This is a genomic window from Antiquaquibacter oligotrophicus (assembly GCF_020535405.1).
GTDB lineage: Bacteria > Actinomycetota > Actinomycetes > Actinomycetales > Microbacteriaceae > Rhodoglobus > Rhodoglobus oligotrophicus.
Window position 1 is genome coordinate 1,310,296 of sequence record NZ_CP085036.1, and the last position, 112,648, is coordinate 1,422,943.

Consider the following 112,648-nt stretch of genomic DNA (forward strand, 5'->3'; position numbering starts at 1 on the left):
GCCCTGCCCGGTACGTACACACTCGACGCGGTCGGCGGCACCGAGAACTACGGCGCGGAATCGGTCACCGTCTCCCCGCGGTTCGGTAGCGCGGGCGATCTTGATGCGGAACTTCCGGTGACGCTCACGGAGGCGGGCGCAGCATCCGCCCAAGCAGCGGTCAACGCTCACCTCGATGGATGTCTCGCCCAGGCCACTTTCACCCCCGGCCCTGCCTGCAACTTCGCGATCTCGAACACGAGCGGCTACCCGTACACGACGATCACCTGGACGCTCAACGCGCGCCCCACGGTGACCTTTGAGGCGTACACGGGCAACAGTGGCTCGTCGCTCTCCGCGGGTTGGCCCGTGGTGCCGGGCGACGACGGAAGCGCGACACTTTCGGCAAGTGGTTCGGACGCCAGCTACGAGTACACCGGGTCAGGAACCGTCAACGTGTTCCAGACCGGCGTGATCACGTTCCCCGACGGCACGGCGGTCTTCACGAGTCCCGAGCTGGACTAGAAGCCCCGGAGAGCGAGCGCACGGAGTCGGTCGGAGACACGCACGATCACCTCGAGTTCCTCTTGGGACCATCCCGTTAACACCGGCTCTCGCACCTCACGCACCTGCCCGGGTGTGACGGCACGCACGATGGCGCGGCCGCTCGATGTGATCACCGCGCGCTGCACTCGCCCGTCACGGGGATCACGCCGACGCGCAGCCCAGCCCGAGCGCTGGAGGCTCGACACCGCGTGCGTGAGACGACTGGGGGAGTACTGCAGTTGCTCGGCGAGCGCAGACATGGGCAGCCCTTTATCCCCCGCCTCGTAGAGCAGGGCAAGCAGCTTGTAGTGCGAATGAGGGATGCCGCCGTCCCGCCGCGATTGGCGATCGAGAGCCTCCTCGAGGGAGTGGGCGGCGAGCACGAGCGCGCGCCAAGCGGTGGTCTGGGCATCCGTGAGCACGTGGTCAGTCTAGGGAATATTTGAAACTTCAACTAAGTTGGGCTCGTCATGACCGAATCACAACTGCTCGCACCCGAGACCGCCATGGGACCCGTCACCCTCAGCGTCGGCAATCTCGACGTCATGACGGCGTACTACCGCGATGCAGTGACGCTCACGGTCCTGAGCGAGACACCGGCCTCCGTGACGCTCGGGCGCGGCAGGACCCCGGTTGTCATCCTCGAGCACGCGCCAGAGCTCAAGCACGCAAGCCCGCGGGATGCCGGACTCTTTCACACGGCCATCCTGTTCGACACTCAGGAGGCGCTCGCGGCCGCCGTCTACTCGGTCGCCCGCAAGCACCCGGGCACCTTCACGGGCAGCTCAGACCACCTCGTGAGCAAGGCCTTCTACTTCAGCGACCCCGAGGGCAACGGCGTCGAGCTCTACTGGGACCGCGACCGAAGCGAGTGGAGCTGGACCCACGGCGCGATCGAGATGAGCACGCTGTACCTGGATCCAAACGCGTTCCTCCAGGAGCACCTCACCGAGCGGGCAGTTGAGACGCCCGTAATCGGCGACGCACAGGTCGGGCACGTACACCTGCAGGTGGGCGACATCGCCTCGGCTCGTGAGTTCTACGTCGACCGACTCGGGTTCGAGCAGACCGCGACCTATGGACCGAGCGCCCTCTTTGTCAGCGCGGGCGGATATCACCACCACATGGCGATGAACACGTGGAACAGCCTCGGCGCCGGCAGGCGGGGCCTCGGGCTCGGGCTCGCGCAGGTCGACATCGAGGTGCCCTCGTCAGACGACGTTGGCGCACTTGTCGAGCGCATGCGCCACTACGGCGTCGACACACGCGACGACGGGCAAACCGTGTCGTTCGACGACCCGTGGGCCAACCTCATCCGCGTGGTCGCGCGAGACTAGCGCGGCGACCTGACGCAGAAGGTCGTCGTGGCGGCTGTGTTACGGCGTTCCGTGTCAGGTCGGTACGCCCATCGCGAGGTCAGCCGCCGAGGCGTTCGTCGATCTCGCGGATGATGGGCCACGCGACGTCCTCGGAGTTGGAGAGCACCGCGACATCCAGTCGCTCTTCGACATAGTGCCGCACGATGCCGGAGGCACCTGCCCCGATGCCGTCCTGAAAGTAGGAACGAATGCTGCCATCGTCGTTGAGGTCGAACTCGAGACCGAACCCGTAGGCGACACCCGGCCCGACCTCGACCTGGGGTGTGAGGAACTCGTCCGTGAACTCCTTGTCGAGCAACGATCCGTCGCGCACCGCCTCGAGAAAGAGCACGAGATCGGATGCCGTGACCTGAGCACCCGTATCGGGCGAGCCGATCGGCGGAGCGTCGAACAGGGTCGAACGCCACACTCCCTCGACGAGCTCCCACCCCTCCGCGATGCGGGGAGCCGCCTCACGCCGATCGTAGAAACCGGAGTCGCGCATCGCCGCGCGCGTGAGTACCTCGTCGAACACGTACTGCCGGTAGGGCACCCCGGTCACTCGTTCCACCGCGAGCCCCGCCAGCACGTATCCGGCGTTGCTGTAGGCCGCCTCGACCCCCGCGGGAGCGAGGGCGGGTTTGTCGGCGAAGATCGGCAGCAGGTCGATGGTTTCGATGAGCGTGTAGCTCGGCGTCGACGCGTAGAGCGCCGTGTAACTCTCCCCCGCCTCCTCGTCGACATCGTCCGCGATGCCGCTCGTGTGGGTGAGCAGGTGCAGAAGGGTGACCTCGGGGTCGATCGCGCTGCCCTCGAGGTCGACGTAGTAGTGGATCGACGTTTCGAGGTCGAGGTTGCCTTTCGCGACCTGCTGCAAGACGGCCACACTCGTGAAGAGTTTGGTGATACCCGCGCAATCGAAGCGTGTGTCGAGGGTGTTCGGCACGTCCCAACGGCGGGTGGCAAGCCCGGCGGCGGCTTCGTACAGCGTCCCCGAGTCTCGACGGATCACGACCACTCCGCTGAATTCGTTCTCCGCCAGCACGTCATCGAGCCCCGTCGTGTCCATGCACCTGAGCGTAACTAACATGGCACCGTGAATGGGCTGCAGCGCCTCAGCCGTCTGGCGGTCATCCCGGCGGGCGCGGTTGTTTTTGTGCAGGGGCGTCGGCTGCGGCGCGACACTCCGCGACTGCCGGATGCGGCGGCGCCCTGGTTCGGCGAAATATCCGGCCCGCGCCCCCTCCGCCTGCTCGTCCTCGGCGACTCCACCGCGGCGGGAGTCGGCGCGCCGACGCAGGACGAGGCCCTCCCCGGCCACCTCGCACGTGCACTCCGCAACTTCACGGGGCGAGGCATCCGGTGGCGGGCGATCGGGGAGAACGGAGTGGATGCTCGCGAGTTCATCGAGCGCTATCTGGATGAGGCAACGACACAACCGTGGGATGTGGTGCTCGTGAGTCTCGGCGCCAACGATGCGCTGGGCTTGCGCTCGCGTCGTGCCTTCAGCCGCGACATCCGCGTCATCCTCGACCGCATCAGGTCCACGTCACCGGATGCCCGCATCCTGGTCTCGAGCCTGCCCGCCTTCGCGCGCTTTGAGCTCCTCCCCAACCCACTGCGCTGGAACCTCTCCCTTCACGCCCGAAACCTCGAGGCCGGCGCGCGAGCCGTCGTCGCGACGGTCGACGGCGCCCACATGGCGCCGCCTCCACCGCCCTACACGGAGGGCTTCTTCGCGACCGATCTTTTTCACCCCTCCGCCCAGGGGTATCGCGATTGGGCGCGGTTCGCCGTCGATGACGCGGTCAGCGCTGGAGTGCTCGACCTCGACTGACCGCCGCCGCCCAACCGGCGACGACAACAACGAGAACCCCCGCGATCCACGCGAGTCCGGAGTAGCCGACCAGCGCCAGCACGGGCCCTGCGAGCCCTCCGCCGAGCGCGCCGGCGAGACTCATGATCGTGTCGGTGCGGCCCTGCACACGCAGCCGGGCCTCTCCCGTCACGAGGTCGGAGACGAGTGCCGAACCGGACACGGTGGACGCGCTCCACCCCAGTCCGAGTAGCACGAGCGCGACGACAACGGCCGTGTGGTCCTCAGCGCCCACCCCGATGAGCACAACCGCTCCGGCAAGAAGAGCCTGTCCGCCGAGGATGACGGTCAGTCTGCCCCAGCGGTCGCTGAGCCAACCGAAGAGCGGCGACAGGGCAAACATTCCCGCAACGTGGAGGCTGATGGTGAATCCGACGATCACGAGGGTGGCGCCATGCGTGGTCAAATGCACCGGTGTCATGGACATGATCGCCACCATCACGGCGTGGCTGGCGGCTATGGCCGAGACCGCAAAGATGAGGGCTCCCCGACCCCGCACCACTCCGTCATCCGCGGGGGAAAGTTCGACCGGACGCCCCGCGGCGAGCGAGAGGGGATCGGGTCGAAGCGCAACCAGGTACAGCAGCGTCGCCCCAATTTGCGCCACGAGCGCGATCACGAACGATCCGGTGAGCGGCGGAAGCCCTAACGCGTCCTGGATGACCACACCCGGCCCGATGAGGTTCGGTCCGGCGACGGCGCCGATGGTCGTCGACCAGACGACCAACGACAGATCGCGGCCGCGGCGCTCGGGTTCCGCAATGTCCGTCGCGGCGAAGCGCGCCTGAAGTCCCACCGCCGTACCCACTCCGAGCAGCGCGAAGCCCACGAGCAGCAAAGGGAAGAACTGCAGTCCGGTTGCGAGGACCGTCAACACGGACCCGACAGCTCCCAGGAGCGCCCCGAGGGCCAGCGCCGGTCGACGCCCCAGCCGTTGCGCAAGCCTCGCGAGGGGAATGGATGCCACGGCCGCACCCAGTGTGGATGCCGTGGCCGCGGCCCCCGACAGGCTCTCCCCCGCTATCTCGTTGGCGATGACCGCACCCATCGCGAGGGTCGCGCCCTGTCCGAGCCCCTGGAGCACCTGTCCGGCAACCAGCACCCCGACGATTCGGGACTGGGCGGCTCGTGTACTCACGTACCTAGTCTGCTCGCGATCGTCTATCCCCGGCACCGGTAGACTGGAGCACGTCACCCCACCGGCAACTCTCGGGAGCTCATCGTGCCCACCATCGTCGTCGAAGTCATGCCCAAGGCCGAACTTCTCGACCCTCAGGGCAAGGCTGTCGCCGGTGCCCTCCACCGTCTCGGCAAGAGCGAGTTCACGGGCGTTCGCGTCGGCAAGCGTTTTGAGCTCACCGTCGACGGCCCGGTCGACGAGTCAGTGCTCGCCGAGGTGCGCGCGATCGCCGAGGACATGCTGGCCAACACGGTCATCGAGGACGTCGTGAGCGTGCACGCCGCGGCGACCGAGACGGTCGCGGCGGGCGAGACCCACTGACATGGCTACCCGCATCGGTGTCATCACCTTCCCCGGCTCACTGGATGACCGGGACGCCCAGCGCGCGGTCCGCCTCGCTGGTGCAGAGCCCGTGGCCCTGTGGCACGGCGAACATGACCTTCACGGCGTCGACGCAATCGTGCTCCCCGGCGGGTTCAGCTACGGCGATTACCTTCGCTGCGGCGCGATCGCGGCACGCTCCCCCATCATGAGTGAGGTCATCGATGCCGCGAACGGCGGGATGCCCGTCCTCGGCATCTGCAATGGCTTCCAGATCCTCGTGGAATCGCATCTCCTCCCCGGCGGCCTCATCCGCAACGATCACGGCGACTTCATCTGCCGCGACCAGCGCCTGCGCGTCGAGAACGCGTCGACCGACTGGACGAACGACTTCGTGGAGGGGCAGGAGATCACCATTCCCCTCAAGAACGGCGAGGGCGGATTCATCGCGGATGCCGAGACCATTGCACGCCTCGAGGGCGAGGGCCGCGTGGTCTTCCGGTACCTCGACGTGAACCCCAACGGCTCGATCAACGACATCGCAGGTATCACCAACGATCGCGGCAACGTCGTCGGCCTTATGCCCCACCCCGAGCACGCCACCGAACCCGGCTTCGGCCCGGACACTCCCGCGGCCATGCGGTCGGGTATCGATGGTCTCGCTTTCTTCACGAGCGCCGTCACCGCGCTCGTGGCCTCAGCGTGACCCCGAAGTTTGTCTTCCGTGCCGCGGCGATCGCCGAGGCGATCACGTGGACTCTCCTCATCGCAGCGCTCGTTGTCAGGGCGACGACGGACTTCGCGCTGGGTGTGACGATCGCCGGGGGCATCCACGGTTTCGTGTTCCTCGCGTACGGTGCCACCGCTGTGCTCCTCGCCGTGAACCAGCACTGGCACCCGGGGGTCGCCGCGACGGCGATCGTGAGCGCGGTCATCCCGTACGCCACGATCCCCGTTGAAATGTGGCTCGCGCGTTCGGGTCGCCTCGACGGAGGCTGGCGTCGCGAGCAAACCGATGACCCTCGTGACCGCGTGTGGATCGACAGGCTTGCACGCTGGTTCATCCGCCACCCGCTCGTGCTGCTGGTCACGATTGCGGCCGCGGTTGTGGTGCTCTTTGTGGTGCTGCTCTCGCTCGGGCCTCCGAAGCTGCCCGGGTCGGACTAGGCCTTCTCCCACGCCTGGCGAATGAGCGCCTCGAGCACATCCTCGTCCACGGCGTCGAGCCGCTTAATGTAGAGACATCCCTTGCCGGTGGTGTGTGGTCCGAGCTTGTCGAGCAGGGGATCCGCGGGTCCGTAGTGATTCTGAACGCCGTAGACCGAGATCGCGGCCTTCCTCGGGGAGAACCCCACGATGAACATGTCGTTGGTGCCCGTCGTATTCGTATAGGGCTTCGAGCCGAACCCCACCATGGTGGGACCCCACATCACGGCAGGTTCCCCCGTCACCCTTTCCATGAGCGCGCGCAGGCTGTGACCTTCTGCCCGTCGTCGTGCCTCGGGAACTCCCTCGAGAAACGCGGTCACATCCGCGTCTGTTGGCCGCGTCGCAATCGTCATGTCGGGAGACTACTGCTTTGGCTCGTCGTCGTGCGAGCGAAATCTGTCCCCGCGGGCTTCCGCGTCGGGTGTCCCACTGAACAGGGCGTCGCCGGATGCCCCGGCCCCCGCCCCACGGCGCTTCTGCGTGACCGGCTCGACGAGCTCGACCCTCGTTCGCGGCATCCCGCCACGTTGCCGCTGGACCCACTCGACCAACCGCTCGCGCACGGCGACGCGCAGGTCCCACAGGGTTCCGGCGTCGGGTGCGCTCACGAGCACCCGAACCTGGATCATGCCGCCCTCCGCGCTGGTCACCTGAACGTTGCCGACGCGGCCATCCCATTGCTCCGTCTCGGCCAGCACGCGGTGAAGTTCCTCGCGAAGTCCCGTCGTGGAGATCGTCCAATCGACGTCGAGCATGACGGAGCCGAGCAGCGCGCTGTCCCGCCGGGTCCAGTTCTCGAACGGAGTTGTCGTGAAGTAGGTGGAAGGCAAAACAAGGCGCCGATCGTCCCAGATGTGCACCACCACGTAGGTGAGGGTGATGTCCTCGATGCGGCCCCACTCGCCCCCTGCGATTACCACGTCGTCGACACGAATCGCATCGCTGAGGGCCAGCTGCACACCCGCGAACACGTTCGAGAGCAACGATTGAGCGGCGATACCGGCGACGAGGGACACGATGCCGGCAGAGGCCAGGATGCTCGCGCCGAAAGCCTGAACCGCGGGGAACGTGAGCAGCGCCGCCCCCACCCCAATAAGCCAGACGACCACGACGGCGACCTGACGCAACACCCGCAACTGGGTGTGGACCCTTCGCGCGACGCGATTGTCGGCGACGCCGAGGTCGTACCGAGAATCGGCGAGGGTGAACCCGAAGCGCACGAATCCGGTCGCAAGCCAGGTGAGAGCGAGGATGAAGACGACGAGCGCAGCACCCGAGATTGTTGGTCGGAACGACGCATCCGCGAACACCACGGTAAGCCCGATCCAGAGCAGAACCACCCCGACGAACACCCGGAACGGTAGCCGGGTGTACGTGATGAGAAGGTGCCGCCAGGATCGATCCTTGCCGAGAAGCCTCACGACACCCGAGGCGATCAGGCCAAAGATCCACGCTCCCGCGATGGCCGCGGCGACCGTGATTCCGACGCCGAGCGCAGCTGTCCAATCGAACACGGTCATACGAGGAAGATCGGGATCGACCCGGGGTTGCGCGCGTGCACAATCACGAGGAACACGATCGCGTCGAAGAGGAGGTGCACGGTGAGAACGTACGGGAGGGAACGGGTCTGGAAGTAGATCCAGCCTTGGAGAAGCGCGAACGGGATGGTGAGCAGCGGCCCCCAGGCCTGGTACCCGAGTTCCCACAGGAACGAGACGAAGATGATCGTCTGCAGGATGTTCGCCTGCCAGATTGGGAAGTGCCGTTTGAACAGCACAAACACCGTGAGGATGAAGAAGAGTTCGTCCCACGTGCCGACAGCGTTCACCCCGACGAACAGGCGCAAGATCTCGTGCCACTCGTAGACCGCAGGCCAGTTGAGGTACACACCCGAGGTGATGAAGTAGAACGGCAGTATCGCCCAGCCGAGAATGAGCACGAGCACCAGGTAGCCCCACTGCACTCGTGACCACGGCCAGCCGCCTCTCCAGCGGAAACGGATCGTGTAGTCGCGATAGACGAAGCGCGACACTAGGTAGGGCACCGCAACGGCGAGGGCGAGCACAAGACCCAGAAGGAAGAAGTTGCCCCACGAGATGTCCGCCTCCACCGACACGGTGGAGACGATGACCATGCCCAAGGCGATGAGCGAGAGGTCCTTCGCCAGTCCGCTGGTGAGAGCGCGGCGGTCGAGCAGGTAGGCGATGACGAGGGATGCCACGAGCATCCCGTATCCGGCGATGATCACACCGACGGAAGCGTGACGCCACGCGAACAGGAACAGCGCCGAGGTCGACAGCAGGATGCCCGGCAGGAGCGCCCACGAGAGTGCGGGCTTCGGAGCATCCATCACGTCGGCGGGCACTCCTCCACCCTACGTGCCCCGAGTCGCGCGCGAGTTGGCGCCAGACGACCAAACCGCCCTCGCGAGCATCGATTCGCGACAACTCGACCGCCCTGTGGAGCGGACAGGGCGAGAAACGGGCCGGACCGGCAAGCTCGGGGCATGCCTCGCCGCGTCCCACTCCCTCCCGAACTTCACGGTCGAGCGTTCCGGGTCGCCGATGCCCGTTCATTGGGCATGCGCGAGGGGCGCTTGCGCGGTCCCGATCTCACGGACATTCACCGGGGCGCTCGGGCACCGGCCATCCTGGACCCCGACGATCTCCTCCACGCGTGCGCCGCCTATACCCCACTCCTCGGAAACCACCACTTCAGCCATCTCACCGCCGCACGACTGTGGGGATGCCCTCTCCCCACCTCCTTCAACCGGCATGAGCCGCTCCACGTCTCGACCCCATATCCGGGGCGCGCGCCTCGCCGCCCGGGTATTCACGGCCATCAGGTGCGCGACCCTCGCACCTCTGCACGATTCGGCTTCCCGATCAGCGATGCGGCGAGCACGTGGCTCGCGCTTGCGACCGCGCTGTCGATCGAGGAGCTCGTGGTGTGTGGCGACCATCTCGTGCTGAGCCCGCACGTGCTCGACCCGCACGATCCTCGCCCGTACGTGACGGTGGAGGAACTTGAGCAGCGCGCATCGCTCCATGCAGGCCGCGGGTCGAGAGCCGCGGCATCCGCGCTCCGCATGATCAGACCGGGCGCAGAGTCTCGGCCAGAGACGCGGTTGCGACTTCTCCTCGTCGGGGCAGGTTTACCCGAACCGGAGGTGAACGTCCCCGTGACGGATGCCGCGGGGCGCTGGCTCGGTCGAGGTGACCTCGTCTACCGGCGCTGGTCGACCGTGGTGGAGTACGACGGGGATCACCATCGAACCGACGACATTCAGTACGACCGGGACATCACGCGCATCGACGCATTCCACGCGGCGGGCTGGAATGTCGTGCGCGTGCGCAAGCGCGGCCTCTCGATCGCCCGGGGGGACACCGTAGCGCGGGTCGTCCGCGCCCTGCGTGACCACGGCTGGAACCCGAGTTGACGCTAATCGACCAAACCGCCCTCGCCAGCATCGGTTCGTGACAACTCGCAGAGGTCACCGTCACCCCCGGTAGAATCGGGTAGTTCTCACGCCCCCGTTCCTTGGAGCCTCGTGACCCCCACCTCCGGTGCTGACACCGTTTCGAATGCCGCCGCGACCCCGGAGAAGGAGCAGCCCTACGGCGCGCTCGGTCTCAAGGACAACGAATACGCGCAGATCCGCGAGATTCTCGGCCGCCGCCCCACGAGCGGCGAGCTTGCCATGTACTCGGTGATGTGGAGCGAGCACTGCTCCTACAAGAGCTCCAAAAAGTATCTGCGCCAGTTCGGCCAGAAGGTCTCCGACAACATGAAGAAGAACCTCATGGTCGGCATGGGCGAGAACGCGGGTGTCATCGACGTCGGCGAGGGCTGGGCCGTGACCTTCAAAATCGAGTCACACAACCATCCGTCGTACATCGAGCCGTTCCAGGGTGCCGCGACCGGTGTCGGCGGCATCGTGCGCGACATCATCTCCATGGGCGCTCGCCCCGTAGCTGTGATGGATGCCCTCCGCTTCGGCAAGATCGACGACCCCGACACCGCGCGCGTCGTGCACGGTGTTGTGTCGGGTATCTCCTTCTACGGAAACTGCCTCGGGCTGCCGAACATCGGCGGCGAGACCTGGTTCGACCCGGTGTACCAGGCAAACCCCCTCGTCAACGCGCTCGCCGTGGGTGTGCTCCGCCACGAGGACCTGCACCTCGCCAACGCGCGCGGCGTAGGCAACAAGGTCGTGTTGTTCGGTGCGCGCACCGGTGGCGACGGCATCGGCGGGGCATCCATTCTCGCGTCGGACAGCTTCTCCGAGGGCGGGCCGACGAAGCGCCCCGCCGTGCAGGTCGGCGACCCGTTCGCCGAGAAAGTGCTCATCGAGTGCTGCCTCGAGCTCTTTGCCGGTGACCTCGTGGAGGGCATCCAGGATCTGGGTGCCGCCGGTATCTCGTGCGCGACGTCCGAGCTTGCCTCGAATGGCGACGGCGGCATGGTCATCGACCTCGAGAAGGTGCTGCTGCGTGATCCGTCGCTCACGGCCGAGGAGATCCTCATGTCGGAGAGCCAGGAGCGCATGATGGCGATCGTGACGCCCGAGAAGCTCGAGGGCTTCCTCGCGGTCACCGCCAAGTGGGATGTCGAGACGAGTGTGCTGGGCGAGGTCACCGATACGGGTCGCCTGGTCATCAACTGGCACGGCGAGGAGATCGTCAATGTCGACCCGCGCACGGTCGCCGTCGACGGCCCCGTGTACGACCGTCCCGTCGAGTACCCCACATGGATCGACGCGCTCCAGGCCGACTCGGCCTCGCGCCTGCCGCGCTCCACCGACCTTCGTGCCGACCTGATGCAGCTGATCGGCAGTCCCAACCTCGCCGACAAGACCTGGATCACCAACCAGTACGACCGCTACGTCATGGGCAATACCGCCCTCTCGTTCCCCGACGACGGCGGCATGGTGCGCGTGGACGAGGAATCGGGTCTGGGTTTCGCCGTGGCCACGGATGCCAACGGCCGCTACTGCCAGCTCGACCCCTACCGCGGCGCACAGCTTGCGCTGGCCGAGGCGTACCGCAACGTCGCCGCGACGGGTGCAACGCCGGTCGCGGTCTCCGATTGCCTCAACTTCGGTTCACCCGAGAACCCCGAGGTCATGTGGCAGTTCTCGAAGGCTGTTGAGGGCCTCGCCGATGGATGTCTCGAGCTCGAGATCCCCGTCACCGGCGGCAACGTCTCCTTCTACAACCAGACCGGCGACGTGCCCATCCACCCAACTCCCGTCGTTGCCGTTCTCGGCACGATCGACGACGTCGCACGCCGCATCCCCTCCGGTTGGCAGGACGAGGGCAACAACATCTACCTGCTCGGCACCACACGTGACGAGCTGGACGGTTCGGCCTGGGCGGGTGTCATCCATGACCACCTCGGTGGGCTTCCTCCCGTGGTCGACCTGGCCGCCGAGCAGACGCTGGCCGGCCTCATCGCGGGTGGCGCGCAGGAGAGCCTCATCGCGTCGGCACACGACCTCGCCGATGGCGGACTCGGCACGGCACTCGTCGACAGCGTGCTTCGCTTCGGCGTTGGCGCGCGTGTCTGGATCTCGGAAATCATGGAACGCGACGGGGTCGACGCGACCGCGGCCCTCTTCAGCGAGTCGACGGGGCGGATGATCGTTTCGGTGCCGCGCGAAGATGACGTGAAGTTCCGCGGACTGTGCGAGGGGCGCGGCTACCCCGTGCTGCGCATTGGCGTGACGGAGAACTCGGGTCAGCTCGAGGTGCAGGATCACTTCACGCTTCGGGTGAGCGACCTGCTCGCCACGAACTCGGACACGCTGCCCGCCGCCTTCGGCCCGGTCGTGGGAGCGCGAGCCTAGGCGCTAGCTTCCGCGGAGAACCTCCGCGCCGCGCGACCGAAGGTCGTCTTCCACGTCCGCAACGGGAACTTCGTGTGTGTCGGTCCAGATTCTGGGGGGACGAACCGACCGCGAAGAACCCTCGTCTGGACGACCAGGAAGTGCGCGCGGCGCGGAGGGCTTGTGGGCAACCGACCAGGAGCGAGCGAACCGACGATGTCGGGGACGCTGCAGCCACAGCACGGTTGCAAGCAAGGCGGTGGCACCCAACGACACGAGTGCTGCAATGATGAGCAGCGTCTCGGTGATCGTCATGTGCACCAGGGATGTTGCGACGAGAGTCGCCGCTCCTTCATCCCTGCCTCCAGATAAGAGAGGGCCAGGGGCGAGATCGCTTACGCGAATTTCGGAGAAATTTCGAGAATTCAGTGCGTCGTGAGGGTGATAACGCCGATGGCGTACTGATCGCCGTTCGTTGACGCCGAAACCGTGGCGCGCGCATGCACCAGAGGGCTCGGCGCGAAGCTCCCAACATCTACGCCAAACGAGTTCGTGTGTGATGCCCCCGCGGCCAGCGAGTAGAAGTGGTTGTCCGGGGCTGCACCGTCTCGCGTCAGACCGATCCCGTCCATGGTGATCGTGTCACCAGCGGTGCCGGCGTCTCCTTCCCATGCCACAACACCCGCGGTCACCATCGAGTCATTTTTGCCGGAGACGGTGAACGACACGTCCGAATCAATGACCGGCTCGAACCCATCGAAGACAGCGACTCGCGCACTGGGCACCGTGTCGTCGTCGTAGACAACGACCAGCGCCCAGCCTGCGTGGATGTTCGTTCCCGCGACCTCTCCCGCCGCAACGCTCGCGAGCGGGCCGACTGCGGCATTCGCCGCAGCCCAGGTTCCACTTCCCCCACCAGACACGATGGCGGTGACATCCGCGAAGGACTGGTAGTTCTCGCCGAGCGAGAACTCGGCTCGGTCTACGCGGGACGCGGCGACCGCGGTGAGCTGCCCGTCCGGGGTGAGCAGGTCGATCGAGCCCAGCACACCATCGGACGCGCCCAGGGGAATCGGCGCCGACCAATAGAGACCCGCGAAAACGACATCGGAGCCATCGGGGATCGAGAGGTTCGTGACCGACGAGATGGCCCCGATGCCCGCCTCATCCTGTGCCACGAGTTGCCAGGACTGGTTGTTCCACAGGGCAGGTGCCCCTTGACGTGCTCGTGCGTCGACACAACCGTCGAGCGCTGGATCGCAACTGAGGAAGGAGCCCCCCGCGGATGTGGTCGCCACGGTTCCGTTGGCGACGAAGCGCGTGCCGAGTCCGCGAGTGAGGACGGGGTACTCCGCAGTGGCCTGCGCAGCCGGTGAGCCCTTCGCCGCGACCGCGACACCGGGGAGCTGCTCGACGTCGGCACCGGTGGCGATGCTGACGGGCACGTAGAGGCTCACGGATGATCCAGCGGACACGAGAGGCACAGTGCAGGTGACCTCGCCGACGCCAGCGGTGCACGACCACGTGCCGTCACTGGACCATCCGGATCGCGATTCGTCGAGGTTCACTCCGTCGGGTAAACCGAACTGGACCGATACTGCGCGTGCCGCGGCGGTCCCGCCGTTGCTGATCGTCGCTCCGAGCATCCCGTCGCGACCGAGCACGAGAGCGCCGAGGTCCTCCATCACGACCGCGAGATGCGGGTTTCCCGTAGGAGTGGGCGTGGGCGTGGGCGTCGGTTTCGGAGTCGGAGGGTCCGACGGTACCGGTGCAACAACCTCGGGCTCGCGAGGATTTGGAATGCGGGTCGGCGCGGGGGTTGGCGTCGGCATAGGAGTAGGGGTCGCACTGGGTGTTGGGTCTGGCCTGACCGGAGCGGACGTCGTGATGGGAAGGTCGCGTGTACTCGACGTGTCCTGCGGCGATTGGGGCGACAGCCCGACGACGATGATCGCGGCCGTCGTTGCGAGAGCCGCGGTACCTGCGACAACCGCGACCGCGACACCGATTCGCGCCGCGCGCCCGGCAGGCGCCGGCCCTGGGATGCCCGTGGCCGAAGCCTGCCCCGGCTGAGATCCTGCCGCGAGGGCGGCGGCCGCTCCCCCACCCAGGATGAGCGGCGCGATGATGGCGCGAAGGCCGTGACCCACGTCGCGCAGTTCCCGGAGAATGGCCGCGCACTCCTCGCATTCCTCAACGTGTCGCTCGACCTTCGCCGACTCGCGCGCGGCCAGTGTGCCGTTGGCGTACGCCCCGAGTTTTCCCCGAAGGGCCGTGCACTCAGCGCCCCGAGCATCCGAGGATACGTGCGCCTGCAGATACGCCTCACGCAGGCCCTCGCGCGCTCGATAGGCGAGCGCGGAGACACCGTTTGCCGTGAGCCCGAGGAGCACTGCCACTTCGGGCGGGCGCAAGCCTTCGACCTCGAGGTACCACAGCACCGCCTGCCAACGCTCGGGTAGCCCGGCAAATGCTGTGGTGACCATGCGGTTCTCGAACGTTCCGACAGCGGGGTCGCCCAACTCGTCCGGCTCGTCGTACGGTGTGAAGTCGTCGGTGACCTGCGTGCGGCGTGACTTCTCGGTTGCTTCGTACGCGAGTCGACGGATGGTCGTGTAGACGTAGGCGCGGAAGGACACGTCCGGCCCGCCTCCACCGCGGAGCACCGCGTACGTCTTCTCGAACGCGTCGCTCACGAGATCGTCGGCTGAGAAAGAATCTTGTGCGTAGTACCGCGCCATGGCGGTTGCGGCTCCGGCATGCCGAGCATAGAGCTCGCCGAACGCCGAGGGGTCGCCGGATCGCACCGAGCTGATGAGCTCAGCGTCACTTCGGCTATCGCCCTGCGGTAGGTGCATGTCCCATCTCCGGCCCCGACCGTTGCGCCAGGCGGGCCCAAATTGTCGAAACCCGCTCATTCTTACTCGGATTCCGGCGAAATTTCTTGTCGGTGACGCTCTCGCGTACCTCTCTTCCCCAATGAGAGGGAGAAACCGCGTCATGATGACGCGGTTTTGCCCTCTTCTTTGTGATGAGTATTTCCGAGCCAGCAGCCGCACCCGGCAGCGCTCCGTTTCTCGCCGAACAATGGCGAGCTCGAGCGATGTCGGGTGGTTGGCTGCACCCGGACGATTGGCACGGTGCTGCGGTGAGCGCCATGGTCCGCGCCGTCATCGACGACGAAGGTCTCGCGGAGGCCTCGGCCGAACTTGGCGCCGAGCGCGCCTCCCGTGGTGTCGGTCTCACGGAAGGTCTCGACGACCTCGCTGCCCTCTTCAGCGTCGCGTCTCGACCAGCCCCTCCGTTTCACATCGTAAAGGCGTTCTCAGAAGCCTGGGTGGATGTCTCCACAGCCGCCATCCTCGCTCGGGGCGCGACCGATTCACTCACGGGGTTGAGGACGTCGGATTACCTCGAGGCGCGCTTGGTCGAGGTCTACTCGGCCCAGCGGGCTACCGGCATCCCGGCATCCGAATCGCACACAATGATCGTTGTCTCGGGCGACCGGTTGACCGGCTGGAAGCGAGTGCTCCGCAGCTGCGCGATCGCCCGCATTGTGTCGGAGGTTCTGTCATCGGGCGAGACGAACGTGATCCTGCGGTCGGGCACGATCGTCAGCATCGTGGGCGCCGCGAGTGCGCTCGAGCACTCCATCCGTATTCGCCATCGCCTGCTCGTTGTCGATGACGCCGAGGAGGTCACGGTCGAACTTCGCGAACTCCCCGATGACTACGAGTCCGCTGTTCTAGCTCTCGTCGACCTCTGACGCGCGCGTCGCGACAGAACCGGTGGCGATGGACTCGTGATGATGGATGACCTCGGCCACGATGAAGTTCAGGAACTTCTCCGCGAAAGCCGGGTCCAGATGGGACTGCTCGGCGAGCGCACGCAGTCGAGCGACTTGCACGGCTTCACGGTCCGGATCGGATGCGGGCAGGCCCGTCGCGGCCTTCAAAACGCCAACCTGCTGAGTGAACTTGAATCGTTCGGCGAGCAGATGCACGAGAGCGGCGTCGATGTTGTCGATGCTCTGGCGCAGGGAGGCGAGTTCCGGGGGCGGCGTCTGGCTCATGGGGCCAATCTACCTTTCGTCGCTGACGCCTCGATCGCATCGAGGCGCGCGATGAGCCCACGCCGCACGTCCGGCCACTCGTCGTTGAGGATCGAGTACACCGCTGCGTCTCGCCAGGTTCCATCGGCGCGCACCTGATCGCGTCGAACGATCCCCTCGAATTGCGCGCCGAGTTTGGTGATCGCTCCGCGCGACCGCGTGTTGAGGGCATCCGCCTGGAGCTTCACCCGCCCGAATCCGTTGTCGAAGGCCTCGGAGAGGATGAGGAGCTTGGCCTCGGGGTTGACGGCCGTGCCCCAGACATCCGGAGCCCACGCGGTCCAGCCGAGGTGGGCGCTCTCCCGCACTTCGTCGAAATCGCCGAGGGTGGACGTGCCCACGAGACGCCCGTCGACGAGGCGAACTGCATAGACGTTGTTGCGGTCCAGCGCGTAGTAGCTGTCGGCGAACTCGGTGAAGCCGTCGAGCGTTGGTCGATAGCCCGCCGGGCCTCCCCCGTAGCCGCCAGCAAAGACCTCCGGGGTGCTGATCGCGGCGAATAGCTCCGGATAGAGTTGCCGCGTCAACGGTTCTAGACGGATGAAACGACCGTCGATAACGCGGGGTTGGGGGCGCACGGCTACCATCCCGCTATCCTCGCACCGTGAAGAACTCTTGGCTTTCGTTGCCCGTGACCCGAGTGCTCGGTGCGGCTCTGTCGTGGTTTGGTTTCACACTCGCATTTGGCCTGCTCTACCAGGTGGCACTCGCTGTCATCGCGCTCGGAGGGTATTGCGCCAGTGGCGGGCCCTACTCGATCGAGGTGGAGTGCCCAGAGAACGTTGTGCTCTTCGCCCCGACGAGCATCTTCGGTGGCCTCATCGCCGTCGGGGTGAACCTTTTCGTCTCCCGCGGATTCGGGGCGCAGCTCTCCGCGTGGGCGTGGGCAATCCTGTTCGTGGGGCTGAGCATCCCGTTCGCGTTCGGCGGCGGGGTGAGCAACTGGTTCATCTGCGTTCTCTTCGCCGTCATGGGCCTGGCCCCACTCGTACTCGAACTCCGCGCCAACGCGCCACGCGTGTTCATCGGCACTCGGACGGCTGGCGGGGATGCATTCGCATTTCGTCACGGCGATCGCCGCAGCATCATGTCGATGAGCGCGCCGGCCGACGGTACCGTCACGCCGGGCCTCGGGCACGTGCTCGCGGGTGTTGGCGTGCCACTCGTTTCGGGCGCACTCGGTGTGTTCGTCGCGATCGCGTGGTTCCGCGCGGCCTAACTCAGCCGAGCAGGTCGTGGCGCACGACGATGGCGTCGCGCTGCGGCCCGACACCGATCGCAGAGATGCGGGCGCCGCTCATCGCTTCGAGTGCGAGCACGTAGTCCTGCGCGTTCTTCGGCAGGTCGTCAAAGCTGCGCGCACCGGAGATGTCCTCCGCCCACCCCGGGAACTCCTCGTAGATGGGGACGGCGTGGTGGAAGTCGGTCTGGTTGACCGGCACCTCGTCGAAGCGAACTCCGCCGACGTCGTAGGCGACACACACGGGAATACGTTCGAGCCCGGTGAGAATGTCGAGCTTGGTGAGCACGTAATCGGTGACGCCATTGATTCGGGCCGAGTAACGGGCGATCGGTGCGTCGTACCAACCGGTGCGCCGAGGTCGACCCGTGGTCGTTCCGAATTCGAAACCGCGCGTGCGAAGCCACTCGCCCCACTCGTCGTGGAGCTCTGTGGGGAAGGGACCAGCACCGACACGCGTGACGTACGCCTTCGCGATGCCGATGACACGATCGATGCGATTCGGTGCGACTCCCGATCCGGTCGCAGCTCCGCCGCTCGTCGAGTTCGACGACGTGACGAACGGGTACGTGCCGTGGTCGACGTCGAGCATGGTTGCCTGTCCACCCTCGAAGACCACTGTCTTGCCGGCATCCAGCGCCTGATTGAGCAGCAGTCCTGTGTCGGCGACCATCGGTCGAAGACGGTCGGCGTACGAGAGCAGGTCGTCCACGACCTCGTCGACCGCGATCGCGCGGCGGTTGTAGATCTTCACGAGGAGGTGGTTCTTCTGGTGCAGAGCACCTTCCACCTTCTGGCGCAGGATGTTCTCGTCGAACAGATCCTGGATACGGATGCCCACACGGTTGATCTTGTCTGCGTAGGCCGGGCCAATGCCTCGCCCCGTCGTTCCGATCTGGCGCTTGCCGAGGAACCGCTCCGTGACCTTGTCGAGGGTGCGGTGGTACTGCGTGATGACGTGTGCGTTCGCGCTGACGACGAGCTTCGAGACATCCAGCCCCCGGCTGGTGAGAGCACTCAGCTCGTCGAAGAGCACTTCGATGTCGACGACGACGCCGTTGCCGATCACCGGCACCACACCGTCGGTGAGAATTCCGGACGGCAGGAGATGCAGCGCGTACTTCTGGTCGCCGATGACGACGGTGTGGCCTGCGTTGTTGCCGCCGTTGAACTTGACGACGTAGTCGATTCGGTCGGCGAGGAGGTCCGTCGCCTTTCCCTTACCCTCGTCGCCCCATTGGGCGCCGATGATGACGATGGCGGGCATGGGTTTTCTCCCTGCTAGGTGATGGCACGACGCACCGGGTCGCGCGGGGGGATTACACCTCAGTCTACGGGAAGGGCGTGCTGGCGGACCCAGGCGTGCATGACGATCGCAGCGGCCGCGGATGCGTTGATGCTGCGTGTCGACCCGTACTGGGTGATCTCAACCGCGAGATCGGACGCGGCGAGCGCCTCGGGGGTGAGACCGGGACCCTCCTGACCGAAGAGGAGCACACACGCCTCCGGCAGCTCGGTCCGTTCGATCGGCACGCTGCCCTTGAGGTTATCGACGGCGACGATGGGCAGGTCTCGCTCTTTCGCCCATGCGACGAAGTCGGCAATCTCGGGGTGGTGCAGCACGTGCTGGTAACGATCGGTGACCATCGCACCACGCCTGTTCCAGCGTCGGCGGCCGATGATGTGCACCGTATCGGCGAGGAATGCGTTTGCGGTACGCACGATCGACCCGATGTTGAGATCGTGCTGCCAGTTCTCGATCGCGACGTGGAAAGTGTGACGACGCGTGTCCAGATCGGCGACGATCGCCTCCATGGTCCAGTAGCGGTACTGGTCGACCACGTTGCGTGTGTCGCCGCGCCGGAGCAGTTCCGGATCGTAGCGGGGGTCATCCGGCCACTCGCCCTGCCATGGCCCCACCCCGTGGGTGCTGAGCTCGGGGGTCGGGTTGTCGTCGGCCACGCGTCGAGCTTACGCACGCGGTATGCCCCGCGCTGTTAATCTCGGGGGATGCTCGAACCGTGGTCGCCCGATGGCCAGAGTCGTGTCATCCTGGGCGACAACCTCGAGGTCGTGCGCGAGCTGCCGGATGCCAGCTTCCGCCTCATCTACCTGGACCCTCCGTTCAATACGGGCAGAACCCAATCGCGCCAGAGCATCACGACAACACGAAACCCGAACGGAGGGCGGACGGGCTTCAAGGGTCTTCAGTACGACACCGTGAAGGGCACGCTGTACGGCTACGACGATCGCTTCGCAGACTATTGGGAGTTTCTCGAGCCGCGCCTGGCGGAGGCGTGGCGACTACTCGACGAGAAAGGCACCCTCTACCTGCACCTCGACTTCCGGGAAGCGCACTACGCAAAGGTTGCTCTCGACGCGCTGTTCGGGAGGGAGTGCTTTCTCAACGAGATCATCTGGGCCTACGACTACGGGGCCCGCGCAACTCGTAAGTGGCCGGCCAAACACGACACGATCCTCGTCTACGTGAAGAACCCCACATTGTACTACTTCGACAACGAGAGCGTCGACCGCGAACCGTACATGGCCCCCGGTCTCGTCACCGCTGAGAAGGCCGCGCGCGGCAAACTGCCGACCGACGTGTGGTGGCACACGATCGTGTCGCCCATGGGGCGCGAGAAGACGGGATACGCCACCCAGAAACCGGAGGGAATCCTTCGGCGTATCGTGCAGGCCTCAAGTGCTCCGGGCGATTGGGTTCTGGACTTCTTCGCGGGCAGTGGGACGACGGGAGCCGTGGCATCCGCCCTCGAGCGACGGTTTGTGCTCGTGGACGCCAATCCCGACGCGATTGCGATCATGCGCGGTCGGCTACCCGCGCAGACCCAGTTCATCGGTGGCTAGCCCCGCTACCATGGGCCGCATGGCTAACCGCAGCGAGATCGAGTGCTGGCTGACCGACATGGACGGCGTTCTCGTCCACGAGAACAACCCCATCCCCGGGGCCGCAGAACTGCTTCAGCAGTGGCGCGATGAGGGCAAGCCCTACCTCGTGCTCACCAACAACTCGATCTTCACACCGCGCGATCTGAGTGCCCGACTGAAGGCGTCGGGACTTGTTGTGCCCGAGGAATCCATCTGGACTTCAGCGCTCGCGACCGCCGACTTCTTGAAGTCGCAGAAACCGGGCGGTAGCGCTTTTGTCATCGGAGAAGCCGGTATCACGACGGCCCTCCACGAGGCTGGCTTCATCATGACCGAGACCGATCCGGACTACGTGGTGATCGGCGAGACCCGCAATTACTCATTCGAGGCGATCACCAAGGCCATCCGCCTGATCGGCGACGGCTCCCGTTTTATTGTCACGAACCCGGATGCCACGGGCCCGAGCGCCGACGGACCGCTCCCCGCCACCGGCGCCGTCGCCGCCCTCATCACCAAGGCCACGGGCAAAGAGCCGTACGTTGTTGGCAAGCCGAACCCGATGATGTTCCGTTCTGCGATGAATAAGATCGGTGCCCACTCGGAGAACACCGGCATGATCGGCGATCGGATGGACACCGACATCGTCGCTGGCATCGAGGCCGGTCTCCACACGATTCTCGTGCTCACGGGTATCAGCGACCAGGCGGAGATCAACCGCTATCCGTTCCGACCGGACGAGATCCTCACGTCGGTTGCTGAACTCGTCTCGGCCGAACCGATCGAGTCAGAAGCCTAAGCAACGGCCGGGCCCGAGCACCTCTAGGACGTCGGCTGCGGCTGCGCGATCGAACCCGGGAGGTCAGCCCCCGTCGAGCGATTGACGAAGCAGAAGAAAGTGCGATTGCCGCTGTCCCACTCTGCGGAGTCCACGGCAAAACTCGCGGAGATCTGGATGTCCTGCGCACTGCCGGCGACGCCGTAGTTGATGACCGTGGGATCGGCGCACAGCGTGCCGACGCGCGTGGCGAGCGCCTCGAACCCCGGGTACGCGGTTCCGGTGGAGTCCTCGAACTGGCCGCGCAGCACCAGCTGGGCTGGATGTGCGGTGCCGCAATCGACGACCGTGTAGTTCTCCTGCCACGCCGATTCGAACGGCGCGAGGCACTCGCCGCCGAGCAGTTCGTCCCACGCGTATGTTCCGGGCGGGAGAGGACCGATGGGAGGGGCGGTGGGGGTGGGGGTGGACGTTGGGGTCGGGGTCGGCGTGGGCTCGGCTGTCGGGGTTCCGCCGAGGCGCTGTCCGAGAAGGAACAGTGCCACCAGCGCGAGCACCGCAACGAGACCGCCCGCGACCCAGAGGAGGGTCATCTGGTGTTTCTCGAGAGGAGCCCACTGGCTCGGACGCGCGGGCGGTGGCGGCGCGGTGGGCGGAGTACCGCGAACCTCGGTGTACTCCTGAAACTGCCCGTCGCCGAACAGGTCGTCGATGGGGGTTTGAGGGTTCGATTCCCCCTCGGGGCCGTCCAGCCCGATGAGCTCCGCCTCGATGACCTCGGTGATGCCTTCGAGGGCGGGGTCGATCGGCCTGGCCTGCCACGGTTCCCACGGGCGCGGTTCGAGTTCCTGGCTCGGCATCGCCTGGGTCGGCACGTCGTAGACGGGCATGGCTTCGGTTGGCGGCGGCTCGGCCGGAGGGTTCGGAGTGCCGGGGAGGGTGGCATCCGGGGGCGGAGGTGCGGATGCGGGGGGCACGGCTGGCTCGGGCGCAGCGGGTTGCTCGGGTGCCGGTGCATCCGGAACCTCGGGGGGTGGCTCCTGGGGCGGGGTGAGACCCCACGAGAACTGGCTCGTCGGAACTCCGAGGGACTCCGTTGTCGGCGGCACGATCGGGGTGGTCGGCGGCGATGACACGACCGCCGGAGGAATGAGCGGCGGAGGCGGAGCGGGCTCACTTGTTGATTCCGGAGCAGGGGGCGAAGCGTCCGAAACCGGGATGCTCGTCGTCTCGAACTGGCTCGCGAGCCAGTCACTGCCGTCGACCGGCTCCTCCCCCTCTGGTTTGTCTTTGTCGCTCGTCATCGAGGCAGCCCGAGGTCGTCGAGTCCTATCGCGGCGAAGTACGGGTAGCCTTCGGCTTCGATGCGCTCGCGCGCGCCGGTGCTGCGATCGACGACAACCGCGACGGCGGCGATCTCCGCCCCCACCTTCTTGAGCGCCTCGATAGCGGCCAGCGGCGAGCCGCCAGTCGTCGAGGTGTCCTCGAGCACGATGACACGCTTGCCGGCAAGGTCGGGGCCTTCTACCTGCTTGCCGCGGCCGTGGTCCTTGGGCTCCTTGCGCACCACAAAGGCGTCGTACGAGAATCCGCGCGCGGCACCCTGGTGGAGGATCGCGGACGCGATGGGATCGGCACCCATCGTCATGCCACCGACGGCCGAGACATCCGGAACATCCTTGATGAGGTCGAGCATGACCTGGCCGATGAGCGGTGCGACGCGGTGATCGAGGCTGACCTTGCGCAAATCGACGTAGTAGGTCGCCTTTTTTCCGCTCGTGAGCGTGAAGTCGCCGTGGAAGACGGCGTCGGCGGAGATGAAGTCGATGAGCTGCTGCTTGGCGTCGGTCACGGCAGAAAGCCTACTGAGTGTCTCTGGGGACGCAGGAGCTCGGGCCGGAACCGTCGGTACGACGCAGTACCGTGGAGGCCATGCGTGTAGCCACCTGGAACGTCAACTCGATCCGCAGTCGCGTCGGCCGGGTGGTGGATTGGCTCGTGCGCGAAGACGTCGACGTGCTGGCCATGCAGGAGATCAAGTGCACGGAGGCGCAATTCCCGTTCGCCGCATTCGAAGAGGCCGGGTACGAGGTCGAACTGCACGGTCTCAACCAGTGGAACGGTGTCGCGATCGCGAGCCGGCTGCCGATCGAGGATGTCGCCGTCGGCTTCGAGGGTGCACCGGGATTCGGCAAGCCGCTCGACGATGGCACGCTGCCCCTCGAGGCTCGCGCCCTCGGTGCGACGGTCAACGGTGTTCGCCTCTGGAGCCTGTACGTCCCCAATGGCCGCGAGCTCGACAACCCGCACTATCCGTACAAGCTCGAGTGGCTCGCGGCGCTCGCCGCAGACACGCGTGCGTGGATCGCCGCCAACCCCGAGCAGCCGCTCGCTCTCATGGGGGACTTCAACATCGCACCCTTCGACCACGACGTGTGGGACATCCGGGTCTTCGCCGGAAAGACCCACGTGAGCCAGCCCGAGCGTGATGCCTTCGCCGCGCTCGAGGCGGCGGGGCTCACGGATGCCGTGCGCTCCCGCGGCATTGAGGGCTACACGTACTGGGACTACCAGCAGCTTCGTTTCCCGCGCAATGAGGGCATGAGGATCGATTTCATCCTGGGCTCCCCCGCCTTCGATGACCTCGTGACGGCGGCCCGCATCGACCGCGACGAGCGTAAGGGCGACGCGCCGAGCGATCATGTTCCCGTCGTTGTCGACCTCGACCTCGAGACCGAGGATGACGACGACCGGCCGATGTTCCTCTGAGCCGGAGCACCCCCGATTTACACTGGTGGAATGAGCACCACTCAGCCCAAAATCTCGTCGAGTCCGGTGGTCACCCGTGTGGTGGACCAGCTCCTCGCCGAGATGATGAGCGGAGAGCTCGCCCCCGGTCAGCACATCAGCGATACGGAACTCGCGGCGCGCTTCGGGGTGTCGCGCACTCCCGTACGGGAGGCGCTGCAGAGGCTTCGCGATGTCGGCTTGGTTGAGGCATCCGCGAGCCGCTTCACTCGAGTCGCCGAAGTTTCACCGGACCTCACTGACCAGGCTTACACGGTGTGGAAGGCCCTCTACGCGGTTCTGCTCGAGGAAACCATTCCCGTTGTCGGGGAGGAGACGGTCGCGCTCATGGTGCGCGACCGGGACGAATTCGTTGCTGCGCTACCCACGGTGGATGGGCAACGCCTAGCGACGGCGAACTTTCAGTTCGTCACTCGTCTGCATTCGGTCTCGACGAATGCGGTACTCGTTCGATCACTGGTGTCGGTTGTGCACATCGTGCGCCTGGGGAGCCTTTACCTACCCAGCCCGCTCGATCTCGGCAGTCTCGGAGAGGCGCAGGAACTCCTCATCGACGCCGCCCGCCGCAATGACGTGGGTCGGGCGCGGGAGGCCATGGACGTGCTGGCGTCCATCCAAGTTCCCCGCTCCTAGCGAGAAGCTGCGCCATTCGCGCACGAGACGCAACTTTGCACCGCAAAGTGCAACCAAACGCCGGGATCGCGCGCCTAGCCTCGAATCAATGACCTATTCGAGGATCGGAGGTGACCCATGTCGCGCAACCAGCAGGCCGTACTAGGAGAACCCGAGGTACTCGAGGACGAGGTCACCGGCGCGTGGCTCGACATCAAGAGGGCAGCATCCGAGCTCCGCACGCTGCAGTCGCATGACGGCAGCATCGAGGATGCAACAGCCCACCCCCGCGCGGCGGCCCTCGTCGCCCGCATCCGCGCCGCCCTGCCGACGTTCTCGGCTGCGCTCCCCCACGACGCGGACTACCTGGCCGCGCTCGATACCGACTTCGCGCGCTGGTCGGATGAAGGCTTCGGCGTTCCCGACTTCCTCGATTCGCTCGTGGCGTTCCAGCCGCAGCAGCACCGCGTCAACGGTCTGCGCCACCTCGTGGTGTTTCCGATGTACACCCAGAACGGGTCATCCGATCGCCTCGTCGAGGCCGTGTTCGTCGAGGTGATCTGGCCGGAGTTCGTCGCCGAGCTGGAAGCCGGGCCGTACTCGAACGCGCTGTTCGTGCCGATTCGGTTCATCGATTTCACCGAGGGGTACGACACCAACTCTGCGGTGCTCTTCCCGGAGACGGTAGCGATGAGGTCGATCCCGACCTTCACCTGGGGAGCGATCTTTGCCGATCGCGAAGCCGCACGGTTCCGTCGGGTGGTGAGGGGGGCATCCGAGATCACCAAACTCGAGCTGCCAGAGGACGCCAAGCGCCTGCTCGACGACCAGCGCGTCGCCGAGGAGACGTTCGTGATGTGGGATCTCATCCACGATCGCACCCACATGCGCGGCGACCTGCCGTTCGACCCGTTCATGATCAAGCAGCGGATGCCGTACTTCTTGTACTCGCTCGAAGAGCTGCGCTGCGATCTCACCGCCTTCCGCGAGGCCGTGCGACTCGTGCGGGATGAGAGCACGGACGAGCTGACCCGCGACCGGGCCCGCCTTGTGCAGTACGCCGTGATCTTCGACCGCATCTTCCGCTTCGCGATCACGGGAACCCGTGTGCGCAATTACGACGGGCTCGGCGGTCAGCTGCTGTTCGCGTGGCTGCACCAGCACCACGTGCTGCACTGGACCGATACGGCGCTCGCGATCGACTGGGACCAGGTGCCCGACGTTGTGGTGGCGCTCTCCGACGCGATCGACGAGCTGTACTGGGAGTCGATCGACCGACCCAAGGTCGCGCACTGGCTTGCCGCCTACGATCTCGTCGCCGGCACGCTCACACCGCACCCTGCATCTCGGTGGGCGCGGGGGCTTCCGGATGATGTGCTCGCGGGTCTCCCCAAGGGCTACACGGATGCCGTGCTCGACGACGAGTTCCCCCTGTCGATGTTCTACGAGGCGCTGTCCAAGAAGATGGCCGACGTGATCGAGTCGACCAAGGGGATCACGCCGGCCATGCTGCAAGACTGAGGCCATGACGCGACTGCACGATCCGAATTATCGCGGGTTCGCGAGTGACAATTACGCTAGTGCCCACCCGGCCGTTCTCGACGCCCTCGTCGAGGCCAACGGCGGGCACCAGATCGCCTACGGCGAAGACGTGTACACCGCGCGACTCCAGGAAGTCATGCGTGGGCACTTCGGGCCCACCGCGGAGGCGTGGCCCGTGTTCAACGGCACGGGCGCGAACGTCACGGCGCTCACGAGCGTGCTGCCGCGGTGGGGCGCGGTCATCGCGACGTCGACCGCCCACATCCACACCGACGAGAACGCGGCACCCGAGCGGGTGTCTGGGCTCAAGCTGCTCACGGTGGACACCCCCGACGGCAAGCTCACCCCCGAACTCATCGCCTCCGAGGCGTGGGGCTGGGGCGACGAGCATCGTGCCCAGCCGCTCGCTGTGAGCATCACGCAGACCACCGAACTCGGCACCCTGTACACACCGGACGAGGTGCGCGCGATCGCCGACTACGCGCACGAGCGCGGCATGGTGCTGCACATGGACGGAGCACGGATCTCAAACGCAGCGGCCGCGTTGGGAACGGGGTTCGGTGAGTTCACGTCCGAGGTTGGCGTGGATATCCTCAGCTTCGGGGGGACCAAGAACGGGCTCGTGTTCGGGGAAGCCATCGTGGTGCTTAGTGCCGCGGCATCCGACGGCCTCGTGTACTTGCGCAAGCTCAACATGCAGCTCGCGTCGAAGATGCGGTTCGTCTCGGCGCAGCTCATCGCGTTGCTCGAGGGCGACCTGTGGCTGCGGTCGGCGTCGCACGCGAACGCGATGGCGGCGCGACTGCGGTCGGCGTTGGAGGATGCTGCGCTGCCGGGCCTGGAGTTCACGCAAGCGACGCAGGCCAACGCCGTGTTCGCGACACTCCCTCCGGGGGCCGCCGACCGGTTGCGCGAGAAGTTCCGTTTCTACGACTGGGACCCGGCACGCGGCGAGGTGCGCTGGATGACCGCGTGGGACACCGCGGAGGCAGACATCGATGCGTTCGTGGCCGCGGTTACGGCGGAGCTGCGGGCCTAGGGTCCGCGAGCTGACGCGATCCGACCTACCCAGGCCGATTATCGAACGGAATGCGTCAGCTCGACGCTACGGACGCAGGAGCACCTTGGTGGCGCGGCGCTCATCCATCGCAGCGTAGGCCTCGGCGGCCTCCGACAGCGGAAGCTCCAGGTCGAAGACGCGACCCGGGTTGAGCGTGCCGTCGAGCACCTCGGGCAGCAGCTCCTCGATGTAGTTGCGCACGGGGGCGACGCCGCCGTTCGCGCCCACATTGGTGCCGAACATCGTCTGGATCGGCAGTTCAGCACCGCCGTTCGGAACGCCGACGTACCCGACCATGCCGCCGGGCCGCGCCGAGCGCAGCGCCTGGTCCATGGACTCTGCGGTCCCGACGCACTCGAGCACACAGTCCGGCCCGACACCGTCGAACAGCTCCTTGATTTGCTTGATGCCCTCGGCGCCCCGCTCCTCCACGATGTCGGTTGCACCGAACTCACGAGCGATCGCCTGGCGGTCGGCGTGCCGCGACATGGCGACGATGCGGGATGCCCCGAGCCGCTTCGCGGCAAGCACCGCGCACAGCCCGACGGCCCCGTCGCCGACGACAACCACGGTGCTGCCCGCGCCCACGCCGGCGGACACCGCCGCGTGGTGACCCGTGCCCATGACATCCGCGAGTGTCAGGAGGCTCGGAATGAGGTCGGGTGCGGGCATCCCGGGGGTCGCCACGAGCGTGCCATCGGCGAGCGGAACCCGAACGATCTCACCCTGCGCGCCGTCGACAAAGTCGCCGTTGCGGTCGGGTGCGCCCCACCAACCGCCGTGCAGGCAGCTCGTGCTCACGCCGTGGCGGCAGTTGATGCACGTCATGTCGCACCAGTAGAAGGGGGCGATCACGAAGTCCCCCGGCTTCACGGCCGTAACCTCGTCGCCGACCTGCTCGACGATGCCGACAAACTCGTGCCCGATGCGCCGCGGTTTCGTTGTCGGGGTCACCCCGCGGTAGGGCCACAGGTCGGAGCCGCACACGCACGCGGCGCTCACACGCACGATCGCGTCGGTGGGCTTCACGAGTGTCGGGTCGGGCACCTCTTCGCTGCGGATGTCGTGCGGGGCGTGGATGACGGTAGCGCGCATGGGTTCAGGCTACGCCTGGTCCGTAAGCGCCTCGACTGCCTCACTAAAGCGCCCACTGACGTTGATGGCTAGACCACCTTCCGTATTCACCGAACTGATCCGGTCGAGCGCGCCATCCTTCCAGAAGTAAATGTGTGGCGAGATTGGTCCAATCCCGTCAGAGAATCCCAGATTGGTGAACCTCAGCACGTCATTGACGGATCCGATTGAAGCTACGTTCTTGAGAACGTGGAAGACGAGTTGGTGTCGGTGTGGGACTCCAATCACCACGCCCAGCGGGGCAAGCTCACCGAGTCTCTCCATGAACTCGTCAAGGTCGAGGACTCGACTGGCTGTGAAAGGTGAATCGCCCATGAGGACGCTGAAGGATCCGCCCGGAGTCTCCACGGTCTGGATTTCACCCCAAGGCTCACGCGACAGCCCCGCGCGGGCCGCCCCCCACATGCTGTCGGGTGAGAATCGCTGGGCCTGTTCGTCCGTCAAGGATGCGTACGTGTCGGGATAGTCGAGCATGATGACTTCGACAAGATCGTCAGCGACGCGTCGAGCGTATGAGTAGTTTCTCAAGGCTTCCGGTGGAGCAAACTCTGCGGGCATGAGCCTAGAACGCATCATCGACAACAGTTGATCGTCCCCGGGCACGTCGGTCATCTGTGTCAGGGAAGCAACCATCGTTCCCACATGGTGACGTACGGTTGCGTCCCAATCCTCCCGCGGCAACTGCCGAAGTCGCGCTGCAATGTTGTACAGCCCGAACTCGGCACCCCGCTCATCGCGGACGTAATCGGCGAACACGGCGAGCGGTCCTCGACTCGAGGGCCACGCGGCGATGAAGAGATTGCGAAGCACCTCAGCTTCGTCGTCCGAAAGGGGAAGACCCGAGGTCCCCGACTCGCCTTCGCGTTGCGTTTTCTTTCGCCACGGCATCTTCATTGCAGATTTCCTCTCAGTTCTGAGCGAATGGTATCCGTAGGATGCCTGGTGTGTTTCAGCGGATGACGGCGCGAGCCGATCTCGGAGGGGCATTCGCATAGCGTTGAGTCGTGACATCCGCCCCCTTCAACGAACTGCTCGTCGAGACCCGCAGCTTCCCGCCGCCCGCGCATTTTGCAGAGAACGCGAATGTGCCGGCGGATGTGTGGGAGCGTGCGGCCGCCGACCCCGTCGCGTTCTGGGAGGAGGCGGCATCCCGTCTCACGTGGGCGACCCCGTGGACGACTGCGCACACGTGGCAGCCAGCGGCGGGGCCCGACGGCCTTCGACCGCCCGCGGCGGAGTGGTTTTCGGATGGCACACTCAACGTCGCCGTCAACTGCGTCGATCGCCACGTTGACGCCGGACTCGGTGACAAGGTCGCGTACTACTTCGAGGGCGAGGGCGGCGACCGCCGCGCCCTCACCTTCGCGGACCTGCAGCGCGAGGTGAGCAAGGCCGCCAACGCACTGGAGGCGCTCGGCGTGACCAAGGGCGACCGCGTGGTCATCTACCTTCCGGTCATTCCCGAGACGGTGATCATCACACTCGCGGTCGCGCGCATCGGGGCCATCCACTCGCTCGTCTTCGGGGGTTTTTCGGCCGAGGCCCTGCGGTTCCGTGTCGAAGACACGGGCGCCAAGCTCGTCGTCACGAGTGACGGGCAGTTCCGTCGCGGCAAGGCTGTGCCGGTCAAGCAGAACGCGGATGCCGCGGTCGAAGGCCTCGACCATGTCGAGCACGTTCTCGTGGTTCGTCGCACCGGCGACGACGTCACGCTCACCGAGGGACGCGACGTGTGGTGGCACGACATCGTCGACACGCAGCCCGAGACACACGAGGCGCAGGCCTTCCCCGCCGAGACCCCGCTGTTCATCATCTACACCTCCGGCACCACGGGTAAACCGAAGGGCCTCGTGCACACCTCGGGCGGTTACCTCACGCAGGCGAGCTGGACCCACTGGGCGGCCTTTGACGCGAAGGACGACGACGTGCACTGGTGCACGGCCGACCTCGCGTGGGTCACCGCCCACACGTACGAGTTGTACGGACCGCTCTCGAATGCGACGACCCAGGTCATCTACGAGGGCACCCCCGACACCCCGAACCGCACGCGGCACCTCGAGATCATCGAGCGCTACGGCGTCACCACGTATTACACGGCCCCGACCCTCGTGCGCACGTTCATGACGTGGTTCCCGGAGGGGCTGCCGGACGGGTTCGATCTGTCGAGCATCCGGTTGCTCGGTTCTGTTGGTGAGTCGATCAATCCGGCCGCGTGGATCTGGTTCCGCGAGCAGTTCGGTGCAGGCACCGGACCCGTGATCGATACATGGTGGCAGTCCGAGACCGGCGCCGCGATGATGGCGCCCATCCCCGCGTGGACGACCATCAAGCCCGGTTCGGCCACTCGGGCCCTGCCCGGGTTGAAGACCCTCGTCGTTGACGACGAGGGCGAGCCCGTGCCCCCGGGCGCCGGCGGCTACCTCGTAATCGAAGGAACCTGGCCCTCAATGGCGCGCACCGTGTGGGGCAACCCGCAGCGCTACCTCGACTCGTACTGGGCGCGCTTCGCCGATCGCGGCTACTTCTTCTCCGGCGACGGCGCCAAGGCCGACGCCGACGGTGACATCTGGTTGCTCGGTCGCGTCGATGACGTCATCAACGTCTCCGGACACCGACTGTCGACCATCGAGATCGAGTCCGCGCTCGTTGCGCACCCCCTCGTCGGCGAAGCGGGGGTCACGGGAGCCGACGATGCAACGACGGGTGAGGCGATCGTCGCGTTTGTGCTTCCGGCAACGGATGCCCCGGCCGAGACCCTCGCACAGGAGCTCCGCAACCACGTGGCATCCGCCATCGGGCCGATCGCCAAACCGCGCGAGATCCACGTCGTGCAGGACCTGCCGAAAACCCGCTCCGGCAAGATCATGCGCCGCCTGCTCCGCGACATCGTGGATGGGCGACCGCTCGGCGATACGACGTCACTGCAGGACCCGACGGGCCCGGAGCGTATCGCGGCGGTGGTGGCGGCATCCGCGCGCGCTGGAGCATAGAGCGAAGGCCATTTCTGGCCTTCGCCGCGACGCCAGCGCCGCTGCCCGTCCCGGGCAGCGGATCACTCTCGCTAAGGTTCGCCGTACTCGCGGCTGTTTGAACACCCGCGCCACGCGCAAACCTCCGCGCGCGATGCGTCGCTCAGCGACGTCCTACTCGCCGAGGCGCGTTACCGAGAGGCCGTCGCCGTCGTTGGCCACCGTCACGTAGACCGTTTCGCCGTCGCGGATCTCGCCCGAGAGCAGCGCACGCGCAAGCTTGTCGTCGATCTCGCGCTGCATGAGGCGTCGCAGCGGTCGCGCACCGTACACGGGGTCGTACCCACGCTCCGCCAGCCAGTAACGGGCATCGGGGGTTACCGCGAGTTCGAGCCTGCGGTCGGCGAGGCGACGCGTGAGCCGGTCAATGTACAACTCGACGATTTGCGACAGGTCGTCGGTCGACAGGGGCGCGAACACCACGATGTCGTCGAGACGATTCACGAACTCGGGCTTGAACGCCTGGCGCACCAGGTCGTTCACGGCCTGCTCTCGCTGCTCCCACGGCAGCGACTGGTCGGTGATGAACTGGCTTCCGAGGTTCGACGTGAGGATGAGGATGACGTTGCGGAAGTCGACCGTACGCCCCTGCCCGTCGGTGAGGCGGCCATCATCCAGAACCTGCAGCAAAACGTCGAAGACTTCCGGATGCGCCTTCTCGACCTCGTCCAGGAGGATCACCGAGTACGGCCGACGCCGCACAGCCTCCGTCAACTGTCCGCCCTGCTCGTAGCCGATGTACCCGGGAGGGGCACCGACGAGTCGCGACACCGAGAACTTCTCGCCGTACTCGCTCATGTCGATACGCACGAGGGCCTTCTCGTCGTCGAACAGGTACTCCGCGAGCGCCTTCGCGAGTTCGGTTTTGCCCACACCGGTCGGGCCGAGAAACAGGAACGAGCCCGTCGGACGATCGGGGTCGGAGATCCCGGCACGAGTGCGACGCACGGCCTCGGAGACGGCGGCGACGGCATCCTTCTGTCCGATGAGTCGCTTGCCGAGCTCGGCCTCGAGGTGCAGCAGCTTCTCGGTCTCGCCCTGCGTGAGCTTGTCAACGGGAACTCCGGTCCACGCAGCGACAACCGCGGCGATGTCCTCCTCGGTCACCTGGTCGTTGACCATACGCTCCCCGATCGGCTCCGCCTGCTCGGCCTCCGCGAGCGCCTTCTCGATGCGCGGGATCGTCTCGTAGTTGAGCTTCGACGCCTTCTGGTAGTCGCCCTCGCGCATGGCGCGGTCGAGCTCGATGCGAGCGTCGTTGAGCTGCGTTTTGAGGTCGCCCACTCCCGTGAGCGACGCCTTCTCGGCGCGCCAGCGCGACTCGAGTTCCTCGAGCTCCTTGCCGCGAGCGGCGAGATCCTCGCGCAGCTTTTCGAGGCGGGCCTTGGATGCCTCGTCCTTTTCCTTCTTGAGTGCGAGCTCCTCGATCCGGAGTCGGTCCACCGCACGCTTCAGCTGGTCGATCTCGACGGGGCTGGAGTCGATCTCCATCTTCAGTCGGGATGCTGCCTCGTCGATGAGGTCGATGGCCTTGTCGGGGAGTTTGCGTCCGGAGATGTAGCGATTGCTCAGGGTCGCCGCCGCGACGAGTGCGGAGTCCGCAATCGAGACCTTGTGGTGTGCCTCGTAGCGCTCCTTCAGGCCACGCAGGATCGCGACGGTGTCCTCGACCGAGGGCTCGCCGACAAAAACCTGCTGGAAGCGGCGCTCGAGGGCTGCGTCCTTCTCGATGTACTGCCGGTACTCGTCGAGAGTGGTCGCACCGATGAGACGCAGTTCACCGCGAGCGAGCATGGGCTTGAGCATGTTCGCCGCGGCCACGGATCCTTCACCACCACCGGCACCCATGAGGGTGTGTAGCTCGTCGATGAACGTGATGATCTGACCGTCGGAGTCGTTGATCTCCTTGAGAACGGCCTTCAGCCGCTCCTCGAACTCACCGCGGTACTTGGCGCCTGCGACGAGAGCCGCAAGGTCGAGGGCGATGAGGGTCTTGTCCTTGAGGGAGTCGGCGACATCGCCCGCGACGATGCGCTGGGCGAGTCCCTCGACGACGGCGGTCTTACCGACGCCTGGCTCTCCGATGAGGACGGGGTTGTTTTTGGTGCGGCGCGTGAGCACCTGACTGACCCGGCGAATTTCCGAGTCCCGGCCGATGACCGGGTCGAGCTTGCCGCTGCGGGCGATGTCGGTGAGGTTCACGCCGTACTGCTCGAGGGCAGACTTCTGCTCCTCATCGGTGCCGGGGGCACCTTGCATGTTGGCCATGGGGCGTGCCTTTCCAAAACTTGAGTGGGTTCGACTCAAGTTTAGCGCTTTAGGCGTGAGAGTGCTAGGGGTGCGGGACGAGCGAAGCCGTCACCGTGAACTTCGGAGTGCGCGACACCTGACGAGTCGCCCCCACCACGCGCTCGAGCTCCGCTCGGTAACTGAGGTGCGAGTTGTACACCGTCCACAACTCGCCACCGGGGCGCAGGACGCGGGCCGCAGCCTCGAAGAGCTTCGAGGCGATACCGGTGTGCACGGCACCCGCGGAGTGGAACGGCGGGTTGAGGAGCACGAGATCGATGCTGTTCGCGTCCACGGTCGAGGCCGCGTCGTCCCGCAGCGCGGTGACGTTGGTGAGGCCGTTGAGGGATGCGTTGTCGCGCACCGCGTCGATCGCTGCTGCCGAGACATCCGTCGCCAGCACGCGAGTGTGGGGTCGGTCACGGGCGATCGTGAGTGCCAGGATGCCCGAGCCGGAGCCCAGATCGAGCACATCCACCGCGCGCGGCATCGCGTCATTCAGCACCGCGAGCATCGCGCGGGTACCGATGTCGAGGCGGCCCTGGGCGAAAACCCCGGGCGCCTCAGCCAAGTGAATGCCGGAGTCGGTTGTGTCGGCCGGGCCACCCACCGACCCGCGACAGGTCGAGTAGATCGGGTCTGACGCCACGAGCACACGTGACTTCTGGCGCGCGTGGGTCACATCCAGCCGGCCGAAATGCCTGCCGAGCACCTCGTTCATGCGGGGCGTCATGTGTTTGATGCGACCGCCGGCGAACACCGTGTCGACCCCCGCGTTCGCGAGGCGCCACGCAACATCGTCGACGCGGTCGAGCGAACGCGGCAGCTGCCAGAGCACAACAGATGCGCTCAGGTCGTCGGCCAACGAGACATTGCGGTGGTCGGAACGCCAGTCACCCGCGTTGGCGGCAAGCGCACGCTCGGCCACGACCGAATCCTGGAGCACCCGCACGTCGTGTGCTCCGAGCGCGATGGCGCCGAGCGTAAGGGCGCCGTAGTTGTCGTCGACGACCAGCACACCGTTGGGGTTGGCCGCGATCGCCTCGGCAGCGGTGTCGAGGATGAGGCGGTCCGAGGCATCCACCGCGAACAAGTTCGGTGCCTCGACGTCGGGCCACCGACGTAACCCCTCGAGCGCTATCCCAAATGCAGGAGATTCGGGCCGATCAGCCTCGGTCATGCGAATCCCAGGCCCATCGCGACGGGGTCTCCTGTATTTGGGATGACGGCGGGGCGCACGTCACCCGCGGCTGAGGGGCCGCCACACGACGACCTGGTTGGGCTTCTCGGTGCGGGCGCCCGCTCGCAGTGACACAACATCACCCGCGGAACCCGCAGCAAAGACGCGCCGACCCGGGCGGTTCAGCAATTCCTCTGCTAGCGCGTGCTCGAGCTCCCGCACCCGCTCCGACAGGGTTCGCACCTGGTCCTCGAGTTCGAGGATGCGGCGGATGCCCTCCAGGTTCAACCCCTCGGCGGAGAGCGCCGCGATCTCCCGAAGCTGCGCGACATCCCGCATCGAGTACCGGCGAGACTGCCCCGCCGTGCGCGTGGGGCTCACGAGCCCAAGCCGGTCGTACTGCCGCAGAGTCTGCGGGTGCATGCCCGCCAACTCTGCAGCTGCCGCGATCGCGAAGACCGGAGTGTCCAGATCCATCAGGTCTTCGCCTTCTGGAGCAGGTCGCCGCGCGGGTTCTCCTTCGGCATCGACTCGTCGAACTTACGGAGGAGTTCGGCCGCCTCATCCGTAAGCCTGGAAGGAACCGCGATCTCGACCTCGGCGAGGAGGTCACCGGTGCCCTTGGCGGAGGTCACTCCGCGCCCCTTGACGCGAAGAATCCGGCCATTGGGGGTACCGGGAGCGACCTTGAGCTTGACGGGGTCGCCGCCGAGGGTCGGCACCTCGATGGTCGCACCGAGAGCCGCCTCGACGAAGGTCACCGGAACGGTGACCCGCAGGTTGAGGCCGTCACGCTGGAACACCGGATGCTCGCGCACCGCAACCGTGAGCACCAGGTCGCCGGCCGGCCCGCCGTTGGGGCTCGGCTCGCCTTTGCCCTTGAGCTTGATCTTCTGGCCGTCCGCGACACCGGCGGGAATTTTCACCGTGATCGGGTTTCCGCCAGCCGCCTGCAGCTTGATCGTCTCGCCCTTGATGGCGGTAACGAAGTCGAGTGTGGTCGCCGCCGTGATGTCCCGCCCGGGAGTCGGGCCCTGACGGAAGCCCTGGCCACCGCCGAACATGCCCCCCAGGAGGTCCTCAAAGCTCGCGCCCTGGAACCCGCCACGCTGTTGCTGCCCGAACATGCCTCCGAAGACGTCCTCGAAGTTGCCGGGCTGGCCGCCCGCCGTGAAGCGGGCGCCAGAACCCATGGCGCGGATCTGGTCGTACTCGCGACGAAGCTCCGGGTCGGAGAGCACCGAGTTGGCCTCGCTGATCTCCTTGAACTTCGCCTCGGCGGCCGCATTTCCCGGGTTGGAGTCCGGGTGGTACTGCCGCGCGAGCTTGCGGTAGGTCTTCTTCAGCTCCGCTTCGCTGACGTCTTTGGAGACGCCGAGCACGGCATAGAAGTCCTTATCGAACCAGTCTTGACTTGCCACTGATGTGTCCTACTCTGCGGGTACCGCGACGGCCACTTTCGCCGGCCGCAGGAGACGGTCGCCCAGGATGTACCCGACCTCGATCACGTCCGCGATCTGGTTCTCGGTCACGCCAGGAGTCGGCAGCTGGACGACGGCCTCGTGGAACGCGGGGTCAAAAGCCTCGCCCTTCTCGCCGACGGCCTTGATGCCGTACTTGTCGAAGGCCGCCCGCAGTTTCTGAGCGATGAGGGTCACGGGTGCGCCCTCCACCAGGTCACCGTGCGCTTCGGCTCGCGCCAAGTCGTCGATGGTTGGCAGGAGGGACCGGAACACCTCGGCGATCACCGCTTCGCGGTTGGCCGCGCGATCCCGCTCGACACGAGTGCGAAAGTTCACGAGCTCCGCCTGAGCACGCAACATGTCGTTGCGCATCTCGGCAACGAGGTCGCGTTCCGCCTCGTCGAGGAGGGCCTGGTCCTCAGGGCTCAGGCCCTCCTCGACGGGAGCGTCGGACGGGTCGGATGCCGCGGCATCCGTGTCCTCGGCAGGCTCGCGAACATCGCCGGTCTCCGGGTCGATCCTCCGCTTGTCGCGGATGATGGGCTCGTCCCGCTGGTCGTCGTTGTTCTCGTTGTCGGCCATCGTTACTTCTTGTCGTCCTCGTCGTCCACGACCTCGGCGTCGACGATGTCCTCGTCGTTGCCTGCAGCGGCGGCGGGCTCCTCGGTCTCCGCGGCGGGCTGCTCGCCCTGTGCGGAGTAGATCGCCTCGCCGAGCTTGGTCTGGCTCTCGGTCAGCTTGTCGAACGCGGTCTTGACCGCGGCGTCGTCGTCACCGGCGAGCGCCGTCTTGAGCGCGTCGACGTCAGCCTGAACCTCGGTCTTGACGTCGTCTGGCAGCTTGTCCTCGTTGTCCTTGATGAGCTTCTCGGTCGAGTACGCGAGCTGCTCCGCCGTGTTGCGGGTCTCGGCCGCCTCGCGGCGCGCCTTGTCCTCGGCAGCGTGCTCTTCGCCCTCGCGCACCATCCGCTCGATGTCCTCCTTGGAGAGGGCCGAGCCACCGGTGATCGTCATCGACTGCTCCTTGCCGGTGCCCTTGTCCTTGGCGGACACGTGCACGATGCCGTTCGCGTCGATGTCGAAAGTGACCTCGATCTGCGGGATGCCGCGCGGTGCGGGGGCGATACCCGTGAGCTCGAAGGTGCCCAGGTTCTTGTTGTCGCGTGTGAAGTCGCGCTCGCCCTGGAACACCTGGATGGCCACCGACGGCTGGTTGTCGTCCGCGGTCGTGAAGGTCTCACTGCGCTTGGTCGGGATGGCCGTGTTGCGCTCGATGAGCTTGGTCATGATGCCGCCCTTGGTCTCGATTCCGAGACTCAGCGGGGTGACGTCGATGAGCAGAACGTCCTTACGCTCACCCTTGAGAACACCGGCCTGGAGGGCCGCGCCGACGGCGACGACTTCGTCAGGGTTGACGCCCTTGTTAGGCTCCTTGCCACCCGTGAGCTTCTTGACGAGCTCGGTCACGGCAGGCATACGCGTCGATCCACCGACGAGCACAACGTGGTCGATGTCGCCGACCTTGATACCCGCCTCCTTGATGACATCCTCGAACGGCTTCTTGGTGCGGTCGAGAAGGTCGCTGGTCATCGACTCAAACTGCGCGCGGCTGAGGGTCTCGTCGAGGTTGGCCGGGCCGTTCTCGGTGAGGCTGAGGTACGGCAGCTGGATGGTCGTGCTCGTCTGCGACGAGAGCTCCTTCTTCGCCTGCTCCGCGGCCTCCTTGAGGCGCTGCTTGGCGATCTTGTCGCCGGAAACGTCGACACCGGTCGTCGCCTTGAACTGCTTGATGAGCCAGTCAACGATGCGCTGGTCCCAGTCGTCACCACCGAGGCGGTTATCGCCGGCGGTCGCGCGCACCTGGATCGTGGAGAAGTCGTCGTCCTTGCCCACCTCGAGGAGGGAGACGTCGAAGGTTCCACCACCGAGGTCGAAGACGAGGATGAGCTCGTCTTCCTTGCCCTTGTCGAGGCCGTACGCGAGTGCGGCTGCGGTGGGCTCGTTGATGATGCGCAGCACGTTCAGGCCCGCGATCTCGCCGGCCTCCTTCGTGGCCTGGCGCTCGGAGTCGTTGAAGTACGCGGGAACGGTGATGACGGCATCCGTCACCGGCTCACCCAGGTACTGCTCTGCGTCGCGCTTGAGCTTCGCCAGGATGCGCGCGGAGATCTCCTGCGCGGTGTACTTCTTGCCGTCTACGTCGACCTTCCAGTCGGTGCCCATGTGGCGCTTGACGGAGGCGATGGTGCGGTCGACGTTGGTGACGGCCTGGCGCTTCGCGGTCTCACCGACGAGCACCTCTCCGTCTTTGGTGAAGGCCACGACCGACGGGGTCGTGCGGAATCCCTCGGCGTTCGCGATGACGGTGGGCTCCCCACCTTCGAGAACGGCCACCACCGAGTTGGTGGTTCCGAGGTCGATACCTACTGCTCGAGCCATGTGCTCATATCTCCTTGTTGTTGTTGCTGAGGTCTGTCTCGCACGCTCGCGAAAACCTGAGCGGCGATGTATCAAGTTTGGCCCCTGTGGATAACCGTGTCAAGTCGAAGTTGAGTCGATGTGGCTCAAGGTGAAAGTTCACCAGCGGGACACCCTCGAGGACTAGCGTGTGACCATGACGGACAGCCAACCCGACAAGAAGATCCCCGTCGCAGCCAACACCCTCGCCGTGGGTGTTGTGGGCCTCGATCTCGACGACAAAGACGTGCCGCGCAAGCAGGTGGTCTCGTGGGCACTGTGGGATTGGGCGACACAACCGTTCAACTCGGTCATCCTCACCTTCGTTTTCGCCTCGCTGTACCTCGTCTCCGACTCGTTCCTGCCAGCCGATATCGCGGCGCTGCCCGAGGGCAACGCGACACGAGAAGCGGCGCTCGGTCAGCTGTCGGCCGGCTACGGATGGGCGACAACGGCGGCGGGCATCCTGATCCTGCTGCTCGCGCCGGTACTCGGGCAGCGAGCGGATGCCAGCGGCCGCAAGAAGCGCTTCCTGCTCCTGTTCACCGCACTTCTCGCCGTCGTGCAGTTCGCACTCTTCTTCGCCTACGCCGACCCCGCCTACTTCTGGTACGGGGCGATCGTGCTCGCCCTCGGCGCGGTCGTCAACGAGATCGCGGGTGTCAACTACAACGCGATGCTTGTGCAGGTCTCCAACCGGAGCACCGTCGGCAAGGTCAGCGGGCTCGGCTGGGGACTCGGCTACATCGGCGGAATCGTCGCGCTCGTGATCGTTGTGCTCCTGAACCAGTTCGAATGGTTCGGCCTCGACACCTCCAACGGGCTCGCCTACCGCCTCATCGCCGTCGGAGCCGCGGTCTGGACGATCGTGTTCTCGCTGCCGCTCTTCTTCAACGTGCCGGAGGCGCCACCCGCGGGAGTGCATCAGCGGGGAATCGGATTCTTCCGCAGCTACGTCGTGCTCGTGAAGGACGTCATCGCGCTCTACCGCGAGCCCACGACGCGCCCCACGTTCTGGTTTCTGCTCGCGAGTGCGATCTACCGCGACGGCCTCGCCGGCGTATTTGCGTTCGGCGGAATTCTCGCCGCGGTGGCATTCGGTTTCACGGACAACGAGGTCATCCTCTTCGGGATCGCCGCGAACCTCGTAGCCGGGGTCTCCACGATCTTCGCCGGTCGCGTCGACGACCGCGTCGGGCCCAAGGCAGTCATCCTTTTCGCCCTGTTCGGTCTCGTGATCATGGCCGTCCTCGTGTTCGCGCTGCACGACACGGGAACCCTCGTGTTCTGGATCGGCGGACTCATCCTCTCCGGTTTCGTCGGACCGGCTCAGGCTGCGAGCCGGTCACTCCTCGCTCGCGTGACACCCACAGGACGTCAGGGCGAGATCTTCGGCCTCTACGCGACGACCGGGCGGGTGGCGAGCTTCCTCTCGCCGGCACTGTGGGCAGCCTTCATCACCATCTTCGGGGCGACCATCTTCGGTGTTCTCGGCATCGCTCTCGTGCTCCTCGTTGGGGCGATCCTCATGGTGTTCGTGCGAGTGCCGAAGTTCCGGTAACGCGCGGGCGGGCATCCCCCGCGCACTCGTGATCCCGAATGCAGGAGTTGCACCTGCGTGGGCTCTGTTCGGGGCGGAGTTGGCGTCGGGATGCTCGAAAGTCCTGTATTTGGGATGCGCGGGCCGGGATGCGCGGGCGGACGCGGGGGCCGGGAGCGGGCCGGGGCGCCGACGGGGGCGCGGTCAGCGGGGCCAGGCGGCGGCGAAGCGGCTCAGGAGCGCGGCGAGGGTCGCGGCATCCTCGGCGGTGAAGTCGGCGAGAGCCTGTTCGACGGCAGAGCGCCGACCGGCGTGCACCTGCGTGAGGAGCTCGCGGCCGGCATCCGTGATCGCCACGACGCTTTTTCGCGCGTCCTTCGGGTCAACGTCCCGCGTGACTAACCCGCGGCTCGCGGCATCGGCGACGAGCCGGGATGCCCGGGGCTGATCCACCCCGATGGCGTCCGCGATCTCGGAGATCCCCCATCTGGCCTCCGCCCCGGCGAGCGCCTCGAGGAGACGGATGCGCGCTCCCGCGTGCATTCCGTGAGCGTGCGGCCCGTCGGGCCCTCCCCGTCGGTGCCCTGGCCCTCCGTGGTTGGGGCCTCCGCGAGCCCACGGCGGCGGGCCGTCCCCCCAGGGGGCGCCTCCTCCGGCCCAGGGCGGACGGGGCCCTCCTCTGGCACCGGCGCGCAGGGTGAGGAGCGCTTGCTCGATGGCCTGCAGGGATTCCGCTTGACTCGGCGTGGACATGTATGTAATCTTACATTCATTGTCATATGACATGTAAATATTCAAGGAGATAAATGACTCACAACAACACAACACAGCGCCCCGGCTTCTGGCTGAGGGCCATCGAGTATCGCAAGTACCAGCTCGCTCGCGAAGAGCGTCGCGCACTGCGTGACCGCTTCGCCGAGAAGTCCCGCGACGGCATCAGCGACGAGGACTACGCCACAACCATGGCCACCCTCGAGAAGATGGCGCGCAACCTCGGCTGGGACGGGGAGGACGTGCCGCGACGTGGCTTCGCCCCGTTTGGTCCCGGCCCGCGCGGTCGTCGCGGATTCGGCGGACACCCGCACCACGGTGACCACCCCTGTGGCCCCGACGCATGACCAAGGACCTCCCCGCGGAGGACACGAAGGCGTAATCTCAGGTCATGACCGACTCGAAACCGATCGGATTCTGGCTGAAGCTCGTCGATCGCATGATCGACGAGCAGTTCGCCTCGACACTCGAGGAACACGGCGTGACCCGGCGCCAGTGGCAACTGATGAACGTGCTCGCTCTCGAGCCGTCCACGGTTGAGCAACTGGATGCTGCGGTCGCGCCGTTTCTCGTTTCCAGCGCGAGCGGCGGGCACGAGACATCCGCCGAACACCTCACGGAGCTCATTGACAGCGGGTGGGTGGACGCGACGCCCGACGGCTACGAGCTCACCGGGCGAGGTCGCATTGCCTTTGAGAAACTCGAGGCGCTTGTCGCCGCGCAACGCACACTCGCGACCGAAGGGGTCACTCCCGCCGAGTACGAGCAGACGGTCTCCGTGCTCGAGCGCATCGCCCGCAACCTCGGCTGGCGCGACTAGCGTTTCATCCATTTCTCCGGAGGATGTGGGCCTCAGTCACAGTGGTTACACAACTGAGCGGAGTCTGGCGCGAAACCTCCGGAAAAGAGATCAATTCAGAGGGGGGCTGGGGTGCGCGCACCTAGGGGAGCAGCGCCCACCAGATGAGCAGCATCGTCACGAGGAACCCGGTGACGAAGTTCAGCAGCAGGAATCGCCGCCACCCGCGATTGGCGGTCTCGGCAGCGGCATCCGTCACGTTCCAGAATGGCGCGCACATGAGGATGTACGGCACGACGAGAACACCAGCGAGCGGGCCGGGCCATTCCGAGAACAGCAGGAGCACCCCGCCGAGCGCGTAGGCGACGATCGCGAAGCGCACCGTCGCGCGACCGCCGATCACGGTCGCGATCGAGGAGATGCCCGCTTCGCGGTCGGCGAGGATGTCCTGCACGGCGCCAAACGCGTGGGATGCCATGCCCCACAAGAAGTAGGCGACGAGCACGGCCCACAATTGCGGCGTGAACACGGCACCCGCGAGCACGAGCGCGTATACCGCCGGCGAAACGAAGTGGGTGCTCGAGGTTACCGAATCGAGGAACGGGCGCTCCTTGAAGCGCAGCCCCTTTGCCGAATACGCGACGACCGCGAAGAGGCTGATGGCGAGGACCAGCCAGGACAGCGGCGAGCCCACGATGACGAGGTAGACCACGAAGGGAACGGATGACACCACCGCGGCGATGATCGTTGGCCGATGCATCCGCGGGTCAAGGAGTGCGCCCTCCACTCCCCCCTTGCGCGGGTTGCGCAGATCTGACTCGTAGTCGAAGACGTCGTTGATTCCGTACATCGCGAGGTTGTAGGGAATCAGGAAAAAGATCGTGCCGACGATCAACGTCACATCGATTCGGCCCGTCGCCAGAAAATAGGCGGCCGCGAAGGGGAACGCCGTGTTGACCCAGCTCAGCGGACGCGACGAGATGAAAAGAGCCCTAAGCACGCGCCTTCTCCTCGCCGGCCCTTGGTGACCCACGCGCGAGCAGATGCCACAGCGACGGAAGACCGAGGATCGCCGCAATCGCGTACGCGAAGTCCTCGAGCGGGGCGATACCGATAAACGCGCCGCTGATGTAGCGGGGGTCGTAATCGACCAAGCCCACGCCGATCATGATGTTGTCGAAGACCGCCGTCATCACCAGGAGCACGGCGGCGGTGAGACCGATCGCCGCCCAGCGCACCCGGCGCGCGGCCAGCACGAGCACAACGACGACCGGGGCAAGGAACACCGCGTTGAGGAGCCAGTACGTCACGGCGAGCTCCCGTCGGAACCCGGCCCGGGACGAGCCTCGGCGCTGGCGTCGCGGCGGCCAGAAATGTCCTTCGCTCTGAGCTCCACCGCGCGGTACACGTTCATGGTGAGGTAACACAGGAGGGTGAGGAAAAAGACCTCCTCGAGCGGTACCTCGGGTGCCACCTGCAATCCCGTCATGAACGACGTCTCGCCGCGGAAGAAGACGCCGAGCCCGACACCCGCCAGATCCCACGCGAGGAAGAACAGCACCCCAACGACGAGCACGATCGCGGCACGACGGCCGTCGGCCCAGAAGAACAAACGGAATCGCCGGTCGAGCATCACCATCCCCGTCAGGGCGATGCCGAGAGCGACGAGATAGAGGATGCCCATCTCAGGGTTTCACCGTCGGCTCGAGCGGCTCGGGCAGCGGCTCCGTCGACGTGTCGCCGCGCAGGCGCTTCACGAGGATCTCCGCACTGATGAGGCACATCGGAAGACCGATACCCGGGATCGTGGAACCGCCCGCGTAGTAGAGGCCGCGCACCTTCTTCGACACGTTCCCCGCGCGGAAGAACGCGCTCTGCTTGAGCGTGTGAGCCGGCCCGAGCGCCGTGCCCTTCCACGCGTTGAGCTCCTGCTCGAAGTTGCCGGGGCCCGCCGTTCGGCGCACCGTGATGCGGTCAGCGAGATTCGGGATGCCCGTCCACTCCGCGATCTGCTCGACCACCCGATCGGCCATCGCCTCGAGGTCGGGGTCACCCTCGCGGTCCACGCCGCCGACGCCGATCGCGGGGTCCGCCGGCACGGGCACCAGCACGAACACGTTCTCGAAACCGTCGGGCGCGACATCCGGGTCGACGCCGCTCGGCTTGCAGATGTACAGCGACGCCGGCTGCGGCACGCTCGGGCTGTCACCGAAGATCGCCTCGAAACCCTTCTCCCACTCGCGAGTGAAGAGGAGGGTGTGGTGCTCGAGCTCGGGCAGGGAACCCTCGACACCGAGGTAGAGGAGGAGCGCGCCGGGGCCCGCGGTGCGGGCATCCCAGTACTCCTGGGGGTAGGTGCGATGTTCGGGGGCGAGGAGCTGGGTTTCGGTGTGGTGGAGGTCCGCCGCAGAAACCACGAGATCGGCATCCAGCGTGTGAGTCTTGCCCGCGGCATCCGTGTACTCGACACCGGTCGCACGACCGCCCTCGACCCGGATGCTCGTGACGGACGCGCTCGTGACGATCTCGACCCCCTCCCCCTCGGCGAGGTCGGCGATGCTCTCGATCACCCGCGTGAAGCCGCCCATGGGATAGAGCACGCCGTCCTGCAGGTCGAGGTGACTCATGAGGTGGTACATGCTCGGGGTGAGGTACGGCGACGAACCGAGGAACACGGCAGGGTAGCCGAGGAGCTGACGAAGCCTGCGGTCCTTGAACTTGGAGCCGACGAACGACGACAGCGGCTGAGTGAGCAGTCGCAGGAATCGGCCGGTGCGCGAAACCACGTCTTCGCGCATGAGCGGACGCAGGTCGGCGAAGGTCGTGTACAGGAAGCGCTTTTTAGCCAGCTCGTACGTCTCGCGCGCCGACTCGAGGTATCGGGTCAGTCGCGCTCCGGCACCCTTCTCGATGCTCTCGAAGAGTGCAACGTTGTCGTCGACCTCGGTCGAAACGTCGAGCGGTTCGTCGATCCCCTCGAAGTAGACGCGGTAACCGGGGTCGAGGGTTACCAGCTCGAGCTGCTCCTCGGCGGTCGTGTTGAGCAGGCGGTAGAAGTGGTCGAAGACCTCAGGCATGAGATACCACGACGGCCCCGTGTCGAAGCGGAAGCCGTCGTGCTCCCAGCTGCCGGCGCGCCCGCCCACCTCTGGTCGCCCCTCGAGGAGCGTGACGGTGTGGCCCTCCCGCGCGAGCAGCGCCGCGCTGGCGAGGCCCGCGATTCCGCCTCCGATCACGACGATACGGCGGGGGCCGGCATCCTTCTTCATGCTTTCGGCATCCCTCCAAGGCTTGCCACGAGCGCCAATCGCGCCTTCACCGGATTCGGTACACGCACACGAGCCCGCACGAGATCGCTGGCGGGTGTCGCCCGGAGACGCACCGAGAGCTCGGCAAACAGCGACTGCGCCAACGCCACCGCACGGCGGCTCGACGCCGGTAGCTTCGGCACGACCGCCGCCGACACGGCCAGGTCGTGGTCGATGTCATCGAGCAGCCGATGCTTCTCCTGCTCCGTGAACGAGTCGACACGGATGCCCGGAAAATAGCTTCGGCCGAGCGTCTCGAAATCCGCCGCGAGGTCCCGCAGAAAGTTGACCTTCTGGAAGGCGGCCCCGAGGGCGCGAGCGCCACGCGTGAACTCCGCGTGCTGCTGCTCGTCGAGCTGCTCGCCCTTCAGGAACGCCGCGAGACACATGAGCCCCACAACCTCGGCCGAGCCATATACGTAGGTGTCGAAACTCGCCTGGTCGTGCACCGTCTCGGTGAGGTCGGCCCGCATCGAGTCGAAGAAGGGAGCGGTCAGCTCACTCCCGAAGCCGACCTCGCGGGCCGTCAGGGCGAAGGCGTGCACCACAAGATTCGCGCTGAAACCCGTCTCCATGGCGTGCTCGGTTTCGCGCTCCAACTCGTTCAGCGAACGACCGGCGAGCACCGTGTCGAGGCCGGCCTCCGTGGCCGGACCGTCCACGATCTCGTCCGCGACCCGCACGAGGGCATAGATGTTTTCCACGTGCTGGCGGACATCGGGCCCGAGCAGACGCGAGGCCAACCCGAACGACGTCGAATACTTGCGGATGACGACACTCGCGACCTCCTCAGCAACCCGGTCGTAGAGGGCCAGCCGCGAGCTCACTTCACGCGCCCGAGGACAACATCGGCAACGGGGTGCAGCTCGGCGCGGAGTGCCGGAAGGATGTGGGGTTCCGCGAGCCGCGCGAGCGCGCGGTTGGCGTAGTAACGCGCGAGCCCCTCGGTGAAGGAGCGGGCGCCGCAGTCACTCAACGCGGTGCGGAGGCGCTCGGCATCCGTCGCCGTCAGGTTCTCGTCGCCGAAGAGGTGCTCGACCTCCGCCCACTCGCGTGTGCTCGCGGCGTACGCGATGAGGACAGTGCGCTTGCCCTCGCGCAGGTCGCCCGTCGTGGATTTGCCCGTCTCTTCTTCCGCACCGAAGACGCCGAGAAGGTCGTCCACGATCTGGTACGCGATACCGATCTCGCGCCCGAAGTCACCGAGTGTTGCCACAACCTCGTCGCTGGCCCCCGCAAGAATCGCGCCAGCCTGCAGCGGGCATTCGAACGAGTAGACGGCGGTCTTGAGACGTTCCATGGTGAGGATGTCGTCGACCCGAGGAACCTCGGTCGCCGAGGCGAAATCCACGTCGATCATCTCGCCCGCGGCGGAGGCAAAGAGCGCCTCATCCATCACGTCGAGAAGGCGCGCACGCACCGCCCCGCTCACACCGCTGCGGTCGATGAGTCGGTACGAGTTGAAGAGTGCGAGGTCGCCGGCGATCACCGCGGCGGAGATCCCGCTGTGCTCCGCTGCCCGCTCCGAGTGGCCCTCGGCGATGGCCTGCTCGCGGTAGCTGCCGGAGAGGTTGGGTACACCTCGTCGCACAAAGTCGTGGTCTATGACGTCGTCATGCACGATGAGGGCGGTGTGCAGCAACTCGAACGCGGCACCGACGTACGCCGCCGCCTCCGAGTCCGTGCCCCCTAGTGACTGGTACGCGGCCATCACCATTCCCGGTCGGAAGCGCTTTCCGCCGCGCGTACTCTCCTCCAGCGCCTTCCAGAGGCGGACGTATTGCGGGCCCATGGTGGCCGCACGGCTCTGAGCTAGGGTGAAGAAGCGCGCCAGCACGGCGTCGACCTGCGATTGCCTCTCTTGTGAGAGCGCGAGCAGCCCTGATCCGTCCACTTAGGCAGAGTACCGCGATGAGCCAGCCAGAGCAGGTCGTCCTCCTCGACGAATCCGGCGAAGCCATCGGCGTCGCGGACAAGATCGCCGTGCACACAACGGACACCGCGCTTCACCTCGCATTCTCCTGTCACGTGTACAACGAGGCGGGGCAGGTGCTCGTCACGCGCAGGGCACTGTCGAAGCTCACGTGGCCCGGGGTGTGGACGAACTCGTTTTGCGGGCATCCGGCGCCAGGCGAGTCGTTCGAGAGCGCGATTGCGCGCCGGGCCGCCGACGAGTTGGGGATCACCGTCTCGGGGGTGGAGTTGATACTTCCTGACTTCCGGTATCGGGCGGTCGATGCATCCGGCATCGTCGAGAACGAGGTGTGTCCCGTCTACCGCGCGGTGACGACGTCGGTCGTCAACCCGAACCCGTCTGAGGTGGCCGAGTTCGCCTGGGTGGACCCGGATGCCCTGGCAACCGCCGCGCAGGCTGCCCCTTACGCGTTCAGCCCGTGGCTCGGCTGGCAGCTAACCCAGCTGGGTTAAGACGTCGCTCAGCGTCGCGTCGCCCGCTGAGGTTTGACGCGCGCGCGGCTGTTCAAGCGGGCGCGGCCTCCCCCAACCTCCGCGCAGCGCTAGGCCGCGCGACGGCGCACCGCGAGCACCGCGCCCACGAGCACGAGGATTCCGGCACCCACTAAGACGAGAGGCGCTGGCGAGAATCCGGTCGCGGCCAGTTCGGGTGCCGCGGCGGGCGCGGGTGCTGGGGCGGGCATGTCCGGCGCAGCTCCCCACACCGCGACAACGTAGCTGTAGACCGGAACCGACGCCGCGATGTTGCCCACGACCTGGACTTCACCGGTCGTTCGATCCCATGTCGCCAGTCGCGTGGTCTGGGTCAGGTAGTCGGGCAGGGGAACCCACAGCACGCTGCCCTCGGAGAAGTTTCCACTCCCCATGAAGGAGGGAAATTCGGCGACCCTGAACTGAGCGACTCCTTCGGGAGCGGTTGGGTCGAAGGTTTCCAGATCGAACAGGTAGAGGTGGGAACTCGCAGCGAAAAAGAGGGTGCCGTCAGCGGGATCGATGGCCGGTATGACATCTTCCGTGCCGCCCGTGCTGAATACGAAGAGCGGGGTGAACTCGCCCGTCGCCTGGTCGATGACGGAATAGGTGTTTGTACCGCCGGGGTACTCGTAGAAGCCGCAGTAAGCATAGAGAGCACCACCGGACTGTTGAAGGCTGTGGCAGGTGCCCGACGTCTCGGGGTGGCCCGCGCGCGTGATGGGCGCAATCTCCGTGACGGACTGGTTCGTGACATCCACAGCCCAGAGCGACGATTGCCAGGCCGGCCCGGTGTTGGTTGTCGCGAAACCACGACCGGATGCGTCGAGGGAGAGTGCCTGCGCACCCTCAAGTCCGGTGTCCCAGAGTGCCGTAGCGCCGCCGGTCGCGGGATCGATGTCGTAGAGGATCCCCGTGTTCGCGTCGATGGTGGAGAGCCGCTGGTGTTCGGGCAGTTCTGCCGCAGCGGCTGGCGAGCAGCTCAGCGCCGCTAGTGCGGCGCAGGCTAGCGCCACTCCGGAGGCTTTCAGTAGGCGCGCGATCATGGTCACTCCTCGGGGCGTGCTGTCACACCCGTGTGAGGGCAGCAGCGGCGTAGCGGTCCGCGCGTGTGCGCGCTAATTCACTGTAGCGCGAGTACAGCGAATATGGCTAGTTGCCGGCGGAGCCCGCATCCGTCGACGTGACGTCGGTGCGGTGGAAGTTCAAGAAGCTGCGGGATGCCGTCGGCCCACGCTGACCCTGGTAGCGGTTGAGATACGCGCCGGAGCCGTAGGGGTTGTCGACCGGCGAACTCGTGCGGATGAAGCACAACTGCCCGATCTTCATGCCGGGCCACAGCTTGATCGGCAGCGTCGCGACGTTCGACAGTTCGAGCGTGACGTGGCCCGAGAACCCCGGGTCGACGAATCCCGCCGTCGAGTGGGTGAGCAAGCCGAGGCGGCCGAGCGAACTCTTGCCCTCGAGGCGGGCGGCGATGTCATCCGGCAGCGTGACGAGTTCAAAGGTGGAGCCGAGCACGAACTCTCCGGGGTGCAGGATGAACGGCTCATCCGGTTTCGTCTCGATGAGCCGCGTGAGCTCCGGCTGATCCTCCGCCGGGTCGATGAACGGGTACTTGTGGTTGTCGAACAACCGGAAGAACCGATCCAGCCGAACGTCGATACTCGACGGCTGCACCATGTCGAGTTCGAGGGGTTCGAGGCCGATGCGGCCCGCGTTCAGCTCGGCCCGGATATCGCGGTCAGACAGCAGCATGCGGCCCAGTCTATTGAGTGGCACGCCGCCGCCAGCCCGTGTGTCACTCCAGCGCGCGGAGCCTGGGGAGGATCTCCTCGCCGTACAGTCGCAGGAACCGCTCCTGGTCATGACCGGGCGCATGGAAGACCAGGTGGTTGAAGCCGAGGTCGAGGTACTCGCGGATGCGGGCGACATGCTCGTCTGGATCTGTCGAGACGATGAATCGTGAGGCCGCCCTCTCGGTGGGCAGGGCGCCGGCGAGTCTCTGCATCTCCAGCGGGTCCTCGACACCCATCTTCTCCTCGGGACTCAGTGCGAGGGGCGCCCAGAACCGGGTGTCCTCGAGCGCACGGTCGTAGTCGTGGTCGAACGACACCTTGACCTCGATGAGACGGTCGACATCGTCGCCCGGACCGTAGACCCCGTCCTCCGCCCGACGGGACAGGCCCTCGTCGAACGCAGGAAGAAGGTTCTCGGTGTAGAGCTCACGAGCCTTGCCGGATGTGGTGATCCACCCGCTCGCGATGCGTCCCGCCAGGCGTGTGGCAGCAGGGCCGGAGGCTCCGATGTAGAGGGGAACCTCCTCGCTCGGCCTGTCGTAGATGGTCGCGTTGCGTGTGGAGTAGAAGCGACCGTCGTACGTCACGCGGTCTTCATTCCACAGCAGGTATATAAGCTCGATGGCCTCCTTCATGCGGGCGAAACGCTCCTTCACCTCAGGCCACTCGATGCCAAGGGTGACCTCGTTGAGGGCTTCGCCCGTGCCCACTCCCAGCACGACTCGCCCCGGCGCGAGAAGCCCGAGTGTTCCGAAGGCTTGGGCCACCACACCGGGGTGATACCGGTAGGTGGGAGTGAGCACCGAGGTACCGATGACAACACGCTCGGTGCGTGCGGCAAGCGCTCCCAGCCAAGGGATCGCAGCGGGAGCGTGACCTCCGTCGTGCATCCACGGTTGGAGGTGATCGGAGACAAAAACGGAGTCGAAGCCGACGTCCTCGGCGAGCACCGAGAAGTCCAGCAGTCGAGCGGGATCGAACTGCTCGGCTGAGGCTTTGTATCCGAGTCGGAGCGGGGGTGTCATGCGGTTCTCCTTCGCCTGAGCAGCGGTCGCTGCGGGGTGGTATCCCGTCGGTGGTGGGCATCGGTGAGGTTCGCCGCGCTGTGTTTCGTCGATGTAACGAGGTCGTAAAAACCACGCTCCAACTGCCTCTTCCCTCTTGAGCCGACCACCGGTCGTGATGATGATGATCTCAATATGTACCAAGTGGTACACAAGTTTTCGTCACCGATCAAGAGAGATAACGATGGTTCCGCAGGATCGCCGCCGGTCGAGAAAGGACGAGTTCCTTGACCTCGCCATCGACCAACTCATGGCCACCGGGCTGAACGACCTGAGCCTGCGTGACATCGCCACCCATCTCGGGACGAGCCACCGCGTTCTCATCTACCACTTCGGTTCGAAGGAGAACCTGATCAATCTCGCGGTGCAGGAGGTTCGTCGACGCGAGCGCCAGCAGTTCGAGGTTCAGACCGTCTCGACCGGGGCACCAGACCTGCGGGCATCCCTCACCCTGTTCTTCGACCACAACCTCTCGCAGGGTATGCGCGCCTACTTCCGTCTCCTCTACCAGGTGTGGGGCATCGCGCAAGCGCAGCCCGAGAAGTGGGAGCAGTTTCTCGACGGCATCGTGTTCGGCTGGGTCGACTCCCTCACCGAGGTCTTCGTCACCGCCGGGTACGACCCCGACACCGCCCGCATCCGCGCCACCCTCGTGCTCGCGACTCTGCGTGGGCTCCAACTGGACCTCTTCACAACACACGACGACGTGCGTGTGAAGGACGCCTTCGACGCACTCGTCGACTTCATTCTGGGCGAGGCAGCAACCCTCGCTCCGAGCTCCGCCGGGCCCGACGGAAAGCACCACCAAGACAACTGACACTCCACGCACCACCCAAGCCAAGGAGAGATCCGTGAACCACAGAACCAAGATCGCCATCCCGGCGATCGGCGTCATCGCTGTCATGGCGCTCAGCGCGTGTGCCGCGAGCGATGCGCCATCGGAAGAGTCCGACCCGATCGTCATCGGCGTCGCCAGTGCCCAGACCGGCTTCTTCAGCGGTTTCGACGGTCCCGTCAAGAACGCGATCGAACTCGCGGTTGCCGACCAGAACGCGGCAGGCGGTGTTCTCGGCCGCCAGCTCGAGGTCGTCGTGTCCGACACCAAATCCGACGTCGAGCTCTCCGCCACCGCGGCCATCGACGTGCTCGACAAGGGCGCGGACGTCGTCGTGACGATGTGCGACTACAACCTCGGCGCACCCGCGGCGCAAGAGGCCCTCGCGGCGGGCAAGCTCGCCTACTCGTGTGCGGGCAGCGCCCTCTTCGGGCCCGTCGGCATCGGTCCGCTCGCGTTCTCGATCAACGAGAGCTCCACGACGCAGGCCAGCATCGCGGCATCCTTCGCCATCGAGCAGGGCTGGAAGAGCGCCTACATGCTGGGCGACACCGGCGAGGACTTCACGAAGTCATGGTGTGAGGCCTTCTCCACCACCTTCGAGAACCTCGGCGGTTCGGTCGTGGGCGAGGATGTCTTCGTCAACGGCGACACCACGGTCCAGCCGCAGGTCAGCGCCCTCGTCGCCTCCGGCGCACAGCCCGACGTCGTCGCGCTGTGCGGCTACCCGCCCACCGGCTCGACGGCTGTTGCGCAGTTGCGCTCGGCTGGCGTGACCGCGCCCATCGTGACCACCTCCGGGTTCGACGGACCCGGCTGGCTCGAGGCCGTTCCGGATGTCAGCGACGTGTACGCCGTGGCGAGTGCATCCATCTACGGCGACGACCCGTCGGACGAGATGAACGACCTTGTCACCGCCTACACCGAGGAGTACGGTGCTCCGGCAACCTCGTACCTGGTCTACGGATACGCGATCGTGCAGGCCATCGTCGCCGGCATGGAAGAGGCCGGCTCGACCGACGGTGCCGAGGTCGCTGCAGCGCTGACCTCGCTCTCCGACATCGAGACGATCCTCGGAGCGACCACGTACACGGAAGCGTGCCACGTCGCCATCGGCCGGTCGATGCAGATCATCGGCTACAACGGCGGAACCGGCGCGTTCGTCGAGACCGTCGCACCGCCCGCGGACGCCATCATCCCCGAGGGCTGCGAAGGCTGATCCACTCGTGCCGGCGCCCCGATCACCGCGGGGCGCCGGCACCTGATCCGACAGAAGGGAACCGAGAACATGGACACGACACCGCTGCGCATTGCTGGCCCGGCCGGCACGCTCGCGGGCTGGATCCGGCGCGGCACCGACCCGAGCGCAACACCGGTTCTCTTCATCCACCCCATCAACATGCAGGGCCGCATTTGGTTCGACGTCGCCGAGCGACTCGGCCCGGAGCGCACCCTCGTCATGCCCGACCTGCGCGCCCACGGCGGCTCGTCAGCAGAAGGAGAGTTCGGTCTCGACGCGTGGCTGGACGACATCCTCGCGGTACTCGACGACCAGAACCTGGACTCCGACCTTCACGTGGTCGGCGGTTCCCTCGGTGGTTCTCTCGCCGTCTGCCTCGCTGCCGCCCGCCCCAAGCAGGTGCGGTCGATCGCTGCCATCGGCAGCTCCCTCAACTTTGCCGGCGCCGATGCCAAGGACGTGCTCGACGTCTTCGATGAGTACGGCGTGCCCGGAACGTTCGAGAAGGTCTTCCCTGAGATCACCTTCGGCCCCGACGTCGACCCGGCCGTGATCCGTCTGGGTATCAGCCTCGCCAACCCGAATCCGGTCGAGATCGTCAAGCGTGTGTGGGAGGCGACGGTCACCTCCGACTCGACCCCTCGAACCCCCTCGGTCCGCTGCGAATCGCTCGTCCTGACCGGACAGTTCGACGCGACCTGCACCCCTGCGCTTGGCATGCACATGGCACACCACCTCCGGACCGAACTCACCCTCATGCCGGGCCTCGGACACATGCCGATGCTCGAAGCACCCGACCGCGTCGGTGTGCTCCTCGAGCGACACTTCGCCACATTCGACCGCCTGCACCGCGAACCCTAGGAGAGATGACATGAACGCACCCGTCGGACTGCTCATCGGCAGCCACATTCCCCCGGCCGACATCCCCGGCCTCGCAGCTCTCGCCGAGGAGAAAGGATTCGGCGAGGTCTGGCTGACCGAAGACCTCTGGTACACCAGCGGTGTCATTGCCGCCACGGCCGCACTCGCTGCCACCTCGACGATTCCCGTGGGTCTCGGCATCCAATCGGCGGTCACGCGCCACTCGTCGATCCAAGCGCTCGACTTCGCCACGATCGCCGCCATGTTCCCCGGTCGCTTCTGGCCGGGCATCGGGCTCGGGCTGCCAGCCTGGCTTGACCAAATGGGGCTCATGCCGCCCGCGCCCATGCGAGCGGTTCGCGAATCCGTTGAAACGGTCAAGGCACTGCTCGCGGGCGAGACCGTGTCGCTCGACGGCATCCAGCAGCTCAAAGAGATCACTCTCGCCTACCCGACTCCCGAGGTTCCGCCCATTTACATCGGGGCGGTCGGCCCCAAGTCGATCGTGCAGACCGGACGCATCGCCGACGGTCTCGTTGCGTCGACGACGAGTGGGGTCGACTACATCCGCTGGGCTCGCACGCTTCTCGACGAGGGTGCAGCGGCATCCGACGGTGGTCACCGCCGCATCGCGACGTTCGCGCTCTTCTGCGGTGACGAGGACCCGCGAGCCGCCCGCGACGCCCTGCGGCACTCGCTCGCGTTCTACCTCACGATCATGCAGGGCACCGATCTCATCTCCGTTTACGGCATCGACGACGAGCTCGCCGAGCTCGCGAAGGGCGGGGTCGAGCGGGTTGCCGCGGAGATGCCGGATGCCTGGCTCGAAGATCTCGCCATCGCGGGCAACGCGGAGGAGTGTGCCGCGAAGATCCAGAACTTCCTGGATGCCGGTTCGGATTCCGTGATCCTGTTCCCCGCCCCGTTCGAGCGCGGTCGCGAACTCGTCGAGTTCGCCGGCGACCGCGTCATCCCGCTCATCGGACAATGATGACCGCGACGCCGACATTCGACACTCTCGTCGACAACCCCGTGCTCGCGGCTCGGGGTGTGACCGTCGACTTCGATGGCGTGCGCGCACTCGATGGTGTGTCGTTCTCGGTGTCGGCCCACGAAATCCTCGGACTCATCGGCCCCAATGGTGCGGGCAAAACGACGTTCATGAATGTGCTGAGCGGATTCCAGCGGCCCACGACGGGTGCCGTGCACGTGGCCGACCGCGACGTCACCTCGTGGTCGCCGGAACGCATCGCGCGTGTGGGAATCGGTCGCACGTTCCAGGCCGTCCGCCCGTTCCCCACACTCACCGTCGAGCAGAACATCGAACTCGGAGCGCTCGGCACGGGCGCACGCCGAAAGGTGGCGCGCGAACGCACCGACGAGATCCTCGATGCCCTGTCGCTCGGGCACAGGAGGGATGCTGCGGCAGGAGCCCTCCCCCATGGCGAGGAGCGCCGACTCGGAATCGCCCGGGCTCTCGCGAGTGCACCGAGCGTGCTGCTCCTCGACGAGCCTGCCGCGGGAACCAACGAATCCGAGAGCGACGAACTCGTCGAATCGCTGCGCGCGATCAAAGCGAGGTTCGAGTGCGCCCTCGTCATCATCGAGCACGACATGCGACTCATCATGGGCATCTGCCAACGCATCCAGGTGTTGGACTTCGGGCGCACCATCGCGGTGGGAACACCGGAGGAGATTCGTCGCGACCCCGCCGTACTCGAGGCCTACCTCGGGATGGAGGCGCAGTGATGCTCGTCGTCGAAGACCTTGTCGTTCGGTACGGACGATCACCCGCCCTGCGCGGTGTCAGCTTCACCGTCAACGAGGGTGAGATCGTCACCATCATTGGCCCGAACGGCGCCGGCAAGTCGACCGCTCTCAAGTCGATCGTCGGTCTCGTCGCGCCCGCGAGTGGTCGGATCGACTTCGCCGGGCGCTCGGTGGTCGGGCTGCGAACGGAAGCGCTCCTACGACAAGGACTCTCGCTCGTGCCGGAGGGCCGCCACATCTTCACGTCGCTCACGGTGGCCGAGAACCTTCGCATCGGTGCAACCGCCCGCCGCGACCGTCGTGCCGCACGGCAGGACATCGCGGACATGCTCGAACGCTTCCCCGCGTTGCAGCGACGGGTATCGAGCCCAGCCGGAAAGCTCTCGGGCGGCGAGCAGCAACAGCTCGCTATCGCTCGCGCGCTCATCGCGAGGCCGAGGATGCTCATGCTCGACGAACCGTCGCTCGGGCTTGCCCCCCTCATCGTCGAGCAGATCTTCGACATCATCCGGGAGCTGCGCGCCGAGGGAACCACCGTGCTCCTTGTCGAGCAGAACGCGGCGAAGGCCGTCGCCCTCGCCGACCGCGCCTACGTCTTGCAGTCGGGCTCCGTCGTGATTCACGGTGCGGCGAGCGAGATCCTCTCCTCGACCGAGGTCATCGACAGCTACTTCGGGGGTGCCGCGTGATCTTCCTCCAGGGAATTGTCGATGCGATAGCGCTCGGCAGCCTCTATGCGATCTTTGCGCTCGGTATCGCGCTCATCTACGGCGTGCTGAAGATGATCAACTTCGCGCACAGCGAGCTCGTCACCATCGGCGCCTACGTGCTCATCCTCATGAGCACCGCGCCGCTCGCGCTGCGCATCCTCGTGCTCGTTGTCACCGTCGTCGCGGTGGCGGTACTCATGGAGCGGGTTGCCTTCCGGCCGGTTCGCGGCTCCGGGCCCGTGACCATGCTCATCACGTCGTTCGCGGTGAGTTACCTGCTCCAGAACCTCGCCATCCTCGTTTTCGGACCGGACCTGCGTTCGGGTGTGGTGTGGAGCTGGTTGAATGTCTCGTTCCCTGTCGGACCGGTGCGTGTGCTCACTCTCGATGTGGTGACCGTGAGTCTCACGATCGTGCTGCTCGTCGGGCTCGCGCTCTTCCTGAGGTTCGCGCCGCTCGGCATCCAGATGCGCGCTGCTGCCGAGGACTTCACGACGGCCCGCCTGGTGGGTGTTCGCGCGAACGTGGTCATTGCGGCGGCGTTCGCGATCAGCGGCCTCCTCGCCGCGGTTGCGGCGTTCCTCCTCACCGCCCAAACCGGTGTGGTGACGAACACGATCGGCGTGCAGGTCGTGCTCATGGCGTTCGTTGCCACCATCCTCGGCGGCATGGGCTCACTCACCGGAGCTGTGGCGGGCGCCTATGCGCTCGGTGCGGTCTCGGTTGCCCTCCAACTGCTCCTGCCGCTGGAGATGCGACCCTTCCGTGACGCCTTCCTCTTCGGGGCGGTTTTTGTGGTGCTGGTGTTCCGGCCCAACGGGCTGATCACGGTGCGCTCGGCGCAAGGGAGGGTCTGAGATGAAGCAGGCAGTTCGGGGCTTCGCAGACACCCCCCTCGTTCTCATCATCCTCGCGACCGTGGTGGCGACCGCCTTCTTCGCGGGCGGCGACGGATCGATGCGGCGGATCGTTGTGGCCGCCGGTGTCAACGCGATCGCGGTTGTCGGCTTGTACGTCTACATCGGCCTGACCGGAGTGTTCTCGTTCGGTCAACTGGCCTTCATGGCCATCGGCGCCTACACGACGGCTGTCCTCACCGTTCCGGTCATCTCCAAGAGTGTGCTCTTCGACGGGATGCCCGAATGGCTGGTCGACCTCAACCTCCCCACGTTCATCGCGATCGTGGTGGGCGCGCTGCTCGCCGCCCTGGTGGCGCTGGCCCTGAGTGTGCCGATGGCTCGCATGGGTGACCTGACGATCAGCCTTGGCACCCTCGCCATCCTCGTCGCCGTCTACGTCGTCGTCGGCAACTGGAGCGCCGTCACCAACGGTTCGAAGGGCATCACGGCGATCCCCACCGATACGACCCTTCCGGTTGTGCTCATCGTGCTTGCCGTGGTCATCGCGGGTGTCTGGTTCTTCCAGGAGTCGGCGCTCGGTCTGAAGATCCGGGCCACGCGTGAGGACTCGGTCGCCGCCCGGGCGATCGGCATCTCGATTGGGTTCCACCGCGGTGTCGCCTTTGTGGTCAGCGCGTTTGTCGTCGGCATTGCCGGCGGCTTGTACGCGCACCTGCAGGGAAGCCTGTCCCCCGACGCGTTCTACATCGGCCCGACCTTCATTCTCATCGCGATGCTCGTGGTCGGCGGTATCTCGACGCTGTCGGGAGCGATCATCGGCACTCTCGTGATCAGCGCGCTGCGTTACGGGCTGCAGCTCATCGAACCGGGTGTGGAGCTCGGCGGATTCACGACACCCACACTTCCGGGAATCAGCGAGGTTGGCCTTGCCGTCGCGCTTCTGCTCATCCTCGCGCTACGGCGCACGGGTCTCACCGGCGGCAGGGAGATCTCCGCTGCCGGGTTCGTCGAGTGGGTGCGAGGGATCGGACGAGGTCGACGGCGCGACAAGGCCGACGGACGGGCATCCGAGGAGACACACGAGGAGGTGGGCGCGTGACGTATTCGATCGTCGCCGTTGATGCGGACGCAGGCCAGATGGGTGTTGCCGTCCAGTCCCACTACTTCGGGGTGGGGTCTCTCGTGCCGTGGGCGCGACCCGGGGTCGGAGTTGTCGCGACACAGTCTGTTGTGCGCGCGGCGTACGGACCCATCCTGCTCGACCTGGTCGAGGGCGGCGCGACGGCCGCCGACGCCCTAGCGGAGGCAGTTGCCGCGGACCCGGGGCAGGGCATCCGACAGGTCGCGGTGCTCAGCGCCTCCGGTGACGCGGCCGCCCACACGGGCGACGGATGCATCGCTGCCGCCGGTCACATCGTCGGCGAGGGTTTCTCCGCTCAGGCCAACTTGGTTACCGGCAGCGCGGTCTGGCTCTCGATGGCCGAAGCCTTCACCACCACGTCGGGTGATCTGGCGCACCGCCTTCTGGCCTCCCTCGATGCGGCCCAGTCCGCTGGCGGCGACCTTCGCGGAATGCAGGCGGCAGCCGTGCGCATCGTCTCCACGATCGCGACCGGGGACCTCGCCACCGACACGATTCTCGACATCCGGGTCGACGACCACGAGGACCCGTTGCGCGAACTGCGCAGGCTGTCCGTTGCGTCGGGCGCGCTCGCCGGGCTCGTGCGGATGCTCGAAGAACCGGGGCTTCTCAGCGGGCCCATGACGGCAGCGCCCGGCGCTGTCGTCACCGCCCTGCAGGAACTCGAAACCGCGCAGACAACCCTGGGACCGGCCAACGGTGAGCCATCGATCTGGGCCGGGTTGCTTCTCGCGAGGCTCGGGCGGCCCGATGCCGCAGCGAGCCGGTTTCGTCGCGCTGCGTCATCCGGTATCGACCCCGCTCCCCTTCTCAGGTCGCTCGCGGCAGCCGGGATGTGGACCGGCGACCCCGAAGATCTCGTGGCCCTCGCGACGGAGCGTCCGTCGTGAGAACACCAGAAACGTCCCGTCGCAGGACGGGTCACACCGCGGCCCCGTCGCGGAAACATCCGGTCGACAACACCCTCACGAAAGGAGCGTGGCATGCCCACGATTGAAGAGGACCGCGAAGCGATCCTGAAGCTGCACAAGGACTGGTGGGAGGCCAACCACCAGCTCGTTATCCCGCTGATGCAGTCGGTCTACCCGTCGGGTGATTCGTACCTCATGTTCAACGCGAACGGTCACCCGTACTTCGGCATTGAGGAGAAGTCGAAGCTGTGGGAGTGGTACCAGGGCCAGCTCGACATCGTCGAGTTCCCCGACATCGAGATCATGCGCCTGACCATCTCGGGCGACATGGCGTGGATCGCGTGCGAGGGTGTCTTCCCGATGCGCGCCATCGGCGACCAGGGCACCGGTTCCGATACCTGGGACATGAAGGGTGATGCCTTCGAGAACCGCTTGCGCGCCACCGAGATCTACCAACGCGACGACGGAGACGGCAACCCGGTGTGGAAGATGTGGCACTTCCACTGCTCGCCCCTGCCTGACCAGGACGAGCCGCGCCCCGGCTTCGGCGACACCGGTCGCGAGCGCGGCCTCGGCGCAGGCCCCGGCATCACGCCGCTGCGCGTCACCGACACCGGCGTGCGTTCCTGAGTCGGCAAGCGGGGCGGCGTCGACGACCCGCCCCGCTTCCGACCCAACCCCGCTCGAGAACGAAGGAAACACTGTGACTGCTTGGACATGGGACGACGAGTTGGCGTCCCATCTCGCGGAACGATTCCGCGGATGGACCGACTGCAACGGGACGGGCGATATGCAATCCCTGTCGGGATACCTTCACCCCGACTTTCTCTACGTGAGCGTGTTCGGGCACCGCTACAACAAGCAGAGCTACCTGGACCTCGCGGGAAGCCTCCGGGACGGCGCGTTCTACATCATCCACCGCACGAGCGCTCGGCGGCTGGGAAACGTGGCCGAACTCGACGGCGAGTACTTCACCCACTCCATCACGGCCGACGGCGCAGACCTCACGGCCCACACACGCTTTACCGGCACCTGGGTTCTCGAGGGCGACGAGTGGGTGTGTCTCACCCACCACGGAACGTTCTACGAACCACCCTCCGACACCGCCCTCGAAGTACAGAGGCGAATCGACGCGATTCGCGGGGCTGCATGAGCGGCTTCACCACACCGAGTGCGACGACGCAGTCCACCGGCACGTTCGCGCACGACCTTGTGACCTTGCGGCGTGAACTGCACGGGATCCCCGAAGTCGGGCTGCACCTGCCCCAGACTCAGAGCGCCATCATCCGGCAGCTCGAGCCGCTCGGGCTCGACTCACTGACCACCGGTTCTGCTCTCTCTTCCGTCGTGGGCGTGATTCGCGGGCACAAGCCCGGTCCCACCGTGCTGCTGCGCTCCGACATGGATGCCCTCCCCGTCGCCGAGCTGACCGGTCTGCCCTGGGCGTCGACGAACGGTGCCATGCACGCGTGCGGCCACGACCTACACATGGCGGGACTCGTGGGCGCGGCTCAGATCCTGACCCAGCGCCGGCATGATTTCGCGGGCAGTGTCATCCTCGCCTTCCAACCGGGAGAAGAAGGTCACGGGGGCGCACCCCTCATGCTCGGCGAGGGACTCCTCGATGCGGCCGGCCCAGCGCCCATCGCGAGTTATGCCCTTCACGTGTGGCCAACGCTCGACTCCGGGGTGTTCGCGACTCGTCCCGGCGCGATCATGGCGGGCATGAACCATCTGCGGGTGACCGTCCACGGCACCGGGGGTCACGCCTCCAGCCCCCATCGGGTTCGCGACACCGTGCCCGTCGTCGCCGAGATCGTTCTCGCCCTGCAGACGTACGTCACCCGACGATTCGACGTGAGCGACCCGATCGTGCTGACGGTGACGCAGCTCGCCGCCGACTCCGCGGCGATCAACGTCATCCCCGACCGCTCGAGCCTCGCCGCATCCATCCGCACACTCTCGCTGGAGTCGGTGGCCCAGCTCGCGGCCGAGCTGCCCACGTTCGTTCAGCGGATCGCCGAGGCGCACGGATGCACGGCCGACGTTCACTTCGGGGAGGACTACCCCGTCACCGTCAATGACGCCCGGGCCACGGACCACGCGACGCAACTTCTCGCGCAGCGTTTTGGCGAGGAGCGGCTCCAACCACTCGACTCCCCGCTCATGGCCTCCGAGGACTTCGCGTTTGTGCTGCAGCGCTCCCCCGGCGCCTTCATTCTCCTCGGGGCCCGCCCGCCCGGGGACAGCGAGCCGGAACAACCGCACTCGTCACGCGTGCTGTTCGACGACAGCGGGCTCGCCGATCACGCGAACGCGCTCGTCGAACTCGCGCTCGGCTCCCTCGCCGCGGCCTCTTAGCCGGCGTAGGCCGCGGCGACACCCGCGTTGGTGATCTCGCCGCCGCGCACATTCAGGCCGAGGGCGAGGGCGGGGTCCGCGGCCGCCGCCGCGTCCCAGCCGAGGGAGGCGATGCGTTCGATGTACGGGGTGGTGGCGTTGGTGAGCGCTCGCGTCGAGGTCTCCGGCACCGCGCCCGGCATGTTGGCCACGCAGTAGTACAGCGAGTTAGCCACGGCGAAGGTGGGATCGTCGTGGGTTGTCGGGTGCGAACCCTCGAAGCATCCGCCCTGGTCGATCGCGATGTCCACCAGCACCGAGCCGGCCTTCATGCGCTCCACCATGTCGAGGGTGACAAGCTTTGGGGCACTCGCACCCGGGATGAGCACCGACCCGATCACGAGGTCGGCGTCACTCACGGCCTCCGCGATGTCGTACGGCGTCGAGGGACGGGTGTGGATGCGCTCGCCGAATCGGGTCTGCAGCGCTCGCAACCGCGGGAGCGACACGTCGATGATGGTCACGTCGGCACCGAGGCCGAGAGCGTTTGCGGAGGCGTGCTCCCCCGCGACACCACCCCCGATGACAACGACCTTCGCTTTGGGAGTGCCCGCGACTCCGCCCAGGAGCGTCCCGCGGCCGCCCTGGCTGCGCATGAGCTCGTGCGCACCCACAACCACCGAGAGCCGGCCGGCGACCTCGCTCATGGGCGAGAGCAGGGGCAGCGAGCGGTCCGGAAGTTGCACCGTCTCGTACGCGATGGCCGTGCATCCGGAATCGATGAGGGCCTGAGTGAGCGGCCGGTCGGCGGCGAGGTGCAGGTAGGTGAATAGGGTGAGGTCGGGCCGGAGGTGGCGGTACTCCGCCGCGATCGGTTCCTTCACCTTCACGAGCAGGTCAGCGGAGCCCCACACCGCGTCGGCGTCATCGACGATGGTGGCGCCGACCGCACGGTACGCGTCATCCGTGATGGACGAATGGATGCCCGCGCCCTCCTGGATGAGCACGTCGTGGCCCGCGCGCACCAACGAGTCCACACCGGACGGCGTGATCGCCACCCGGTTTTCGTTGTTCTTGATCTCGGTGGGGATACCGACACGCATCGAACGCCCTTTCGTCTGTTTGTTGCGCCAGTTTCGCACTTCACACCGCGTTTCTGCGCACATTCCGATTATTCTTCGGCAGGAGGCCTCTTGTGCGATTATTTCTCCATGACGACAGAGGGTGAGGGGGCTGCGGCGCAGAATGCACGCCGCCCCACGCTGGACGACATCGACCGCAGCATCCTGGAGGTCGTGGCTAACGACGGACGCGCGACCGTCGCCGACATCGCGAGTCGCGCCGGGATCGCGGCATCCACCGCCCACGCCCGACTCCGACGACTGATCTCCGAAGGCACCATCACCGGATTCCACGCGGCCATCGATCAGCGCGACCTCGGACTGCAACTGCAAGCGCTCGTGGGCGTCACCCTTCGGCCCGGCGCGCGCCAGGAGAACATCGTCGCGTTCGCCAACGCCATCCGCGGTCTGCCCGATGTGATCCAGATCTTCTTCGTCGGGGGCGCGGATGACTTCATCGTGCATGTCGCCGTACCCGACAGCTCGGCCCTCCGCACGTTCGTCGTGCAGCACCTGTCCGGCCAACCGAGCGTCGCCTCGACCCGCACGAGCATCGTGTTCGACTACCACCGCAACCGGGTCGCGTCCTCGTTCCAGTAGGGGCACCCGCGCCGTAGCGCGGTAGTTCGCGCATCCTGCGGTCGTTCCGATCTGCCGCAGCATGCGCAAAGTACCGCGCCTACGCTGTGGGGATGGAGATCGTGCTCGTCATCGCCGCCTTTGCCGCTGTCGCCGCCCTGTTCTGGGGTGCGCGCTTCGTCATGCGGCGGCCGCGACTGCGCGGCGCGAGCGCCCCCGGGGCGGGCCTCATGAGCGCGGGGTTCGACCAGGTGTGGCAGCCCCAAGCATCCGAAGCCCGGGACATCATCGACGCGGAGCAGCGCCTCGTCGTCGAGGCACCCGCGCCGGATGACGACCTGGGTATCTCGAGGGGCTCCCGGCTCTAGCGCGGTACTTTGCGCAGACCGCGGCACTTCCGATGTGCCGCATGATGCGCAAACTGCCGCGCAGACCGCCTGTGGAGAGCGATCCGAAGGGAGCGGCACTCCAGTAGCGTGAACTCATGGATCCGTTGGCCTGGTTCTCGCATCCGCTTTTCCATTTGTTCGGCCAACAGGTGTCCGTCCTCGAGACCTTCGCATTCGTCACGGGAGCTCTCTGCGTGTGGGCCGTGAGCCGCCAGTGGACGTGGAACTGGCCGGTCGGCCTCGTCAACAACGTCGCGTTTTTCGCGCTCTTCCTGTCGGCGGGCCTCTACGCCGATTCGGGGCTGCAGGTCGCATTCTTCGTACTGGGCGTCTACGGCTGGTACTCGTGGATCCGACGACGCCGCGCGGGGTCGACCATCGCGACCACGATTCCCGTGCGCAGGGCAACCCGCGGGGAGGTCCTCACCGTTGTGGGGTTGGTCGCGCTCGGGACCGTCCTCATCGCCGTTCTTCTCACGACCCAGACGAACTCGGTCGTGCCCTGGCCCGACGCCTTCATCACCGCCGCTTCCCTCGGCGCCACCTGGGGGCAAGCGCGCAAGATCATCGAGCAGTGGTGGCTTTGGATCATCGTCGACATTGTTTCGATCCCGCTCTACGTCTCCAAAGGCCTGATCCTGACCGCGATCCTGTACTGCGGCTTCCTGGCGTTATGCGTGTACGGCCTTCGGCAATGGCGTCGAGAGCTGGCTAAGGATGCTGCTGAGCTCCCCGTGAGCGCATGACCCGCGCCCTCGTCATCGGCAAGTTCTATCCGCCACATCTGGGTCACGTCGGGTTGCTGGAGAGAGCATCCCGCGAGGCAGACGAGGTTGTCGGAATCGTCATGGCAAGCATCACCGAATCCATCCCCCTTCATGATCGCGTCGAATGGCTCTCAGCCTCCCTCGCCCACCTTGACTCGGTGCGAGTAATCGGTGTGCCTGACGATGCCCCCGTCGACTATGAGAGCGAGATCGCGTGGGTTGCTCACAGCGAGATGATGAGAGTCGCACTCCGCCACCACGGTGTGGAGTCGGTTGATGTCGTCGTCAGTTCCGAGCCCTATGGTGCTGAGTTAGCAAAGCGCCTTGGCGCGCGCCACGTGTCACACGATCCGTCACGTAACGCGGTGAGCGTAAGCGGGACTGCGGTACGCGACGACCCGGTCGGAATGTGGCATTTGCTCCCCGAGCCCACCCGCCTGGGTCTCGCGGTTCGTGTAATCGTGCTGGGCGCTGAGTCAACCGGCACCACCACACTGAGCCGGGCGCTGGCGGACCATTTCTCCTCAACTGGCTACCCGGGCATCGAGGCCGTCGAGGAGTATGGTCGCGAGTTCACGTACGTCCTCCACGAGCGCGCCCGGGCCGAGGCTCGGGCACTCGGCACGAAGGATCCGAGCGTCGAGGACCTCGTGTGGTTGTCGGAACACTTCGCAGAGATCGCGTTGGAGCAGACCCGACGGGAGAACTCGGCGGCGCTCGCCTCCCCCCTGGTCATCGCGGACACCGACGCGCTCGCAACCACGGTGTGGGAGCGCCGCTACGTTGGGGCGTCGAGCCGGGCTTCGGCCTTTGCGCTAGAGACCCTCGCTCGTCGCGACCTCTACATCGTGACCGACCATGTGGGTGTCCCGTTCGAGCAGGACGGATGGCGCGACGGCGAGCACATCCGAGCGGACATGACCCGGTGGATGATCGATGCTGTTCACGAGACGGGACTCCCGTGGATGCTCGTTCGAGGCTCACACCAGGAACGCCTCGACTACTCGATCACCGCCATCGAGACCATCCTGGAATCACGGCTGAAGTTCACTTGAACTAGACCGACGGGCGGAGCGCGGTCGCTCGCATCTCAGGGCACCGGCTCTCGGCTCGCACTTGCGGGCCCCTCGACCGCGTACTACGAGAACTGCACCGCGGCAAGAGCGGCCGGAGCAGCGCCCGTCCGTGTCGGAGATCCTGGTTACGGTCGACACCTAGACCGAGACGGCGACGGCGTGGGCTGCGAGTGACCTTTCAACTAGACTCGTGCGCACACGCGGATGTAGTTCAATGGCAGAACTTCAGCTTCCCAAGCTGATAGCGCGGGTTCGATTCCCGTCATCCGCTCCAACTGAAGGCGCTTCATGCCCCTAGGCTCACTCCCGTGATCTCACCCGACGAGCTGCGCGCCGTTCCCCTGTTCTCAGACCTCACCGACGACCAGCTGCGGTTCGTTGCGCGGTCTGCCGAAGACATCCGCCTGATCCCGGGCGAGTTCGTGGCGCGCGAAGGCGATGAGCGTGCGCTCTTTGTCGTTATCGAGGGGCGCGCTGAGCTGTCGAAGGAGGTCGGTGGCATCGAGCGTGTCGTCGGCAAGCGTCATCCGGGTCAGGTATTTGGCGAGGTCCCGGTACTGCTCAGCACGAAGCTCCCCGCGAGTATGAGCGCCGCCGAGCCGAGCCGAGTGGTCAAACTGGATGCCGCTTCGCTCGTCACGTTGATCGCCCTGGCACCGCACATCAACGACGCGCTGAGCGAGCTCGCCGTCGGTCGCATGCGGGATCTGCGGGTGCTCGCCACCGAGGCGGCGCGGCCCGAGCTGACCGTCATGGGTCCGATGGTCGACCCTCGCGTGCACCTCGTGTGCACGTTCCTCGTCCGCAACGAGGTGCAGTTCGAGTCGGTCAACTCGGATGACCCGGCCAACGCCGAACGGCTGGCGGGGGCATCCGCGTTCCCCGTGCTCGACCGCGCGGACGGCACTCGGATGGTCGAACCCGACCTACGCGAGGTGGCGAGGGCGAGCGGCTTGCCCGTTGACCCGCTGCACGACAGCTACGACCTCGTGATCATCGGAGGCGGACCCACCGGACTGACCGCCGCCGTCAACGGCGCGGCTGAAGGACTGCGGACCCTCATCGTTGAACGCTTCGCTCCCGGAGGTCAGGCTGGCACCTCGTCCCGCATCGAGAACTACACGGGCTTCCCCTTCGGTGTATCCGGCGACGACCTTGCGTCTCGAGCATTGCGACAGGCCAAGCGACTCGGCAGCGAACTCGTCGTCACGCGCACCGTGCAATCCATCAACCCGGATGCCCGAACGATCACGCTCGACGGCGGCGCAACGATCGCGGCGAAGGTGATCCTCCTCGCGACCGGCGTCGAGTGGCGCCGTCTCCCCCTGGAACGCATCGAGCACTTCGTCGGCAACGGCGTCTACTACGGTGCGGCACGCAGCGATGCGGCGAACGCCCACGGCAAGAACGTCTACATCGTCGGTGCCGGCAACTCGGCGGGTCAGGCTGCGATCTTCTTCTCGCGCCACTCGAAGTCGGTGCACCTCATTGTGAGAGGCGAGTCGCTCGCGGCGAGCATGTCGCAGTACTTGATCGATCAGATCGCCGCGAACCCGCACATCACTGTGGAGACTCGCTCGGAGGTTACGGCGCTGCACGGCGACGACGACCTGACGGCGATCGATGTCACCGACCGGCGATCGGGTGCGTCGACTCGACGCGATGCCGAGGTGCTGTTCGTCATGATCGGCGCTGACGCCGAGACATCCTGGTTGCCGGGTCCGATCGCCCGCGACGCTAACGGCTTCGTGCTCACCGGCGCGGCAGCGAAGACGAGCTCAGAGTGGACAGCCGAACGGGAGCCCTTCGCGCTGGAGACCACGGTCCCCGGGATTTTCGCCGCGGGCGATGTGCGCTCCGGTTCCGTCAAACGTGTTGCCGCGGGTGTGGGCGAGGGCGGCATGGCGGTGGCCTTCGCGCACCAGTACCTGGCGCTGTAGCTACGGCACCACAACTTCGGGTGCCGGGGTGACCTCCGGCACCGTGACATCCGGCAGCGTTCCGTCGGGGTCGAGTTCGGGCAGGTCGGGGAAGTCGAAGTCGGGGATCTCGATCTCCTCCATGTCTTCCGTGATCTGGTCGATGCGCTCCTGCTGTTTGTCTATGACACAGGCGAAGCGGTTCGCCGGCCTTCCCGTGCACTCGTCGAAGACGTCGCTGCGCTCGTCGTGCGGGGTGTAGACGCCAGCGCTGTCGCGGTCGGACGGCGCCCATGGCAGCTGGATGCCCGCCGCAACGACCACGGCACCGAGGGCCAGCGCGGTGATCCCCACGAAGGCTCCCGCCACGACGGACGGCTTGACACCTTCCGGCGCGTACTCGGTGTCGCCGAGTTCCCGCGAGATCCGGCGCACCATGAGCACCGCGGCGATCGAGGGCGCCACCCACGCCGCGGTGATGATGAGGAGCACGGGCGCGGCGTCGGCCCGCGTCATCCGTGAGATCAGCAACGCGACGATGGAGACGAGCGCCAGCATCACACATCGACGCACCAGTTGCGCGTTGAGTCCTTTGCGGGCGATACGCACGCTGCGGTAGCCGAGCTCCCCCGGCTGGAAGATTCCGGACTCGCGGGCCGCCGTGAAGTAGCGGGCCTGCCAGAACACGGATGCGACGCCCCCCGCAACCGCGCCTGCAACGATGAGCAGCAGCAGTACGCGCACCAGGGCCGCGTCCCGCAACCAGAGCAACGCGGCGACCCCGAGCAACCCGATCGCGGTGGCGGTGAGGCTACCGACGACCCGCCACACTCCGGATCCGATGGGCCGGATCATCCGGCGTACGTAGCCTTTGGGCGCACGGCTGATGACGAGCCGAGCCAGCACGAGCCGGAACAGCGGCCACACTACGGCGAAGATCGCCGCCCAGTACAGGTTCTGCAGGCCGGGCCCGTTGCCCATTCCGGCGCCGATGCCGATGGTGACAACCCCGAGCATGATGAGCGGCGCGTCGATGAGGCGCAGCAGTTGAGCCCACACCCGACCGAACACCACCTGGGACGCCTCGACGTTGCCGGGCGACATACCGAGCACTTCGCCCATCGCTGCGACCTGGTTGGCGGCGAACGCGTAGCCCCCGTAGTCCTTTGAGCTGGTGGGCGTGTAGTCGCCGGCCAGCACCGCACGCAGGAAGTGCAGCGACTGGTCGTCCGGGGCGAGCGCGAGTCCGCGCGCGACGAACTCCTTCGCCTTCTCGGTTTCGCCGAGTGCTCGGTAGATCTCGGCCGACGCCTCATACGTGCGCGGGATGTCCGGCCCGAGCTCGAGCGCGGAGGCCACCCGCTCTTCGGCCACCCGCCGGTCGGCTCCGCTGATCGACCCGGCGACCGCGGCGTAACCGACCTGCAGGTGGTACCGCGGATGCTGGGGCTCCAGTTCGAGCGCGCGGTCCGCCGCCTTCCGAGCCGCCGGGATGTTCTCGAGCGACAGCTCGGCAGCGGACAACAGGTACAGCGTCCACGCCGTGTTCGGCTGGGCCGCCACGAGCGCGCCGAGGGCCTCGCGTGCTTCCGCCGCACGACCGAGCTTGAGCAGAAGCCACCCGCGCGTGGCGATGAGTTCCTCGTGGTCGGGAGCGCTGCCCAGCACCTCGCCGATCACACCCAGCGCGTCGTCGAACCGTCCGACGTCGGCGAGGAGCCGAGCCCGCTGGAGAGCGAGTTCGACCGGATCCGGTGCGCCGCCGTCCGCTGAGGTCACAGCAGCTTCTTCGACCGCAGGTAGTCCTCCAGGTCGTCGTACCGTCCGTCTTCGTTGGCGAAGTTGACGACGTTGCGCGCCGACTGCAGCCACGGCATGATGCTCGGCTTCACCTCGGTGAGCGCTTTCTTCACGTCCGCCATGGAGATGGGGCGCACCTCGCCCTGGGCGATCGACTCCGACATGGCACGCTCGGCGGCGGTGGCGACGATGTGCGCGAGGTCGGCTCCGGAGAATCCGTCGGTCTTCGCGACGATCGCGTCGATGTCGATGCCGGCGATGGGCCTACCCGAGAAGTGGTGTTTGAGGATCGCGGCCCTAGCGGGGGCATCCGGCGGCAGCACGAGCACGGTGCGGTCGAAGCGCCCGGGGCGCATGAGTGCGGTGTCGACATCCCACGGATGATTCGTCGCACCGAGCAGGAACACCCCGTCGTTGTCCGAGCCGATGCCGTCCATCTCCTGCAACATCTGGTTGACGACGTTCCGCATCCACCCGACGTTCATGTACTGCGAGCGCTTGCCACCGAGGGCATCCAGCTCGTCGATGAAGACGACACACGGTGCGAGGCCGCGAGCGCGCACGAAGAGCTTGTGCACGTTGTGCTCGCTCTCGCCGATGACGCCGGCAAGAACATCGGCGAGGGTGACACTCAAGAAGTTGGCGCCGAGCTCGCCGGCGATGGCGCGAGCGATGAACGTCTTACCCGTTCCGGGAGGGCCGTACAGCAGGAGTCCGCCGCGCAGACTCTTGCCGAACGCCTTCGCGATCTCAGGGTTGCGCATCGGCTCGAGGAACGCGATGCGGATGCGCTCCTTCACCTGGTCCAGGCCACCCACGTCGTCGAGGGTGATCGACTCCTTGGTGACTTCACCGAGTGCGTCGTAGGAGTTCTTGTCTGCCGAGATGCGCGCCTCGGCGAAGGGCGCCGGCAGGTCGGAGCCGATGTCCTCTTCGAGCTGCTTCCAGTTGATGCTCGTGTCATCCCCTGGCGGATCGTCCGTCGAGGACGCGGTGGGAGCCGGGTGGATGGCTGCGGCGTCGACTCGTGTGGCATCCCGCATGAGCGCGAGCGCTTCGGCGTTGGCGGGGTCGAGGCTGAGGGCCGCGCTGGCCTGCTCGAGGGCATCCGACGCTCGCTGCGCTTCGAGGAGCAGTCTCCCGTAGTGCACACGCAGGGATGCCGAATCCGGTGCGGCCTTTACGGCCGCGGCCAGCGCATCGAGGATCTCGCTCACGTCAGTCTCCCGGGGTCGTTCATTGCTCCTACGGTACTAAATTGACCCGTCTTCGGGGTACGCCAGATGCGGCCTTACTAGCATCGAAGGGATGAGCGAGCTCGTGCCGATCCCCTCGCCCGGTGTTCCCCTGCTGTTCGGAACGCCCGGCAACCCGGCAGTTGTTGTGCTGCACGACCGCTTCGGTCGAGTGCCCGGGCTCGTCAACTACTCGGAGGCGCTCGCCTCCCGAGGGTTTAGGGTTTCCGTTCCCGACCTGTTCGGCGGGGTCTGCACGGTCGATCCGGCGACCGCCGACGAACTCATGGGAGCCCTCGATATCGGCGTCGCCCTCGCCGAGATCGACGACAGCATGGCGGGAGCCCAGCTCACGGGCGACGAACGTGTCGGCCTCGTCGGGTTCGACATCGGCGGCTGGCTCGCACTCGTGCACGCCCAGGCCGGAGCGGCGGATGCCGTGGTGTCGTACTACGCGAGCCTGTCCGCGGCCGACCACGGCATCATCCCGTGTCCGGTACTGCTGCACTGGGCCGAGACGGACGAGTGGGACTCCGGCGACGACCCGGCCTCGTTTGTTGCCCGGCTACGCGATCACGGAACCCCGGTCACCGAGCACACCTACGCCGGCACCGTGCACTCGTTCGCGAACGCGAGTGTGACGGAGACAGTGGATGCCCGGGCCGCTGCCCTCGCGTATGCGCGCACCGCGGTGTTCCTCGAGAAACACCTCGGGGAGTAGCCGCCGGTCTAGAGCTGGGGGCGACGCGCGGCGATCACCGTGGCGGCCGCGCCCAGCACGAGCAGGGCTGCACCCGCGCCGACGATGGGCGCGACATCCGTACCCGTGGCGGCGAGCGTCGGGGCGGCGGGGGCCACCGGCGCGGCTGCGGTGCAGTCATCCGTCACCGCGAACGATGCGGACTCGATGACGAAGTCAACCTCGGGCGAGCTGTAGAAGCCGACCACGAGGAACGCCTCATCTGCGGGCACCGGCTCACCGAGGGTGATGCGGAGCGTGCCCGTCTGCTCGGCTTCCGGTTCGAAGGTGATCTCAAGGAAGTCCGCCTCGAGCGTGGCAACACCGTCGCCCTCGTACGTGTAGTCGAAGTCGGGGACAAGAGCGAGGGTCGCGCTGGAACCAACACCGGTCTGGTTCACGACGGGTCCATCGGTACCGAAGGTGATCGTGATCTCGTCGACCACACGCTCACAGTTCTCCGGCGTCGAGACGGCGAGGCCGCTCGCGCGGAACAGAACCCCGCTGGACGGGATGGTGAGCGGGAAGGTGGCAGGTCCGGCCTCGGTGATGGGAGCGAAATCGGAGAAGAAGTTCTCGGTCGTGAGGTCGATCCAGTGGTCGGGCGTGACATCACTCGAGACGGGCGCAGCGCCCGCGGAAAGTGCGGGGGCGAACGCGAGCGCGGCGGCGAGGCCAGCGACAGCGGCGATGCGAGAGGTCTTCATGGGTCACGAGGGTATCAGGCGGGTACCGTGGAGGGATGCCCACCTTCTCCACCGACGTCGTTGCCGCCGTACTGCACCACATGAACGACGACCACAACGACGACAGTCTCACCATCGCGCGTGCCTTCGGAGACGCGGACGCGACGGATGCCGAGATGACCACTCTCGACGAGCACGGGGGCACCTGGACCTACCGCGTCGGCGACGAGCAGCGCACGGTCACCGTGCCGTGGTCGAAGGAGATCGCGGAGCGCCCCGAGATCCGTCGCGAGATCGTGTTCACCTACCGTGCGGCGTGCGAGAAGCTCGGCATCGAGTTCCGCGAACACTGAGGCCGTTCGGCGCGCCCAAATGCGCCCGCTAAACTAAGGGTTGCCTAAAACCTAAGGTCTGGAGCATCCGTTGGCCGTCATCCCGTTTTCTCAAGCACTCCGCGAGCGTACGTGGACGTCGCACGGCGACAGCGAAGGCGCCAGCTTCATGAAGGACCTCATGTCTGGTGAGGGCACGCGCGAGGACTACATCGCCCTCGTCGCGCAGCATTTCTTTATGTACGAGGCGCTCGAGAGCGCCGCAGGAAAGTTCGCGAGCGACCCGGTTGCCGCAGCCTTCATCTCGCCCCAGCTGACCCGGATGCCCGCCCTCGTCGCCGACCTCGAGTTTCTGCTCGGCCCGGACTGGCGCACCAAGATCAGCGCACTCCCCTCCACCCAGCGTTACGTCGACCGCATCAACGAGGTCGCAGCGCAGAACTGGGCGGGCGGCTTCATCGCCCACCACTACACGCGGTACATGGGCGACCTGTCGGGCGGCCAGGCCATCGGTCGTCTGATGCAGCGTCACTTCGGCTTCGAGACGAACGGCGTCGGGTTCTACCTGTTCGACCAGATTGCGAGCCCGAAGCAGTTCAAGGAGACCTACCGCGACCAGCTCGACGCCGTCGAGTGGAGCGACGAGGAGCGCGAGCGTGTGATCGACGAGGTCATCGTGGCGTACCGCTTCAACACTGAGGTGTTCATCGACCTCACCGCCGCGAAGGCTGCTGCGTAGGTAACTCGTAGGGGTGGTTTCGAGACGGCGCTGCGCGCCTCCTCAACCACCCGGTTCTCCTCTTTACTGCTGGTTGAGGAGCCGCCGCAGGCGGCGTCTCGAAACCAGCCCCCCGCGTTACGCGCGGATCGCGGGGATCGCGGTCACGCGACCCATGAACCGCACGACGTTCTCGTCGACGATGATGTCGCTCGGGCGCAGCGGCCGCGTCAGGTACAACCCCTCCAACTCGGTGAGGCGACTCAGCGCAACATACGTCTGGCCCGGCGCGAACGAGCGCGGCCCGAGGTCCACGATCGCCCTGTCGTAGGTTTTGCCCTGCGACTTGTGGATCGTCACCGCCCACGCGAGTCGCAACGGAAACTGCGTGAACTCCGCCACCACGTCCTTGCGCAGTGCCTTCGTGAGCGGCGAGTAGCTGTAGCGGAACTTCTCCCAGATCGCCGGCTTCACCTCCTGGCGCACACCGTCGATGTCCACGAACACGGTGTCGGCGATCTTCACGACGGTGCCGACGGTTCCGTTGACCCAGCGTGGCGCGCTGCCGTCCCACGGGGTGTCGTTGCGCAGAAACATCACCCGCGCCCCGACCTTCAGCTCGAGCGACTCATCGGCGGGGTATGCCCTCCCGCCGAATTCTCCGTTCACCTCGGCTCGGGCGGTGAGGGCCCGGCCGGGGAGTCGCGAGAGTTGGGTGGCGTTGATGCGGGTGACGGTGCCGTTCGTGGTGGCGAGAGTGATCGCGTCATCCGTCGGATGCGGGCGCGCCCCCATGTCGTTGAGGCGACCGGCAATCTCGGCGGTGACCTGGCCATGGCGCACGGCGTTGAGCATCCACGTGAACTCGCGGTCGCGCTGGCGGTGGATCTGGCCGAGCTCGTAGATGGTGAGGTCGACCTCCTCCCACACGTGGGCGTCGAAGAACCAGAGCGAGCGGTAGTGGTCCTCGAAGTAGGCGCGCTCGTCGCCCTCGCCGGGTACGGGGGCGAGTTGGTAGGGGTCGCCGAACAGGATGACCTGCACTCCCCCGAACGCTTCGTCTTTGCGACCGCGTGCCTGACGCAGCGACCGATCGATCGCGTCGAGCAGGTCCGCGTTGACCATGGACACCTCGTCGATGACGAGCGTCTCGATCGTGTTCAGCAGCCGCCGGAGCTCGTCGGTCTGCTGCAACTCGTGGTCGGCGATGACCCCGATCGGCAGCCGGAACAGCGAATGAATGGTCTGCCCGCCCACGTTGAGCGCGGCGACACCGGTGGGCGCACACACCACAAGCTGCTTCGACGTGTTCTCGGACAGGTAGTTCAGCAGTGTCGACTTTCCCGTGCCAGCCCGGCCCGTGACGAAAATGTGCTCCATCGTCGTCTCGATGCGATCGAACACCGCCTGCTGCTCAGCGGAAAGGGGCACGTCGATCACCGTTTCACTGTACGTGTTCGGCGGTTGCTCACCGCGCTGAGGTGGCGTTCAGTGCGGAAAAGTAGACTGTGAGCATGCGTCGAGAGATCGTCACCTGGTCTGTCGTGGCCGCGATCCTGCTCGGCGCCTTCGGAATCACCGTCGCCGTGCTCAACACAACCGTGTATTCGGCGAGTGGTTTCGTCTCCAGCTACATGGACGCCATCATGCGCAAGGACGCGGCTGGTGCCCTCGAGATCATGGGCGGGCTGCCGGAGGACAACGAGTTTTCCGACACGCTGCTGCGGCGTGAAGCGATGACGGATGTCACGGATGTCTCGGTCGTGAGCGATACCGAGGTGGAGGGCATCCACCGTGTCACCGTGCAGTACAAGATCGGTGACACGGAGGGGCGCACGAGCTTCGAGGTGGAGTCGACGGGTGTCTCGTTCGGCATCTTCCCGATGTGGGAGTTCACGAGCGGACCGCTGTCGCGGCTGTACGTGACCGTGGTCGGGGATGCCCGCTTCTCGGTCAACGGACAGGACCTCGCCACCGCGGCCCCCGACGAGCCGACCGGGTACCTCGCGTTCGTGCCCGGCAACTTCGAGTTGTCGCACGAGACCACGTTCCTGGAGGCCGCACCGGAGACGGTCGCGTTGCGGGAGGCGGGGGCATCCGTTCCGACGGCAGTCATCACGCAGCCGAACGAGCACATGATCCAGGTGGTGCAGGAGGACGTCAACGAGGGCCTCGACGCGTGCACCGACCAGCAGATTCTGCAGCCCACCGGATGCCCGTTCGGCCAGGCCATCGTGGACCGCATCGTGAGCCCGCCGACGTGGAGCATCTCGCAGTACCCCGAGGTGAGCATCCGGATCAGCACCCGCACGGGCGAGTGGATCGTGCCGCCGACCGCCGGCGCCGCGCACCTGACCGTGGACGTGAAGAGCCTCTTCGACGGCGACGTGAGCACCTTCGACGAGGACGTTCCGTTCGAGGTGAGCTACGCGGTCTCGCTGCTCCCGGGCGACGACCTCCTCATCACCGCCCGCTACGAGTAGCGCTACCCCCGCTTCGCGCGCTCGGCGAGCATCTCGTTGTAGGCCTTGAGCTCGGCATCCCCGTCGCGGTCAGCCTGGCGGTCGCGCCGTTTGGTTTCGCGTTTGTCGCTGCGCGACCACTGGTACACGATCACGAGCGCGATGATCAGGTTGGGGATTTCGCCGACACTCCACGCGATGCCGCCGCCGGCCTGCTGGTCGGCGATCGCGGACACCCCGGTATCCCAGCCCATCGCGCCGTACCAGTTGGCGAGCAGCAGCCCGGTGCCGCTCATGATGGCGAGACCGAAGAACGCGTGCAGCGCCATCGTCGCGAGCAGCACCACGAGGCGGATCGGGTACGGCAACCGCGACGGTGCCGGGTCGATGCCGATGAGCGACGACACGAAGAGGTACCCGACCAGCAAGAAGTGCACAACCATGAGCTCGTGACCGACGTGGTTGGTGGTCGCGAAGCTGAACAGCGGTGTGTAGTAGAAGATCCACAGCGAGAACGTGAACAGCGCGGCGGCAACAATCGGGTTGGCGAGCACGGCGAAGAAGCGCGAGTGCACGAGGAGCATGAGCCATTCCCGGATGCCCCGGCTGCCGTCATCCCGTTTGTGAATCGCTCGCAGAGCCAACGTGATGGGGGCTCCGGCCACCAGGAACACGGGCACGATCATGCCGATCGTCATGTGCGAGATCATGTGCGAGCTGAACAGGAACTTGCTGTACAGGTTGACGCCGCCGTTGGTGGCCCAGAACAGCACGAGCATGCCGACCACCCACAGAACCGTGCGGTAGATCGGCCACTTGTCGCCGCGGGCGCGCAGGCGCAGCACACCCCACACGTAGAAGATGATGCCGAACGCGGCGGCGAGCAACCACAGCAGGTCGACGTTGAAGAGGGTGAAGTAGTTCACGAAGTCGGGCGGTGGCGGCAGTTCGCGACCGGTGAGGATTTCGGCGGGGGTGGGGTCGGCGAGGTCTTCCGCGGTGACTTCGGCAACGGGGGTGGCGGTGCGCGCGAGGGCGGCGGCCACACCGGAGGCGATGCCCATGAACGCAAGTTCGGCGAGCACGAGAGCCGTGAACCAGGGCTTGTCGCTGCCGGGGGTGCGCTGCAGGCGGCCGATCATCCATCGCCGCTGCATCGCGCCGAAGAGGCCGAGGGCAACGAGTGCCACGACCTTGGCGATGACGAGCACGCCGTAGGGGGTCCACAGGTTGTCGATGGTCTGCACTCGGATGAGGGCGCTCACGTACCCGGAGACGGCGACCACGATGAACGCGAGCAGCGCGAGGCTCGAGTAGCGCAGCAGCACGGTGACGAGGCGGCCGCGGTCGAGGGTGCTGCGGATGATGACGAGTGTCAGGAGTCCGCCGAGCCACACGGCGGCGAAGACGACGTGCAGGTAGAGGGAGGTGGAGGCGGCGTCGTGGTCGGCGGTTCCTCCGCGGTGGCCTTGGAGCGTGGGCGGCAGGAGGCCGTAGAGGGCGAGGGCTGCGACGAAGGCGAGCACGGTCTGGTTGCGCACGGCGAAGGCGAGGGCGGTGACGGCGGCCGCCACAAGGGTGCTGGTGAGCCAGGCTTGGCCGAGTTCGGTGGCGGTGAGGAAGTTGGCGAGTTGCTCACCGAATTCGGAGTCGAACCGGAACGGGAGGCTGAACACGCTGAGGAACGTGTACAGCCCGGTGGCGCCGGATGCGACGGTCCACACGGCGGCGGATGCTGCGGCCACATCGAGCGCCCGGTCGTACTCGGGTTTCGCGGAGTTCAACGCGAAGCATGCGAGCACTAGGGCTCCGACGGTTCCCGCTGCCGCGAGGTTTACGAGGAGTTTGGAGATGGGGAGGCCGTAGCGGGTGACGGCTCCCGGGTCTAGGAGGAGGGGGGCATCCGCTCCGCCCCCGTAGGCGAGACCTGCGAGGAGTGTGCCGAGGGCTGCGAGTACGAGGATCGCGGGCGCTGCGATCTTCACGGTTCTGGGCACTGGTCAAGCTTAAACGCGAAAGGGCGGCGACCTTGTCGGTCGTCGCCCTTTCGGCAGGTAGCTGTCTTACTTGACGGCTGCCTTGAGCTTGCTTCCGGCGCTGATCTTCACGCCGTTGCTCGCCGCGATCTGGATGGCCTCACCCGTCTGCGGGTTGCGGCCGGCGCGGGCGGCACGGGCGGTGCGCTCGACGGAGATCCATCCGGGGATGGAAACCTTGGTGCCGTCTGCCACCGAGCTGGAGAGCACGGAGAAGATCGAGTCGAGAACCGTGTTGACGGCGGCCTGGCTCTGGCCAGACTCGGCGGCGACTGCGGCGACGAACTCGGTACGGTTTAGTGACTTGTCAGCCATGTGTGTCCTCCTCGGACTTCATGCATTGGGTGGAGCGCATTTTGCGCCTGAAATCTACCAGCTTGACTTGGTAATACCGGGCAATTCGCCCCGGTGTGCCATGTCGCGGAAGCGAACACGCGAAATACCGAACTGGCTGAGGAAGCCGCGGGGGCGTCCGTCAATCGAGTCACGGCCACGCACGCGGATGGGCGATGCGTCGCGGGGAAGCTTCTGGAGACCGACGCGAGCCGCTTCACGCGACTCGTCGGTGCCGTTGGGGTCAACGAGCGCCTTCTTCAGCTCGGCGCGGCGGGCGGCGTAGCGCTCGACGATCACCTTGCGCTGCTCGTTCTTTGCGATCTTGCTCTTCTTTGCCATGTCTTAGCGCTCCTCGCGGAATTCGACGTGCTTGCGGACCACGGGGTCGTACTTCTTGAGCACGATGCGGTCGGGGTTGTTGCGACGGTTCTTGCGCGTCACATAGGTGTAGCCCGTGCCCGCGGTGGAGCGGAGCTTGATGATGGGGCGAACGTCCTGCTGCTTAGCCATTAGATCTTCTCCCCACGTGCAAGAAGGTCCTTGACGACAGCCTCGATGCCGCGAGCGTCGATCACCTTGATGCCCTTGGCGGACAGCGTCAGCGTGACGTTACGACGAAGCGAAGGCACGTAGTACTTCTTCTTCTGGATGTTCGGGTCGAACCGACGGCTGTTGCGTCGGTGCGAGTGCGAGATGGTGTTACCAAAGCCGGGAACGGCTCCGGTCACCTGGCACACTGCGGCCATGGTGGTACTCCTGTTCTGGTTACCGTGAAACACCGCTTCGCAGGCGGATGTTTCACCCAAGATCACTTGTCGGCGTGCCTGTGTCCCGGACTTGCAGTGGGAGGCACACGTGTGTGCGCGGATGCGCAACCTGTCTAGGGTACGCGAAGTGTGGGGGTTGGGCAAGGAGGCGAACCGTCTCCCAGTCGATGGCGCCCTTCTCCGCCGCCTGAAACGGAGGGCGGTACAACCGCCGTTCGAGGCACGATACGTCGATCCCAGCTCATTGGCGGGCTACTTCCGCCTCGGCGAAAGTCGATATTGTTTCTCTTAGTAACTTGACTGGGGAGCGATTCATGGCGGAGTCATCTCAGACCTGGACTCCGGATCCCGGTCTGGTCCGGGAAGTGGAGGAGCAGTTCGAACGGGCAATCGCCTCGTACAAGGCGAATCCCAATCTGGTCGGCGAGCACGCGAATCACGAGGAGTCGATCCGAGTCGGCGGGTACGCGAACCGCACGCTGCTGGAGCTCGTCCAAAATGCCGCGGATGCGATGGCAGGCACCGACCTTGGCGATGTGAATCTCGGACGGGTTGAGATCGTCCTCGATCCGGACTCGCGCACGCTCTACTGCGCCAACTCGGGCAGGCCGTTCTCCAAGAACGGCCTTATCGCGATCACTCATGCGCATCTCAGCGGCAAGCGCGGCGATGAAATCGGAAGGTTCGGCCTCGGCTTCAAGTCGGTGCTCGCGGTTACAGATTCGCCCCAGGTTGTGAGCCGCTCCGTCTCGTTCGAGTTCAACTCGCGGGTCGCCAAGGAGGCGATCATGGGGATCGGATCGGCGGCCCGCCGCCTGCCAGTACTCAGGACCGCGACTCTTCTCGATGCCAGCGCACTCATCGCCGTCGACCCGATTGTTCGGGAACTGTCCGAATGGGCGACCACCATCATCCGGCTGCCGGAGGTGACGGGTCTCAATCGGCTGCGCGCGGAGATGGAGAACTTCTCCTCGGAGTTTCTGCTCTTCGTAGGGGCAGTTCGGGAGGTGCGGTTGCGCGTGCTCGGCGAACAGGGCATAAAGACGAGTCATGTCTCTCGGGACATGGGCGAAGGCCGTTTCAAGATCGAGCGCCCGGATGGCGGAGGGGACGAATGGTTCGTCGGCGAGCGAATGCATTCGCCGTCCCAAGCGGCGCGGCGCGAGGTCGGTGAAGCCGTCTCGCGGGATGAGATCAAGGTCAGCGTCGCCATTCCCGCCCGATATTCGCAGCAGAGGGTCGGCAGGTTCTGGTCCTACTTCCCTCTGCATGACGAGACGTCCGCCTCGGGATTGTTCAACGCACCCTGGAGCGTGAACGACGATCGGACGACGCTGCTTCGGAACGACTACAACCGCGAGATACTGACGACCCTCGCCGAGATCTTCGTCGAGATGCTGCCCCGGGTGAGCACGACCGCAGATCCGGCGGCGCTGCTCGACTACCTGCCGGCGCGAGGGCGCGAGGCGATCTACTTCGGGGACGAGGTGTTGTGCGCACTCGTCCCGCGGCTCGCGGTCAACACCGCACTCATACCGGACGCCCTAGGGCGGCTTCGGATCGCACCGGACTTGCGTCCCCTCGACTTCGAGTGGGAGGCGCCGGAGATCGCCCATGAGGCATGGATCGCTTCCCCGAACACGGCCGATGACGTTCCGCATTGGCGCTGCTACGGCTCGTCGCAGCGATTCGCTCGACTTCGACAGCTCTTCGCCGTGAGCGTCGACCCCGATCGGTTCGACGACGAAGGGCGCGACTTGAAGCGAGCCCTCGAGATGGTCCCCAAGCGCGGGATCCTCTCATGGCTTCGGGAATGGGCGGAGGGCGACGACGTCGAATCGGCAGCGAATGCGCTCAAGTTCGTCATCGGCCATCGCGGCAAGCCCGAAGTCGCGCAGGCGAGGGTCATCCCGACCAACGACGGGTTCCGCGCGCTCAACGACCGGAGCCTGGTGTTCCTGGAGCAGGCCGAAGACCTCGAGATCGAGGGAGCTGTCTTCGTTGCACCGGAGTTCCTCGCCTATCCGGGTATACAGAAGATCCTCCGCGACGCCGGCTTCCGAGATCTCGACCCCGTCGCCATTCTCCACGCCCGCATAGCTAGGCTCACGTCTTCCTCGGATTCCGAGCTTCAGGCAAAGTTCTGGGACGCGGTTCTCGGCGTCAGCCAGAAGGACGCAGTGGAAGCGATCAAGGCGCACCCCGGGGCCGCAGTCCTGGTGCCTACTCGGAACGGCGGATGGGCGTGGCCTCAGCAGGTAGTCGACCTCGACGAGACGCTGCCGGACGCCGACGGAGCGGTGCTTCTGGATCGTCAGCGATGCTTGCCCAACGTGGCTCACGCACTGGGCGTCGTGGATGGTCCGAAGCAGGAGTTCTCATTGGACGACGAGTTCGCCTTCGACCGCTATCAGGACTGGGCTCTAGCGGAGATCAATTCGCGATTGACCCCCGGGGATCGCGCAGTGGAGCGGATCTCGATGTATCCGAGTCGAGGATCCTCGCAAGGACCGTTCTCTGTTCTGCTCCTTCTCAGAGACGCGGGAGCTGCGGAGCAGACGCGCGAAGCGTGGACTCGTGGACTCCTGGAGTTCGGGGATGCGCCGTGGGATTGCGAAGACACCGCGAGCGGTCTGAGCTATCGCGTGAAGTCCCCGGTCAGGTGGGCGGTGGAACAGGCCGGTCTGCTCCGGACCTCTCGCGGGTTCCGTCCTCCGACGGAAATCGTCGCCCCCTCGCTCGTCCAATATCGCGATCTGCTGCCGCTGTTCGAAGGATCGCGGGGCGTCGTCGAGGCTCTAGGGCTCCCGGATGAGCTGGATCGCATTCCCGCAGGCATCCTCAAGGATGCGCTCGATGTCGAGCTATTGCCGTCTGCATTCAGCGATGCCCTCCTCGTCGACTTCGTCATCACGGCGACTCGCCTGGCCTACGCGGGCGGCCAGCCCGCGCGAATTCCAGCTCGCGTGGGCCGGATCATCGAATCGCGTCCTACGAGGACCGTCTACGTCGCAGTATCCGACGAACAGCGGGACTACCTCGCTCAGCATCAGCGGCCATATCTGAAGGCCACGCAGGAGCAGGCCGAAGCGCTCGTACAGATCGTCGGATGCCTCCGATTCGAGGACAGCTTCGCCTTCTCGGTCCGCATAGATGGACAACAGGGGCCGGAGCACCTCCTCGACGTGTTTACCGGGCTGCGGGGCATCGTGGTCGGCGACGAGCTGACGAACGCCACGCTGGTGCGTGCGGCCGCGATTGCCAAGTGGGTCACGACCGAAGACGGCGTAGAGACGCAATCGCTCGAGTGGCATCGGGAGGGACTTGTTCTGACCGTGGGCGACACGTTGGACGAGCGGCGGACTCTTGCCGTGGTCAGCGAGGCGTTCGAGCTGGGACTAACGAACGCCGACATTGAGCGCGTGCTCAAGGTCGGACTCGACCATCATCTGGAGCTCCTTCGTCAGGAGGCTCTGTCAGCAGCGACGGACGCAGAGCGCCTCGACGCCTACTTCGGCGAGGACGATCTGCGAGAGAAGCTGCCGCGAGGCCTTTGGCAGGGTCTCGAGGCCCAAGGACTCTTGTCGCCGAGTACCTCCGTGTCTGAGTTGTGCTTGTCGGTATACGGAAAAGACACGATCAAGGAGCTCGCTGACCTCTTCCGGGTGGCTGGGTTCCCCGACGTTCCCGCCCAGTGGGCCGGTGGAGGCGCAACCGTTTCATGGCTCCGAAGAATGGGGTTCGGTGCCGAGTTCGCAGGACAGCGGACTCAGCATCTGGATGCGGAATTCATCGTTCCTGGTGCCACAGTCCTCAACGATCTGCACGGCTATCAGCGCGAAATCAGTGTCAAGCTCCGCAAGGTGCTACTAGAAAACTCGGACGGACGTCGGTCCAAGGCCATGGTGGTCTTGCCGACAGGTGCGGGCAAGACGCGGGTGGCTACCCAAACCATCCTGGAGCTGTTCATCGATGGATCCATGGTGGGCCCGGTGCTGTGGATAGCGCAATCTCAGGAGCTTTGCGAGCAAGCAGTTCAAACGTTCAGCACGGTGTGGAGGGGCCTCGGCGACGAGCGGCCCGTCACCATCGGGCGGCTTTGGGATACCAATCGGGAGGTCCATCAGCCTGATACTCAGTTCAGCGTCATCGTCGCTACTGACGCGAAGCTAGAAGCGATCCTCGGTCGTCCGAGTCACGCGGAGTACGATTGGCTCCGCGAAGCTTCCGCGGTATTCGTCGATGAAGGACACGTCGCCGGAAACTCCACCAGGTACACGCAGCTGTTCTCCTGGCTTGGCGTCGACGGGCGCTCCTGGGAGCGCCCACTCGTCGGCTTGTCGGCCACACCGTTTAAAGGAACTTCGGTCGAGGCGACCAAGGCGCTCGCGGCTCGATTCGGCAACAATCCGCTGCAGGCATTTAGCACCGATCCGTATAGCGAACTCGTCGAGCTAGGAGTGCTCGCGCGAGTCAAGCACGAGGTCCTGCAAGGGGCCGATCTGACGCTGACCGCTGCGGAAGCGGACGAAGCGAGGCGAAAGCTGATCAACCAAAAGATCCTGGACAAGATCGCGGCCGACAATGCACGCATGGGGATCCTGGTCGAGAGCATCATGAATCTCGACTCCGAGTGGTCGAAGTCGGTACTCGTATTCACTCCGAATGTCCTCTCCGCCCAAGTCCTCGCTGCCACTCTCAGGTTCAGGGAGGTGAAGGCGGCATCGGTAAGCGGTCAGACCGGCAGGCAGGAGCGGCGCGACGTCATCGAGCGGTTCAAGCGCGGGGAGATCCAGGTACTCGCGAACTGCGATCTTCTGACGCAAGGTTTCGACGCTCCGGGGGTCTCCGCGCTCTACATCGCCCGGCCGACCTTCAGTCCGAACGCCTACATCCAGATGGCCGGTCGCGGCCTGCGGGGGCCGAAGAACGGAGGCAAAGATGAATGCCTAATTGTCGACATGGCGGACAACTTCGGCAGTTCCGATATCAACAACCTGCTCGGATTCCGAGAGTATGAAGAGCTCTGGCAGGAGCAGCGGTCGTGATTCTAGTTCCGGATTTCAGGGACATCGAGCGCGCGGCTCAGAGCGACGCCGAGCGCCGTCTCGCCCGGCTTCTTGCAGAGATATCGAGCCCCGACGGCGTGGCCTTCCACTCGGTCAAGCTCCGCTCGCACGCCTACAAGCAGATGGCGGAGGCCGACTTCGTCATCCTCTGGAAAGGCGTGGTGATCGTCGTCGAAGTCAAGGGCGGCGGCATCAAGAAATTCGAGGGAGTCTGGTATTCGGTCGATCGAAATGGGGATTCGCACAGGCTGAGCTCCTCTCCGATGGAGCAGGCGCGTTCCGCGATGTTCGCGCTCAGGGACATTTTCCGCGAGGACGGTGTCGGATGGTTCGCGAGCGAGGCGCTCACGGTCACGCCCGACATCGACGCTCCGCCGTCCTCGCCCGAATGGCGATCTAGCCATTGGCTGGCGCGGGATGTGATGACGGCCGCTGCGCTGTCGTCGGCTCTGGACGTCGTGGCGGACGGAGCGCGGGCTCAACCGAGCAGGGAGCGGATCGCCCGCGCGGATGACCTGCGCTCGCGGCTCTTCGGAGAGTTCTCGCGGATGCCCGTCGTCGATGCGCAACGAGGTGCCGTGATCGACGAGCAAAACCGCGCCACCGATGGCCAGGCGCGCGTCCTCGCCGGCTTGGCCAGGAACCCGAGGATGATCGTCCTCGGCGGTGCGGGAACCGGCAAATCGCTCGTCCTCGCCGAGGCCGCGAAGCAGGAGGCGGCGTCCGGTCATTCAGTCCTGATCACCTTCAGATCACCGGGGTTGCGCGGCTTCTTCGAGCCTCACGTCATCGGCCGCGACGTCGACGTGGTCCCGTTCGAGGAGCTGACGGCGCTACGGCGGTACGACATCTTGTTCGTAGACGAGGCTCAGGACCTGATGTCCCCCGAGGCAATGGATCTTCTCGATCTCGTGGTCGTCGGGGGGCGTGGAGCGGGCCGCTGGCGGATGTTCCTCGACCCGAACAATCAGGCGCAGGTCGACGGTAGATTCGATCCCGAGGTCTTCGAGATAGTTGTCGGCGAGGCCATCTCCTACGATCTCAGCCTCAACGTGCGCAATACGAAGGCGATCGTCCATGTCGTGCAGGAGTATCTGGGCGCCGATGTCGGCGACCCGGGCATCGTGAACGGGGAAAGGATCCAGTGGCACTGGGGCGGTGGCACGTACCCTGTAGACGAAGCGCTCGCGCTGGCAGCGAGATTGAAGACGGAAGGCGTTCGCGCCGACGACATCTGGATCATCCCGGTTGAGGCCGATGTCGACCTGGACGTCGTCCGCGATGGAATGCGGGTATTGAGTCCCCGCGCGGCGAAGGGACTCGAAGCCGAGCACGTGATCGTCTGCAGCCTTCCCGATGAGTTCGACGATCAACGGTTGGCCAACTTCTACGTGGCCCTGACGCGAGCCCGCGTCTCGCTTCACGTCGTCGCGAACGAGACCGACAAGAAGCGACTCCAGTCGCTGGCCAGGAAGCAGGCGTACCGGTGATGTCGTTGACCCCTGCGCAAACCGAAACCTTGAGCCACCTCCGCAGAGCCTATGTCGGTCCGGAGCACGGCGATGACGAGGTCGTCTTCAACAGGCCGTCGCTCCAGTACTCGGTCGGCATGCTCTTCCCCGCCGAGGATCGCATCCCGCCTGCCAGCAGCTCCTCGGCGGAGGCACCCGACCCCGAGGAGTTCCTCGAGGCCGATGTCGAGGAGGGGGATGTCGAGGAAGGCGACGCCTCTGCCCCCCTTGCCGAGGATTGGCGGCCGTCGTCGGCCGCGATCTCATTCGTGACCGGTTCCGATTCTGTCCTCTGCGATTTCGGCGCTGCCGTCTACGCGCCTGTCGAAGACGACGGACCTGCTCGCTGGGGGCGTCGAGCGCACGATTTCGCCGGGCTTGAGCTGACTCGCGCCGCAACGCATCGGCAGCTGGATGTGGGCGGTCTCCCCGTGCAGATCGGATCCCGGTGGCGCGAATACGGCGAGGGGCACTTGGTGACAGTGCACGTCAGGCTTTTTACGCGTTCGACGGGCGATGATCGTCAGGACATCCCGCTCATGCTCTTCCAAGTCGGTCTCGCAGTCCGTCCGGCAGAAGACGGACGGATCCTGGAGTACGACGTGTCGCGTGCGATCGATGTCGACCGGGAGTCCCGCGAGCTGCGCCTCCGCTACAGAGACCGGAAGGTCTTTGCCGTCGGACACGGCATGGCCGCCGGATGGGATGTTGGAGAAGCGGGGAACTGCACGCGCGTTTTCCTCGACCCGGTCCCCGCGTTCGTCGTTCCCGCCATCGCTCAGACGAGCTTGAAGGATCCAGAAGGTCTGGCTGCGCGGGCACTGGATCTCGAGTTCCTCGAGACGGTAGATCAGCAGCCGGACGCGGTCGTCGCGTCGTTGGGGGCGTTCATCGACGAGTTCGCCCACTGGGTCGCGGCCCAGCAAAGCGATGCCGAGGCGCTGGGACATGACGCTCGCGAGATCGCGGCGAGATCGGCCGCAGCCGAGGCGCGGATGCGCGCGGGTGCGGCCCGCCTTATAGACCCGGCTCGAGACGACCTCCGAACAGCGTTCGCGCTCGGAATGGCGGCCATGAGATTGCAGATGAGACAGGCGGCTCTCAGCCGCGGGGAGATCGACCCCAGGCCCGCGTGGCGGCCTTTCCAGCTCGGCTTCATCCTGGTCGCCCTCGCATCCACGATCGACGAGCAGGACGCGGAGCGCGAGCTCGTCGACCTCATATGGTTCCCGACGGGCGGCGGCAAGACTGAGGCGTACCTCGGACTGGCCGCGATCTCGATCTTCCTGCGCAGACTCGTTCACGGAGCAGCCGGGGCGGGCACCGCTGTCATCACGCGGTACACGTTGCGTCTGCTGACGGCGCAGCAGTTCCAGAGGGCGGCGTCACTGGTCTGTGCGATGGAGCTGCTCCGGGAACAGGACTCCCGTGCTCGCGGAATGGCACCCTTCTCTATCGGACTATGGGTCGGGAATGAGGCTACCCCTGGCAGGCGGAGCGAGGCGAAGTATGCACTCGAACGCCTGTACAAGGCTCGGAGCCCGCGAGAGGCCAATCAGTTCCAGATCACGGAGTGCCCGTGGTGTCTCACCGAGCTCGTGCCAGAGGACAAGGACGACACTCGCCGCGGATATGGCGCGAGGCAGGCGGGAAACGACGTCGTCTTCCACTGCGTCAACAGCGCTTGCCGGTTCTCGGCACGAGAGCTTCCGATGGCCGTGGTGGACGAAGTTCTCTACGACGAACCTCCTACGATCCTGCTCGCGACGGTCGACAAGTTCGCGCGGCTCCAGTTCAACGAGCGAGCCGGTGCCCTGCTCGGGATAGGGACACCGTTCCGACAGCCCTCCCTGATCATCCAGGACGAGCTGCACCTTCTCTCGGGCCCGCTCGGGACCACGGTGGCCGTCTTCGATGCGGTGGTCCAACTCCTCCTCGCCCGCTCCGGCTCCCAGCCGAAGATCATCGCCTCGACAGCGACGATCCGGGCGTCGGACGACCAGGTCCGAGGGTTGTACGGCCGATCCGTGGCGCTCTATCCGCCCGCCGGGCTCGACGGCGACAGCACCTTCTTCGCGCAACCCGTTGAGAACGGAGAAGGCCGGCTCTACGTAGGCCTGATGCCGCAGAGCGTGTCGCAGGCCACGGCTCTCGTCGGCGCTACGGCTCCCCTGGTAGAGCTGCCCGGAGCGCTGCGCGGCGTCGAACGCATAGACGGTCGCCTCGACCCCTATTGGACGCTCGTGATGTACCACAACAGCCTCCGCGAGCTCGGTCGCAGCAGTGCACTGCTGCTGGATGACATCAACGGACGTCTGGAGACGCGGGCAGAGCGGCTCTCTCACGAATTGCGTCGAGTGCGTGCTGCGTCCGTGCTGGAGCTGACGAGTCGTCGCGGTCCGGAGGAGCTCCCCAACGACCTGCGCCAGCTCCGGATCAGTGCGGACGAGTCCGCCTCCGCGGTGGACGTCGTGCTGTCATCGAACATGCTCTCGGTCGGCATCGACGTCCAACGGCTCGCTCTGATGCTCATGGTGGGTCAGCCCAAGACGACTGCGGAATACATCCAGGCCACGAGCCGGGTGGGACGCGGCTCGGTCGACGGCATAGTCGTCACACTCTTCCGGTCCAATCGTGCGCGGGACAGATCCCACTTCGAGACCTTCAGGAGCTACCACGAGGCTCTGTACCGCAGCGTCGAGCCCACGAGCGTCACGCCCTGGTCGCTGTCGTCGAGGGACCGTTCCCTCGCGGGCGCCCTGGTCGCCCTGGTCCGCCAGTCCTTCCCGCGCCTGGCATCAGACGCATCGGCGGGCGACTTCGACCTCGACGACGCAGGATTCCGTACCGCACTCGATCCGCTGGTGGATCGGCTCGTCTCGCTCGTAGCGCGCGCGGACGACCGCGAGGCGGAGGGCGTCTCCGACCAGATCTGGGAGCTCTTGAGGGAGTGGGATCGTCGTGCCGGGAAGTCACGGGCGGAAGGGCAGCAGCTTCGATACGAGCGGCGTCCCCCGTCGGCCACCGCCCTGCTGATGAGATTCGGCCAGACTGGCGAGGGCTGGCTTGTCGGAGACTCCATGCGATCCGTCGAGCCGAATGTCGCGGTCGAGGTCCAGGAGCCCTTGCAGGAGGTGCAGCGTGCAGAAGATCAGGCATGACCTCCGTCTATCGGAGACCATCTCGCCCTTCGGGGTCGGCGCGATCGTCGACATCCGCGGCGAGTCGCTGATCGCGCCCGATACCTCATGGTGGGATCGGCGGATCGCGCCCGAGATCACCTGCGAACGACTCGTCGCCAGTATCGGCGGGGGAGTACTGCGACAGCCGCCCACTCATGCGGATCGCCCCGGTTCCGATACAGCCAGCCTCTTGTACTGGCGATTCCCCGCGTGGCGGTTCTGCGAGCGCTGCGGGAAGTTGTCGCAGCTAACGCGGTCCGACAAGGGCCGTTGGAGGAACTCCTGCGACTGCGGCGGCTCTCTCGTCCCGATGCGGTACGTGGCCGTGTGCGAGACGGGAAGCCACGCGCAGGACGTCCCTTGGTTCAAGTGGGCGCATCGGGGAAGTGACGCGGGTGTGACCGAAGAGGTCAGGCACTGCCGGGCGTACAAGAAGCTCCGTTTCGAGCGCTCCACCCGGCATGGGGAGGGTCTCGCTTCGTTGCGCGTCAGCTGCGGCGGATGCAAGAGATCGCGCTCGTTGGCAGAGCTCGTCGGAAAAGACGCTCTGCTCCGCGACGGGATCCGCTGCGACGGTAGACAGCCGTGGGAACGCGAGGGCGCTGCCGCGGTCGTCTGCGAATCGCATCTGGTGGCGGTCCAGCGCGGAGCCACCGGCAACTACATCGCGGAACGCGTCTCCGCCCTCGACATCCCTGAGGGGACGCCGAGGTCTCTGGAGACCGCGGACAAGATCCGAGCCCACGACCTGTACGAACGGCTCGTGGCCGATAACGGCGGACCCAGGTCGGAGCAAATCGCCGGATGGATCGCGGAGGAACTGGGGGCGACTCCCGAAGCCGTACTCGCGGTCGCTCTGTCCGCCAGCGAGGATGTGGACTCGCCCCTTCTAGATCTCAAGGACGGCGAGTGGGCCGCGTTCGTGAACAAGATCGAGGCTGGACATGACCGTGTGGGCGGCGACTTCGTCGTGGACGGCTGGGCGGGCGACGGTCTTGCGGAGGAACCCGCTGAACTGCGGCGAGTGCTCGCCGGCATCGGGCAGGTCCGGCGTGTGCGCGAGGTCCGGGCGCTGAAGGGATTCCGCCGTCACAGCCCGCAAGCCGACTTCGTCCCGGCCGACCTCGACCGGGATCCGCGGCACCGCTCGGTCTATCCGGCTATCGAGATGTTCGGCGAAGGGATCTTCCTACGATTCGACGAGCGGACTCTCTCCGAGTGGGAGAGCGATCCGGCGGTACGGGCACGGGCGAACATCCTTATCGAACGCCGCGCCCAGTCGCCCTGGGCGCACCGGCTCGATGCTCCGGAGCCGCGATTCATTGCTCTCCATACCATCGCGCATCTGCTCATCCGGCGGCTGGCCTTCGCGAGCGGCTATTCCTCCGCCTCGCTCCAGGAGCGCATCTACGCGAACTCCGACCGTGCCGACAAGACGGCTGGCATCCTCGTCTACACCGCCGCCGGGGACGCGCAGGGCACGTTGGGAGGGCTGGTGCGACTGGGCGAGCCCCGTCATCTGTTCCCGCTCCTCATTGCGGCTCTCGACGACGCCGATGTGTGCTCCAACGATCCCGTATGCATCGAGAGCGACAGGCAGGGATCGTCGCAGCTCAACCTTTCCGCCTGCCACGGGTGCGGGCTGATCAGCGAGACGTCCTGCGAGACCGGCAATCGCCTCCTAGACCGCCAGCTTGTCCTCGGCGGCAGCGAGGTTCCAGGTCTTCTGGAGTCGTTGCTTCGCGCGGTCCGGGAGGATGCGGGTGAGCGTTGATGCGGTGCTGGCGCGCCAGCCGCATTCGGAAGGGCCTGGAAAATAGAATGAAGGCGTGACGAATCGCAAGATCGCCGTCCTCGACCTGTTCTCCGGTGCAGGCGGACTAACGGCTGGCCTGCACCAGGCGTCGGATCGCTTCCAGGTCGTCCGGGCCGTCGAATGGGACCTGGCGGCCGCGGCATCGTACGAGGCGACTTACGGCGCAGGAATCGTCTACGCGGGCGACATAAAGGGCTGGCTCGAGAAGGAATACGTACCGGGCTCGGACCTGATCATTGGCGGGCCTCCGTGCCAAGGATTCTCCAGTCTCGGTAAGCGGGACGTGGAAGACGAACGCAATTTCCTCTGGATGGAGTACGCACACACTATCCAGAAGGCGATGCCCAAGTACTTCGTGCTCGAAAACGTGGCCGAATTCAAGAAGTCTCCGCAATACTCGATCTTTAAGGATGCGACCTCGAAAGGGGGCATGCTGCAGGAGTACGGCTTCGAGTCGGCGATCCTCAATGCCGCGGACTTCGGCGCCCCGCAGGCGCGGCGCCGCACCGTGATAATTGGATACCACCGCGATCTCGGATTCCCCGGTTTTCCGAGACCTACACATTCGTCGAATTCCGAGGGCACCGGCCTGCGGCCCCATGCAACGGTCGCCGACGCGCTTCGAGGGGTGCCGCGCAGGCCTGATCGCGATCATCTCTTCGAGGCGAAGCGGACGCGCTTCGGGGCGAGGGAGTTCGCTGGCTCCTTCCGCCCGCGCGAACTTCATTGGAGCCGCAACTACACTGAGCTCTCACTCAAGCGCTTCGCAGTCATCCCCGCAGGTGGTAATCGCCGCAATCTCGAACCCTTCCCCGAGCTGATGCCTCCGTGCTGGACCAAGCACAAGACGGGCTCGGGCGACGTCATGGGGCGCCTTCACTGGAATCGTCCATCGGTGACGATCCGTACGGAGTTCTTCAAGCCGGAGAAAGGCCGGTACCTCCACCCAGAGGAGCATCGCGCGATCACGCACTACGAGGCGGCGCTCCTGCAAGGCTTTCCATCGAACCATCGATTCGTGGGCTCAAGAACAGATATCGCGCGGCAGATTGGCAACGCTGTGCCTATACCCCTCGGCGCAGCCATCGGGCGGCTGCTCTCGAGCGTGCTTTGAGGACTGCCGTAGCCAAGCCGCTCGCGGCAGGCCGGTACTAGCTCCCACCCCCCCTCGCGGATCTCGGCAGCAACGACTCGCCGAAACTCCCCAAGGACGTGTATGTCCTTGGGGAGTTTCGTGATCCTAGGGCGCAACGCGCCACTTCCCCGTGACCTCCTCAAGCAGGTACTACCGCACCAACCCTCCCAGTCGTCCTGGTCCGCGCCTGCGCCCACTCTCCGAACCGCGTCGCCGCCACCTCCGCCCCATCCCCCGGCAGCAACTCGTCCTCCTCCAACCGCGCACCGAAGTAGCGCGCCAGCGGGTCCGCGACCACTTGGCGCGGGTCGTTCCGGATGCCCAGCTCCTGCCGCACGAGTTCCTCCAGCCGGAAGCGTTCCGGGCCCGCGATCTCGATGGTCGCGTTGCGGGGTGGTTCCACGGCGACGCGAGCGATGAACGCTGCCACATCGTCGGCGGCGATGGGTTGGATGAGGGCGCGGGAGAGGCGCACGTTGTGACCGACGGTCGCGGCATCCGCGATGCTCTTCACGAACTCGAAGAACTGGGTCGAGTGCACGATCGTGTACTGCCGGCCGGAGTCGCGAATCAGCTGCTCCTGCGCGGCCTTCGCCGCGAAGTAGCCGCCCTCGGAGGCGGCGAGACGGTCGGTTCCGACGACGGAGAGCGCCACGTGGTGGGTCACACCCGCCGCCCTGCCGTAGGTAAGCAGATTGAGGGTGGAGGCGTAGAAGAAATCGGTGGCCGCCCGCTCGTCGAAGTATCCGGAGTTGGTGACGTCGATGAGCACCTCCGCCCCGGCGAGCGCCTGCTCCAGGCCCTCCGCCGTGTACGTGTTCACCCCCGTCGCACGGGACGCCTCCACCACCTCGTGACCCTGCGACCGCAGCCGCGCCGCCACGCGCGACCCGATCAGCCCCGTGCCACCGGCAACCACGACCCTCATCGCGCCGACCACTCCGCGAATGTCAGCGGCGACAGCTGCGCGCCGTCACCGGTGACGAGCGAACGCTCCTCCAGCTTGGTGCCGAAGTAGGTGGCATCCGAGTCGGCGACGACCTGGCGCGGGTCACCCTGGGTGGCGAGACCGGCGCGGATGAAATCATCCATCGGCAGCGCGTCGGGCCCACCCACCTCGATCACCCCGTTCAGCGGAGCTCCCGCCGCGGTGCGCGCCACGGCCGCTGCCACCTCGGAAGACGCCACCGGCTGAATCAGCTCGTGCGGCAACCGCACCACACCGTCGACGGTCACCGAGTCGGCGATGCCCTTCACGAACTCGAAAAACTGGGTCGCCTTGACGATCGAAAACGGCACACCCGACTCGCGGATGAGCTTCTCCTGCGCAACCTTGGCGCGCAGGTAGCCGCTGTCGGGCAGGCGCTCGGCGCCCACGATCGACAGGGCCACATGATGCCCCACCCCCGCGGCCTTCTCGGCCGCCAGCAAGTGGGTGGTGGAGGTGGTGAAGAAGTCCATCACGTCGTCGTCGGCGAACGACGGGGAGTTGGTGACATCCACCACCACGTCCGCGCCGGCGAGCGCAACGTCGAGCCCCTCCCCCGTGTACGCGTTCACGCCCGAACTCGGCGACGCCGCCACCGCCTCATGCCCGTGCTCCCCCAGGAGGGAGACGACGCGCGACCCGATCAGACCCGTTCCACCTATGACGACAACCTTCATGGCACTGCCCTTCGTTTGCGGCACCGCCAGGTGCGGCGCTCACAAGCTCAAACAATGCGCGGGGGTGGTTTGTGACAAGGTCATAGTGCTGTCAGGAGGCTCTGGACCCCGGCCTAGAGATCACGGGTCCCGACCCGCGAGAATCATGGCGACGACTTTTTGGGAACGGCGATGAAGACGCTTTCGTATCACGATGACCACGATGAGCCTCTGACTGCCCTCCGCGCGTGCGTCATCTATCACACCTGGCGGTGGCGCAACTCTTGGCACGGTGCGGAAAGCCTCAATTTCCGCAGCTCAGACCATTTCGCGGCCAAGGCCACCGAGCAAGCTCTGGCCTCGACATTGCGCGGCGCGAAGAGGCACGCCGAAGCGTGGCGCGCACCAGGTTCAGTGTTCCATATTCGCGAGCTCCCATCCCTCTTTGCCGATGCTGGATCGATCCAGATGGTGTTCGCCCAGGTCGATGTGGTCAACCCATTCGCCGATTGGGAACCAAGCGTCGCTCTCCTCGGCCGGCCCCTCAGATTGCTGGGTCTCTCACTGTGGCAGCACACGGATGGCGAGCTGGACGAGGCGCACCTGCTCCGGGCCACGCTGGATCCTGACGAGGTTCCGGAGCCATTGATCGCAGGTCGTGTCTTTCGCGACTGGTCTTCGTCGCCCGCTGGTGCAAAGCGCAACCAGCTCGGATGGTCTGGGCGACCAGCGCAAACCGATGGACGCGGCGTCCTGTCAGTGCAAGAGGCATTTGCGCATGCGGGGTCGCAAGAGTTGGAGTAGCGCTGCTCTATGGCCCGAACTGAGAAGGGCGAACGTTTATTGGCTACCCGTTCCAGCGCTGCAGCTTCTGGGGGCTGCGCGTCACCCACACCCGCCGCACGAGACTCTCGCGCACCTCGACGCTCACCACGGCGACCACACGCACGCCGCGTCGCACCACCACCGCGGGCGCGGCGTTCACCCACTGTTCGGTGACGGATGCCCCGCCACACAGCTCGAGGAGTGCAGCGGTCACGGCATCCGTTCCGTGCAGGGGCCGCGTCGGGGCGGGAATGTCTCCGCCGCTGTCGACGAGCGCTGCAACGTCGGGCGCGAGGAGTGAGGTGAGGGAGGCGGCATCCGTCAGCTCGCACGCCAGGCGCAGCCGGTGCACGATCGCCTCCCGTGACGGGTCGGCGTTCATGCGGTGACGACGGCGCCGAGCTTGTCGGGGTTCATGAGCCACATCAGGCGCGTGATGCCGTCACCGGATGCCGTGGCCGTCAGCACCGCGGACTCGACACCGCCCCACGACAACACCACCGACTCCTCCCCGTTCACGGTCGCCCACCGCATGCTCACGCCGTTCCAGAAGTGCGACGAGAACGCGGTGATGAACTTCGCCACCTTCGTGCGACCGACGATTGGGATGCGCGCCGCGAGCTTGGCGCGGCCACCGCCGTCGGATGCGCTGACGACGTCCTCGGCGAAGAGCTGCTCGAGTTGCTGCAGGTCGCCGCGTTGGGCCGCTAGCAAGAAGGCCTCCAGAAGTCGCCTCCTCTGGCCACTCTCCACAGGCGCACGTCGTTCGGCCGCGAGGTGTTTGCGCGCGCGACTCACGAGTTGCCGCACCGCCGGCTGGTTCAGTTGCACGATCTCGGCGATCGTCTCATAGGGGTAGGCGAACGCCTCACGCAGTACGTACGCCGCCCGCTCGACCGGCGAGAGCCGCTCGAGCAGGAGCAGCACCGCGATCTCCAGCGCCTCCGCGCGTTCGGCACCCAGTGCGGGGTCGGCACTCGTATCCACCGGCTCGGGCAACCACGGGCCGATGTACGTCTCGCGGCGCACACGCGCGGTCGTCGCCGCGTTGATGGATGCACGTGTCGTCGCCGTCGCGAGGTACGCCTGCGGGTTGCCGACAGTGCCCGGGTCGATGCGCTGCCAGGTGAGCCAGACATCCTGCAAGATGTCGTCCGCCTCCGTCGCGCTGCCCAGCATCCGATACGCGATGCCGAACAGGCGCGGGCGCACCGCCATGAACTGATCGTGAGCCAGTGAATTCGTCACAGAGTCCTCCCTGAGCTACGACAACGTAGGCCCCCGGGTTGTGACAGATTCTGGCAGGTTCGCCACGGTTCACGCCAAGTCGGGCGCGCTCACACCTTCTGCCACAGGAGCCGCGCGCTACTCACGAGGTACAACGCCGTTAACGCCAGCAGCACGAGCGCAGAGACCCATCCCGCGACGTACATAGGATCCGCGACCGCAGCAGCCGCCGTGAAGATCAGGTTGCCTCCAAAGTATGCGGCGAGCCAGAATCCGGCGCGGTGTCCAGCGGTCATCCGCCACCAGGGTCGGGGAGGTTCAACCCGCTCGTCCGCGCCCCGGAATATACGCGTGCCGTAGTACACCCAGAGGAACCTCAGCAGCGCGAAGTGAATAACGAACGCCTGGTCTACCACCGGGATCGCGTCGACGCCTAGGAACTCGAACGCGAGCCTCGCGGCGATGAAGGCGAGCCACCCGACGCCGATGTAAGCGACCTTCCACCCGAGGGTGGTTATGCGGAGGGTCAACCCGGATCCCAGCACGTCGAGCACGGGGGAAGTTGACACACGCTCATCGTAACTGCAGCGACTGCGTGAATGAATTCGCGCGCCAATGGATGATGGGTCAGAGCGATGTCCTGAAAATGCAGTTGCGACTAGTTGTCGCGCGAGGACCGCACACAACTGCACTCTCGCGCCGCGACCGCACCCACCCGCACCCCAAAGTAGAGTGACGCCATGGCCGAACCCGCACCCGACGAACAGGTTGAGGCGATCGGGCGGCTCGGGGTGGCGCTCCTCGATGCGGGGTACGCGGTCACGGATGTCAGCCGCATCGCCCGCGCGGTGGCCGGCAGTAATGAGGCTGACTTCACCGTCGGCGCGCTGCCGAGCGGCGTGTTCGTGGACGACGGGGACCGCGCGCGTGTGCTCGCCTCCACCGGCACCTCGTTCACGTTCGAGCAGGTGGGGATAGTCGGCAAACTCGCGGCCGAAGCCGAGCGCGGGATGCCGTGGCACGAGCTGCAGTCCGGCATCGACCGCGTCTACGCGATGCGCCCCCGCTATCCGCTGTGGCTGTCGCTCATCGGAAGCGGTTTTGTCTCGGGCGGCATCGCGGTGGTGCTCGGCGCCCCGTGGTGGGCGGTCGCACTCGACGCCGTGCTCGGCATTCTCGTGGGCGGCGTGCTCACCTACGCCGGTCGCTACCCGCGCATCGCCGCCGTGCTCCCCTTCTTCTTGGCGCTCGCGATCTCGCTGCTCGTCGGCCTCACCGCCGTCGTCTTCGGCATCGCGGAGATCCCGTTCTTCGCCATCGCAGCGCCCCTCGTCATCCTCATTCCCGGTGCCGCGGTCACGAATGCGCTCATTGAGGTGAGCGCAGGCGACGTGGTGTCCGGAGGTGGGCGACTGGTTGCGGGGCTCACGGTGTGGGGTTTGCTCGCCGCGGGGTCGGTCGCGGGTGTCGGGATACTCGGGGGCCGACTCCAGGAGACCGCGGTGGTGATCGGAGGCGGGAGCGGGGAGGCCGCGGCATCCGTCGACGCGATCTTCGGATGGCCGGCCGTCGCCCTCATCGGCGTCGGGGTCGGCTTGTTCCTGGCCGCGACGGTTCCCGTCACCCTCGTCATCACCGCGACGCTGCTGCTCGCCTACGCGGGGTCGGTGCTGCTCACGCCCGTGCTCGGCGCGGGTTTCGCGGCGGGGCTCACCGCGGCGATCCTGCTCGCGGGGTTGCGACTCGTCGAGCGCGGGTGGCCGAGCCTGCCGGCGATCGTCACGTTCCGACCCGTGTTCTGGCTGCTCGTGCCCGGGTCGCTCGGGCTCATCGCGGTGAGCGGGCTCGCGACCCACGCCGACGGCACCGAGGACCTCCTCAGCACCACCGTCGCCACCGTGCTCGGCCTCGTTATCGGTGTGCAGGTCGGCGCCGTCGTCTCCGAAGCGTTCAAGTCGGGGCCCGGCCACAACGGGTAGGCGCGAGGGGTAGCGTCGCGGGCGGCTCAGCCCTTCGGCGGCAGCAGCCCGCGCTCGAGCATGCGCGCGGCGGAGGCGATGGCATCCCCCACAAATCGCTCGGTCAGAGCGGTGTACTCGCGGATGTCGGCATCCGACCAGTCCTCGAGCACCTCCGCGATCATGCGATCACCGAGCGCATAAACACCGCGCGCCGCTTCTTCGCCAGCGCTGGTCAGGCTGATGAGCGTCGCGCGGCGGTCACTCGGATCAGGTGCGCGCACAACCAGCCCGTCGGCCTCGAGGCGTCCGACGATCTTGCTCACGTGGGATGCACCGGTCGCCAGCACCTCGGAGAGTGCGGTTGGCCGCATCGGCCCCCACGCAAGGAGGTGCCTCAGCGTCGCATGAGACTGCTGGTCGATGGACTCGCCGCTCTTGGCGAGGATGTCGCCCTGGATGGCTGGCGAATCCCAGAGCAGGATGAGCGCGCTCAGGTTGGCGAGCAGGTCGGAGCGGTACGGGAAGTCGCTGGCTTGCAGTCGCCGGAGCGGCTCGCTAGTGCGGGGATCGTCCATGGGGGAAGTCTATCGAATTACTGTCGTGCAGGACAGCATCTGTGTTATTGTCCTGGAAGACAGTAAACGGCTGTCACTGAAAGCCGCGGATCGCGGCCGAAGAAGGAGAAGAGTCATGAGTTCCATCACCCTCCCGAAGCCCATCGAGGACTTCGTCAACGCCACGAACGCCCACGACCTCGACGGGGTGGTCGCCACCTTCGCCGATCAGGCGAGCGTCGGCGACGACGGCCACACCCACACCAGCCCGGACGCCATCCGCGCGTGGGTCGATCACGACATCATCACGCCGAAGGTTGTGCTGACCCCGCAGTCCTACGAGAACGGACGACTGGTCGCCGGTTCCGAGGCCGATCTCCCGGGCGGCCCCTGGGTGTTCGCGTTCGACTTCGTGACGACGGATGACCGCATCAGCGATCTGAAGATCTCGCTGGCGTGACGACCCGATCGACCGGAGCAGTTGGTACCGCTGCTCCGACCGCGGGCGGGCGTCTGGCACATGGACGTCGTAGGTGAACGAGAGGATAGCCCCGTGGGAACGATGGACGAGCTGATCAACCCGGGCGTTGTCGCGCGGCTCCGGGATTCCCTGGTGTCGGTGGCACCGCAGCTCGAGCTGCCCTCTCTCGAGGATGTCGCGCGCAACCTCGAGGCGAAGCGCCTGCGAGACCGTGTCGACCTGGTTCGTGATGCGCTTCTTCGAGACATCCCTGGAGGGTTCCCGACCGCGGAAAGGGTCGTCACCGACGTGCTCGCCGAGCCGCGCTTCGCGGGGTGGATGATCTGGCCGGTGACGGAGTTCGTGTCGACGCGAGCACGGGAGAGCGGCTCGGAGGCCGACTTCGATGCCGGAATGGACCTGTTGGCCCAGCTCACGATCGGCCTCAGCAGCGAGTTCGCCATTCGCGATCTGCTCATCGAGCGCCCGCAACGTGCGCTCGACATCATGCGGACGTGGACCGCTCACGACAACGAACACGTGCGCAGACTTGCCACCGAAGGCTCGCGGTCGTATCTGCCCTGGGCTCGGCGCGTGCCGTGGCTGATCGAGCATCCGGATGCCACGCGATCGATCATCGATGCGACGTACCGCGACCCCGAGGAGTACGTGCGCCGCTCGACGGCCAACCACCTCAACGACCTCAGCCGGAGCAATCCCGCACTGGTGACCGAGATCGCGCGCACGTGGCGCGACAACTCGGACGCGAACACTCCGTGGGTGCTGCGGCACGGCCTTCGCACCCTCGTGAAGAAGGCCGATCTCGACGCACTGGCGCTGCTCGGCTACACCGGCGACGGCCTGCACGTCGCCCGTCCCACCCTCTCGAGCGTGTCGGTTCCCGCGGGCGGCACCATCGAGTTCTCGAGTGTGGTGACCAACAACGGCGAGACCGATGCCACGGTGGCGATCGACTACTCGATCGGCTTCGTGCGGGCGAACGGGATGCTCAGCCACAAGACCTTCAAGCTTGCGTCACGCCAGCTCGCGCCCGGCGAGGCTGCGGTCGTGGGCAAGCGGCACTCGTTCCGGCCGATCACAACCCGTACCTATTACCCGGGCCGCCACGTCGTGACCGTGCAGGCCAACGGCATCCTCTCCCCCGCCGCCGAGTTCGACCTCGAGGGCTAGCGAGTCGAGAGCGCAGGTGCGACTACTTGTGCGCGCGAACCGGCGCTCACTCCGGCGGGTGCGGCACGCGGACCCCGCTGCCCCAGCCGATCTCCCAGCCCTCGGACGCATCGAAGTAGTCCGCGAACGCGATCGGCAGGGCGTACTCCTCCTCCACACGCTCGAGGAGCCCGCGGTACCACTCTGTGTAGCGCGGGTTCGGTTCGGGCGTGAGCCCCGGGGCTAGCGTGAGGAGGTGGTCGGCAAGGGCATCCGGGGTGGTCGCGGCCGTGACATCCATCCCCGCGACATCGGCGCCGTTGCCGGTCGTGTAACCGAGCAGCTCGGTGTCGCCCGCCACGAGCATTCCGCGCCAGTACATCCCTGACGGACTCATACCCGGGTGAATGCGCACAGTCTCGTACCCGCGCTCGTGCAGCACACGCACTGCCTGCAGGATCCGCAGGGGCGTGGCCTTCCACAGCGCCGACTCGATGTCGCGCGCGATGTCGTCGTGCGGTGTGACGAACACGATGTCACGCACCCGGGTGCCGGATGCCGCGACGCCATCGAACGCCGCCTGGATCGCGTCTGCGCGCGGCCACCCGTAGACGCCCGCGCTGATCAGGGGGAACGGGACCGCCTCCGCGCCGAGCTCATCGGCGACCCGCAACACGTTCGCGTACGCGGCAACGAGCTGATCGCGTGTGCCCGTGCCGTAGATGGGTCCGACCGCGTGGATCACGTTGCGTGCCGGAAGGTTGTGCCCGGTCGTCCACCCTGCGCCACCCACGGGCAACCCGTTCGGGAAGCGCTCGATGTTTTCGCGCAGCAGCCCCGGGCCGGCCGCGCGGTGGATTGCACCGTCCACTCCCCCGCCGCCACGCATCGCCGGGCTCGCGGCGTTGACGATCGCATCCACCCGCTGCTCGGTGATATCACCCTGCTCCACGCGGATGTTCGCACCCATACGTCGAGCGTACGCGGCGACTATGCGCCCCTGGAGATCACAGGGCGCTTCGAGAGTGCACTTGTGCGCGGCATCCGTCGCCTCGACTAGTCGCAACTGCGCTCTCGGCGCCGTGTCAACCCCTGGTCGCGCGGGCCGCGGTAGAGGAAGGTGAGACAGGATCGAGGAGGATCGCAATGAGCACCACCATCATGAACGCAGGGCCGGAATACTGGCTCGTGGCCGAACGGCCCGACCCCGACGTCGAAGCGGAGAAAGCCAAAGAGAAGGACGACGACTCCGAAGGGTGGGCGCCGCCCATCGTCGGGGACGGGGATGACCCTCGCCTCACCGAGAAGTGACCCTGGTGTGACGGCGGCCGCCACCGATAGCCTCGCACCATGAGAATCGCCGCAGCCTCTCTGGCCATCGTTGTCGCCCTGGGGGCCGGAGTGACGGCGGCGAGCGCAGCATCACCCGGTGAGCTCGACGGCCTCGAGTATGTGGCGCTCGGCGACTCGTACTCGGCCGGCTTCGGCCTGACGCCCTACTCCTCGACGAGTCCCTTCGCCGGCGACCCGAACGGGTGCTACCAGGCGGACGCGAACTACCCGCACAACGTGGCATCCGCGCTCTCGCTTGACCTCACCGACCAGACCTGCAGCGGCGCGATCAGCGCCAACCTCGGCTACCCGAGCGGCACGAGCTTTCCGATCCCGGTGAGCGCCGACCCGCTGCCCGAGCTGCCCGCGACCGACCAAGTGCAGGTCACCCTGTCGGGCCTCACCGCTCCCGAGTTGCAGAACGCCGCGCTGAGCGCCGACACCGACATCGTCACGTTCGCGATCGGCGGCAACGACCTCGGCTTCGCGAACATCGCCACGGCGTGCATCCGCGACGAGGTCGGAGCAGACACCCACCCGCTGTACCTCTACTACGACGTGGGTGCCGACGTGGAGAACTGTGCGCAGTACTTCGGCTCCGGCAGCAGCTACCTAGGCGCTGACCTCTTCGCCCGTCTCTCCGGCGACGTCGAACCACGGCTCGCAGCAACCTTCGACGCGATCAAACAGCTCGCGCCCAACGCGCAGGTGTTTGTGGTCGGCTACCCGCAGATCGCGCCCGCCAACGCGACCGACGCGTGCTTCAGCTCCATGAGCAACGACAACGCCGTGCCCTTCTCCGGCGTGGACCTCGAGTTCATCCACACCGTCGAGAGTGCGCTGGATGACACGCTCCAAACGCAGGCGGAGGCTCACGGGTTCCACTTCGTCTCCACCTGGAGCTCCACCACCGATAACACCCTCTGCTCCTCGGACCCCTGGATTGCGGGGCTCACCGCGTACGTCAACTTCGAGTCGTCGTGCGACGACGGCTACCTGCCGCAGGCGGACGGTTACGTGTGCGTCAAGCTCGGGGCCCTGCACCCCAACGAGGAGGGTGTCGCCAACCTCACGTCGATCGCGTCGGCGGCGATCCACTCCGCGTTCCACGTCACCCCGTCGGTGAGCGAAGCGAAGCGTGGGGATACGGTGACCGTGACGGGAGGCGGTTTCCACCCGGGTGAGACGGTGCGCTTGGAGCTGCGGCTCGGTGGCGTAACCCTCGTCGTCGGCAGTGCCGTGGCCGATGCATCCGGGAGCTTCACTGCGACTGTCACGATCCCGGCGAGCGCTGCCATCGGCACACACGCGCTCCACGGTGTAGGTGCCGAGTCCGGGCGCTCGTTCAGTTCGACGTTGAGTGTCACGCACGTCGGTGCACTCGCGGCCACCGGCTCCGACGCATTCGTTGCGCTCGGGCTTGCCGTCGCGCTGCTTCTGCTCGGTGTGAGCGCCGCCGCGATCGCCAGGCGGCGTACGCGCTAGTGCAGCTCCTGCGCGAGCATCACGATGATGCCGCTCGGACCGCGCACGTACGTGAGCTTGTACACGTCCTCGTACGTGGCCACACCTCGCAGCGGAAAGCACCCGTGCTTGGCGGCGATCGCTAACGCTTCGTCGATGTCGTCGACGGAGAAGGCGACCCGGTGCATGCCGATCTCGTTCGGAAGGGTCGGATCCGTCTCGATCGCGTCGGGGTGGATGTACTCGAAAAGCTCGAGACGCCCGTGCCCGTCCGGTGTCTGCAGCATCGCGATCTTGGCGTGGTTGCCGTCGAGCCCGACCGCAGTGTCCGTCCACTCGCCACTGACTTCGTCACGGCCGATCACCGTCAGGCCGAGGTCCGTGAAGAAGGCAACGGTCTCCTCCAGATCGCGCACGGCGATGGCGACGTTCTCGAGCTTGATCGGCATGCGGGGAGCCTACTCGGCGGCGGCGCGGGGCGGGAGGGCGTTGCGCCGCCGGAGATTTTCGCGCAGGAGCCGCGTCGACGACCCCAAGTACAACGCAGCGAGGGCGGCATCCTCGATCACGTAGACGATCAGTGACCACTCGTGCTCGACAATCACGAGCACAACGTTCACGACCACACGCGGAATGAAGAACAGCACCGCGAGCGCGAAACCCGCGCGTGGGCGCGCCGTCAGCCGCCACCAGTCGCGGGGCGGCTCGATCACCTCGTCGCGACCTCGGAACACTCGGGTGGCGCCGTAGATGATGGCGAACTCGATGGCGGCAATGAGGAATGTGGAAGTCCACACTGGAAGACCGACGAGCGATCTCACCAGCACGAACATAACGATCACACCGGCAACAACGTAGGCCGCTTTCCAACGCCTCTGCGTGATGCGCAGCGGATTCCACCGCATCCTGCCCCCTCGTGTGACGAGCTACAGGATAGGGCCCTGTAGCGCGACCGGGCGCTCACGACAACCCCTAGGCACGGGCATCCGATCGGCGGATCGTGGAAGGAGACCACAAGCGAGAGGACCGCGCATGCAGATCGGGTACAAGTTGGCGACCGAAGGCTTCGAGCCGAAAGAGATCATCCGGCAGGCGCTGAAGGCCGAGGAGGCGGGCTTCGACTTCGTCGAGATGAGCGACCACTACCACCCGTGGCTCGACACCCAAGGGCACAGCGGGTTCACGTGGTCACTGTTCGGCGCTATCGCCGCGAGCACGCAGAACCTCGGGCTCGTCACCGGCGTGACCTGCCCGACCATGCGCTACCACCCTGCGATCATTGCTCAGGCCGCAGCCACCATGGCGATCATCTCCGACGGGCGCTTCACGCTCGGTGTCGGCTCGGGCGAAAACCTCAACGAGCACATCATCGGCCAAGGCTGGCCTGTCGTCAGCCGTCGCCACGCGATGCTGCGCGAAGCCCTCGAGATCATCCGCTTGCTGTGGCAGGGCGGCTACCAGAGCTACACGGGAACATACCTTCAGCTCGAGGATGCCCGCGTCTTCGACCTGCCCGACGAGCTTCCCGCCATCGCGGTCGCTGCGAGCGGCGCCCCCTCCGTCGCCCTCGCGGCGGAACTCGGCGACGGCCTCTTCGCGGTCGAACCCGACGCGGAGCTCGTGCAATCCTTCCGCGGCGAAAAGAGCAGCGGGCCCCTCTACGGCGAGGTGGCACTCGCCTACGCCGAGACGGAGGAGGCCGCGCTCGAGGTGCTCATGGAGAAGGAGCGCTGGGCGGTCGGCGGCTGGAAGGTGATGTCCGAGCTGCCGAACCCCGTCAACTTCGATGCGGCGTCGGCGACCGTGCGCGAGGACGACCTGCGCGAAGCATTCGCCGTGGGGCCGGACCCCGAGAAGCACCTCGCCGCGATCGCCGAGTTCAGCGACGCAGGTTTCGACCACCTCGTGTTACACAACTCCGGCCCCGACCCCGACGCGTTCTTCGACTTCTATGCCAGCACCCTCCGACCCCGACTCACAACCTGAGGAGAACCACATGAGACGTGACGAACTCGATGACGGAGCCCTCGCGGGCATCGTGAGCGGCGACCAGGGCATCGATGACGACCTCGCCGCCGAAGAGCAGAGCGCCTTTGAGGCCGACGAGCTGGGCATCCCCGAGGAGGCGCAGCCCGACACGCAAGGCGAGGATCCGCTCGAAGCCGAACTCGGCGAGGACGGCCAAGGCGACCTCGCGCCCGAAGACCTCTAAATCCACTAACGAAGGAGCAGAAATGTCTATCCCCAACGGAATCCCCGACGACCGTCCCGCCCGCGAAGGTGTTGAGGAGCTGCCCGAGGCCGACTTCATCGAGCAATCCCGCCCCGAGGTGGAGCAGGACCTCGACCCCGAAGCGCCGGCCGACACCGAGCCGCAGGGCGACATCGACACGTCGGAAGCGAACGAGGCCGACGTGCTCGAACAGCAGCGCGACGTCGACATCAACGATGACTACCGCAACGAGCTGTAGCCGCAGCTAGTGAGAAGGAGAAGCACATGCCTACGGATGCAACGACCCCAGCCGACGAGCTGAAAGCTCCGGTGCCCGCGGCCGAGGCCAACCTGCCAGACTTCGGCGACGAGGAGCACCCCGAACCGCCGTCGGATGACCACCGCCCGTTCACCGACCACGACTTTGGGAGTACCTCGTGACGATCCACAATGAGCAGCCGGACGACGAGCACCCCGAGAGCCTCCTGCGTCAGGGTCATGAGGACCAGGGCGAGCCGCTCGAGATGGGTGTGCCCGGCGAGGAGGGCAAAACCGCCGACCCGGCGACGCCGGACGGCCAGCTCGACAGCCAGGACATGCCCACCACCGATGGCGAGATGACCGACGGCGGCATGCGCCAGGCGTAGCGCGGCGGCGGCAGTACCTGCTGGTTGAGGAGCCGCGGCGCAGCCCGGCGTCTCGAAACCACGCCAACGCGCGGCGCACACCCCCGCGTACCCTGGACGCATGCGCATCGCCTACTCGACCGGCTACTGGAGTGCGGGTCCGCCGAAGGACGCGCTCAAAGCAATCCGCACTGCCGAACGTCTCGGCTACGAGTCGGTCTGGACGAGCGAGGCCTACGGTTCCGACGCGTTCACCCCGCTCGCGTGGTGGGGTTCGCGTACGAGCACCATCAAGCTCGGCACCGCGATCGCGCAACTCTCGGCGCGGCCCCCGGCAGCGGCGGCGATGGCGGCGATCACCCTCGACCACCTGTCGGGTGGCCGTTTCATCCTGGGTCTCGGGGCTTCCGGTCCGCAGGTCGTGGAGGGCTGGTACGGCCAGCCGTACCCGAAGCCGCTGGCGAGAACCCGCGAGTACATCGGCATCGTGCGCGACGTTCTCGCGCGCGAGCATCCGGTGACCTCCGCCGGACCGCACTACCCGCTCCCCTACACGGGACCGGATGCCACGAACCTGGGCAAACCTCTCAAATCCACCGTTCACCCGCTCCGTGCCAACCTGCCGATCTACCTCGCGGCGGAGGGACCAAAGAACGTCGCACTGGCGGGTGAGATCGCGGACGGGTGGATCCCGTTCCTGCTGTCGCGCAACGCCCTCGACGAGGCTCGCACCAACCTGGAGGCCGGGTTCGCGGTGCGCGCTGCCGAGCGCAGTCCGCGGGAGGACTTCGAGGTGATCCTCCCGATGCCGGTGGTGCCGCACCCCGACGTGGAGGCCGCGGCCGACATGGTGCGCCCGATGCTCGCTCTGTACATCGGCGGTATGGGGGCGAAGGGTGCGAACTTCCACCGCGACGTGATCGACCGGCTCGGGTACTCGGCGGAGAGCGACGTCATCCAGGAGTTGTATCTGGCCGGCAAGAAGCGTGAGGCGATCGCGGCGGTTCCCACGAAACTTGTCGAGGAGCTCGCCCTCGTCGGGCCGCCGGAGAAGATCCGCGACGAGTTGGCCGTGTGGGAGGAGAGTGTCGTGACGACGTTCCTCGTGCAGGGTCCGTCGTTCGCGCTGCGCACCATTCGCGACGTTGTGCAGGGTGGTTCGATCAGCCGCGCGAAGCTCGCGGCGCTCGCCCTCGCCTACAAGCGCTGAGTCCAGCGTCCCGCGAGTGGCCGTGGGCCGCGTCGGCGGGCGGGGGTAGCGTCGCGGTCATGACGCAACCGATACCTTTCGTCATCCACCACGATCCGGCCGCGATCGACGATCTGCGCGCGCGGCTGCGCAACACCCGCTGGCCCGATGACGGTTTCGGCTGGGAGTGGGGAACGGATGTCGGTTACCTCCGCGAGCTCGTCGAGTTCTGGGCCGACGGCTACGACTTCGCGGCGCGCGAGGCGCGCCTTGCCACGACACCGAGGTACCGCGTGGAGCTCGACGGCCTCGGCATCCACGCGATCCACGTTCCCGCGGCGCGCGGCAACGGCATCCCGCTGCTGTTGTGCCACGGCTGGCCGGATGGCACGTGGCGCTACGAGAAAGTCATCGACCTGCTCACCAACCCCGACGAGGGGCCGGCGTTCGACGTCGTCATCCCGGATATGCCGGGGTTCGGGTATTCCGACAAGCCGCGCGACGTGCTCGATTCGCGAGATGTGGCCGCCCTGTGGGTGCGACTCATGGCCGCGTTCGGGTACGAAAGGTTCACGGTCGCCGGCGGCGATATCGGCAGCCACGTCAGTCGTGACCTGGGGCTCGAGCATCCGGAGAGACTCATCGCCATCCACCGCATGGATGCCGGCATCCCGCGGCATCCCGACCCGTCGCAGTTGACCGGGGACGAGCTCGCGCTGATCCAGGAGGCGCAGGCGTGGATCGTGTCGGAGGGTGTCTACGCGCAGCTCCACCGCACAAAACCGCAGACCCTCGCGGTTGGGCTGAGCGATTCACCCGCTGGCCTCGCGTCGTGGCTCGTAGAGAAGCTCCGTGCGTGGAGCGACTGCGGCGGCGATCTCGAATCGGTCTACACGAAGAGCGAGATCCTCGACCTGCTGAGCACGTACTGGTTCACCAACACGATCGACTCGAGCATCCGGATGTATCGAACCAACGGCGCCATCGACCCCGAGTATCTCGTGCGTCACATCGACGTGCCGTCGGGGTTCTCGGTCTTCGCGGGCGAGATCATCAAACCCCCGCGAGCGTGGCTGGACCGGGTTGCAGACGTCGTCAGTCATCGCGAGATCGATCGGGGTGGACACTTCGCACCCTATGAGGTGCCGGAGCTTTACGCTGCGGAGGTTCGCGACTTCTTTGCGCGATTCGACGAGCACACCGAGGGTTAGGCTGGCTGGGTGACCCGCCGCATCCTCGCCCTTATCGGAGTCGGCGTGCTGGGTGGTTTCCTCTCGGGCACGTTCGGCATCGGCGGGGGCATCCTCATGGTGCCGTTGCTCATCTGGCTCATCAAGCTCGACCAGCGTCACGCCGCAGCCCTCTCCCTCGCGGCGGTGCTGCCGGCGGCGATCGTCGGGGCTGTCACCTACGGTTTCGAGCTCCACGTCGACTACATCGCGGGCGCACTCGTCGCGGCGGGCGGTATCGTCGGCGCGCTCATCGGAACACGCCTGCTGCGCAGACTCCCCCTGGGTTGGCTGCGCTGGATGTTTGTGGTGCTGCTGGTTCTCGTGGCGGTGCGCATGCTCATCGTCGTACCGGAGACGGATGCATCCATCGACATCACCGTCTGGTCGGTCATCGCCCTCATCGGTCTCGGCCTTCTAGTCGGGATCGCCTCGGGTCTGTTCGGTATCGGCGGTGGCGTGATCATCGTTCCGGCACTCGTCGGCCTCTTCGGGGTGAGCGAACTGATCGCCAAGGGCACGTCGCTGCTCGCGATGATCCCCACGTCGGTTACGGGAACGATCTCGAACGCGCGCGCACGACTCGTGAGTCCACTCGACGGCTTCATCCTGGGTGTCGCCGCGGCCCTCGCCGCCTACCCCGGTGTCGTGGTCGCGCACCTCATGCCGACGTTGGTTTCGCACATCCTTTTCGCCGTGCTGGTGCTGTTCGCCGCGACGCAGCTCGCCATTCGCGCCTGGCGCATGCGCAAGCAGGAGAACTAGCTCGAGCGTTACGCCTTTTTCGAGCAGGACGCGCACAGCCCGAACACGTCGACGACGTGATTCGGCTCGGTGAAGCCGTGCTCGGCGGCAACCTGACGTGCCCACTCCTCGACGGCATCCGCTTCGATCTCAACCGTCAGACCACAGTTGCGGCAAATGAGGTGATGGTGATGGGTGCCGGGGGTGCACGCCCGGTACAGGCTCTCGCCCTCCTGCTGCAGCGAGTCGGCCTCTCCCTCACCGGCAAGGTCGGAGAGCGCGCGGTAGACGGTCGCGAGGCCGATGGATGATCCGCGTTCCCGGAGGGTGGAGTGCAGCGCCTGCGCGCTCACGAACGCTTCGGACTCCCCGAGGGCCTCGCGCACGGCTTCGCGCTGCCAGGTGTTGCGCTTGACGACCATGAACCCTCCTATCCGACGGCTTCCACTGTAGACGGCACCCGCGTGAGGGCTTTGCCCCGCCGCCAGCCGATGAGGCGGCACACGAGGTAGATCACAAACGAGATCGTTGTGATGAAGGGGCTGATCGGCAGGGAGCTTCCGATCGCGATGAGGATGCCGCCGACGGCCGAGACGAGCCCGAAGAGCATGCTCAACACGGGAACCATGATCGGCGACGCCGACACTCGCAGGGCTGCCGCGGCCGGGGTGACGAGCAGCGCCAAGACGAGCAGTGCACCGATCACCTGAACGGACACTGCGATCGTCAGCCCGAGGAGCAGCATGAACACGAGGCTCAACCAACGCGACGGAACACCGCGAGCAGCCGCGACCTCCGGGTCGAGACTGTCGAACGAGAGCGGACGCCACACGAGGAGCAAAACGATGAGCACGGCGACGGAGATACCGACGAGGGCGCCCAACTGATCGAAGTTGACCGAGATGATCTGGCCCGTGAGCAGCCCGAACTTGTTGCCGCTCCTACCCGGGTAGAGAGCCAGGAACAGGATGCCGAGTCCCAGCCCGAAGGGCATGAGCACACCGATGATGGAGTTGCGGTCACGGGCTCGCGCGCCGAGCACACCGATGATCGCCGCAGCGATGAGCGAACCGACGACGGAGCCGAGCACAACGTTGGCGCCGATGAGCAGCGCCCCGGCCGCGCCCGCGAACGAGAGCTCGCTGATGCCGTGAACGGCGAACGCCATGTCACGCTGCATCACGAAGACGCCGATGAGTCCACCGACGATACCGAGCACGGCTCCCGCGAAGACGGATGCTTGAACGAGCGCGAGGATGTCGCCGTAGTTGCTGAAGTCGAAGTACATCAGTGGTGCCCCGCCTCTGCCGCGCCCGCGACGAACACACGCCCGCCCCGACGAAACACCTCGACGTCGGTGCCGTACAGCGAGCTCAGCACCTCGGAGCGCAACACCTCGTCTGGTGTACCGACGGTGAAGCGCCCCTGCGCGAGGTACAACACCCGGTCCACCATGCTGAGCACGGGATTGATGTCGTGGGTGACGAAAATCACCGCGGTCGAGGTCTGTGTGCGCTGCTGATCGAGAAGTTCTGCGACCCCGCGCTGGTGAGCGAGGTCGAGGCTCGTAAGCGGCTCGTCCGCGAGCAACAAGAGTGGGTCGGATGCCGTGGCCTGAGCAACCCGCAGGCGCTGCTGCTCTCCGCCCGAGAGTGCCCCCATCGGCTGGTCGGCGTAGGCGGTTGCCCCTACGGCGGCGATCGCGGCATCCGCTCGACGGCGGTCGGTCGACGACGTGAAGGGCAGCCCGAACCGGTGCCCGTTGATGCCGAGCGTCACGAGGTCTCGCCCGCGTAGTGGCGTGCCGGGTGCGATGAGCCGCTGCTGCGGGATGTACCCGATGCGACGATCACCGCGGTGCACGGGCTGGCCGCCGAGCTCGATGGTGCCCGAGTCGAGCTTCTGCTGCCCGAGGATCGCGCGAAGGAGACTCGTCTTGCCGGAGCCGTTCGCACCGAGCACGGCGACGAACTCACCCGGCTGTACGTCGAGATCGAGGGAACGCCAGAGGGTGCGCTCGCCGAAGCTGAGCGCACCCTGACGGATGGTGAGGACGGTCACTAGGTCAGCTGGGTCCTGATCTCACCGAGGTTGTAGCGCTGCATCCACGTGATGTAGTCGAGGCCGCTCGGCAAGGTCTCGGTGAACGAGATGACCGGGATGTCGGCGGCATCCGCGGCCTCTTCCACGCGCTCGGTCTCGGGGCTCTCGGTCTGCTCGTTGTAGCCGAGCATCACCACCGAGCCCGAGGAAATGAGGTCGAGGGTCTCCTGGAGTGCGAGGGGTGGAACATCCGCCCCCTCCTCGATCGCCTCGGTGAAGTCCGGCGGCGTGAGGTTGACGAGACCGACCGCGTCGAGGAGGTAGCCGGGCACGGGTTCGGTCATCGCGGCACCCTTGCCGGCGAGGCTCTCGGCGAGGACGTCCGCCTCAGCCTGGAGTTCGTTGAGCTTGCCGATGAACGTGTCCGCGTTACTCGTGTACGTGGCTGCGTTGTCCGGGTCGATTTCCCCGAGTTCGTGCGCGATCTCGGTCGTGAGGTTCACCATGGCGGGGAACGAGTACCAGACGTGCTCGTTGAACCCCTCGATGTGGTCGTGGCCGTCGTCCTCGGCGTGCTCCTCCTCCGCGTGATCATCCTCGGTGTGGTCGTCATCCGCGTGATCGTCGCCGAGCAGGCCGGACAGCTCAACGGCATTGAGCACGGGTGCGGTGGTGTCGGAGCCGGAGATGAGCTGCTCCATGAAGGGGTCGTAGCCTCCTCCGTTGAGAATCACGAGGTCTGCCTCGGAGACGAGGAGTTGGTCTCGCGCGGACGCCTCGAAGCTGTGGGGGTCCTGGTCATCGCGGGAGATGATGTTCGACACCTCGATGAGGTCGCCACCGACGGCGGAAGCGATGTTGCCGTACACGTTGGTGGAGGCCACAACCGCGGGTCCGTCAGACTCGGGCGCGGCGTCGGGGGTCGGGCTTGCCGCGCATCCGGCGAGCGCGAGGGCGGTAACGGCGATGACGCCGAGGGGAAGTCTCTTCATGATGGCTTTCTAGCGCGAACGGTAATGAGATTCGTTATCAACACCGTAACACAGCTCATTCACGCCGGCGACCTCCGGGGGGCGACCGCGCGCCGCAGGGGGCGGCGGCGCGCCAGATCTGTCGCTGCCGCAGGGGCGGCGCGCCGTCAGCTCAGTCCAGGAGGAGGGCGGGCTCTTCGAGCACCGAGGCAACGTCGGCGACAAAACGGCTCACGACGTCGCCGTCCACCACACGGTGGTCGAAGCTGCCACCGAGGGTTGTGACGAACCGCGGCCGCACCTCGCCGTCGACAACCCACGGCTTCTGTTTGATCGTGCCGAGCACGAGGATGCCCACCTCGCCCGGGTTCAGGATCGGGGTACCCGTATCCATGCCAAACGAACCAAGGTTCGTGATCGTGAACGTTCCGCCGGCCATATCCGCGGGCGACGACTTGCCGTCGCGTGCGGTGATGGTGAGCTGCTCGAGCGACTGAGCGAGTTCCTTGAGGGAGAGCTGGTGCGCGTCCTTGATGTTTGGCACAACGAGTCCGCGCGGGGTCGCCGCGGCGATACCGAGGTTCACGTAGTGATGGACCGTGATCTCCTTGTCGGTGAACGTCGAGTTCACGGACGGGTTGCGGCGGATGGCCCAGATCGCGGCCTTCGCGGCGATGAGCAGCGGGGACACGCGGATGCCAGCGAAGTCGGGTGAGGACTTCAAGCGCTTCACGAATTCCATCGTGCGCGTGGCATCCACATCGACGAAGACACTCACGTGCGGTGCGGTGAACGCACTCTTGGCCATCGCGGTGGCGATCGCCTTACGCACACCCTTGACCGGGATGACCTCTTCGCGCTCGGCACCCCACTCGGGCGTCTCGATGTTGCGGAACACACTCGCCTGCGACGCGTGACGAATCACGTCGTCGCGGGTGATCTCGCCGACGAGTCCCGTGCCCGTGATCGTCGTGAGGTCGACACCGAGATCCTTGGCGAGCTTACGAATCGGAGGCTTGGCGATGACGGCGGATGCCGCGGCCGCTGGCACACTCGCGGGCAGCGCTGCTGGTGGCACCGGGGCCGTCTGGCCTCCGCCACCTCGTTTTCTCCTCGAGGCACCGTGGCCACCGGAACCGTAGCCGACAAGCACCGCGGTCTTCTCCGCGGGTGCGTCCTCAGCCGGTGCGGGTGGTGCTGCGTGCGCGGCCGCCGCCTGGGCGACCTCGGTGGTGGCGGACGGTTCGCGCGGAACGGGCGGCGAGGCATCCCCGGACACGGTGATGATGGGGGTTCCGACCTCGACGGTCTGGCCCTCTTCGACGAGCAGTGCGGAGACCGTTCCCGCGAAGGGTGACGGCAATTCGACGAGCGACTTGGCGGTCTCGATTTCGACGAGCACCTGGTTGACGGTCACCTCGTCGCCGGCCTTGACCTTCCACGCGACGATCTCCGCCTCTGTAAGGCCTTCCCCGACATCGGGCAGCAAGAACTCTGACATTCGGTTCGCTCCTTTAGTAGGCCATGGCCCGGTCGACGGCTTCGAGCACACGGTCGACGTCGGGCAGGTAGACCGTTTCGAGCTTGGCGGGCGGGAAGGGCGTATCGAAGCCGGCCACACGCAGCACGGGCGCCTCGAGGTTGTAGAAGCAGCGTTCGGCGATGGTGGCCGCGATCTCGGAACCGACCGAGACGAAGCCGGGTGCCTCCTGCGCGACGACGAGCCGCCCGGTCTTCTGCACGGATGCGATGAGCGGCGCGTAGTCGATGGGCGAGATGGAGCGGAGGTCGACGACCTCGACACTCGTGCCTTCTTCTGCCGCGACATCCGCCGCCTGAAGGAGGAGCGAGACTGTCGGGCCGTACCCGACGACGGTGACCTCGCTGCCTTCGCGCACAACTCGGCTCGAATGGAGGGGGATGCCGGCGGACCCGAGGTCCACTTCACCCTTCGGCCAGTAGCGGCTCTTCGGCTCGAAGAACAGCACGGGATCGTTGGAGGCGATGGCCTCCTGGATCATCCAGTACGCGTCGTGCGGGCTGCCGG

At 66.2% G+C, this 112,648-nt stretch carries 118 protein-coding genes, 1 tRNA gene and 1 pseudogene (2 of these 120 running past the window's edge); 63 read left to right on the plus strand and 57 right to left on the minus strand.

Translation table 11 applies throughout. The features are described 5' to 3' along the window. Positions 1-504, plus strand: partial view of a hypothetical protein gene (locus LH407_RS06545; RefSeq protein WP_322134792.1) — the end only. The gene continues 639 nt to the left of window position 1, outside the view; 504 of the gene's 1,143 nt are visible here — the last part of the coding sequence; its start codon lies beyond the left edge, outside the window; it ends in the stop codon at positions 502-504. Here LH407_RS06545 and LH407_RS06550 read toward each other — a convergent pair. Continuing rightward, on the minus strand, positions 501-947 hold the full coding sequence (locus LH407_RS06550) for a MarR family winged helix-turn-helix transcriptional regulator (protein ID WP_322134791.1): 447 nt from the start codon (positions 945-947) through the stop codon (positions 501-503). The two genes, LH407_RS06545 and LH407_RS06550, sit on opposite strands and share 4 nt — an antisense overlap. A 48-nt stretch (positions 948-995) precedes the next feature. Between LH407_RS06550 and LH407_RS06555 the strand changes: the two genes are divergently transcribed. Continuing rightward, entirely contained in the window at positions 996-1,862 is an 867-nt protein-coding gene (locus LH407_RS06555; protein ID WP_322134790.1) for a VOC family protein, read from the plus strand. Between the two features lie 79 nt (positions 1,863-1,941). On the opposite strand, the gene LH407_RS06560 is transcribed toward LH407_RS06555, so the two are convergent. After that, on the minus strand, positions 1,942-2,952 hold the full coding sequence (locus LH407_RS06560; protein WP_322134789.1) for a serine hydrolase domain-containing protein: 1,011 nt from the start codon (positions 2,950-2,952) through the stop codon (positions 1,942-1,944). A 27-nt stretch (positions 2,953-2,979) separates the two neighbouring features. Here LH407_RS06560 and LH407_RS06565 point away from each other — a divergent pair, with 27 nt between their 5' ends. Continuing rightward, on the plus strand, positions 2,980-3,720 hold the full coding sequence (locus tag LH407_RS06565; protein WP_322134788.1) for an SGNH/GDSL hydrolase family protein: 741 nt from the start codon (positions 2,980-2,982) through the stop codon (positions 3,718-3,720). Here LH407_RS06565 and LH407_RS06570 read toward each other — a convergent pair. Continuing rightward, entirely contained in the window at positions 3,692-4,897 is a 1,206-nt protein-coding gene (locus LH407_RS06570; RefSeq protein WP_322134787.1) for an MFS transporter, read from the minus strand. The two genes, LH407_RS06565 and LH407_RS06570, sit on opposite strands and share 29 nt — an antisense overlap. Positions 4,898-4,981: 84 nt before the next feature. Between LH407_RS06570 and purS the strand changes: the two genes are divergently transcribed. Genes purS through LH407_RS06585 form a run of 3 tightly spaced genes read left to right on the plus strand, consistent with a single transcriptional unit; the run spans position 4,982 to position 6,427 of the window. Next, positions 4,982-5,260 (plus strand): phosphoribosylformylglycinamidine synthase subunit PurS, encoded by a 279-nt coding sequence (gene purS / locus LH407_RS06575; RefSeq protein WP_322134786.1) that lies wholly within the window; start codon positions 4,982-4,984, stop codon positions 5,258-5,260. Position 5,261: 1 nt separating this feature from the next. Continuing rightward, on the plus strand, positions 5,262-5,966 hold the full coding sequence (gene purQ / locus LH407_RS06580; RefSeq protein ID WP_322134785.1) for a phosphoribosylformylglycinamidine synthase subunit PurQ: 705 nt from the start codon (positions 5,262-5,264) through the stop codon (positions 5,964-5,966). Continuing rightward, the gene (locus LH407_RS06585; protein ID WP_322134784.1) at positions 5,963-6,427 is read left to right on the plus strand and encodes a DUF3817 domain-containing protein; all 465 of its coding nucleotides are present in this window, start codon (positions 5,963-5,965) and stop codon (positions 6,425-6,427) included. The genes purQ and LH407_RS06585 overlap by 4 nt, the downstream gene beginning before the upstream one ends. Here the strand turns inward: LH407_RS06585 and LH407_RS06590 are convergent. From LH407_RS06590 to LH407_RS06600, 3 genes are read right to left on the minus strand one after another with little or no spacing between them, the layout of a single operon-like run. Further along, entirely contained in the window at positions 6,424-6,822 is a 399-nt protein-coding gene (locus tag LH407_RS06590; RefSeq protein ID WP_322134783.1) for a DUF1801 domain-containing protein, read from the minus strand. The genes LH407_RS06585 and LH407_RS06590 overlap by 4 nt on opposite strands. 9 nt (positions 6,823-6,831) lie before the next feature. Then, entirely contained in the window at positions 6,832-7,989 is a 1,158-nt protein-coding gene (locus LH407_RS06595) for a mechanosensitive ion channel family protein (protein ID WP_322134782.1), read from the minus strand. Next, positions 7,986-8,834: a CPBP family glutamic-type intramembrane protease gene (locus LH407_RS06600; protein WP_322134781.1), complete on the minus strand. Its 849-nt coding sequence runs from the start codon at positions 8,832-8,834 to the stop codon at positions 7,986-7,988. The genes LH407_RS06595 and LH407_RS06600 overlap by 4 nt, the downstream gene beginning before the upstream one ends. 141 nt (positions 8,835-8,975) lie before the next feature. Here LH407_RS06600 and LH407_RS06605 point away from each other — a divergent pair, with 141 nt between their 5' ends. Continuing rightward, a complete protein-coding gene (locus tag LH407_RS06605) occupies positions 8,976-9,908 on the plus strand; it encodes a hypothetical protein (RefSeq protein ID WP_322134780.1) in 933 nt (310 codons plus the stop codon). A 111-nt stretch (positions 9,909-10,019) separates the two neighbouring features. Further along, complete coding sequence (gene purL, locus LH407_RS06610; RefSeq protein WP_322134779.1) at positions 10,020-12,317, plus strand: phosphoribosylformylglycinamidine synthase subunit PurL; 2,298 nt, start codon at positions 10,020-10,022, stop codon at positions 12,315-12,317. 3 nt (positions 12,318-12,320) lie between these two features. Here purL and LH407_RS06615 read toward each other — a convergent pair whose 3' ends face one another. Both LH407_RS06615 and LH407_RS06620 read right to left on the minus strand, forming a co-directional pair. Then, the gene (locus LH407_RS06615; protein WP_322135038.1) at positions 12,321-12,611 is read right to left on the minus strand and encodes a hypothetical protein; all 291 of its coding nucleotides are present in this window, start codon (positions 12,609-12,611) and stop codon (positions 12,321-12,323) included. 110 nt (positions 12,612-12,721) lie between these two features. Continuing rightward, a complete protein-coding gene (locus LH407_RS06620; protein ID WP_322134778.1) occupies positions 12,722-15,154 on the minus strand; it encodes a sigma-70 family RNA polymerase sigma factor in 2,433 nt (810 codons plus the stop codon). Between the two features lie 173 nt (positions 15,155-15,327). On the opposite strand from LH407_RS06620, the gene LH407_RS06625 reads away from it, so the two are divergent. Beyond that, positions 15,328-16,062 (plus strand): hypothetical protein, encoded by a 735-nt coding sequence (locus LH407_RS06625; protein ID WP_322134777.1) that lies wholly within the window; start codon positions 15,328-15,330, stop codon positions 16,060-16,062. Here LH407_RS06625 and LH407_RS06630 read toward each other — a convergent pair. Both LH407_RS06630 and LH407_RS06635 read right to left on the minus strand, forming a co-directional pair. Next, positions 16,042-16,368 carry a chorismate mutase gene (locus LH407_RS06630; RefSeq protein WP_322134776.1) on the minus strand — a complete coding sequence of 109 codons (327 nt, stop codon included), beginning with the start codon at positions 16,366-16,368 and terminating at the stop codon, positions 16,042-16,044. The two genes, LH407_RS06625 and LH407_RS06630, sit on opposite strands and share 21 nt — an antisense overlap. Further along, complete coding sequence (locus LH407_RS06635; protein WP_322134775.1) at positions 16,365-16,994, minus strand: GNAT family N-acetyltransferase; 630 nt, start codon at positions 16,992-16,994, stop codon at positions 16,365-16,367. Before LH407_RS06635 ends, LH407_RS06630 begins: the two co-directional genes overlap by 4 nt. A gap of 17 nt (positions 16,995-17,011) precedes the next feature. On the opposite strand from LH407_RS06635, the gene LH407_RS06640 reads away from it, so the two are divergent. Next, positions 17,012-17,626 (plus strand): hypothetical protein, encoded by a 615-nt coding sequence (locus LH407_RS06640; protein ID WP_322134774.1) that lies wholly within the window; start codon positions 17,012-17,014, stop codon positions 17,624-17,626. A 1-nt stretch (position 17,627) separates the two neighbouring features. Here the strand turns inward: LH407_RS06640 and LH407_RS06645 are convergent, their stop codons facing one another. Both LH407_RS06645 and LH407_RS06650 read right to left on the minus strand, forming a co-directional pair. After that, positions 17,628-18,914, minus strand: coding sequence for an adenylosuccinate synthase (locus LH407_RS06645; protein ID WP_322134773.1), 1,287 nt, complete (start codon positions 18,912-18,914; stop codon positions 17,628-17,630). A 59-nt stretch (positions 18,915-18,973) separates the two neighbouring features. Further along, positions 18,974-19,609: a TrmH family RNA methyltransferase gene (locus tag LH407_RS06650; RefSeq protein WP_322134772.1), complete on the minus strand. Its 636-nt coding sequence runs from the start codon at positions 19,607-19,609 to the stop codon at positions 18,974-18,976. A gap of 48 nt (positions 19,610-19,657) precedes the next feature. Here LH407_RS06650 and LH407_RS06655 point away from each other — a divergent pair, with 48 nt between their 5' ends. Both LH407_RS06655 and LH407_RS06660 read left to right on the plus strand, forming a co-directional pair. After that, positions 19,658-20,512 (plus strand): DNA-methyltransferase, encoded by an 855-nt coding sequence (locus tag LH407_RS06655; protein ID WP_322134771.1) that lies wholly within the window; start codon positions 19,658-19,660, stop codon positions 20,510-20,512. A 19-nt stretch (positions 20,513-20,531) separates the two neighbouring features. Next, entirely contained in the window at positions 20,532-21,329 is a 798-nt protein-coding gene (locus tag LH407_RS06660; RefSeq protein ID WP_322134770.1) for an HAD-IIA family hydrolase, read from the plus strand. A gap of 23 nt (positions 21,330-21,352) precedes the next feature. On the opposite strand, the gene LH407_RS06665 is transcribed toward LH407_RS06660, so the two are convergent. After that, the gene (locus tag LH407_RS06665; protein WP_322134769.1) at positions 21,353-22,612 is read right to left on the minus strand and encodes a hypothetical protein; all 1,260 of its coding nucleotides are present in this window, start codon (positions 22,610-22,612) and stop codon (positions 21,353-21,355) included. Continuing rightward, entirely contained in the window at positions 22,609-23,160 is a 552-nt protein-coding gene (gene pyrE / locus LH407_RS06670; RefSeq protein WP_322134768.1) for an orotate phosphoribosyltransferase, read from the minus strand. Before pyrE ends, LH407_RS06665 begins: the two co-directional genes overlap by 4 nt. An 80-nt stretch (positions 23,161-23,240) precedes the next feature. Here pyrE and LH407_RS06675 point away from each other — a divergent pair, with 80 nt between their 5' ends. The 4 genes from LH407_RS06675 (at position 23,241) to LH407_RS06690 (ending at position 27,309) form a co-directional block, all read left to right on the plus strand. After that, complete coding sequence (locus tag LH407_RS06675) at positions 23,241-24,077, plus strand: exodeoxyribonuclease III (protein ID WP_322134767.1); 837 nt, start codon at positions 23,241-23,243, stop codon at positions 24,075-24,077. Between the two features lie 30 nt (positions 24,078-24,107). After that, positions 24,108-24,749 carry a GntR family transcriptional regulator gene (locus LH407_RS06680; protein WP_322134766.1) on the plus strand — a complete coding sequence of 214 codons (642 nt, stop codon included), beginning with the start codon at positions 24,108-24,110 and terminating at the stop codon, positions 24,747-24,749. A 117-nt stretch (positions 24,750-24,866) separates the two neighbouring features. Next, positions 24,867-26,249: a DUF6421 family protein gene (locus LH407_RS06685; RefSeq protein WP_322134765.1), complete on the plus strand. Its 1,383-nt coding sequence runs from the start codon at positions 24,867-24,869 to the stop codon at positions 26,247-26,249. A 4-nt stretch (positions 26,250-26,253) separates the two neighbouring features. Next, positions 26,254-27,309 (plus strand): threonine aldolase family protein, encoded by a 1,056-nt coding sequence (locus tag LH407_RS06690; protein WP_322134764.1) that lies wholly within the window; start codon positions 26,254-26,256, stop codon positions 27,307-27,309. 66 nt (positions 27,310-27,375) lie between these two features. Here LH407_RS06690 and LH407_RS06695 read toward each other — a convergent pair whose 3' ends face one another. Further along, on the minus strand, positions 27,376-28,425 hold the full coding sequence (locus tag LH407_RS06695; protein WP_322134763.1) for a zinc-dependent alcohol dehydrogenase family protein: 1,050 nt from the start codon (positions 28,423-28,425) through the stop codon (positions 27,376-27,378). Between the two features lie 9 nt (positions 28,426-28,434). Continuing rightward, on the minus strand, positions 28,435-29,358 hold the full coding sequence (locus LH407_RS06700; RefSeq protein ID WP_322134762.1) for a hypothetical protein: 924 nt from the start codon (positions 29,356-29,358) through the stop codon (positions 28,435-28,437). A gap of 110 nt (positions 29,359-29,468) precedes the next feature. Here LH407_RS06700 and acs point away from each other — a divergent pair, with 110 nt between their 5' ends. Continuing rightward, entirely contained in the window at positions 29,469-31,454 is a 1,986-nt protein-coding gene (gene acs, locus LH407_RS06705) for an acetate--CoA ligase (protein ID WP_322134761.1), read from the plus strand. A gap of 153 nt (positions 31,455-31,607) precedes the next feature. On the opposite strand, the gene LH407_RS06710 is transcribed toward acs, so the two are convergent. The 6 genes from LH407_RS06710 to dnaK form a co-directional block, all read right to left on the minus strand. Next, positions 31,608-33,761: an ATP-dependent Clp protease ATP-binding subunit gene (locus LH407_RS06710; protein ID WP_322134760.1), complete on the minus strand. Its 2,154-nt coding sequence runs from the start codon at positions 33,759-33,761 to the stop codon at positions 31,608-31,610. 64 nt (positions 33,762-33,825) lie between these two features. Beyond that, positions 33,826-34,962: a class I SAM-dependent methyltransferase gene (locus LH407_RS06715; protein ID WP_322134759.1), complete on the minus strand. Its 1,137-nt coding sequence runs from the start codon at positions 34,960-34,962 to the stop codon at positions 33,826-33,828. A gap of 60 nt (positions 34,963-35,022) precedes the next feature. Beyond that, positions 35,023-35,439, minus strand: a complete 417-nt coding sequence (locus LH407_RS06720) for a heat shock protein transcriptional repressor HspR (RefSeq protein WP_322134758.1) — start codon at positions 35,437-35,439, stop codon at positions 35,023-35,025. Then, positions 35,439-36,383 carry a DnaJ C-terminal domain-containing protein gene (locus LH407_RS06725; protein WP_322134757.1) on the minus strand — a complete coding sequence of 315 codons (945 nt, stop codon included), beginning with the start codon at positions 36,381-36,383 and terminating at the stop codon, positions 35,439-35,441. The genes LH407_RS06720 and LH407_RS06725 overlap by 1 nt, the downstream gene beginning before the upstream one ends. A 9-nt stretch (positions 36,384-36,392) precedes the next feature. Next, entirely contained in the window at positions 36,393-37,007 is a 615-nt protein-coding gene (locus tag LH407_RS06730) for a nucleotide exchange factor GrpE (protein ID WP_322134756.1), read from the minus strand. Between the two features lie 2 nt (positions 37,008-37,009). Next, positions 37,010-38,863, minus strand: coding sequence for a molecular chaperone DnaK (gene dnaK, locus LH407_RS06735; protein ID WP_322134755.1), 1,854 nt, complete (start codon positions 38,861-38,863; stop codon positions 37,010-37,012). 175 nt (positions 38,864-39,038) lie between these two features. On the opposite strand from dnaK, the gene LH407_RS06740 reads away from it, so the two are divergent. After that, positions 39,039-40,442, plus strand: coding sequence for an MFS transporter (locus tag LH407_RS06740; protein WP_322134754.1), 1,404 nt, complete (start codon positions 39,039-39,041; stop codon positions 40,440-40,442). A gap of 183 nt (positions 40,443-40,625) precedes the next feature. Here the strand turns inward: LH407_RS06740 and LH407_RS06745 are convergent, their stop codons facing one another. Next, a complete protein-coding gene (locus LH407_RS06745) occupies positions 40,626-40,964 on the minus strand; it encodes a MarR family winged helix-turn-helix transcriptional regulator (protein WP_322134753.1) in 339 nt (112 codons plus the stop codon). Positions 40,965-41,227: 263 nt separating this feature from the next. Between LH407_RS06745 and LH407_RS06750 the strand changes: the two genes are divergently transcribed. Continuing rightward, complete coding sequence (locus LH407_RS06750) at positions 41,228-41,539, plus strand: hypothetical protein (RefSeq protein WP_322134752.1); 312 nt, start codon at positions 41,228-41,230, stop codon at positions 41,537-41,539. Between the two features lie 44 nt (positions 41,540-41,583). Further along, positions 41,584-42,012, plus strand: coding sequence for a MarR family winged helix-turn-helix transcriptional regulator (locus LH407_RS06755; protein ID WP_322134751.1), 429 nt, complete (start codon positions 41,584-41,586; stop codon positions 42,010-42,012). A gap of 121 nt (positions 42,013-42,133) precedes the next feature. Here the strand turns inward: LH407_RS06755 and LH407_RS06760 are convergent, their stop codons facing one another. From LH407_RS06760 to LH407_RS06785, 6 genes are read right to left on the minus strand one after another with little or no spacing between them, the layout of a single operon-like run. Next, positions 42,134-42,991: a prenyltransferase gene (locus tag LH407_RS06760; protein WP_322134750.1), complete on the minus strand. Its 858-nt coding sequence runs from the start codon at positions 42,989-42,991 to the stop codon at positions 42,134-42,136. Next, positions 42,984-43,301 carry a lycopene cyclase domain-containing protein gene (locus LH407_RS06765; RefSeq protein ID WP_322134749.1) on the minus strand — a complete coding sequence of 106 codons (318 nt, stop codon included), beginning with the start codon at positions 43,299-43,301 and terminating at the stop codon, positions 42,984-42,986. The genes LH407_RS06760 and LH407_RS06765 overlap by 8 nt, the downstream gene beginning before the upstream one ends. Continuing rightward, complete coding sequence (locus tag LH407_RS06770; RefSeq protein WP_322134748.1) at positions 43,298-43,675, minus strand: lycopene cyclase domain-containing protein; 378 nt, start codon at positions 43,673-43,675, stop codon at positions 43,298-43,300. The genes LH407_RS06765 and LH407_RS06770 overlap by 4 nt, the downstream gene beginning before the upstream one ends. Before the next feature lies 1 nt (position 43,676). After that, the gene (gene crtI, locus LH407_RS06775; RefSeq protein ID WP_322134747.1) at positions 43,677-45,260 is read right to left on the minus strand and encodes a phytoene desaturase family protein; all 1,584 of its coding nucleotides are present in this window, start codon (positions 45,258-45,260) and stop codon (positions 43,677-43,679) included. Further along, positions 45,257-46,126 carry a phytoene/squalene synthase family protein gene (locus LH407_RS06780; RefSeq protein WP_322134746.1) on the minus strand — a complete coding sequence of 290 codons (870 nt, stop codon included), beginning with the start codon at positions 46,124-46,126 and terminating at the stop codon, positions 45,257-45,259. The genes crtI and LH407_RS06780 overlap by 4 nt, the downstream gene beginning before the upstream one ends. Further along, positions 46,123-47,193 (minus strand): polyprenyl synthetase family protein, encoded by a 1,071-nt coding sequence (locus LH407_RS06785; RefSeq protein ID WP_322134745.1) that lies wholly within the window; start codon positions 47,191-47,193, stop codon positions 46,123-46,125. Before LH407_RS06785 ends, LH407_RS06780 begins: the two co-directional genes overlap by 4 nt. 17 nt (positions 47,194-47,210) lie before the next feature. Between LH407_RS06785 and idi the strand changes: the two genes are divergently transcribed. After that, positions 47,211-47,726 carry an isopentenyl-diphosphate Delta-isomerase gene (gene idi / locus LH407_RS06790; RefSeq protein ID WP_322134744.1) on the plus strand — a complete coding sequence of 172 codons (516 nt, stop codon included), beginning with the start codon at positions 47,211-47,213 and terminating at the stop codon, positions 47,724-47,726. Positions 47,727-47,815: 89 nt separating this feature from the next. Here idi and LH407_RS06795 read toward each other — a convergent pair whose 3' ends face one another. The 3 genes from LH407_RS06795 to fgd form a co-directional block, all read right to left on the minus strand. Beyond that, positions 47,816-48,790, minus strand: a complete 975-nt coding sequence (locus tag LH407_RS06795; protein ID WP_322134743.1) for an NHL repeat-containing protein — start codon at positions 48,788-48,790, stop codon at positions 47,816-47,818. A 106-nt stretch (positions 48,791-48,896) separates the two neighbouring features. Further along, complete coding sequence (gene dcd, locus LH407_RS06800) at positions 48,897-49,502, minus strand: dCTP deaminase (RefSeq protein ID WP_322134742.1); 606 nt, start codon at positions 49,500-49,502, stop codon at positions 48,897-48,899. A gap of 43 nt (positions 49,503-49,545) precedes the next feature. Further along, positions 49,546-50,568, minus strand: coding sequence for a glucose-6-phosphate dehydrogenase (coenzyme-F420) (gene fgd, locus LH407_RS06805; RefSeq protein WP_322134741.1), 1,023 nt, complete (start codon positions 50,566-50,568; stop codon positions 49,546-49,548). A gap of 223 nt (positions 50,569-50,791) precedes the next feature. On the opposite strand from fgd, the gene LH407_RS06810 reads away from it, so the two are divergent. From LH407_RS06810 to LH407_RS06865, 12 genes are all read left to right on the plus strand, one after another. Next, positions 50,792-51,424: a TetR/AcrR family transcriptional regulator gene (locus LH407_RS06810; protein ID WP_322134740.1), complete on the plus strand. Its 633-nt coding sequence runs from the start codon at positions 50,792-50,794 to the stop codon at positions 51,422-51,424. A 34-nt stretch (positions 51,425-51,458) separates the two neighbouring features. Then, positions 51,459-52,661: an ABC transporter substrate-binding protein gene (locus LH407_RS06815; RefSeq protein WP_322134739.1), complete on the plus strand. Its 1,203-nt coding sequence runs from the start codon at positions 51,459-51,461 to the stop codon at positions 52,659-52,661. 69 nt (positions 52,662-52,730) lie between these two features. After that, complete coding sequence (locus LH407_RS06820; protein WP_322134738.1) at positions 52,731-53,543, plus strand: alpha/beta fold hydrolase; 813 nt, start codon at positions 52,731-52,733, stop codon at positions 53,541-53,543. Positions 53,544-53,553: 10 nt separating this feature from the next. Further along, the gene (locus tag LH407_RS06825; protein WP_322134737.1) at positions 53,554-54,534 is read left to right on the plus strand and encodes an LLM class flavin-dependent oxidoreductase; all 981 of its coding nucleotides are present in this window, start codon (positions 53,554-53,556) and stop codon (positions 54,532-54,534) included. Further along, positions 54,531-55,292 (plus strand): ABC transporter ATP-binding protein, encoded by a 762-nt coding sequence (locus tag LH407_RS06830; protein ID WP_322134736.1) that lies wholly within the window; start codon positions 54,531-54,533, stop codon positions 55,290-55,292. Before LH407_RS06825 ends, LH407_RS06830 begins: the two co-directional genes overlap by 4 nt. Next, the gene (locus tag LH407_RS06835; protein WP_322134735.1) at positions 55,292-56,002 is read left to right on the plus strand and encodes an ABC transporter ATP-binding protein; all 711 of its coding nucleotides are present in this window, start codon (positions 55,292-55,294) and stop codon (positions 56,000-56,002) included. Before LH407_RS06830 ends, LH407_RS06835 begins: the two co-directional genes overlap by 1 nt. After that, the gene (locus LH407_RS06840) at positions 55,999-56,880 is read left to right on the plus strand and encodes a branched-chain amino acid ABC transporter permease (protein WP_322134734.1); all 882 of its coding nucleotides are present in this window, start codon (positions 55,999-56,001) and stop codon (positions 56,878-56,880) included. The genes LH407_RS06835 and LH407_RS06840 overlap by 4 nt, the downstream gene beginning before the upstream one ends. Position 56,881: 1 nt before the next feature. Then, on the plus strand, positions 56,882-57,982 hold the full coding sequence (locus LH407_RS06845) for a branched-chain amino acid ABC transporter permease (protein WP_322134733.1): 1,101 nt from the start codon (positions 56,882-56,884) through the stop codon (positions 57,980-57,982). Next, on the plus strand, positions 57,979-58,914 hold the full coding sequence (locus tag LH407_RS06850) for a DUF1028 domain-containing protein (protein WP_322134732.1): 936 nt from the start codon (positions 57,979-57,981) through the stop codon (positions 58,912-58,914). Before LH407_RS06845 ends, LH407_RS06850 begins: the two co-directional genes overlap by 4 nt. Before the next feature lie 93 nt (positions 58,915-59,007). Further along, positions 59,008-59,565, plus strand: a complete 558-nt coding sequence (locus LH407_RS06855) for a YybH family protein (protein WP_322134731.1) — start codon at positions 59,008-59,010, stop codon at positions 59,563-59,565. 73 nt (positions 59,566-59,638) lie between these two features. Beyond that, positions 59,639-60,088, plus strand: coding sequence for a nuclear transport factor 2 family protein (locus LH407_RS06860; RefSeq protein WP_322134730.1), 450 nt, complete (start codon positions 59,639-59,641; stop codon positions 60,086-60,088). Next, positions 60,085-61,296 carry a M20 metallopeptidase family protein gene (locus tag LH407_RS06865; protein ID WP_322134729.1) on the plus strand — a complete coding sequence of 404 codons (1,212 nt, stop codon included), beginning with the start codon at positions 60,085-60,087 and terminating at the stop codon, positions 61,294-61,296. The genes LH407_RS06860 and LH407_RS06865 overlap by 4 nt, the downstream gene beginning before the upstream one ends. Here LH407_RS06865 and ald read toward each other — a convergent pair. Further along, positions 61,293-62,378: an alanine dehydrogenase gene (gene ald / locus LH407_RS06870; protein WP_322134728.1), complete on the minus strand. Its 1,086-nt coding sequence runs from the start codon at positions 62,376-62,378 to the stop codon at positions 61,293-61,295. The two genes, LH407_RS06865 and ald, sit on opposite strands and share 4 nt — an antisense overlap. A gap of 108 nt (positions 62,379-62,486) precedes the next feature. Between ald and LH407_RS06875 the strand changes: the two genes are divergently transcribed. The 7 genes and pseudogenes from LH407_RS06875 (at position 62,487) to LH407_RS06905 (ending at position 67,147) form a co-directional block, all read left to right on the plus strand. After that, positions 62,487-62,996, plus strand: coding sequence for an Lrp/AsnC family transcriptional regulator (locus LH407_RS06875; RefSeq protein ID WP_322134727.1), 510 nt, complete (start codon positions 62,487-62,489; stop codon positions 62,994-62,996). A 92-nt stretch (positions 62,997-63,088) separates the two neighbouring features. Then, positions 63,089-63,343: a hypothetical protein gene (locus LH407_RS06880; RefSeq protein WP_322134726.1), complete on the plus strand. Its 255-nt coding sequence runs from the start codon at positions 63,089-63,091 to the stop codon at positions 63,341-63,343. A 116-nt stretch (positions 63,344-63,459) separates the two neighbouring features. Beyond that, the gene (gene pnuC, locus LH407_RS06885; protein ID WP_322134725.1) at positions 63,460-64,110 is read left to right on the plus strand and encodes a nicotinamide riboside transporter PnuC; all 651 of its coding nucleotides are present in this window, start codon (positions 63,460-63,462) and stop codon (positions 64,108-64,110) included. After that, complete coding sequence (locus LH407_RS06890) at positions 64,107-65,186, plus strand: AAA family ATPase (RefSeq protein ID WP_322134724.1); 1,080 nt, start codon at positions 64,107-64,109, stop codon at positions 65,184-65,186. Before pnuC ends, LH407_RS06890 begins: the two co-directional genes overlap by 4 nt. Before the next feature lie 96 nt (positions 65,187-65,282). Continuing rightward, positions 65,283-65,381: pseudogene (locus LH407_RS06895) on the plus strand (excalibur calcium-binding domain-containing protein); the annotation flags it as partial. Between the two features lie 26 nt (positions 65,382-65,407). Continuing rightward, a tRNA-Gly gene (locus LH407_RS06900) sits at positions 65,408-65,481 on the plus strand. Between the two features lie 34 nt (positions 65,482-65,515). Then, a complete protein-coding gene (locus LH407_RS06905) occupies positions 65,516-67,147 on the plus strand; it encodes an FAD-dependent oxidoreductase (protein WP_322134723.1) in 1,632 nt (543 codons plus the stop codon). Here LH407_RS06905 and LH407_RS06910 read toward each other — a convergent pair whose 3' ends face one another. After that, positions 67,148-68,905 (minus strand): tetratricopeptide repeat protein, encoded by a 1,758-nt coding sequence (locus LH407_RS06910; RefSeq protein ID WP_322134722.1) that lies wholly within the window; start codon positions 68,903-68,905, stop codon positions 67,148-67,150. Beyond that, complete coding sequence (locus LH407_RS06915; RefSeq protein WP_322134721.1) at positions 68,902-70,143, minus strand: ATP-binding protein; 1,242 nt, start codon at positions 70,141-70,143, stop codon at positions 68,902-68,904. Before LH407_RS06915 ends, LH407_RS06910 begins: the two co-directional genes overlap by 4 nt. A 91-nt stretch (positions 70,144-70,234) precedes the next feature. Here LH407_RS06915 and LH407_RS06920 point away from each other — a divergent pair, with 91 nt between their 5' ends. Beyond that, positions 70,235-70,882, plus strand: coding sequence for a dienelactone hydrolase family protein (locus LH407_RS06920; RefSeq protein WP_322134720.1), 648 nt, complete (start codon positions 70,235-70,237; stop codon positions 70,880-70,882). A gap of 8 nt (positions 70,883-70,890) precedes the next feature. Here LH407_RS06920 and LH407_RS06925 read toward each other — a convergent pair whose 3' ends face one another. Continuing rightward, entirely contained in the window at positions 70,891-71,607 is a 717-nt protein-coding gene (locus tag LH407_RS06925; protein ID WP_322134719.1) for a hypothetical protein, read from the minus strand. Between the two features lie 35 nt (positions 71,608-71,642). Between LH407_RS06925 and LH407_RS06930 the strand changes: the two genes are divergently transcribed. Then, complete coding sequence (locus LH407_RS06930) at positions 71,643-71,939, plus strand: DUF2470 domain-containing protein (protein ID WP_322134718.1); 297 nt, start codon at positions 71,643-71,645, stop codon at positions 71,937-71,939. 70 nt (positions 71,940-72,009) lie between these two features. After that, on the plus strand, positions 72,010-72,657 hold the full coding sequence (locus tag LH407_RS06935; RefSeq protein WP_322134717.1) for a biliverdin-producing heme oxygenase: 648 nt from the start codon (positions 72,010-72,012) through the stop codon (positions 72,655-72,657). 117 nt (positions 72,658-72,774) lie between these two features. On the opposite strand, the gene LH407_RS06940 is transcribed toward LH407_RS06935, so the two are convergent. Beyond that, on the minus strand, positions 72,775-74,076 hold the full coding sequence (locus tag LH407_RS06940) for an ATP-dependent DNA helicase (protein ID WP_322134716.1): 1,302 nt from the start codon (positions 74,074-74,076) through the stop codon (positions 72,775-72,777). Between the two features lie 74 nt (positions 74,077-74,150). Between LH407_RS06940 and LH407_RS06945 the strand changes: the two genes are divergently transcribed. Then, a complete protein-coding gene (locus tag LH407_RS06945; protein ID WP_322134715.1) occupies positions 74,151-75,119 on the plus strand; it encodes a hypothetical protein in 969 nt (322 codons plus the stop codon). Positions 75,120-75,121: 2 nt separating this feature from the next. Here the strand turns inward: LH407_RS06945 and LH407_RS06950 are convergent, their stop codons facing one another. From LH407_RS06950 to rpmB, 5 genes are all read right to left on the minus strand, one after another. Beyond that, positions 75,122-77,095: a cytochrome c oxidase assembly protein gene (locus LH407_RS06950; protein ID WP_322134714.1), complete on the minus strand. Its 1,974-nt coding sequence runs from the start codon at positions 77,093-77,095 to the stop codon at positions 75,122-75,124. 66 nt (positions 77,096-77,161) lie between these two features. Then, positions 77,162-77,449, minus strand: coding sequence for an HU family DNA-binding protein (locus LH407_RS06955; protein WP_322134713.1), 288 nt, complete (start codon positions 77,447-77,449; stop codon positions 77,162-77,164). Positions 77,450-77,503: 54 nt separating this feature from the next. Further along, positions 77,504-77,809, minus strand: a complete 306-nt coding sequence (gene rpsN, locus LH407_RS06960) for a 30S ribosomal protein S14 (RefSeq protein ID WP_322134712.1) — start codon at positions 77,807-77,809, stop codon at positions 77,504-77,506. A 3-nt stretch (positions 77,810-77,812) separates the two neighbouring features. Beyond that, positions 77,813-77,980 (minus strand): 50S ribosomal protein L33, encoded by a 168-nt coding sequence (rpmG, locus tag LH407_RS06965; RefSeq protein WP_116755184.1) that lies wholly within the window; start codon positions 77,978-77,980, stop codon positions 77,813-77,815. Then, entirely contained in the window at positions 77,980-78,216 is a 237-nt protein-coding gene (rpmB, locus tag LH407_RS06970; protein WP_322134711.1) for a 50S ribosomal protein L28, read from the minus strand. Before rpmB ends, rpmG begins: the two co-directional genes overlap by 1 nt. 335 nt (positions 78,217-78,551) lie before the next feature. On the opposite strand from rpmB, the gene LH407_RS06975 reads away from it, so the two are divergent. The 5 genes from LH407_RS06975 to LH407_RS06995 are packed head-to-tail and all read left to right on the plus strand — an operon-like array spanning position 78,552 to position 90,929. Beyond that, positions 78,552-83,285 carry a DEAD/DEAH box helicase gene (locus LH407_RS06975; RefSeq protein WP_322134710.1) on the plus strand — a complete coding sequence of 1,578 codons (4,734 nt, stop codon included), beginning with the start codon at positions 78,552-78,554 and terminating at the stop codon, positions 83,283-83,285. Continuing rightward, positions 83,282-84,796, plus strand: coding sequence for a nuclease-related domain-containing DEAD/DEAH box helicase (locus LH407_RS06980; protein ID WP_322134709.1), 1,515 nt, complete (start codon positions 83,282-83,284; stop codon positions 84,794-84,796). Before LH407_RS06975 ends, LH407_RS06980 begins: the two co-directional genes overlap by 4 nt. A 29-nt stretch (positions 84,797-84,825) precedes the next feature. Next, positions 84,826-87,978: a helicase-related protein gene (locus LH407_RS06985; protein WP_322134708.1), complete on the plus strand. Its 3,153-nt coding sequence runs from the start codon at positions 84,826-84,828 to the stop codon at positions 87,976-87,978. Continuing rightward, positions 87,917-89,773, plus strand: a complete 1,857-nt coding sequence (drmB, locus tag LH407_RS06990; RefSeq protein ID WP_322134707.1) for a DUF1998 domain-containing protein — start codon at positions 87,917-87,919, stop codon at positions 89,771-89,773. The genes LH407_RS06985 and drmB overlap by 62 nt, the downstream gene beginning before the upstream one ends. A 55-nt stretch (positions 89,774-89,828) precedes the next feature. Then, the gene (locus LH407_RS06995) at positions 89,829-90,929 is read left to right on the plus strand and encodes a DNA cytosine methyltransferase (protein WP_322134706.1); all 1,101 of its coding nucleotides are present in this window, start codon (positions 89,829-89,831) and stop codon (positions 90,927-90,929) included. 160 nt (positions 90,930-91,089) lie between these two features. Here LH407_RS06995 and LH407_RS07000 read toward each other — a convergent pair whose 3' ends face one another. Then, entirely contained in the window at positions 91,090-91,890 is an 801-nt protein-coding gene (locus LH407_RS07000; protein ID WP_322135039.1) for an SDR family oxidoreductase, read from the minus strand. Then, positions 91,875-92,615 carry an SDR family oxidoreductase gene (locus LH407_RS07005; protein ID WP_322134704.1) on the minus strand — a complete coding sequence of 247 codons (741 nt, stop codon included), beginning with the start codon at positions 92,613-92,615 and terminating at the stop codon, positions 91,875-91,877. Before LH407_RS07005 ends, LH407_RS07000 begins: the two co-directional genes overlap by 16 nt. 171 nt (positions 92,616-92,786) lie before the next feature. Here LH407_RS07005 and LH407_RS07010 point away from each other — a divergent pair, with 171 nt between their 5' ends. Next, positions 92,787-93,398 (plus strand): hypothetical protein, encoded by a 612-nt coding sequence (locus tag LH407_RS07010; RefSeq protein WP_322134703.1) that lies wholly within the window; start codon positions 92,787-92,789, stop codon positions 93,396-93,398. Between the two features lie 43 nt (positions 93,399-93,441). On the opposite strand, the gene LH407_RS07015 is transcribed toward LH407_RS07010, so the two are convergent. The 3 genes from LH407_RS07015 to LH407_RS07025 all read right to left on the minus strand — a co-directional run bounded on the left by LH407_RS07015 (position 93,442) and on the right by LH407_RS07025 (position 95,200). After that, positions 93,442-93,801, minus strand: coding sequence for a sigma-70 family RNA polymerase sigma factor family protein (locus LH407_RS07015; protein WP_322134702.1), 360 nt, complete (start codon positions 93,799-93,801; stop codon positions 93,442-93,444). Next, positions 93,798-94,667 carry an RNA polymerase sigma-70 factor gene (locus LH407_RS07020; protein WP_322134701.1) on the minus strand — a complete coding sequence of 290 codons (870 nt, stop codon included), beginning with the start codon at positions 94,665-94,667 and terminating at the stop codon, positions 93,798-93,800. The genes LH407_RS07015 and LH407_RS07020 overlap by 4 nt, the downstream gene beginning before the upstream one ends. Before the next feature lie 89 nt (positions 94,668-94,756). Next, on the minus strand, positions 94,757-95,200 hold the full coding sequence (locus LH407_RS07025; protein WP_322134700.1) for a hypothetical protein: 444 nt from the start codon (positions 95,198-95,200) through the stop codon (positions 94,757-94,759). 186 nt (positions 95,201-95,386) lie between these two features. Here LH407_RS07025 and LH407_RS07030 point away from each other — a divergent pair, with 186 nt between their 5' ends. Continuing rightward, entirely contained in the window at positions 95,387-96,625 is a 1,239-nt protein-coding gene (locus tag LH407_RS07030; protein ID WP_322134699.1) for a threonine/serine exporter family protein, read from the plus strand. A gap of 26 nt (positions 96,626-96,651) precedes the next feature. On the opposite strand, the gene LH407_RS07035 is transcribed toward LH407_RS07030, so the two are convergent. Next, entirely contained in the window at positions 96,652-97,182 is a 531-nt protein-coding gene (locus LH407_RS07035) for a MarR family winged helix-turn-helix transcriptional regulator (RefSeq protein WP_322134698.1), read from the minus strand. 115 nt (positions 97,183-97,297) lie between these two features. Between LH407_RS07035 and LH407_RS07040 the strand changes: the two genes are divergently transcribed. Together LH407_RS07040 and LH407_RS07045 are read left to right on the plus strand one after the other, a co-directional pair. Further along, complete coding sequence (locus LH407_RS07040; protein WP_322134697.1) at positions 97,298-97,621, plus strand: nuclear transport factor 2 family protein; 324 nt, start codon at positions 97,298-97,300, stop codon at positions 97,619-97,621. Between the two features lie 102 nt (positions 97,622-97,723). Continuing rightward, positions 97,724-98,812 (plus strand): DNA alkylation repair protein, encoded by a 1,089-nt coding sequence (locus tag LH407_RS07045; protein ID WP_322134957.1) that lies wholly within the window; start codon positions 97,724-97,726, stop codon positions 98,810-98,812. Between the two features lie 46 nt (positions 98,813-98,858). On the opposite strand, the gene LH407_RS07050 is transcribed toward LH407_RS07045, so the two are convergent. Next, the gene (locus LH407_RS07050; protein WP_322134696.1) at positions 98,859-99,761 is read right to left on the minus strand and encodes a macro domain-containing protein; all 903 of its coding nucleotides are present in this window, start codon (positions 99,759-99,761) and stop codon (positions 98,859-98,861) included. A 176-nt stretch (positions 99,762-99,937) separates the two neighbouring features. On the opposite strand from LH407_RS07050, the gene LH407_RS07055 reads away from it, so the two are divergent. Continuing rightward, entirely contained in the window at positions 99,938-100,102 is a 165-nt protein-coding gene (locus LH407_RS07055) for a hypothetical protein (RefSeq protein ID WP_322134695.1), read from the plus strand. Between the two features lie 39 nt (positions 100,103-100,141). Next, a complete protein-coding gene (locus LH407_RS07060; RefSeq protein ID WP_322134694.1) occupies positions 100,142-101,608 on the plus strand; it encodes an SGNH/GDSL hydrolase family protein in 1,467 nt (488 codons plus the stop codon). On the opposite strand, the gene LH407_RS07065 is transcribed toward LH407_RS07060, so the two are convergent. After that, the gene (locus LH407_RS07065) at positions 101,605-102,036 is read right to left on the minus strand and encodes a VOC family protein (protein WP_322134693.1); all 432 of its coding nucleotides are present in this window, start codon (positions 102,034-102,036) and stop codon (positions 101,605-101,607) included. The two genes, LH407_RS07060 and LH407_RS07065, sit on opposite strands and share 4 nt — an antisense overlap. A 9-nt stretch (positions 102,037-102,045) precedes the next feature. Continuing rightward, positions 102,046-102,492: a hypothetical protein gene (locus tag LH407_RS07070; protein ID WP_322134692.1), complete on the minus strand. Its 447-nt coding sequence runs from the start codon at positions 102,490-102,492 to the stop codon at positions 102,046-102,048. 127 nt (positions 102,493-102,619) lie between these two features. Here LH407_RS07070 and LH407_RS07075 point away from each other — a divergent pair, with 127 nt between their 5' ends. From LH407_RS07075 to LH407_RS07110, 8 genes are all read left to right on the plus strand, one after another. Then, positions 102,620-103,573 carry a TIGR03557 family F420-dependent LLM class oxidoreductase gene (locus LH407_RS07075; protein WP_322134691.1) on the plus strand — a complete coding sequence of 318 codons (954 nt, stop codon included), beginning with the start codon at positions 102,620-102,622 and terminating at the stop codon, positions 103,571-103,573. 10 nt (positions 103,574-103,583) lie between these two features. Then, on the plus strand, positions 103,584-103,799 hold the full coding sequence (locus tag LH407_RS07080) for a hypothetical protein (protein ID WP_322134690.1): 216 nt from the start codon (positions 103,584-103,586) through the stop codon (positions 103,797-103,799). A gap of 22 nt (positions 103,800-103,821) precedes the next feature. Next, complete coding sequence (locus LH407_RS07085) at positions 103,822-104,058, plus strand: hypothetical protein (protein ID WP_322134689.1); 237 nt, start codon at positions 103,822-103,824, stop codon at positions 104,056-104,058. 26 nt (positions 104,059-104,084) lie between these two features. After that, complete coding sequence (locus LH407_RS07090) at positions 104,085-104,240, plus strand: hypothetical protein (protein WP_322134688.1); 156 nt, start codon at positions 104,085-104,087, stop codon at positions 104,238-104,240. Next, the gene (locus LH407_RS07095; RefSeq protein ID WP_322134687.1) at positions 104,237-104,446 is read left to right on the plus strand and encodes a hypothetical protein; all 210 of its coding nucleotides are present in this window, start codon (positions 104,237-104,239) and stop codon (positions 104,444-104,446) included. The genes LH407_RS07090 and LH407_RS07095 overlap by 4 nt, the downstream gene beginning before the upstream one ends. A 100-nt stretch (positions 104,447-104,546) precedes the next feature. Beyond that, on the plus strand, positions 104,547-105,635 hold the full coding sequence (locus tag LH407_RS07100) for an LLM class F420-dependent oxidoreductase (protein WP_322134686.1): 1,089 nt from the start codon (positions 104,547-104,549) through the stop codon (positions 105,633-105,635). 59 nt (positions 105,636-105,694) lie between these two features. After that, positions 105,695-106,825 (plus strand): epoxide hydrolase family protein, encoded by a 1,131-nt coding sequence (locus LH407_RS07105; RefSeq protein ID WP_322134685.1) that lies wholly within the window; start codon positions 105,695-105,697, stop codon positions 106,823-106,825. 9 nt (positions 106,826-106,834) lie between these two features. After that, a complete protein-coding gene (locus tag LH407_RS07110; protein WP_322134684.1) occupies positions 106,835-107,608 on the plus strand; it encodes a sulfite exporter TauE/SafE family protein in 774 nt (257 codons plus the stop codon). Between the two features lie 8 nt (positions 107,609-107,616). Here the strand turns inward: LH407_RS07110 and LH407_RS07115 are convergent, their stop codons facing one another. The 6 genes from LH407_RS07115 to LH407_RS07140 form a co-directional block, all read right to left on the minus strand. Continuing rightward, complete coding sequence (locus LH407_RS07115) at positions 107,617-108,009, minus strand: Fur family transcriptional regulator (protein ID WP_322134683.1); 393 nt, start codon at positions 108,007-108,009, stop codon at positions 107,617-107,619. An 8-nt stretch (positions 108,010-108,017) separates the two neighbouring features. Next, complete coding sequence (locus LH407_RS07120; RefSeq protein ID WP_322134682.1) at positions 108,018-108,875, minus strand: metal ABC transporter permease; 858 nt, start codon at positions 108,873-108,875, stop codon at positions 108,018-108,020. Next, positions 108,875-109,648: a metal ABC transporter ATP-binding protein gene (locus tag LH407_RS07125; RefSeq protein WP_322134681.1), complete on the minus strand. Its 774-nt coding sequence runs from the start codon at positions 109,646-109,648 to the stop codon at positions 108,875-108,877. The genes LH407_RS07120 and LH407_RS07125 overlap by 1 nt, the downstream gene beginning before the upstream one ends. Then, positions 109,648-110,622, minus strand: coding sequence for a metal ABC transporter solute-binding protein, Zn/Mn family (locus LH407_RS07130; protein WP_322134680.1), 975 nt, complete (start codon positions 110,620-110,622; stop codon positions 109,648-109,650). The genes LH407_RS07125 and LH407_RS07130 overlap by 1 nt, the downstream gene beginning before the upstream one ends. A gap of 151 nt (positions 110,623-110,773) precedes the next feature. Then, positions 110,774-112,102 (minus strand): dihydrolipoamide acetyltransferase family protein, encoded by a 1,329-nt coding sequence (locus tag LH407_RS07135; protein WP_322134679.1) that lies wholly within the window; start codon positions 112,100-112,102, stop codon positions 110,774-110,776. Positions 112,103-112,115: 13 nt separating this feature from the next. Further along, positions 112,116-112,648: the 3' portion of an alpha-ketoacid dehydrogenase subunit beta gene (locus tag LH407_RS07140; protein ID WP_322134956.1), read on the minus strand. The gene runs 427 nt beyond the window's last position; the window shows 533 of its 960 coding nt (coding positions 428-960); its start codon lies beyond the right edge, outside the window; the stop codon is at positions 112,116-112,118.

Bases quoted from the DNA above. Each gene is read 5' to 3' on its own strand.
- crtI (WP_322134747.1), bottom strand. From the start codon at position 45,260: ATGAAGAAGGATGCCGGCCCCCGCCGTATCGTCGTGATCGGAGGCGGA.
- LH407_RS06750 (WP_322134752.1), top strand. From the start codon at position 41,228: ATGACTCACAACAACACAACACAGCGCCCCGGCTTCTGGCTGAGGGCC.
- LH407_RS06845 (WP_322134733.1), top strand. From the start codon at position 56,882: ATGAAGCAGGCAGTTCGGGGCTTCGCAGACACCCCCCTCGTTCTCATC.
- LH407_RS06925 (WP_322134719.1), bottom strand. From the start codon at position 71,607: ATGAAGACCTCTCGCATCGCCGCTGTCGCTGGCCTCGCCGCCGCGCTC.
- LH407_RS06880 (WP_322134726.1), top strand. From the start codon at position 63,089: ATGGAGATCGTGCTCGTCATCGCCGCCTTTGCCGCTGTCGCCGCCCTG.
- LH407_RS07135 (WP_322134679.1), bottom strand. From the start codon at position 112,102: ATGTCAGAGTTCTTGCTGCCCGATGTCGGGGAAGGCCTTACAGAGGCG.
- LH407_RS07050 (WP_322134696.1), bottom strand. From the start codon at position 99,761: ATGGGTGCGAACATCCGCGTGGAGCAGGGTGATATCACCGAGCAGCGG.
- rpmB (WP_322134711.1), bottom strand. From the start codon at position 78,216: ATGGCCGCAGTGTGCCAGGTGACCGGAGCCGTTCCCGGCTTTGGTAAC.
- LH407_RS07070 (WP_322134692.1), bottom strand. From the start codon at position 102,492: ATGCGGTGGAATCCGCTGCGCATCACGCAGAGGCGTTGGAAAGCGGCC.
- LH407_RS06680 (WP_322134766.1), top strand. From the start codon at position 24,108: ATGAGCACCACTCAGCCCAAAATCTCGTCGAGTCCGGTGGTCACCCGT.
- dcd (WP_322134742.1), bottom strand. From the start codon at position 49,502: ATGCTGCTGTCTGACCGCGATATCCGGGCCGAGCTGAACGCGGGCCGC.
- LH407_RS07115 (WP_322134683.1), bottom strand. From the start codon at position 108,009: ATGGTCGTCAAGCGCAACACCTGGCAGCGCGAAGCCGTGCGCGAGGCC.
- LH407_RS06660 (WP_322134770.1), top strand. From the start codon at position 20,532: ATGGCTAACCGCAGCGAGATCGAGTGCTGGCTGACCGACATGGACGGC.
- LH407_RS06755 (WP_322134751.1), top strand. From the start codon at position 41,584: ATGACCGACTCGAAACCGATCGGATTCTGGCTGAAGCTCGTCGATCGC.
- LH407_RS06830 (WP_322134736.1), top strand. From the start codon at position 54,531: ATGATGACCGCGACGCCGACATTCGACACTCTCGTCGACAACCCCGTG.
- LH407_RS06605 (WP_322134780.1), top strand. From the start codon at position 8,976: ATGCCTCGCCGCGTCCCACTCCCTCCCGAACTTCACGGTCGAGCGTTC.
- LH407_RS07045 (WP_322134957.1), top strand. From the start codon at position 97,724: ATGGACGAGCTGATCAACCCGGGCGTTGTCGCGCGGCTCCGGGATTCC.
- LH407_RS07130 (WP_322134680.1), bottom strand. From the start codon at position 110,622: ATGAAGAGACTTCCCCTCGGCGTCATCGCCGTTACCGCCCTCGCGCTC.
- LH407_RS06665 (WP_322134769.1), bottom strand. From the start codon at position 22,612: ATGACGAGCGACAAAGACAAACCAGAGGGGGAGGAGCCGGTCGACGGC.
- LH407_RS06835 (WP_322134735.1), top strand. From the start codon at position 55,292: ATGCTCGTCGTCGAAGACCTTGTCGTTCGGTACGGACGATCACCCGCC.
- dnaK (WP_322134755.1), bottom strand. From the start codon at position 38,863: ATGGCTCGAGCAGTAGGTATCGACCTCGGAACCACCAACTCGGTGGTG.
- purQ (WP_322134785.1), top strand. From the start codon at position 5,262: ATGGCTACCCGCATCGGTGTCATCACCTTCCCCGGCTCACTGGATGAC.
- LH407_RS06730 (WP_322134756.1), bottom strand. From the start codon at position 37,007: ATGGCCGACAACGAGAACAACGACGACCAGCGGGACGAGCCCATCATC.
- drmB (WP_322134707.1), top strand. From the start codon at position 87,917: ATGTCGCGGTCGAGGTCCAGGAGCCCTTGCAGGAGGTGCAGCGTGCAG.
- LH407_RS06625 (WP_322134777.1), top strand. From the start codon at position 15,328: ATGAGTATTTCCGAGCCAGCAGCCGCACCCGGCAGCGCTCCGTTTCTC.
- LH407_RS07040 (WP_322134697.1), top strand. From the start codon at position 97,298: ATGAGTTCCATCACCCTCCCGAAGCCCATCGAGGACTTCGTCAACGCC.
- LH407_RS07055 (WP_322134695.1), top strand. From the start codon at position 99,938: ATGAGCACCACCATCATGAACGCAGGGCCGGAATACTGGCTCGTGGCC.
- LH407_RS06720 (WP_322134758.1), bottom strand. From the start codon at position 35,439: ATGGATCTGGACACTCCGGTCTTCGCGATCGCGGCAGCTGCAGAGTTG.
- LH407_RS07090 (WP_322134688.1), top strand. From the start codon at position 104,085: ATGCCTACGGATGCAACGACCCCAGCCGACGAGCTGAAAGCTCCGGTG.
- LH407_RS06770 (WP_322134748.1), bottom strand. From the start codon at position 43,675: ATGGGCATCCTCTATCTCGTCGCTCTCGGCATCGCCCTGACGGGGATG.
- LH407_RS06690 (WP_322134764.1), top strand. From the start codon at position 26,254: ATGACGCGACTGCACGATCCGAATTATCGCGGGTTCGCGAGTGACAAT.
- LH407_RS06695 (WP_322134763.1), bottom strand. From the start codon at position 28,425: ATGCGCGCTACCGTCATCCACGCCCCGCACGACATCCGCAGCGAAGAG.
- LH407_RS07030 (WP_322134699.1), top strand. From the start codon at position 95,387: ATGGCCGAACCCGCACCCGACGAACAGGTTGAGGCGATCGGGCGGCTC.
- fgd (WP_322134741.1), bottom strand. From the start codon at position 50,568: ATGACACCCCCGCTCCGACTCGGATACAAAGCCTCAGCCGAGCAGTTC.
- LH407_RS06635 (WP_322134775.1), bottom strand. From the start codon at position 16,994: ATGGTAGCCGTGCGCCCCCAACCCCGCGTTATCGACGGTCGTTTCATC.
- LH407_RS06890 (WP_322134724.1), top strand. From the start codon at position 64,107: ATGACCCGCGCCCTCGTCATCGGCAAGTTCTATCCGCCACATCTGGGT.
- LH407_RS07075 (WP_322134691.1), top strand. From the start codon at position 102,620: ATGCAGATCGGGTACAAGTTGGCGACCGAAGGCTTCGAGCCGAAAGAG.
- LH407_RS06865 (WP_322134729.1), top strand. From the start codon at position 60,085: ATGAGCGGCTTCACCACACCGAGTGCGACGACGCAGTCCACCGGCACG.
- LH407_RS06920 (WP_322134720.1), top strand. From the start codon at position 70,235: ATGAGCGAGCTCGTGCCGATCCCCTCGCCCGGTGTTCCCCTGCTGTTC.
- ald (WP_322134728.1), bottom strand. From the start codon at position 62,378: ATGCGTGTCGGTATCCCCACCGAGATCAAGAACAACGAAAACCGGGTG.
- LH407_RS06855 (WP_322134731.1), top strand. From the start codon at position 59,008: ATGCCCACGATTGAAGAGGACCGCGAAGCGATCCTGAAGCTGCACAAG.
- LH407_RS06590 (WP_322134783.1), bottom strand. From the start codon at position 6,822: ATGACGATTGCGACGCGGCCAACAGACGCGGATGTGACCGCGTTTCTC.
- LH407_RS06555 (WP_322134790.1), top strand. From the start codon at position 996: ATGACCGAATCACAACTGCTCGCACCCGAGACCGCCATGGGACCCGTC.
- LH407_RS07035 (WP_322134698.1), bottom strand. From the start codon at position 97,182: ATGGACGATCCCCGCACTAGCGAGCCGCTCCGGCGACTGCAAGCCAGC.
- pnuC (WP_322134725.1), top strand. From the start codon at position 63,460: ATGGATCCGTTGGCCTGGTTCTCGCATCCGCTTTTCCATTTGTTCGGC.
- LH407_RS06740 (WP_322134754.1), top strand. From the start codon at position 39,039: ATGACGGACAGCCAACCCGACAAGAAGATCCCCGTCGCAGCCAACACC.
- LH407_RS06930 (WP_322134718.1), top strand. From the start codon at position 71,643: ATGCCCACCTTCTCCACCGACGTCGTTGCCGCCGTACTGCACCACATG.
- LH407_RS06675 (WP_322134767.1), top strand. From the start codon at position 23,241: ATGCGTGTAGCCACCTGGAACGTCAACTCGATCCGCAGTCGCGTCGGC.
- LH407_RS06645 (WP_322134773.1), bottom strand. From the start codon at position 18,914: ATGCCCGCCATCGTCATCATCGGCGCCCAATGGGGCGACGAGGGTAAG.
- LH407_RS06820 (WP_322134738.1), top strand. From the start codon at position 52,731: ATGGACACGACACCGCTGCGCATTGCTGGCCCGGCCGGCACGCTCGCG.
- LH407_RS06615 (WP_322135038.1), bottom strand. From the start codon at position 12,611: ATGACGATCACCGAGACGCTGCTCATCATTGCAGCACTCGTGTCGTTG.
- LH407_RS07100 (WP_322134686.1), top strand. From the start codon at position 104,547: ATGCGCATCGCCTACTCGACCGGCTACTGGAGTGCGGGTCCGCCGAAG.
- LH407_RS06595 (WP_322134782.1), bottom strand. From the start codon at position 7,989: ATGACCGTGTTCGATTGGACAGCTGCGCTCGGCGTCGGAATCACGGTC.
- LH407_RS06620 (WP_322134778.1), bottom strand. From the start codon at position 15,154: ATGCACCTACCGCAGGGCGATAGCCGAAGTGACGCTGAGCTCATCAGC.
- LH407_RS06560 (WP_322134789.1), bottom strand. From the start codon at position 2,952: ATGGACACGACGGGGCTCGATGACGTGCTGGCGGAGAACGAATTCAGC.
- LH407_RS07010 (WP_322134703.1), top strand. From the start codon at position 92,787: ATGAAGACGCTTTCGTATCACGATGACCACGATGAGCCTCTGACTGCC.
- LH407_RS06700 (WP_322134762.1), bottom strand. From the start codon at position 29,358: ATGAAGATGCCGTGGCGAAAGAAAACGCAACGCGAAGGCGAGTCGGGG.
- rpmG (WP_116755184.1), bottom strand. From the start codon at position 77,980: ATGGCTAAGCAGCAGGACGTTCGCCCCATCATCAAGCTCCGCTCCACC.
- LH407_RS07015 (WP_322134702.1), bottom strand. From the start codon at position 93,801: ATGAACGCCGACCCGTCACGGGAGGCGATCGTGCACCGGCTGCGCCTG.
- LH407_RS06875 (WP_322134727.1), top strand. From the start codon at position 62,487: ATGACGACAGAGGGTGAGGGGGCTGCGGCGCAGAATGCACGCCGCCCC.
- LH407_RS06715 (WP_322134759.1), bottom strand. From the start codon at position 34,962: ATGACCGAGGCTGATCGGCCCGAATCTCCTGCATTTGGGATAGCGCTC.
- LH407_RS06685 (WP_322134765.1), top strand. From the start codon at position 24,867: ATGTCGCGCAACCAGCAGGCCGTACTAGGAGAACCCGAGGTACTCGAG.
- LH407_RS07085 (WP_322134689.1), top strand. From the start codon at position 103,822: ATGTCTATCCCCAACGGAATCCCCGACGACCGTCCCGCCCGCGAAGGT.
- idi (WP_322134744.1), top strand. From the start codon at position 47,211: ATGAGCCAGCCAGAGCAGGTCGTCCTCCTCGACGAATCCGGCGAAGCC.
- LH407_RS07105 (WP_322134685.1), top strand. From the start codon at position 105,695: ATGACGCAACCGATACCTTTCGTCATCCACCACGATCCGGCCGCGATC.
- LH407_RS06630 (WP_322134776.1), bottom strand. From the start codon at position 16,368: ATGAGCCAGACGCCGCCCCCGGAACTCGCCTCCCTGCGCCAGAGCATC.
- LH407_RS06955 (WP_322134713.1), bottom strand. From the start codon at position 77,449: ATGGCTGACAAGTCACTAAACCGTACCGAGTTCGTCGCCGCAGTCGCC.
- LH407_RS07005 (WP_322134704.1), bottom strand. From the start codon at position 92,615: ATGAAGGTTGTCGTCATAGGTGGAACGGGTCTGATCGGGTCGCGCGTC.
- LH407_RS06710 (WP_322134760.1), bottom strand. From the start codon at position 33,761: ATGGCCAACATGCAAGGTGCCCCCGGCACCGATGAGGAGCAGAAGTCT.
- LH407_RS06825 (WP_322134737.1), top strand. From the start codon at position 53,554: ATGAACGCACCCGTCGGACTGCTCATCGGCAGCCACATTCCCCCGGCC.
- LH407_RS06745 (WP_322134753.1), bottom strand. From the start codon at position 40,964: ATGCACGCGGGAGCGCGCATCCGTCTCCTCGAGGCGCTCGCCGGGGCG.
- LH407_RS06975 (WP_322134710.1), top strand. From the start codon at position 78,552: ATGGCGGAGTCATCTCAGACCTGGACTCCGGATCCCGGTCTGGTCCGG.
- LH407_RS06945 (WP_322134715.1), top strand. From the start codon at position 74,151: ATGCGTCGAGAGATCGTCACCTGGTCTGTCGTGGCCGCGATCCTGCTC.
- LH407_RS07065 (WP_322134693.1), bottom strand. From the start codon at position 102,036: ATGCCGATCAAGCTCGAGAACGTCGCCATCGCCGTGCGCGATCTGGAG.
- LH407_RS07120 (WP_322134682.1), bottom strand. From the start codon at position 108,875: ATGTACTTCGACTTCAGCAACTACGGCGACATCCTCGCGCTCGTTCAA.
- LH407_RS06655 (WP_322134771.1), top strand. From the start codon at position 19,658: ATGCTCGAACCGTGGTCGCCCGATGGCCAGAGTCGTGTCATCCTGGGC.
- LH407_RS07060 (WP_322134694.1), top strand. From the start codon at position 100,142: ATGAGAATCGCCGCAGCCTCTCTGGCCATCGTTGTCGCCCTGGGGGCC.
- LH407_RS06810 (WP_322134740.1), top strand. From the start codon at position 50,792: ATGGTTCCGCAGGATCGCCGCCGGTCGAGAAAGGACGAGTTCCTTGAC.
- LH407_RS07080 (WP_322134690.1), top strand. From the start codon at position 103,584: ATGAGACGTGACGAACTCGATGACGGAGCCCTCGCGGGCATCGTGAGC.
- rpsN (WP_322134712.1), bottom strand. From the start codon at position 77,809: ATGGCAAAGAAGAGCAAGATCGCAAAGAACGAGCAGCGCAAGGTGATC.
- LH407_RS06795 (WP_322134743.1), bottom strand. From the start codon at position 48,790: ATGATCGCGCGCCTACTGAAAGCCTCCGGAGTGGCGCTAGCCTGCGCC.